This window comes from uncultured Stenotrophomonas sp. (assembly GCF_963519925.1).
GTDB classification, from domain to species: domain Bacteria; phylum Pseudomonadota; class Gammaproteobacteria; order Xanthomonadales; family Xanthomonadaceae; genus Stenotrophomonas; species Stenotrophomonas maltophilia_AE.
Window position 1 is genome coordinate 1 of sequence record NZ_CAUQPH010000003.1, and the last position, 82,613, is coordinate 82,613.

The following is an 82,613-nucleotide window of genomic DNA, read 5'->3' on the forward strand; positions in this document are numbered from 1 at the left end:
CCCCGGGGGCGGGTTGTGGGCCCGCCGCGCGATGGGCTGTTTTTCGTCGGGTGCCCCTCCCGCCGGCCGCCCGACGGGTGAGGTCCCGCGGGGGGCGGCCACCGCCCCCCGCTACCGGGTCTTCGACGCGATGAGCCGTTCCCGGTAGCGCCGGCCGTTGGCCGGCCCAGGCGTCACCGTGTCGCGCTCGACGCCCCATCCACCGCCCGACGACCCAACGCCGGATCATCGGTGAAGAATGCATCGATGCCGGTCGCCAGGTAGGCCCGGATCTCCGCCACCGAGCCGTCCGGATGGCGTGCATTGGCCTCGCCCTTGCGGAACTCGGCGGCCATGAACGGGTTTTCCGGGCGGAAGGTATACGGCACCACGAGCAGGCCGGCGGCATGCGCATCGCGTACCAGCGTGGTCGGCGTGCCGAGGCGACCGGTGGCATCCAGCGGAATCACCATGCGCAGGTTGGGGCCGATGCCATCGGCATAGCCGGCGATCTGGTCCAGCCCGGCCGGGGTGATCATGTCGGCATAGCGCTGGCTGCCCTTGGCCGCCAGCACATCGCCCGGCTGCTGCTTCGGGTCGCCCAGCAGCTGCAGCAGGCGGATGTTGCTGTCGCGCCCCAGCGTGCTGCGCAGGTAGCGCAGGTTGCCCACTTCGAACGACTGGATCGTCACCGGGGCCACGCGGGTATACGGGTTGGCCTGCAGGGTTTTCACCAGCAGGTCTTCCATCGGCAGGCCGATGCCCTTGAAGTAGGTGCCGTGCTTGATCTCCGGCACCAGCCCGATCCCGCGCCCGGCGCGGCCGGCCTGCTGGACCAGGAAGGTGATGATCTCGTCCAGCGTGGCAATGCGGAACTGGCCGTCGAACGCGGTGCTGCGCAGCTGCGGCAGCCGCTCGCGGGCGTACAGCGTTTTCAGCTCGGCCAGGGTGAAGTCTTCGGTGAACCAGCCTTCGACGCGTTCGCCATCGATGGTCTTCGTGGTTTTGCGCTCGGCGAACTCGGGATGCGCGGCCACGTCGGTGGTGCCGCTGATCTCGTTCTCGTGTCGCGACACCAGCACGCCGTCCTTGGTCATCACCAGGTCCGGTTCGATGTAGTCGGCGCCATCGGCAATGGCCTGCGCGTACGCGGCCAACGTGTGCTCGGGCAACAGCGCACTGGCGCCGCGGTGACCGTACACCGCCGCCTTCGACGCGGGAGGAGGGGATTCAGCGCTCATGGCCCCCGATGGTGCCACGGCCAGCGACAACAGCAACGCACAACCCCACGACGACTTCGACACTGCACACCCCTGTTGGTACCGCCCGCCGAATCGGCTGGGCCGGAAAAGACGTGCGGCATTGTGACAGTGCGGTGTTACAGGGGAAAGAATGCTTGTAAATGCAGCCCGCGCGTCACTTCCCGATACAGAAGCTCGAGAAGATCCGCCCCAGCAGGTCATCCGCGCTCATCCGCCCGGTGATCTCCCCCAGCGCCTCATGTGCCAGGCGCAGCTCTTCGGCGGCGAGCTCCAGGTGCTCATGCACCAGTTCGGCTTCGGCGCGCTCGGCATGCCCGATCGCCACGACGATCGCTTCCACATGCCGGGCGCGGGCGGAGAACTCGCCTTCCACGCTGTCGCCGGCGCTGCCGCTGGCCAGTTCGCGCAGGCGCGTGTGCAGCCGTTCCAGGCCCTGGCCGGTAGCGGCCGAGACATGCACGACGTTGTCATCGATATCCGCGGGCAGCGTCTCCAGCAGGTCGCTCTTGTTGTGCACCCACAACTGCAGCGGCACCTCGGCAATGGCGTCGGCCACCGCCGCATGGCCGGCCTGCGGCTCCCGCGCATCCAGCACGATGATGGCCAGGTCGGTGCGCTGCATTTCGGCGCGCGCGCGGCGCATGCCCTCGCGCTCGATGGCGTCGCCGCCCTCGCGCAGGCCGGCGGTGTCGACCAGGGTCAGTTCCAGCCCGTCGATACGGATGGTTTCGCGCAGGGTGTCGCGGGTGGTGCCGGCGATGTCGGTGACGATGGCGCGTTCGCTGCCGGCCAGGGCGTTGAGCAGCGAGCTCTTGCCGGCGTTCGGCGGACCCACCAGCACGGCGTGCAGGCCATCGCGCAGGCGGCGGCCGCGTTCGGCGTCGTCGCGCAGCGTCGCCAGCGCCAGCAACACGTCGCCCAGTCCCTGGCGAACCTGGTCGCCGCCCAGGGTGTCGAGCGGTTCGTCGGCGAAGTCGATGGCGGCCTCGACATGGATGCGCAGCCGCACCAGCTGTTCGCCGGTGTCCTCCACGCGGCGTGAGAAGACGCCGTCCAGCGAACGCCGGGCGGCGCGCGCGGCGCGGGTATCGCTGGCGGCGATCAGGTCGGCGATGGCTTCGGCCTGGGCCAGGTCGAGCTTGCCGTTGAGGAAGGCGCGTTCGCTGAACTCGCCGGGCCGCGCCTGCCGCGCACCGAGCGCGATGCAGCGGCTGGCCAGCTGCTGCAGCACGACGGGGCTGCCGTGGCCCTGCAGTTCCACCACGTCTTCGCCGGTAAAGCTGCGTGGACCGGGGAAATACAGCGCGATGCCGTCGTCCAGCACCTCACCGGCGGCATCGCGGAAGCGCGCGTAATGTGCGTGCCGAGGTTGCAGGGCCGGGCAGCCCAGCGCACGCGCGATGCGCAGCGCCTGCGGGCCGGACACGCGCAGCATGCCCACGCCGCCGGCACCAGGCGCGGTGGCGATGGCAACGATGGTGTCGGTGGCGGCGTTCATGGTTTAGAGCTTCTCCAGCTGCGCGCGGGCCTGGGCAGCGCCGCTGCCCTGCGGCTGCAGCGCCAGGTACGTGGTGTAGGCCTGCCTGGCCTTGTTCTTGTCGCCGGCGTGGAAGTAGGCATCGCCCAGGTTGAGGTGGGCCACCGCACGGGACGGGTCGATCTTCAGCGTGTTCTCCAGCCAGCGCGCCGCTTCAGCGTAACGCTGCTGGCGGTAGTAGACGAAGCCGAGGTTGTTGGCGGCCTGGGCGAAGTCCGGGCGCAGCTTCAACGCCTCGGTGAATTGGGCCACCGCCTCGTCATAGCGCTTCTCGCGGTACAGCTGCAGGCCGCGGTCGTTGGCCTGCTGCGCGCGCTGGCGGTCGGAGGTCGGCACGGCTACCGGCACCACCAGCGTGCTCTTGCCGCCCTGCAGGTCGGCCACGGTCACCGGCGCCTCGCCAGGCGGTTTGGCGTCCTGCGCGGCATCCACCCGGTTGTTGAGCGCGATCGCGTCGGCCGAGAGCTGGCGGGTATCGGCGTTGAGGTATTCCTGGCTGTCGGGCACCTGGAACACGAACTCACCGCCCTGCGAGCCGGGCAGGCTGCCGAATGCCGGGGTCTGCCGCGATACCGCCGACACCGCCGGTGCCACGTAGGCGGCCAGCTCGGTGCCGGTGATCAGGCCGTCGCCATTGAGGTCGCCCTTGCCGGCCAGCGCCTGCAGCAGCACCCAGGTAAATACCGAGTGGCCGTTCGGGCCGCTGTCGGCCACCTGCTGGTCGCTGCCGCCGGCGGTGAGCATCTGCCGCGCGCTGCGCTTGGCGTTCTCGCGCAGGAACGCGGACGACGAGGGGCCGCCGCGGGTCAGGCCGAGGCCGCTGTAGCAGGCGTCCATGATGAACATCACGTGCTTGGCCTGCATGCTTTCGGCGATGTTCTGGATGTCGGTCATCGCGATGGCGTCGGTGGCGAACTCATTCGGCTCCGAATCCACCGGGATGATGTAGCCCAGGTCGCGCCCTGACGCCAGCCGGCGCGTGGCGCCATGCCCGGCGAAGAACACGAACACGCGGTCGTTGCGACCGGTGCGGTCATCGGCCAGGCGGTCGTGGAACGCGGCCAGGATGTTGTTGCGGGTGGCCTGTTTGTCCTTCAGTACGATCACCTGCGAGGACGGGAACTTGAACTGCCCGGTCAGCGTATCGGCGATGGCCTGCGCATCGTGGCTGGCGTATTCCAGCCGCGGCCACTTGGCGTACTCGTCGATGCCGATCACGATCGCCCACGACGTCTCGTAGCCGGTGGTGACCGTGGCTTCGCTGGCGGCGGCGCTGCGCGGGCGGCTGACGGTGAACTCGCGGCCATTCCAGCCGGCAAACTGGTAGCCGTCTGCAATCAGCCGGTCCAGGATCTGCGGCAGGGCCTTCACCGCGCGGTCGTGGATGTCGTGGAACAGGATGATGCCGCGCTGCTCCTTCTGCACCTGGTCCAGCACGCGCTGCACGATCGATTCCGGTACCGGGTCGGCCCAGTCCATCGAGTCGATGTTCCACATGATCGACTTCAGGCCCGCCTCGTTGAGCAGCTGCAGGCCTTCGGCGTTGCGCGCGCCGTACGGGAAGCGGAACAGCGGCGCGCGGCGCTTGTCCACGTCCTTCAGCAGCGTATCGGTGGCCAGCACCTGTTGGCGCAGTGCGGCGCCGGTGGTGCGCGACAACTGCGCGTGGGTCAGGCTGTGGTTGCCCACCGCGTACCCCTGCTCCATCAGGTTGCGGCTGATCCCGGCCATCGGCGCGAGCTTCACGCTGCCATCGGCGTGCACCTCGCCCAGGTTGCGGCCGACTTCGAAGAACACCCCCGGCACGTCGTAGCGCTTCAGGATCGCCGCCACTTCGTCGGTATAGGCCTTGTGCGGACCGTCATCGAAGGTGAGCACCACCGTCCTGGGCGGCAGGTCGCGGCCGAAGATTTCGCGCTCGCTGTCCTTCATCGACATGGGGTACGGCTCGATCACCCCGTAGTCGCGCAGGATCGCCTCGCGGCTGTACTGCTTGTGCAGATGGGCCAGGTAGTCCTCCCACTTCTCGCGCTTGAGCGTGATCGCGCGGGTGCGGTCGAAACGGCTGAAGATGCTGGTGATTTCCTGGTTGTAGTTGCGTTCGATCTCATCGAGCGCGTCCAGGTCTTCGCCAATGCGCTGGTGCAGCTTTACCGCCGGCAGCGAGGAGTCCGCGCCCACGCGCTCGTGCAGGTCGCGCAGCACTTCGCGGAACGCCAGGCGGTCGGCGTCGTACAGCTCGGGCGCTGATTCGATGTAGTCCAGCACCGTGCCCAGGGTGGCAAAGCGCTGCGGGCTGCTACCGCGCAGCAGCGTATCGAACTCGGTCGCAATGGCCTGGCGCTGGTCCAGCCCATCGTGGAACAGCTGCTGGCCGATGCGGCTGGAGGTCTCGCGGTCGCGGGCCGACTGCTGCGCCTCATCGGCCAGCAGCACGATGATGCGGCGATGGCCGTCGAGCTGCTTCTGCAGGGCGGTGAGCAGCGGCGCCGCAGCCGGGTCGGCCGAGGCCGCGGCGTCGGCGCTGGCCTGGGTTGGCGTGGCGGTGGCGGTGGGTGCGGCGGGGTCGTCGTTGCCGCAGCTTGCAAGGGCCAGGGTCAGCAGCAGCAGGGAGGGCAGGCGGAACAACGACGACGCACGGGGCATGGGGGGCTCGGTGGGTGGTGCGGGTGGGTGAATGCAGGCGATTGTATCGCCGGCAAAGAAAAACCCGCCGGAGGGCGGGTTTTCTCTTTTGAAAGCCAGACGACCAACGGTCGTCTGCTACCGGTTACTTCTTGGCGGTGGCCGGGATCGGGTCGCTGCCGTGGCGCTTGGTCATCCACCACTGCTGCAGCAGGCCGAGGCCGCCGTTGACCACCCAGTACAGGACCAGGCCGGACGGCATGAAGGCCATCATGACGCCGAAGATCAGCGGCATCATCTGCATCATCTTGGCCTGCATCGGGTCCATGCCCGGTGCCGGGGTCAGCTTCTGCGTGGCCCACATCACCGCCACGTTGATCACCGGCAGGATGAAGTACGGATCGCGTGCGGTCAGGTCCTGGATCCAGCCCAGCCACGGCGCCTGGCGCAGTTCCACCGATTCCACCAGCACCCAGTACAACGCGAAGAAGATCGGCATCTGGATGAGGATCGGCAGGCAGCCGCCCATCGGGTTGATCTTCTCTTTCTTGTACAGCTCCATCATCGCGGTCTGGAACTTCTGGCGGTCATCGCCATAGCGTTCCTTGAGCTGCGCGATGCGCGGCTGGAAGCGACGCATCTTGGCACCGCTCTTGTACTGCACCGCCGACAGCGGGTAGAGCACCAGCTTCAGCAGCACCACCAGGCCCACGATGGCCCAGCCCCAGTTGTTGACGACCTTGTGGACCTGGTTCAGGACCCAGAACAGGCCCTGGCCGATCACGGCCATGATCGAGAAACGGCTGTAGTCGACCACACGGTCCAGGCCCGGCACGTCTTCCTTGGCGATCTGGTTGACCAGCTTCGGGCCGACCCACAGACGCGCTTCGCTGCTCACCTGCTGGCCCGGGGCCACGGTGAACGCCGGGCCGGTGGCCTGGATCTGGTCGCGACCGTCATGCTGGGACAGCGAGTAGTTCGCGGCCTGGTCCTTCTGCGGCACCCAGGCGGTGAAGAAGTGGTGCTGCAGCATGGCGATCCAGCCGCCGGTGACCTGCTGGTTCAGCGGGCCATCTTCCAGGTAGTCCTTGAACGCACGGCGCTGATACTTGCCGTCGTTATCGAACCAGGTCGCGCCGTTGAAGCTGAACGAGTCCGGGTTGGTCATGCTGCGCGAGAGGATCGTCGGCGAGCGGTCCAGGGTGCGGTACACGTAGCCGCTCCACGGGCTGGTGCCCGCGTTGATGACCTCGTCCTTGACCTTGACCGCGTACTCGTTGCGGTTGACGGTGAAGGTACGGCGGATGGTCACGCCGTTGGGACCGTTCCAGACGAACGGGACCTGCAGCTCGTCCTGGCCCTTGGCCAGCACGAAGTCCTTGGCGTCACCCACCAGCTTGAAGCCATCGGCTTCCGGCACCGGCACGCTCTTGTCCTGGCTGGTCCAGCCGGTCACCGCGCGGTACGGGTGGGCCGGGTCTTCGGTCAGCAGGCGCACCGGCGCGCTGCCGTCGTCCTTGGTCTGCGGGAACTGCAGCAACTCGGCGTCTAGCACGTTGCCGCCGTCGAGCACCAGGCGCAGCACGTCGGTGGTGATGGTCACCCGCGGCGCACCGGCGCTGGCCTGGGCCGCAGCCTGAACGGCCGGGGCGCTGCCCGGAGCGTGCGGCACGTTGGCGCTGGGCACGGTGCCCGCAGCCCCCGGGACAGTGCCCTGGGTCTGGGCCGCCACCGGCGCGGTCGGGGCCGGCGCGGTCTTGTCGCGCCCCCACTCCATCCACAGCAGGATGGCTACCATCAGCCAGGCAACAATCAGGAAAACGCGGGTCTGGTTCATCAGCGTGCAGGCTCGACGGGGCTGGCAGCAGGTGCCGGCTCGGACTGGGAAAGGGATAGCGGCGGCATTGTGCCGTCCGCGCCCGGCATGGGCAATGCGCCCAGCCGGCGCAACAGGCGTTCAAAGGCCTGGCGGATCTCGATATTGCTTGCGGTACGGGCGGCGCTGCGGGCTACCACGACATAGTCGCCGGCAGTCATCCACGGCCGTAGGTGGCGTGTGGCGTCGCGCAGCACACGCTTGATACGGTTGCGACCCACGGCTCGGGGGTCGACTTTGCGCGAAACGGCAAGACCCAGCCTGGCCGGCGTGTCGCTCTTCAGCCAGTGCAGGGTCATCAGCGGTTCGGACACACGGCGGGCGCCGTTGAAGACCGTTGTATATTCGGCACGCGTACGAACCCGCGCAGAGCGAGGAAATCGCTTGCGCGGGTCGGAACTGCTCACAGTCAGGATTGCGTCTGCCGCGGGAAGCGGCATTGCAATCAAGCGCTCAGGACTTTACGGCCCTTGGCGCGGCGACGCGACAGGATCTTGCGGCCGTCAGCGGTCTTCATACGGGCACGGAAGCCATGGTCGCGCTTACGCTTGAGGTTGCTGGGTTGGAAAGTGCGCTTGGTGGCCATGCGGGCCTCTATATGAAGGGGACGGAAAGAACCGGAAATTCTATAGACCTACCCCGGGGCGCGTCAAGCCTGTGTCACTACGGGATTTCATCGGCCTGTGCAATAGCTGTGGATCATTTTGTGAATAACTTCGGGACAAGCATTCCCGGACCCCGGCGACGGTGGTAGTCTGCGCCATCCATTCTTTCCCCTTCCGGCCTGCGCCGTGGCGGTTTTTCACGCCTTTGCGCCGGCCCCAGACGATTATTGCCGATGGATGCCTGGTCCCGTTGTCTCGAACGCCTTGAGGCGGAGTTCCCGCCCGAAGATGTTCACACCTGGTTGAAGCCGCTGCAGGCCGATCTGCGCGCGGACAGCCTGGTGCTGTATGCGCCAAACGCCTTCATCGTCGACCAGGTCCGTGCCCTGTACCTGGCCCGGATCAAGGAACTGCTGGCGCATTTCGCCGGGTTTGGCGACGTTTTTCTTGAAATCGGCTCGCGTCCGCGGGCCGTGGAGGCGCAGATCGCGCCGGTTTCGGCCAGCTCGGCCCCTGCCGCCGTGGTCGAGCCGCTGGTGCCGTTCGCCGGCAACCTGGATTCGCATTACACCTTCACCAACTTCGTCGAAGGCCGCAGCAACCAGCTGGGCCTGGCCGCGGCGTTCCAGGCGGCGCAGAAACCGGGCGACCGTGCGCACAACCCGCTGCTGTTGTACGGCGGCACCGGCCTAGGCAAGACCCACCTGATGTTCGCCGCCGGCAACGCCATGCGCCAGGCCAACCCGGCCGCCAAGGTGCTGTACCTGCGCTCGGAACAGTTCTTCAGCGCCATGATCCGTGCGTTGCAGGAAAAGACCATGGATCAGTTCAAGCGCCAGTTCCAGCAGGTCGACGCGCTGCTGATCGACGATATCCAGTTCTTCGCCGGCAAGGATCGGACCCAGGAAGAGTTCTTCCACACATTCAACGCCCTGTTCGACGGCAAGCAGCAGATCATCCTGACCTGCGACCGGTACCCGCGCGAAGTCGAAGGCCTGGAAGCGCGCCTGAAGTCGCGACTTGCCTGGGGCCTGTCGGTGGCCATCGAGCCACCTGACTTCGAGACCCGCGCGGCGATCGTGCTGGCCAAGGCCCGCGAACGTGGCACCGAGATTCCCGACGATGTGGCGTTTCTGATTGCCAAGAAGATGCGCTCCAATGTCCGCGACCTCGAAGGTGCGCTCAATACCCTGACCGCCCGCGCCAATTTCACCGGCCGCGCGATCACCACCGACTTCGCCCAGGAAACCCTGCGCGACCTGCTGCGCGCCCAGCAACAGGCGATCAGCATTCCCAACATCCAGAAGACCGTGGCCGACTACTACGGGCTGCAGATCAAGGATCTGCTGTCCAAGCGCCGGACCCGCTCGCTGGCTCGTCCGCGACAGGTCGCCATGGCCCTGACCAAGGAACTGACCGAGCACAGCCTGCCGGAAATCGGCGATGCCTTTGCCGGTCGCGACCACACCACGGTGCTGCATGCGTGCCGGCAGATCCGGACGCTGATGGAGACCGACGGCAAGCTGCGGGAAGACTGGGACAAGCTGATCCGGAAGTTGAGCGAATGATGCATGCACGCCACCCGCGCGTCATCGCATAAAACGGTGCAAAATCCGGGTGTAAGCGAGGGACATGCTGTGGATAAAAAACCCGTTTGAGTTGGCGGGATTTTTATCCACAGGCTTCCCCACCCCTTGGGGGGTAGTAGTGCAGAGGGTTTCGAGGCCATAAAGGCCTTTATTTACAAAGACTTAGCTGAGTTTTCCAGCGATTCTGGCACTACCATCACCACCAAGCTTTTGATTTATTCCACATTTTTTTAAAGCATAGGGGCACGGAACCACATGCGTTTCACACTGCAGCGCGAAGCCTTTCTCAAGCCGTTGGCACAAGTCGTCAACGTGGTCGAACGCCGCCAGACCTTGCCGGTTCTGGCTAATTTCCTGGTCCAGGTCCAGAACGGCCAGCTGTCGCTGACCGGTACCGACCTGGAAGTGGAGATGGTGTCGCGGATCGCGGTGGAAGATGCCCAGGACGGCGAGACCACCATCCCGGCACGCAAGCTGTTCGAGATCATCCGCGCCCTGCCCGATGGCAGCCGGATCACCGTCTCGCAGAGCGGCGACAAGATCACTGTCCAGGCAGGCCGCAGCCGCTTCACCCTGGCTACCCTGCCCGCCAACGACTTCCCGTCGGTGGACGAGGTTGAAGCCACCGAGCGCGTAGCGATCGGCGAAGCGACCTTGAAGGAGCTGATCGAACGCACCGCGTTCGCGATGGCCCAGCAGGACGTGCGCTACTACCTCAACGGCCTGCTGTTCGACCTGCGCGGCGATGCGCTTCGGACCGTGGCGACCGACGGCCACCGACTTGCGCTGTGCGAAACCGACCTGGAAAAGGCCAGTGGCGCGAAGCGTCAGATCATCGTGCCGCGCAAGGGCGTGACCGAGCTGCAGCGTCTGCTGGAAAGCGGTGATCGCGAGATCGAGCTGGAAGTCGGCCGCAGCCACGTGCGCGTCAAGCGCGACGATGTGACCTTCACCTCCAAGCTGATCGACGGTCGCTTCCCGGACTACGAAGCGGTGATCCCGATCGGCGCCGACCGCGAAGTGAAGGTGGATCGCGAAGCGCTGCGTGCATCGCTGCAGCGCGCCGCGATCCTGTCCAACGAGAAGTACCGCGGTATCCGCGTGGAAGTCTCACCGGGCAACCTGAAGATCAGCGCGCACAACCCTGAGCAGGAAGAAGCCCAGGAAGAGATCGAAGCGGATACCACCGTGAGCGATCTGGCCATCGGCTTCAACGTGAACTACCTGCTGGATGCCCTCTCGGCGCTGCGCGACGAACACGTCGTCATCCAGCTGCGTGATTCCAACTCCTCGGCGCTGGTTCGCGAAGCCAGCAGCGAGAAGTCGCGCCACGTGGTGATGCCGCTGCGCCTCTGACCTGTTCCACGTGGAACAGCGTCAAAAAGAACCCGGCCTGGCGCCGGGTTTTTTTATTTCTAAAACGTTCCACGTGGAGCATTGCCGCCAACAGTCACCGTAGAGCCACGCCCTGCGTGGCTGCTCCCGCACGGGATTCCGCAGCAACCTCCGATGCCCGCAGCGTGCCCGCCAAGCGACTGCCGATGTGGTCGACAACGATCCAGATCTGGGTGGATTCAGCCACGCAGGGCGTGGCTCTACGTTGGGTAATCCAGCATCGTCTGGATTCACTCATGACTGCAGCTTCAGCACCCTGGTCTACAGCTCTATGCTTCTAAAAACTGTATATAAATCTAAAGCTAGGTGGTGGTGGTAGAGCCAGATTTGGTTGAAAAGTACCTTATCTGTTTGATTTAAAAAGCTTTATTGGGCATGAAACCCCTGTAAAAAGCCCCCTGGGGGTGGGGGTTAGCCTGTGGATATGTTTTCAGGGTCCTCTGTAGGGCTTTTTTATCCACAGCCTGCCCAGCACTTGTGCATAAGTCATACAGAGCGGCTGTGGGTAACTCTGCCTGCATAGCTGAGCAAGTTTCACGATCTGTGGAACCTGGCGCACATATGCCGCGCAGATTTCATGAATAACCGGCCCTTTCCCGGAGAGGCGCCCCGCAGCCTGGTCTGAAAACCCTCAAATTCCTTGAAATCTGCAGGACACAGGCCCTGCTCGTCCGCCGGATTTCAAAGAATTCAGGGCTGTGCGGAGCGCGTAGGAAGTCGATACCGCACAGACCACAGCAGGTGAAGGCGGAACCCCAGCCACGCAGGGCGTGGCTCTACAATGTCGGGATGCATATTCGCCGCCTTTCTCTCCACAACGTCCGTCGTTTTGACAACGTGGAACTTGCTCCGCAGCCGGGCATCAATCTGATCACGGGCGACAACGGTGCCGGTAAGACCAGCTTGCTGGAAGCGCTGCATGTGATGGCCTACGGACGCAGTTTCCGCGGGCGGGTCCGCGACGGCCTTGTGCGGCAGGGGTTTGAGGCGCTCGAGGTGTTCGTCGAATGGGACGAACAGCGCGCATCGTCTGAATCTACTACTCGACGCAAAGCGGGGTTGCGACACAGCGGCCAGGACTGGAAGGGCCGGTTGGATGGCGAAGACGTGGCGCAGCTCGGCAACCTCTGCGCGGCGCTGGCGGTGGTGAGCTTCGAACCCGGTAGCCACGCGTTGGTCAGCGGAGGGGGGGAGCCCCGCCGACGCTTCCTCGATTGGGGCTTGTTCCACGTGGAACCAGACTTCCTCGCGCTTTGGCGTCGCTATTCGAGGGCATTGAAGCAGCGCAACGCCCTGCTCAAGCAAGGCGGCCATTCCCACGCCTTGGACGCGTGGGATCGGGAGCTCGCCGAGGCAGGCGAGCCGCTCACCAGCCGCCGCCAGCACTACCTGGACCGGTTGCAGGACAGGGCGATACAGCTTGCGCAGGATCTGGCCCCGAACCTTGAGATCCAGTCACTCTCGCTCAGCCCGGGCTGGCGGAAGCAGGATGTTTCACTGTCCGATGCGTTGCTGCTGGCCCGCGAGCGTGACCGGTTGGCGGGGTATACCTCGGTAGGCCCGCACCGGGCCGACTGGAGCGTGGGTTTCGCCACCATTCCGGGTCGTGATGCGCTCTCGCGCGGCCAGGCCAAGCTTACTGCCCTCACCTGTCTGCTCGCGCAGGCGGAGGACTATGCGGAACAGCGGGGCGAATGGCCGGTGATCGCGCTGGACGACATCGCCTCCGAGCTCGACCGGACCCACCAGGCACGGGTGCTGGACCGCCTGCGTACAGGCCCGGCACAGATCTTCATCACCGCTACCGAGACCCCGGCGGCACTTGAAGGTCGCACCGACATCACCCGGTTCCACGTGGAACATGGGAAGGTTCAGGCTATGCCATAGTGGGGCCAGGGGCAGTAGCCCCCGGCTGGTATAATTGCCGTTGCAACCCCTAATCCATCGGCGCCCCGCCCTGCGGCGGCGGCCCGAACTGCGGAGCCTATGGCAAGCGCGATGACTGAAGAACAGAACACTCCGGCACCCACCGGCAATTACGACGCCAACAGCATCACCGCCCTGGAAGGCCTGGAGGCGGTCCGCAAGCGGCCCGGCATGTACATCGGCGACGTCCATGACGGTACCGGTCTGCACCACATGGTGTTCGAAGTCGTCGACAACTCGATCGACGAAGCGCTGGCCGGCCATGCCGACCACGTTGCGGTGACGATCCACGCCGACGGCTCGGTCTCGGTGTCCGACAACGGTCGCGGCATTCCGACCGGCAAGCATGCGCAGATGAGCCAGAAGCTCGGCCGCGAAGTCTCGGCTGCCGAAGTGGTCATGACCGTGCTGCACGCCGGCGGCAAGTTCGACGACAACAGCTACAAGGTGTCGGGCGGCCTGCACGGCGTCGGCGTCAGCGTGGTCAACGCGCTGTCGCAGAAGCTCACCCTGGACATCTTCCAGAGCGGCTTCCACTTCCACCAGGAATACGCCGATGGCGCGGCCGTCAGCCCGCTGGCGCAGGTGGAAGCCAGCAGCAAACGCGGTACCACCCTGCGCTTCTGGCCGTCGGTGGTCGCGTTCCACGACAACGTCGAGTTCCACTACGAGATCCTGGCGCGCCGCCTGCGCGAACTCTCGTTCCTGAACTCCGGGGTCAAGATCGTCCTGGTGGATGAGCGCGGTGATGGTCGCCGCGACGATTTCCACTACGAAGGCGGCATCCGCAGCTTCGTGGAGCATCTGGCGCAGCTGAAGACCCCGCTGCACCCGAACGTCATCTCGGTCACCGGTGAATCCAACGGCATCACCGTGGACGTGGCGCTGCAGTGGACCGATTCCTACCAGGAAACGATGTACTGCTTCACCAACAACATTCCGCAGAAGGACGGCGGTACCCACCTTGCCGGCTTCCGCGGCGCGCTGACCCGTGTGCTCAACAACTACATCGAGCAGAACGGCATCGCCAAGCAGGCCAAGATCAACCTGACCGGCGATGACATGCGAGAAGGCATGATCGCCGTGCTCTCGGTGAAGGTGCCCGACCCCAGCTTCTCCAGCCAGACCAAGGAAAAGCTGGTCAGCTCGGATGTGCGCCCGGCCGTGGAAAGCGCGTTCGGCCAGCGCCTGGAAGAGTTCCTGCAGGAAAACCCGAACGAAGCCAAGGCCATCGCCGGCAAGATCGTCGACGCCGCCCGTGCCCGCGAAGCCGCGCGCAAGGCGCGCGACCTGACCCGCCGCAAGGGTGCGCTGGATATCGCCGGGCTGCCCGGCAAGCTGGCCGACTGCCAGGAGAAGGACCCGGCGCTGTCCGAACTGTTCATCGTCGAGGGCGACTCGGCAGGTGGCTCGGCCAAGCAGGGCCGCAACCGCAAGAACCAGGCGGTGCTGCCGCTGCGCGGCAAGATCCTCAACGTGGAACGCGCGCGCTTCGACCGCATGCTCGCCTCCGACCAGGTCGGTACGCTGATCACCGCGCTGGGTACCGGCATCGGCCGCGACGAGTACAACCCGGACAAGCTGCGTTACCACCGCATCATCATCATGACCGACGCCGACGTCGACGGCGCGCACATCCGCACCCTGCTGCTGACCTTCTTCTACCGGCAGATGCCGGAGCTGATCGAGCGCGGCCACGTCTACATCGGCCTGCCGCCGCTGTACAAGATCAAGCAGGGCAAGCAGGAGCTGTACCTGAAGGACGATCCCGCACTGGACGCCTACCTGGCCAGCAATGCGGTGGAAAATGCTTCACTGATCCCGGCCGAAAACGAGCCGGCGATCGAAGGCGTGGCGCTGGAAAAGCTGCTGCTGGCCTACGCGTCGGCGCAGGAAGCGATCGGCCGCAATGCCCATCGCTACGACCGCCAACTGCTTGAAGCCCTGGTCGACTTCACCCCGATGGACCTGGAACACCTGCGCAAGGCCGGCGAAAACGAAGGCCTGGCTGCGCTGGCCAAACGCCTCAACCAGGGCAGCCTGGGCTCGCCGCGCTTCAGCCTGGAACTGCAGGAACCCACCGAGCAGCGCCCCGCCGCCGTGCTGGTGACCCGTCGCCACATGGGCGAATCGCTGATCCAGGTGTTGCCGCTCGCCGCGTTCGAAACCGGCGAGCTGCGTGCCCTGCACCAGTCCTCGCTGCTGTTGCACGGTTTGATCCGCGATGGCGCGAAGATCGTGCGCGGTGCCAAGTCTTCGGAAATCACCGGGTTTGCCGAGGCCCGCAACTGGCTGCTGGACGAAGCCAAGAAGGGCCGCCAGATCCAGCGCTTCAAGGGCCTGGGTGAAATGAACCCGGAGCAGCTCTGGGACACCACGGTGAACCCCGATACGCGCCGCCTGCTGCAGGTGCGCATCGAGGACGCGGTGGCCGCCGACCAGATCTTCAGCACCCTGATGGGCGATGTGGTCGAACCGCGCCGCGACTTCATCGAAGACAACGCGCTGCGGGTCGCCAACCTGGATATCTGACACAATCGGCTCAGGGCCGGCCGGTTGCGACCTGCAACCGGCCCGGCCGCCGCCTCTTGCTGCCAGGAACCCGATGTCCGCTACCGCCCCGGCGTCCACGACGCCTCCGCTGCCTCCCGCCCTGCCGAAGGCGCCCCAACGGAAGCCTGGCTCCCCGATCGCGGGGTTCCTGATCGATCTCGGTATTGCCACCCTCACCCTGCTCGGGCTCAGCATGGCCAGCGGCCTGCTCTGGGGCATGTACCGCGCGGTGATCGTGGTGCGCGACACCGGCGTACAACCGGCCGAAGCATTGGCCCAGCAGGTCGGCCAACCCGGCGCACTCGCGCAGATCCTGATGGCCCTGTTCGCCACCGGCGGCGCGGCGGTGTTCCTGTATTTCCTGCGCCGGCGCGCCGACGCCAGCGAACGCAGCGCCTCGTGGCAGGCCGCACGGCGACCGTCCACCTGGGGCTGGACCCTGCTGGTGGCGGCCGCGGTGGTGATCGGCAGCAACGGCATCGCCTGGCTGGCCCGGCAGGCCGGGATCGAACCGGTGCCCACCAACCTGGCGCTGATGGAACAGGCCCTGGCACGCTTCCCCTGGTTCCTGGCCCTGTTCGCCATCGTGCTGGCCCCGGCCTATGAAGAACTGCTGTTCCGCCGCGTACTGTTCGGGCGCCTGTGGCAGGCCGGTCGACCCTGGCTGGGCATGCTGCTCAGCAGCTTGGCGTTCGCGCTGGTCCACGAAGTGCCGGGCACCAGCGAGAACGGTCCGTGGGAGATCGCCCAGCTGTGGCTGGTCTACGGCGGCATGGGCGCGGCGTTCGCCTGGTTGTACCAGCGCACCGGCACCCTGTGGGCGCCGATCGTCGCGCACGCACTGAACAACGCCATCGCGCTGGCGGCCCTGGTTTTCCTGGGGCTGCACTGAGTGTTTGCCGGCTTGACGAAACCTTACGTCCGTTCGGCCAAACTGCTGACATGAACACGGGAGTCCCCGCCTTGAAACCCTTGCTGCTCGGACTTGTCATCACCCTGATGGTCAGCGCCTGCGCCACCACCACCTCGCCCACCGGGCGACGCCAGATGGTGGGCGGCGTGTCGCAGGCCGAACTGGACCAGCTTGGCGCGAAGGCGTTCGCCGAAACCAGGCAGAAAGAAAAAATCAGCACCGACGGGCGCCAGAACGGGTACGTGCAGTGCGTGGTCAACGCGTTGGTCGCGCAGTTGCCTTCTCAGTACCGTGGCGTACGGTGGGAAACGGCGGTATTCGTCGACCCCGAGCCGAACGCCTTCGCGCTGCCCGGCGGCAAGGTCGGCGTCAACACCGGCATCTTCACCGTCGCCAAAAACCAGGACCAGCTGGCCGCAGTGATCGGGCATGAGATCGGCCATGTCATCTCCCGCCACCACGAAGAACGGCTCACCCGCCAGATGGGCGCGCAGACCGGCCTGGCCGTGCTTGGCGCGCTCGCCGGCGCGGCTTACGGCGACGGTGCGGCCAGTACGGTGAACCAGCTCGGTGGCGCCGGTGCCCAGGCCGCCTTCCTGCTGCCCGGCTCGCGCACCCAGGAAAGCGAGGCCGACGTGGTCGGCCAGCGCCTGATGGCCGAGGCAGGGTTCGACCCGGCCCAGGCGGTCAACCTGTGGCAGAACATGATGGCCGCCAGTGCCGGGCGCTCGCCGCAATGGTTGTCCACCCACCCTGATCCAGCGAATCGCATCCGCGAGCTGCAGCGCGACGCCCCGTCGCTGAGCGGTGTTTTCCAGCAGGCCCAGGCCTCAGGGCGGCGCCCGAAGTGCGGCTGATTCGACTAAAGGATGCTGTGCTGCAGCATCGGAAACGATTTCTCACGTCAGCGGTTTCTGATACGTTTGGCGGCTCAGATTTTTCTGACAGTCCGATTTGATGCCGCCACGGCGGTTTGACCGAGGTGAAAGATGATTTTCAGCAACCACAAGCAAGCCGTGCTTACCGTCCTCATCGCGACCGCCCTCGGTGGCGCCGTGGTCACTGACGCCGTCGCCCAGTCCCGCTCTTCCGACCGCAGCGGCAGCGAACGCCGTGGTGGCAAGAAGGACGAAGCCAAGGCGGAAGCGCTGTACCCCCAGGCCACCCGCCAGGAGCCGAGCGCCAAGTCCTCGCCGAAGCTGGGCAAGCAGCTGCAGAAACTGATTGACAGCTACAACGACCAGAAGTTCCCGGAGACGCTGGCTTCGGCAAATGAAATCCTGGCCAACAGCGCTGCCAATGCCTACGACAAGTCGCTGGCTGCGCAGCTCGCCTCGCAGGCCGCGTACCAGACCGATGACACCGCTGCGGCCAAGAAGTACCTGCAGCAGGTGCTGGAATTCAACGGCCTGGACAACAACGGCCACTTCCAGTCGATGCTGATGCTCGCCCAGCTGCAGATCCAGGACGACGAAACCGCGGTTGGCCTGGCCACGCTGGACAAGTATTTCGCCGAATCCAAGTCGACCAAGCCGGAAGAGCTGATCATCAAGGGCCAGGCCCTGTACCAGCTTGAGCGTTACCAGGAAGCCATTCCGGTGATCAAGGCCGCCATCGCCGGCAGCGACGCGCCGAAGGACAGCTGGAACCAGCTGCTGATGGGCGCCATGGCCGAAGCCGGCCAGACCGGTGAAGCGGTCAAGGAAGCCGAAGCACTGGCCGCCAAGAACCCGAGCGACAAGAAGGCCCAGATGAACCTGGCCAGCATGTACCTGCAGGCCGACCAGATGGACAAGGCCGCGACGGTGATGGACAAGCTGGTTGCCGCCGGCCAGCTGACCGACGAGCGCGAGTACAAGCAGGCCTATTCGATCTACGCCAACGCCGAGAACAACGAACAGAAAGTCATCTCGGTGATCAACGACGGCCTGCAGAAGGGCGTCCTGAAGCCGGATTACCAGGTTTACCTGGCCCTGGCGCAGGCGTACTACTACTCCGAGCCGCAGCAGGTGGAGAAGGCGATCGACGCGTGGCAGAAGGCTGCCCCGCTTTCCAAGGACGGTGAAACCTACTTGAATCTGGCACGCGTCTTGCATTCTGAAGGCCGTGTTCCGGAAGCCAAGGCGGCTGCCCAGCAGGCGTTGGCCAAGGGTGTGAAGAACCATGCAGATGCCAAGAAAATCATCAACCTGAAGTAAGTAGGAATAACGCCTGAATGCCTGCGCCAGTGATGCGCAGGCGCTCAGGATTGGTATAAGCTTGGAGGTTCCTGCGGTGTCATGCACCGCTGATCATGGGTCCCGGTCCCCGGGTACCCGGCCCCACTAATGAGCTCTTGGCGCATGACGGAACAACTAGTCGTTCACAGGTACGAACAACGCGATGACACCGGCCTCAGCTGGCCGCGCATCGTGGGTATCGCCTTTGTAATCGCATTGCATCTCGCCGCCTTCATGATGCTTCTGATTCCCGCCGTGGCCCCGAAGGCCGTTGCGGAAAAGGAACGCAACGTGATGGTGACCCTGGTCGACGCTCCGCCGCCGCCCCCACCGCCGCCGCCGCCGCCGCCGCCGACCGAAACGCCGCCGCCGCCGGTGAAGAACCTGTCGCCGCCGAAGCCGTCGCCGGTTCCGCCGCCGCCGCAGGCGCCGGTGATCGACGTGCCGGAGCCGCGCCCGAACGACATCGTCACGCCTCCGAGCCCGCCGAGTCCGCCGCAGCCGCCGAGCTCCATCGAGGCCAGCGTCGATATCTCGTCGAAAGCCATGAATCCCCCGCGTTACCCGCCGGCCGCATTCCGCGCAGGTATCCAGGGTGAAGTCATCCTGATCATTGATGTCGATGCCAATGGCAACGTCACCAATGTGACGGTCGAAAAGTCCAGCCGTAACCGCGATCTGGACCGCGCCGCGATGGAAGCCGCCCGTAAGTGGCGCTTCAATGCAGCCGAATCGGGCGGGAAGAAAGCTGCAGGTCGCGTCCGCGTCCCGGTCAACTTTGCGCTGAATTGACCGGTCGGGTGGCCGTTGGCCACCCACCAGTCACTTGAACCCAGCTACAACATTCATCACCACACACAACAAAGGTAAGCGTCATGCTGCAGGAACTCTTCATCGCCGCTGCTGCCGGGGGCAACCCGTCGAATGCCCTCTCGCAGATGGGCTTCGAGCATCTGATCCACGAAATGACCTCCAAGCCGGGCGATTTCGCCGTCTCCTGGGTCGTGCTTCTGACCCTGGTGATCATGTCGGCCATGTCCTGGTACTGGACCGTCATCAACATCTTCCGCGCTACCCGTCTGAAGAGCGCTGCCGACAAGGTCGTGAGCCTGTTCTGGGATACCCCGAACGCCCAGGACGCCATCCGTGCGATGGAAGAGCAGCCGGCTTCCGAGCCGTTCTCGAAGATCGCCCTGGACGCTGCCCAGGCAGCTGCCCACCACCAGCGCGCTGAAGGCGGTGCCACCGGTGGCCTGGGTGAAAACCTGAGCCGTTCGGAGTTCGTCGACCGCGCCCTGCGCCAGGCCGTGACCCGCGAAAGCAACAACCTGCAGTCGGGCATGACCCTGCTGGCCACCGTCGGCGCAACCGCTCCGTTCGTCGGTCTGCTCGGCACCGTGTGGGGCATCTACGGCGCGCTGATCAAGATCGGTGCAACCGGTTCGGCCTCCATCGACGCCGTTGCCGGCCCGGTGGGTGAAGCCCTGATCATGACCGCGATCGGTCTGTTCGTGGCTATCCCGGCCGTGTTCGCCTTCAACTTCTTCAGCAAGATCAACAGCGCCACGATCAGCAAGTTCGATACGTTCGCTCACGACCTGCACGACTTCTTCGCCACCGGTTCGCGCGTCCGCTAATTGCGACGCGCTGTACCTGGCGAGAACGTAGTCAACACGATCTAGACGGAGCCCGTTATGGCTTTCAGTAGTGGTAACAGCGGCGGCCCCATGGCCGACATCAACGTTACGCCCCTCGTGGACGTGATGCTGGTGCTGCTGATCATCTTCATCATCACGGCGCCCCTGATGTCCCACAAGGTCAAGGTCGACCTGCCCGAGGCCAACCTGGTGCAGAAGCCGGAAGAAGCCGCCGATCGCAAGGGTCCCATCACCCTTGCGGTGAAGGAAGACGGCTCGATCTTCTGGAACGACGAAGAGATCGACAAGCAGACTCTCGAGTCGCGCCTGGCGACCGCCGCCCAGCAGACCCCCCAGCCGCCGCTCAACCTGCGTGGTGACCGCACCACCAAGATGCGTGTCATCAACGAGATGACCAAGATCGCGCAGGAGCAGGGCATGCTCGACGTTGGCTTCGTGGCCACCAAAGAGAAGGGGCAGTAAGCCATGGCATTCAGTTCTGGTGGTGGCAAGGGCCCCATGGCCGACATCAACGTTACGCCCCTCGTGGACGTGATGCTGGTGCTGTTGATCATCTTCATCGTTACCGCGCCGATCATGACCTACCCGATCGCCGTGGACCTGCCGCAGCGCGTGCTCAACCCACCGCCGCAGCTGGTCGAGCCGCCGCCGCCGGTCGAGCTGCGGGTGGACGCCAGCAACCAGGTGTTCTGGAACAACAGCCCGGTTGCAGTGGGCGAACTCCAGCAGCGGATGGAGCAGGAAGTGCAGCGTGATCCGACCAACCAGCCCGAGCTGCGCATCGACGCCAGCCCGGACTCCGAGTACGACGTGATGGCCAAGATCCTGGCCGCCGCGAAGAACGCGCAGATGAAGAAGATCGGGTTCCAGCAGCAGCAGTAATACGCAACACCAAGTCATGACGCGACTGGAAAGCGCCCCTGGAAACAGGGGCGCTTTTTTTTCATCCACGCACCGGACGCGCTTGTCCGGCTATGATCCGCGCATGCTTGCCACCTACCCCGCGCTTGCCGACTGGCTCCACTGGCTGGATGCGTTTCCGCACCTGCGCCCGCTGCTCATCGCTGCCTATGTGCTGTACCTGCTGTGGCTGATCGGTTGGATCATGCTGCAGAAGCGCGAACCGGTCGCCACGCTGAGCTGGATCCTGTCGCTGGCCGCACTGCCCTACCTCGGGCTCTTCATCTATTACCTGCTGGGTCCGCAGAAAGTGAAGCGGCAGCGCCTGCGTCGTGGCCGCGCCCGCTCCGGCATGGAGCACTACAGCAGCGTCTGCCCGCCCGATGCGGACTGCACCGAACTGGCCAAGATCGCCCAGGCCACCACCGGCCTGGCGCCGAGCTCGGCCACCGAAGTGACGTGGCTGGTGGATGGTGCGCAGACCTACGCCGCGCTGCTGGAGGCCATCGCGCAGGCGCGCGACCACGTGCACGTGGAGTACTACATCTTCAATCCGGACCATGCCGGCACTGCGTTGCGCGATGCCCTGCTGGAACGCGCGAAGGCCGGCGTGCGCGTTCGGCTGCTGCTCGATGCGGTGGGGTCTTCGGGCATCCGCAGGCGTTTCCTCAAGCCGCTGCGCGACGCCGGTGCGGAAGTGGCCTGGTTCCATCCCCGCCAGCTGCTCAAACCGTTCAAGCGGCCCTGGATGAACATGCGCACCCACCGCAAGCTGGTGGTGATCGACGGCCGCGTGGCGTTCACCGGTGGCATCAACATCACCGATGAGGAAGATGAAAGCCGTCGGCCCGATGCGTACCGCGACCTGCACATGCGCCTGACCGGCCACGTGGTGCGCAGCCTGCAGCTGGTGTTCGTCGAAGACTGGATCTACGCCACCGGCGAACCGAAGGACCGCTTCAACATCGCCCAGCTGTGGCCCAACGACACGCCCAGCCGGCAGGAAGGCAGCATCAACGTGCAGGTGCTGGTCTCCGGCCCCGACTCGGGCTGGGAAACCATCCACCGCCTGCAGGTGGCCGCCATCCATGAAGCACGCGAGCGCGTGTGGCTGGTGACGCCCTACTTCGTCCCCGGCGAAGCGGCACGCATGGCACTGACCTCGGCCGCACTCGGCGGGCTCGACGTGCGCCTGCTGGTGCCCAAGATGAGCGACTCCTGGTTCGTCACCCAGGCCGCGCGCTCCTACTTCGACGAGCTGCTGCAGGCCGGGGTGAAGATCTACGAATACGGTCCGCGCATGCTGCACACAAAGGCCTTCATCGCCGACCACGACGTCTGCATCGCCGGCAGCGCCAACTTCGACCATCGCAGCTTCCGGCTCAACTTCGAACTGTCGATGATGATCAGCGACGAAGGCTGCGTGGCCGAGCTGGAGAAGATCCTCATCGCCGAGTTCGCCGCATCCAGCCCGGTCCGCAACGACCGGGGCCGCTCGCTGTGGCTGCACCGCGTGCCCGAGGCCTTCGCCCGCCTCGCCTCGCCGCTGCTGTAACGGCGCCACGTGGAACCGGCACCGGTCGCGGCGCTACACTGGCGCGGTCAACCGGGGAGAACGGCTATGTATTGGGTGTACCTGCTGCTGGCGATCGGCTGCTTCGCCTTCGCCATCAAAACGCCCTCCACGGGCCTGATGATGCTTTCGCTGCTCGGCGCCCTGCTGTTCCTGCTGGCCTGGGTGCGCGGCCGTTACCTGGCGACCTTCGGCGACGGCGGGCGCGGCACCGGCAGCGAACGCGACCTCTACACCGCCATCGACCCCACTGAACTGCGCCGGCTGCGCGAACTGGCCCAGGCCCGTCGCGACGCCGACCGCGAAGAGAATGACCTGCCCCCGCGCCCATGACCCAGCTCAGCGTCAACGTGAACAAGATCGCCGTCCTGCGCAATTCGCGCGGCGGCCATGATCCCGATGTGGTGCAGGCGGCCACCGCGTGCCTGGAGGCCGGCGCCCACGGCATCACCGTGCATCCGCGCCCGGACCGCCGGCATATCCACGCCGAAGACGTGCTGGCCTTGTCGGCGCTCACCCAAGCCCGCGGCGTCGAGTTCAACATCGAAGGCAACCCCTTCGCCCCGCCGCGCCCGGGCTACCCCGGCCTGTTGCCGTTGTGCGCGCAGACGCGCCCCGCCCAGGCCACGCTGGTCCCCGACAGCGATGGCCAGCTCACCTCCGACCACGGCTTCGACTTCGGCCGCGACGCCGAGCGCCTGCGCCCGCTGATTGCCGAACTGAAGTCCTACGGCTGCCGGGTCAGCCTGTTCGTGGATGCCGGCAATCCGGACATCGCGGCGGCAGCGGCCATTGGCGCCGACCGGATCGAGCTCTATACCGGTCCCTATGCCGAAGCGCATGCGGCGGGCGATGCCACGGTCATGCTCGCCCTGTTCGCCGACGCGGCGCGGCGCGCGCAGGCCGCGGGCCTGGGGGTCAATGCAGGCCATGACCTGTCGCAGGCGAATCTGCGCGATTTCCTGCAGGCGGTGCCGGACGTGCTGGAGGTGTCGATCGGGCATGCGTTGATCGGCGAGGCACTGTATGCGGGGCTGGATGCGACGGTGGAGGGGTATCTTGGGTTGCTTTGAGATGGCGTTGACACGCATGGCGTGTCACTACGCACGCCTGTCCGTCGCGACGCGTCATGCGTCCCTGGCAACCGCGCGCGCAACCGTAGCGACACGCCATGCGTGTACCTCGCAGCACTGAAAGAACCGACGTTTCACAGCCTGTGGATAACCATGGGGAGAAAACCTGACCGATTCATCGCAAACCCAGCGACCGCAACGGTTCCCCTTCCAAATACACCTGTGGTTAGTAATACTACTAACCCATGAGCACCCGGGTCCCCTTCGCCGCCTCTTTCCCGCCGTCTCAGCCGATGAGACGCCCGCTGCCTACCCTGTAGCAACATGGGTATCGCAATCAAAGGCCGCGGCTCCACCACGCACCTGGCAGGCCGTTTCGAGGTCACCGTCAGCGAAGCCATGGACGACGGCTGGGAGCCGGAGAACAGCGACGAATTCGCCGCACCGCGCCTGCGCACCGAAGTCCGTGCGGAAACCGCGCGCAGCATCATCAGCCGCAACAAATCGCCCGACGTGGGCTTCAGCCAGTCGGTCAATCCATACCGGGGCTGCGAACACGGCTGCTCATACTGCTTCGCCCGCCCCTCGCACGCGTTCCTGAATCTTTCTCCCGGGCTCGACTTCGAAACCAAACTTTTCGCCAAGACCAACGCGCCGCAGCTGCTGCGCAGGGAGCTGTCGCGACCGTCCTACACCCCACAGCCGATTGCACTGGGCATCAATACCGATGCCTACCAGCCGATCGAGCGCAAGCTGAAACTGACCCGGCAGTTGATCGAGGTGATGCTGGAAACCCAGCACCCGTTCTCGCTGATCACCAAGAACGCGCTGGTGGAGCGCGACATCGACCTGCTCGCCCCGCTCGCGGAAAAGAACCTGGTCAGCGTGCACTTCTCGGTGACCTCACTGGACCCGCACCTGTCTGCCCGCCTGGAACCGCGCGCCTCCGCACCGCACGCGCGCCTGCGTGCCATGCGCCGGCTGCACGACGCCGGCATTCCGGTGGGCGTGATGGTGGCCCCGGTCATTCCCTGGATCAACGACGCCGAGCTGGAAGCCGTGCTTGAAGCCGCGCGCGATGCCGGCGCAAGCACGGCCGGCTACGTGCTGCTGCGGCTGCCGCTGGAAGTGGCGCCACTGTTCCGCGACTGGCTCGACACCCACCATCCCGATCGCGCCGCGCATGTGATGAGCACCATCAACCAGCTGCGCGGCGGCAAGGACTACAACAGCGAGTTCGGCACCCGCATGCGCGGCGAGGGCGTGTACGCGGACCTGCTGTCCAATCGTTTCAAACTGGCGCGCAGGCGGCTGGGTTTCGACGCGCAGAACAGCCACTGGCCGAAGCTGGACTGCACGAAGTTCGTGCGGCCCCTGCCGCCGCGCGAGGATTCGCCGCAGGGTTCGTTGTTCTAGTCGATGGCACGCCCGCCACGATGCAACACCGCGCCGTGATGCAGCCCACTTTCGCGCAGGGCATTCCACGCACTGCCGAACAATGATTTCGCCTGCGACATCTGGTCGCCGAGGTAACGGCACACCACCACGCGCTCCAGCTCGCTGACGGAGAATGCGTGCCGCATCTCCTCGCCAACCCTTTCTCGAATGCGCGCTGCCGCCGCCGCGAGGGTCGGTCCGGCGTACACCAGGGTGCCGATGATCGGCTCGCCGGCCACGCCGGACGGTGCACCCTGGGCCCACTCCGGCCCTGAAATGCAGCAGCGTTCGAACCAGATCTGCTCGCCCTCGCGCACGATCTCCACGCTCTGCCGGAACGTTCCCGCGCCCGCGTACTCATTCGCAGCGGGCCGGGCAAACGTGACCACGTCCCAGCCGATGTAGACGGCGTCGGCGGCAAGTTCCGCGCGGGTTCGCATCGAGCCTTCGGCACCGGGATGAATGATGGTCTCCTCGGGAACGTACTCGCAGAGCGCGCCTTCCGCCACATGCACCCGCAGCAGCTGCTCGCTGGGTCGCTGTCGACTGCGGAGTATCCTGATCGGGCCGGACGTAGTGAGGACGGCCTGCGTACGGGCTGCCAGGTGGCAGTCGATCTCCAGCTGGCAGCCACGGGAAGGGTGCAGCAGATGCACACGCGCCGACCCGTCGTTTTCCGGATAGAACGTGCGCTGCGCAGCCGGCGGCCCGACATGCCGACGTCGCATGAGCCGGGTCCTGCCTTCCTGGTGCTCGAACCACAGCGCCAGGCTTCCACGCCAACCGTTCGCAGTCATCACCGGCTCCCTGGGAACTGCAGGGCAACGACGCATTGAAAGCGCCTCCGCAACCACATTGGGCAGCGGCGTGTTCAACCCAGGTGAAAGACCTCAGGCGCCGCGCACGGCCGGCGCCACATCAAGTCGCAGCACGAGGTAGCGCATGAAGAACTGGGTGATGGGTCCAACGCCCAGCGCGAATACCACCGTGCCGACGCCGGCGACGCCGCCCAATGCAATGCCCAGCGCCAGCACCACCAGTTCGATGCAGGTGCGCACGCGCTGGATCGACCCTCCCGCGCGGCGGGCAATGCCCGTCATCAGGCCATCGCGTGGGCCGGGTCCCAACTGGGCGCCGACATACAGCGCCGTGGCAATGGCACAGACCACCACGCCACCGACCAGGTAGACCCAGCGCAGCGCAAGCGTTTCAGGGACAGCCAACAGCTGCAGGTTGAGGTCGGTGAACGGACCCAGCAACAGGGTGTTGGCCAGCGTGCCAAGACCCGGCATCTGCCGCAGCGGAATCCACAGCAGCAGGACCACCAGCGCGACCAGGATCATGATGGTGCCCAGCGACAGCGGCAGGTGCCGCGCCGCGCCCTCATGGAACACGACCCACGGCGAGCCGCCCAGCGTGCTGTACATCAGCAGCGCATTCGAGAAGCCGTACAGCCACAGCCCGACCAGCAGGCGCAGCAGCCGCTCGGGCAGACGGCCCGCGCGCAGTTGCGCAAGTGGTCCCAGATTGGTCAGTGCCGACGGAGAAGTATTCAGGTTCATGGGGCCAGTATCCGATCCACTGGCACTTCCACGTAGAGCCATTTCAGCCATAGTGGCTCCATGAATCGCGCGCTTACGCCCCAGCACCTGGCCACTCTGGTTGGCCAGTTTCCCCGCAGCCCCGCCTATCGCGGACTGCGCCAGGTCCTGCAGGAACTCATCGGCGACGGTCGTATTCCGCTGGATGCGCGCCTGCCCAGCGAGCGCGCCGTCTCGCAGCAGCTCGGAGTGTCGCGCAACACAGTCACGCGCGCCTATGCCGACCTGGTCGCTGCCGGTTTCGCCAGCACCCGCCATGGTGCCGGCACCTTCGCGGCGGTGCCGGCCGACCGCCGCCGCGCGCACGACCACGCACTGCGTTCGTTCGCCAGCCCGCACGACCCTGAGGGCAGCATCGACCTTACCTGCGCTTCCACCACCGCCATCGCCGGGCTCGATGCAGCGTATGCGCGTGCCATGGAGCGGTTGCCGGGCTACCTCGGCAGCGATGGCTACCGCCCCACCGGCCTGCCGGTCCTGCGCGCCCTGATCGCAGAACAGTTCGCGCAGCGCGGCCTGTCCACCGACCCCGACCAGATCATGGTGACCTCGGGCGCATTGGCCGCCACTGCCGTGGTGGCGCGCGCGCTCTCGCGGCCCGGCGACAGGGTGATGATCGAATCGCCGGTGTACCCGAATGTCATCGAAGCGCTGCGCATCGGCGGAGCGCGACTGGTGGCGTCGCCCATGGGCGATGCGCTGGGCGAGGAAGGTTGGGATCTGGACGGCATTGCCGCCACGCTCACCCAGACCCGACCGCACCTGGCCTACCTCATCCCCGACTACCAGAACCCCACCGGCTTCCTGATGCGCGACGAGCAGCGCGCACGCTATGCGGCGGAGCTGCGGGCCACGCGCACGGTGCCGGTGGTCGACGAATCGCTGCAGGCGCTGTCGCTGACCGACGTCCCCATGCCGCTGCCGTTCGCCGCGCATGCGCCGGACGCCGTCACCCTGGGCAGCGTGTCCAAGCTGTACTGGAGTGGCCTGCGCGTGGGCTGGATCCGCGCACCGCAGGGAATGATGGACACGCTGATCAAGGCCCGCCTGCAGCTGGACCTTGGCACCGCCCTGTTCGACCAGCTGGTGGTGACCGAACTGCTGCAGGACCCGGCACTGCTGGCGGCACGCCGCACCCAGCTGCGCCAGCGCCGCGATGCGTTGGCCGACGCGATCGCCGAGCACCTGCCGGACTGGCGTTTCCGGCTGCCGCAGGGCGGCATGACGTTGTGGCTGCAGCTGCCGGCCGGCACCAGCGCCACCCGGTTCGCGGCCCAGCTGGAAGCGGCCGGCGTCCATGTTCCGCCCGGCCCGATGTTCAGCGTCGAAGGCGGCGGCGACCAATGGCTGCGCATTCCCTACGTGCGGCCGGAGGAAGACCTGCGCGCGGCGGTGCGACGCATCGCCGAGGTGTGGTCCAAGGCGCCGGCGCGGCCGACCGCCCGCAGGGAAGGCGCGAGGGTGGTTATTCTTTAGCCTGCCCAATCCGCGGATGCGCCTCAGGAGGTCACCTTGCCAGCCCTGTTTTCTTCGCTACGCGACATCCTGCGGGTGTACAGCGGAAGCCTTCAGATCGTGCACGACGAGGAACATCACTTCTATGCCAACTGCCAGAGGTCTGATGCCAAAGGCAAAGCACAGTTCTTCGGTGCGGTGAAACTATCCGGGCGCAAACTCGTCTTCCACTTCATGCCCATCTACGACTTCCCCGAGCTGCTGGTCGACATCAGTCCAGAACTCAGGAAGCGAATGCAAGGGAAGTCGTGCTTCAACTTCGAGGCTGTCGATCCCTCGCTCCTGGTCGAATTGCAGCGCCTGGTCGAACAGGGCGCCGCGCGCTACAAAGCGGCCGGCAAGCTGTAGCCCCGCTCAGCCCGCAATTTCCCGCAGCTCCTGCCGGTACTTCCGGCTGCAGGGCAGCGCCGTGCCGTCGCGCAGGTGGACCTTCGCGTCGCCGGTGTCCAGCGGCTCGATCGAGGCGATATGCGGCAAGGCCACCATATAGCTGCGGTGGATGCGTACGAAGCGTTGCGGATCCAGCCGGGTTTCCACCCCGGCCAGGGTGCTGCGCAGCGGATAGTCGTGACCACGCACGCGCAGGTTCACGTAGTTTCCGGCCGCCTGCACCCATTCGATGTCGCTGGCGGCAATCAGGAACTCCCGGCCCAGCTTGCGCACCAGGAAGCGCTCCGGCCGCTCCACCGGCTCCACCGGCGGGCCCTGGTCTGGAGCACTCAGCAGGCTGACCTCGCCCTGCCAGCGCCGCATCACGAACCGGTAGCCCTCCATCACCAGCACGATGGAGATGACGCTGCGGACGTCCTTGAGGTACTCGTAGAACAGCTCGCGTGGCCAAGGCCCGAAGTCATATTCCTGTCCGACCGCCCGGTACGCCAGCATCCGCAGCGCCACCATGGCAGCCACGTGGACCACGCAGACCGCCATGCTCACCGGAAGGTACTGCAGCAGGCGCCGCCGCCAGTTGTCCCAGAGCAGCGGATACCGGCGCGTGTACCAGGCCAGGAAGGGGATCAGCAGCAGCAGCCACACCACCGCGCTGCTCGCCTCCCACACCACCGGCTTCCAGGTCTCGAAGCCGGCATTGAGCCGGCGCAGGTCGATCACCGTGGTGATGCTGTTGCCGAGGAGGTTGGTGCCCACCAGCAGCACCCAGAAGCCCCACTCCACCCAGCGCCGCCACGGGAGATAACGTTCGTAGGGCATCGGGTCGGGGTCGGTCATCGCGCAAGTGTAGGCGGCGGCGCGGGTGCCGCACCATTCCCGCTCGTCCCCGTGGGCCCGCGGTTCGTCCCTCGGTCCCGGCGGGCCGACCCTTCGCGCTGGCAGGCCCCGGTGCCGGGCCGCAGGGTGGTGTTCCCTGATGACTGGAGCGCACCATGCAACGCCGATACGACCTGGACTGGGTGCGCGTGTGCGCCTTTGGCGTGCTCGTGCTGTACCACGTGGGCATGTACTACGTGACCTGGGACTGGCATGTAAAAAGCCTGCATGCCAGCCACGCACTGGAACCCTTCATGGTGCTGACCGCGCCCTGGCGGCTGTCCCTGCTGTTCCTGGTGTCGGGCGCGGCCACCGCCTTCATGTTCAGCCGGATCCACACGCGTCCCGACGCGGGCGGCAGCCGGCTGCGGCTGCTCGGCACCCGTTCCTGGACCCTGCTGGTGCCGCTGGTATTCGGCATGGTGGTGGTGGTCACACCCCAGTCCTACTACGAAGTCGTGGAGCAGCTGCCCGGCGGGTATCACCATGGCTACCTGACCTTCTGGGGCCAGTACCTTTCCGGCTACGAGGGCTTCTGCGATGCCGACGGCTGCCTGCGCGTGCCCACCTGGAACCACCTGTGGTTCGTGGCCTACCTGTGGGTGTACACGGTGGTGATCTGGCTGCTGTGGTGCCTGGCGCCGCGGCCTCTGCAGGCGCTTGGACGCGGCGTGGAGCACGCGCTTTCCGGCCTGGGCGCACTGGTCTGGCCTGCGCTGCTGCTGGCGCTGCTGCGGGTGACCCTGTCCGCGCGTTTCGAATCGACCCATGCGCTGGTGGACGACTGGTACAACCACGCCCAGTACTTCGCCGTGTTCCTGCTGGGCTTCCTGCTGGCGCGCGCCGACAGGTTCTGGGATGCCCTGGCCCACCTGCGCTGGCCGGCGCTGGTGCTGTGGCTGGCCAGCTGGGCCGGGATCATCGTGTACTTCGTCAGCTATGCCGAAGCGGAGCCGCCCTCGGCGCTGCGCATGGCCATGCGCGCGGTGTGGGGCCTGAACCAGTGGTGCGCCATCGCGGCGGTGCTGGGTTTTGCTCGGCACTGGAACCCGGGCAACAACCGCGCGCTACGCTATCTGGTGCCCGCCGTGTTCCCGGTCTACATCCTGCACCAGACGATCATCGTGGTGGCGGCGCACAACCTGCAGCCGCTGGGCATTCCACCGTTGGCCGAGGGCCCGTTGCTGGTGGCGATCACCTTCGCGCTGGCCGTCCTGGGGTATGAAGGCATCCGCCGGGTCGCCTGGCTGCGGCCGTTGTTCGGGTTGAAGGTGGGCGGGGTCGCGACCCCTGCCCTGCCCGCCACCCGCGGCAACACCTAGGCGCGCAGTTCGCGGCACTGCGGCCGCGCCGGCATGCTAGCCTGCGCGGTTACGTCCATCCACTTGTTCGCCCATGCCCTCCAGGTCCCAACCTCGCCCCGCCACCCGGGATACCGGCGCCACCTTCCGCATGTTGTGGCCGCTGGTGGCAGTCATGCTGTTCTTCCTGGGCAGCGGCTTCCTGGCCGGCAAGAACATCCGCACGATCCAGGAAGGCAGTGCCCTGGTCATCCGCTCGCAGGAGACGATGAATGCCATGGGCGATGTGCTCTCGGCCGTGCAGGACGCCGAGACCGGGCAGCGTGGCTACCTGCTGACCGGGGACGAAAGCTACCTGGAACCGTATCGGACCGCGCTGGCGGTCGCCAGCACGCGGCTGGACGCCATGCAGCGCAGCCTGGCCGACGACCCCGCGCAGGGCGACAGGCTCAAGCTGTTGGCGCGCCGGGTCCAGGACAAGCTGGATGAGCTGCATGCCACCATCGAGCTGCGGCGCACCCAGGGCTTCGACGCCGCGCTGGCCGTGGTCAGTTCCAACAGCGGCAAGGCCGCAATGGACGATATCCGTGCGCGCCTGGCGGCCATGCGTGCCATCGAGCTCGACAAGCGCGCCCAGCGTCTCGCGGAAATGGAGTCGGCATACGCCACGGCGCTAAGCTCGGGGGCAGCCAGCGCGGTGCTGGGGACCCTGCTGACCATCTTCATCGCCTTCCTGCTTCGCCGCCACACCCGCGCGCGCGAACGCGACGCCTGGTTGCAGCGCGGACGCCTGGAGCTGGCCACCGCGACCGGCGGCGACCTGGACGGGGCCTCGCTTGCGCGCGCCAGCCTTGGCTTCCTCGCCGGTTTCACCGGCGCCCAGGCCGGCAAGCTGTTCGTGCCCGGCGCCCTGGGCTTCCAGCAGATCGGTGCGGTGGGCACCGCCACGTCGCCGGAAGACACCGCCAGCAGTGGCCAGCCGCTGGTCGGCGGCCTGCTCGGGCGCGCCGTGGACGAGAAGCGCGTGCTGCTCGTCAACGATGTGCCGTCGGGCTACTTCACGGTCGGCTCCGGCCTTGGACAGGCGCAGCCACGCCACCTGGTCATCGCACCCAGCCTGCACGAAGGTGAAGTGACCGGCGTCATCGAGCTGGGCTTCTTCGGCGCGGTGCCCGCCGAGGTGATCGAACTGCTCGAACTTGCCTCGGCCGACATGGCCGTCGCGCTGCGCTCGGCCGCCTACCGGTCGCGCCTGTCCGAACTGCTGGCCCAGACCCAGCGCCAGTCGGAAACGCTGCAGGTGCAGAGCGAGGAACTGCGCGTCTCCAACGAAGAGCTGGAAGAACAGAGCCGCGCGCTACGTGCCTCCCAGCATGAACTCGAAGAGCAGCAGGCCGAGCTGGAGCAGACCAACAGCCAGTTGTTCGAGCAGTCGCAGCAGCTGGAAGAGGAGCGCGACAAACTTGCCCGCGCCAATGCCGGCATCGTGGCCGAATCGCACAAGGTGCAGCGCGCCAGCCAGTACAAATCCGAGTTCCTGGCCAACATGTCGCACGAACTGCGCACGCCACTCAACTCGGCGCTGATCCTGTCCAAGCTGCTGGGCGACAACCGCGACGGCAACCTCAGCGCGGAACAGGTGAAGTTCGCCCGGACCATCCATGCCTCCGGCACCGACCTGCTCAACCTCATCAACGAAATCCTCGATCTCTCCAAGATCGAGGCCGGCCACATCGAAGTGCATGCCGAGCGCTTCGGGGTGGAAAAGCTGCTGTCGGACATCTCGGCACTGCTGGGTCCTGTCGCCAGCGAGAAGGGCCTGTCGCTGGAGGTCTCCATGAGCGCCGACTGCCCGGCGATGATTGAATCCGATCGCCAGCGCATCGAACAGATCCTCAAGAACCTGCTGTCCAACGCGCTGAAGTTCACCGAGGCCGGCAGCGTGGCCGTCTCGGCGTCGGCCACGCGCGATGGCAAGGTGGTGTTCGCCGTGCGCGACACCGGCATCGGCATCGCCCCGGAACAGCAGGCGCGCATTTTCGAAGCCTTCCAGCAGGCCGATGGTTCGATCAGCCGGCGCTACGGCGGTACCGGCCTGGGGCTGTCCATTTCGCAGGAGTTGGCGCGCCTGCTCGGCGGCGACATCACCGTGGAAAGCGAGCCAGGCAAGGGCAGCTGTTTCCGCCTGGTGGTCGCGACGAAGCTGGCGACGCAGGAGCCGCCGGCGCCGCCGGTCGCCGCAGCGCCGGTGGCACCCCCGCGCGCAACGCGTGCGGACGTCCGCCCAGCGCCGGTGAACACGCGCGCTGCAGGTGACGCAGGCAACAAGCCGGGCAGCAGCGGGCGAGGCCTGATCCTGATCATCGAGGACGACGTCGCCTTCGGCGAGATCGTCAGCGACCTCGCGCAGGAGATGGGCTTCCGCGCCAAGGTGGCGCAGACCGCCGGCGAAGCGCTGGCCGCGGCGCGCGCGGAACCCCCGCACGCCATCGTGCTGGACATCGGCCTGCCGGACCAGTCGGGGTTGTCGGTGCTGGACGTGCTCAAGCACGACATGCGCACCCGCCACATTCCCATCCACGTGGTCTCGGCCACGGACCATTCGCACAAGGCGCTGTCGCTGGGCGCGGTGGGCTACCTCGGCAAGCCCGCCACCCGCGAGGAACTCGCCGGCGTGCTCGATTCGCTGGAGCGTCGCCTCTCGCAACGCCCGCGCCGGGTGCTGGTGGTGGAAGACGACGCCGTGCAGCTGGACGCCGTGCGCGAGCTGCTCGCGGTGGCCGACGTGGAGACCATTGGCGCACGCTCCGCGTCGGAATGCCTGCAGGTGCTGGAGCAGCACAGCTTCGACTGCATGGTGCTGGACCTCACCCTCCCCGACGCCTCCGGCTTCGAGTTGCTGGAACTGCTCACCGAAAAGAGCCTGCACGCGCTGCCGCCGGTGATCGTCTACACCGGTCGGGTGCTGTCGCCGGCCGAGGAGGTGCGGCTGGGGCGCTATTCCAGCTCGATCATCATCAAGGGCGCCCGTTCGCCGGAGCGCCTGCTCGACGAGGTCACCCTGTTCCTGCACAAGGTGGTCAGTGACCTGCCGGAATCGCAGCAGGGCATGATCCGTACCGCGCAACATCGCGACACCGCACTGGAAGGGCGTCGCGTGCTGGTCGTCGAGGACGATGTGCGCAACATCTACGCCCTGATGAATGTGCTGGAGCCGCACGGCTGCAACGTGTCCATCGCGCGCAACGGCCAGGACGCCATCGATGCGTTGACCGCGGCGGTGGATGGCCCGGCGCCGATCGAACTGGTGCTGATGGACATCATGATGCCGGTCAAGGATGGTTTGACCGCCACGCGCGAGATCCGCCAGGACGGACGTTTCGGCAAGCTGCCGATCATCGCGCTCACCGCCAAGGCCATGCCCGACGACCAGCAGCAGTGCATCCAGGCCGGTGCCAACGATTACATCGCCAAGCCGCTCGACGTGGACAAGCTGGTGTCGCTGATCCGCGTGTGGCTGATGGCATGACCTGCAACGCGCCGCCTGCTGGCGGCGCGTGGACGGGCAGGTCAGTCACCCTTGCCGGCGGTGCCGATGGGGTGGGGCTTGCGGCTGCGCAGCCACAGCCAGGCAACCACGCCAAGCAGGGCCGCTGCAGCGATGTAAACCCCGTAGCTGCGCACCAGCTGGCCGACGAAATAGCCGAGCTTGTAGCCCGCACTGTAGGAATCGGCGTCCGCTGCAGCGACGCACGGGACCAGAGCCGAAAGTGCCGCCAGACCTTGAAATACCTTTTTCATGCTGCTCCTTTGGGTGTTACGACACGTAGACATCCTGCCACTGCCGGCGGCGCTCCCAGCCCGGTTACGCCGTGCGCGGTCTGACCAGCAGCGAAAGCGTGGCGCCGGCAAGTCCGCCCCAGATGGCACCATCGGTGAAGCGGAAGCCGCTGAAGTGCGAGATCGCCAATCCAATGGCCATTCCCACCAACGCAAACCCGGCGGCCATGCGCTTCCGCTCCATCAGCACTTCAGCCGCAGCGCGCTCTTCGCGCATCCGCACCATCCTTGCATCCTGATCGCGGAGATGAGGTTCCAGAATGGCGTCGGAAACCGCATCGGCCTGTGTCTTGTCCATCTGCCCCCTCCTTGGTGCTTGAATCGTATCGTAGCCGCGTTCCAAGCGACCACGGGTCCGCTGGAATCTACCCGACTCCCCTGCGCGGCACCAGTCGCGCCTGTGCAGGTCAGCCTGCAGCGTCCATCGTTCCTGGCGCGGCCACGCGGCGCGCAGCGCTCAGGTACCGGCAATACTTGCCAATGAAGATACCGGTGAAGCCGCCGGACAGAAGCAGGTAGGCCACGCTGAAGCCGGCATTGGCGCTGAGCGACGGCGAGACCGACAGCGCGGATTCGAAGCCATACTTCACCGCGAACGTGACCAGCAGCAGGGGCAGCAGGCTGTAGTCGGCGCTGCGCCACAACATTCCCGTCGACCGGTTCATGGCCAGCGTCGCGCGGCGCAGCAGCATCCATCCAAGACCCATTCCCGCAGCGATGCCAACCAGCCACTCCGCCCACGCAATCCACGAGGCGCCGTAGCGCTGGGTGATCGACCAGATGCCCCACGCGGCGAACAGCGCCGGCACGATCGCCAGCCTGGCAAGCGAGGTCTCGCCGGGCTTCATGGCGGCAATGCCCCGGGTTACCAGGAAGATGAGAAGCGCCCAGACCCAGAGGGGAGTATGCGAAACGAACTGCTGCAACATGATCGGGACGTCCCTGGCGGGGTTGGGGCGCCGACGCGGCGCCGTGGTTGAATTCTCGCGCTGGGCCCGCCCGGAACAAGTGACAGCTGTCAGCCATCGGGGAGTACAGGAAGCGCCCAGGCAGGCGTCGAGCTCGATCCATTGCCGGCGATACCCGGGCATGATTGAATCCAGCCACTGACGGTCCTGGCCGTCCCGGCTGCTCAGGATGAGGCGCATGCATGACTACTCCCGGTGAGATGCCTGGCGGCGGCGGCGGGAAACGGGATGGAGGAATGGGGCGAGGGGTAATGGCCATCGCCCTGGCGGCGCTGGCGGCATCCGCCGGGTACGCCGTGTACTCGAACATCCACCGGACATCGACCCAGGCACCGCCGGTAACGGCAATTGCCCTACCCGGTTCTTCACCGACCACTCGCAGCGCTCCGCGCGCTGCAGCAGCGCTGTTTACCAGGTCGGAGTGGGGATACCGCTGGGATGCGTCAAAGCCGGGCATCGCAGCCAGCGAAGCGGACGCTGCCTGGCTGGAGTCCAGGGGGTATCCCGGACCGGATGTCGAAGATCACCTTCGTCGCCTGTCCCTGCAGGAACTGCAGGCGCTGGCGGCACGGGGCAACCAGCCCGCCACGGCGATATACGCCTACCGGTTGGCCGCGGCGGGCGCGCCGCGCGCTGAGGTGCTGGCACTGTTGAGCAGGTCGGCAAACGAGGGATCGGTGTACGCGCTCAAAACCGCCGGCGACATTCACCTGATGGTGCAGGGATACCGCGATCCCGCCCTGGCGAGTGCCTACTACGGGCTGCTGGCCAGGGCGGGCGATCAGTCTGGATTCGAACAACGCTACCTGCTGTCCCATCAGCTCGACAGTACGCAGCGCTTTCAGTCCGATCTCATGCAGGAACAGCTCTGGCGCGACCTCAACGCCGCGCATCCAGCAGCAGGTGAGGAGCCGCGGCCAGGCTTCGACGAATTCCTGGGCCATGCATTGGGAGCGAAGCCGGAACTCTGATGCTGGAGCCCGTCGCACAGGGTCGTTGCGACACCCCGCGCATCAGCGCCCCTGCCGCGCTGCAATCGAGGCCGGGTAGCGCTCGCCCTGCACCTGGATAGCGGCCAGCACGGCTTCGATCCCTGCCAACTCGCCGGCATCCAGCACCAGCTCGGCCGCCGCCAGGTTTTCCTCCAGCCGGTGCAGCTTGGTGGTGCCCGGAATCGGTGTGATCCACGGCCTGCGCGACAGCAGCCAGGCCAGCGCGACCTGTGCCGACGTGGCGCCGCGCGCGTGGGCAATGGCGGTGATGCGGTCCACCAGTGCCTGGTTGGCACGCCGTGCGTCTGCTTCGAATCGGGGCACTACCTTGCGGAAGTCGCCGTCGGCGAAGGTGGTATCGGCGGTGATGCTGCCGGTCAGGAAGCCCTTGCCCAACGGACTGAACGGGACGAAGCCAATGCCCAGCTCCTCGCACAGCGGCAGGATCTCGCGCTCCGGCTCGCGCCACCACAGCGAGTATTCGCTCTGCAATGCGGCTACCGGCTGCACGGCATGGGCGCGACGCAGCGATGCGGCGCCTGCCTCGGACATTCCGAAGTGCCTTACCTTGCCCTCGGCAATCAGGTCACGCACGGTGCCGGCAACGTCCTCCATCGGTACCGCCGGGTCGACGCGGTGCTGGTAGAACAGATCGATGTAGTCGGTGCCCAGGTTGCGCAGCGACGCTTCGGCGACCTGCCGGATGCGCTCGGGGCGACTGTCCACGCCCTTGGTGGAGTCGCCATCGGTGAAGCCGAACTTGGTGGCAATGACTACCTTGTCGCGCACCGCAGCCAACGCTTCGCCCACCAGCACTTCATTGGCGCCCTGTGCATACGCCTCGGCCGTGTCGAAGAAGGTAACGCCCAGGTCGTAGGCACGGCGGATCACCTCGAGGCCATGCTCGCCCGTGACGGCAGGGCCGTAGCCGAAACTCAGACCCATGCAGCCCAGGCCAAGTGCTGACACGGTCGGCCCGTGGGTACCCAACGTTCTGTAGTTCATGGTGTTCTTCGCAAGCGGGGGGAGTATGGCCAATCTACGCCTCGGCCGGACATGCTTGCAGAGGCATGATGGAATATCGCTTATATGTGCAGCGCATCAATCCACATGGATAGCCACGCGCGGCCACGTCGCACCGACTTGCTACGATTCCGACAACCCCTGGCAGACGCACCTCGATGAACACTGGATTGACCCTGGCCGCAACGCTGGCGCTCGCTGCAGCTACCGGCAACGTGATGGCCGCGCCCACTGAGACCGCCCGACGCGAGATCGCCTCATTGATCGGGGCACTCGACGGTTCGTCCTGCCGCTTCCAGCGCAACGGCAGTTGGCACGACGCTGCCGAGGCGCGTGCGCACCTGCAGCGCAAGTACGATTACCTGCTGAAGAAGGACAAGGTGGATACCGCCGAGCAGTTCATCGAGCGGGCCGCCAGCCGCAGCAGCATGAGCGGACAGCCCTACCGGATCGCCTGCCCGGGCCAGCCCGAACAGACTGCTGCATCCTGGTTCGGCGCGCGACTGCAGGCGCTGCGCACGCGTGGCAGCGCCAACTGACCGACGCGTATCACCCGGCCCCGAACAGCGACTGCGCGTTCTGGAACAGGATCCAACTCGTCGCGATGAACTTGTCCCCGCCCTCCGGCCGGTTGCCCCGGTGCGTGTGGGTGAAGGCGGTGGGCGCAATCAACAGGCTGCCGGTACGCGGCGCGATCTTCCGCTCCTGGAACAGGAACTCGGTTTCCCCGGCTTCGAAGTCGTCATTCAGGTACAGCGTCCACAGCAGGTGCCGGTGCAGGGTTTCCGCCGCCGGGTCGCGCGGATACAGCTCGCAGTGCCAGTACGGGTAACCGCCCTCGCCCGCCGCATACCACTGCAGGTTGATGGCGCCGGGTCGCAGGCAGGTACGCGCCAGTTCGGAGAGCGCGGCGTCGTCCATGCCGGGGAAATCCCCCGCCGCGAGGCGCCGGGCGTGTCCATCGTTGTCTTGAATCTGCAACATCAGCGGCGAGATCAGCGCCTGTGGATAACGGCGTAGATAAGTCAAAACCCCGCTGAATACTGCCTGCTGCAGCTGGATTTCGACCTGGCGCCACTCGGGGCGCCCACTTATGCGCAGATCCTTGCTGTGCTTGAGTTCCGGGAACACGCCGCTGCCTACTTCGCCGGGCTTCAACTGTGCGCTGGCGCGCATCTGGGCCTGTATGGCGGCGCAGGTCTCGACGGGAATGGCGTTGTGGATTACTTCGATGAAGTCGAGCGGGGTGTCGGCCGGCATGGGGTCATCCGTGGGCATTTCAGCCCGATGGTGACCTGTGTTGGTGCGGGTGTCACCCCGTTGCCATTAATGGGAACGGGGTCACATCCGGTGGATCAACGTGCGTCGTGCTCGCGGTGGTAACGGGTGGCTTCGGCCACTTCGTTGCGTGAGCCGAGGAACACCGGCACACGCTGGTGCAGGTGGTCGGGCTGGATGTCGAGGATGCGCTCGCGGCCGGTGGTGGCGGCGCCGCCCGCCTGTTCCACCAGCAGGCCCATGGGGTTGGCTTCGTACATCAGGCGCAGCTTGCCCGCCTTGCCGGGGTCTTTCTTGTCCCACGGGTAGATGAAGATGCCGCCGCGGGTCAGGATGCGGTGCACGTCGGCGACCATGCTGGCGATCCAGCGCATGTTGAAGTTCTTGCCGCGCGCGCCTTCCTTGCCGGCCAGCAGGTCCTGCACGTAGCCCTGCATGGGGGCTTCCCAGTGGCGCTGGTTGGACATGTTGATGGCGAATTCCTGGGTGTCTTCGGGAATCTGCATGCCGCGCTGGGTGAGCACGAACTCGCCGGTTTCGCGGTCCAGGGTGAAGGCGTGGGTGCCGTGGCCGGTGGTGAGCACCATCTGCGTGCTGGGGCCATAGATGCAGTAACCGGCCGCGATCTGCGCGGTGCCGGGCTGCAGGAAGCTGGCGTCGGTGGGCGCTTCGGTGCCGGCGGGGCTGCGCAGCACCGAGAAGATGGTGCCGACCGACACGTTCACGTCGATGTTGGAGCTGCCGTCCAGGGGATCGAACAGCAGCAGGAAGTCGCCACGCGGGTAGGTGTCCGGCACCGGCTGGCAGTGGTCCATTTCCTCGGAGGCGCAGGCGGCCAGGTGGCCACCCCAGGCGTTGGCTTCGAGCAGGATCTCGTTGCTGATCACGTCGAGCTTCTTCTGGGCTTCGCCCTGTACGTTGCCGGTGCCGGCGTCGCCGAGCACGCCACCCAGTGCGCCCTTGCTGACCGCGATGGAAATGTTGGTGCAGGCGCGGCCCACCACTGCAATGAGCTGGCGCAGGTCGGCGTTGATGCGGCCGGCGTGCTGCTCTTCGATGAGGTACCGGGTAAGCGACGTACGGGACATGGAATGGCTGCCAAAGACATTTCGGGGCCGTATTGTGGCCCGTCCGGCAAGGCATTACGAGGCAGCCGGGTCACGTAAGCGGTTACAGCGTGCGAACGGCGCGGCGCGTTGCGCCGTCACACGACCAACGGTCGTGTGCCACCAGGGTTTCAACGGGTGCGGATGGTTTTGGCCGACATGCACGGTGCGCGTCGGTGCACCCGTCCGGAACGACCCGGTAGGTATCGACCGTTGGTCGATACGCCGACCAAAAAAAACGGCCGCAGCAAGCGGCCGTTCTTCATGTCACCGCAGCAGCAGCTCAGCCCCTGGCGACGGTCGCCACGGCCTTGGCCACGTATTCCAGGTTGCCCTGGTTCAGTGCGGCTACGCAGATGCGGCCAGTACCCACCGCGTAGATGCCGTACTCGTCGCGCAGGCGGTCCACCTGCGGGCGGCTCAGGCCGGAATACGAGAACATACCCGCCTGGTCGTTGATGAAGGCGAACTCCGGCGCACCGGCGGCCACCAGCTTGTCCACCAGGCCATGGCGCAGGGCGTGGATGCGCTCTCGCATCTCGGTCAGTTCCTGCTCCCAAAGCTGGCGCAGCTCGGGGCTGTTCAGCACGCCGGCCACCAGCGCAGCGCCGTGGGTGGACGGGCTGGAGTAGATGGTGCGGATGATGCGCTTGACCTGCGACTGCACGGCCTTGGCCGCGTTTGCATCCGGGGCCACCACCGACAGCGCGCCGACGCGTTCGCCATACAGCGAGAACGACTTGGAGTACGAGTTGGCGACCACGAAGCTGTCGATGCCGGCTTCGGCAATGATGCGCACGGCCGCGCCATCTTCCTCGATGCCCTTGTCGAAGCCCTGGTAGGCCATGTCGATGAACGGGAACAGCTGGCGTTCCTTCAACAGGGCGGCCACCTGCTTCCACTGCGCGACGGTGAGGTCGGCGCCGGTGGGGTTGTGGCAGCACGCGTGCAGCAGCACCACGGTGCCCGGCTGCAGCGTGTTGAGGTCGGCCACCATGGCATCGAAATCAACGCCGTGGGTGGTCGGGTCGAAGTAGCTGTATTCCACGACCTCGAAGCCGGCCGCGCCGAACACCGCGCGGTGGTTTTCCCAGCTGGGGTTGCTGATGGCGATGGTGGAATGCGGAAGCAGCTTGTGCAGCAGGTCCGCGCCCACGCGCAGGGCGCCGCTGCCGCCAATGGTCTGCGAGGTGGCCACGCGGCCGGCGGCCAGCAGCGGCGAGTCCTTGCCGAAGACCAGTTCGCGGGTGGCCTGGGTGTAGGCCGGCAGGCCGTCGATGGGCAGGTAACCGCGCGGTTTGGCTTCGTTGGCGAGCTGCTGCTCGATCTGCTTCACGGCACGAAGCAGCGGAATACGGCCGCTTTCGTCGTAGTAGATGCCTACGCCCAGGTTGACCTTGGTGGGGCGGCTGTCGGCGTTGTACGCTTCGGTCAGACCCAGGATCGGGTCACCCGGGACCAGTTCCACATTTGCAAAGAAGGACACGGCGGTACTCTTTCGATGACGGAGGGGGGGATCGCATCGTAACAAAGCCGCAGCGGGGGCGCGGCGCCGGCCGTCACCTGGAACACCGTACCCTGTCGTGCGGTACCTGTTTTACGGAGAGCCCCCCTCTGAACATCTTTCGTTTGACCCCGTTGGCCCGATGCTGTGCGCTGCTTTCGGCCTCGGCCCTGCCGAACCTGGCACAGGCCCAGACCGTACCGCCTGCTCCGGCCCCGATTGAACGCCTGCCTGCGGTTCAGGTGCAGGCCGCCCGGGGCCAGCAGGTGGCCGATGTGGACCTGCCCGCCTCACTGAGCACGGTGTGGCTGGACGATGACGTCAATGGCAACCTGGCCCAGCTGTCCGAGGCACTCTCGGGCGTGCCCGGGGTGGTCGCCCGCGACCGCCAGAACCTGGCGCAGGACACCCAGCTTTCCATCCGTGGCTTCGGCGCCCGCTCCACCTTCGGGGTGCGCGGCGTGCGGGTACTCGTCGATGGCGTGCCGGCCACCATGCCTGACGGGCAGGGCCAGCTGTCCCATGCCAGCCTGCTGTCCGCCGAGCGGGTAGAGGTGCTGCGCGGGCCGTTCTCGGCGCTGTACGGCAATTCCTCCGGCGGCGTGGTCCAGGTCTGGAGCGCCGATGGCCAACAGGGCGATCCCTGGCGGCTGCGCGCGGCCGGTGGCAGCGACGGCACGCTCAGCACCGGGGCCCAGCTGCGCGGGCAGGAAGGGCCGATCCGCTACAACGTGGCAGCCAATCATTTCCGCACCGACGGCTGGCGCGACCACAGCGCGGCCCGGCGCGAATCGGTCAATGCCCGCCTGGGCATGGATGCCGGCGGCGGCACGCTCGACCTGGTGTTGAACTACTTCGATTCGCCGGACGCGCAGGACCCGCTGGGCCTTACCCGCGAACAGGTCCGGCAGGATCCGCGCCAGGCTACGGCGGTCGCCACCCAGTACAACACCCGCAAATCGGTGCGCCAGGCGCAGGCCGGGCTGGTATTCACCCGCACCCGCGACGCGCAGACCTGGCGTGCGATGGGCTATGCCGGCCAGCGCAGCGTAGAGCAGTACCTGGCCATTCCGCCCGGGCCGCAGGCCAACCCGCTGCATGCCGGCGGGGTGATCGACCTGGACGGCGGCTACGGCGGGCTGGACCTGCGCTGGGCCTGGAACGGCGACTGGGCAGGACGGCCGCTGGAACTGGTGATCGGTGCCAATGCCGACCAACAGCAGCAGGACCGGCGCGGTTACGAGAACTTCGTCGGCAGCAGCCTGGGCGTGCGCGGCGCGCTGCGGCGCGACCAGAGCGACCGGGTGCGCAACGTGGACCAGTTCGCGCAGGCGTTCTGGCAGTGGGCGCCGCGCTGGTCGCTGCTGCTGGGCGTGCGCCACAGCGAGGTGCGCTTCCGCTCCAACGACCACTACGTCACCGCGCGCAACCCGGACGACAGCGGCGCGCGCGATTACTCGGCCACCACCCCGGTGGCGGGCGTGGTGTTCCACGCCAGCGATGCGTGGCGGATCCATGCCTCGGCCGGGCGCGGGTTTGAAACCCCCACCTTCAACGAGCTGGGCTACCGCGCCGACGGCGCCGCCGGGCTGGCGCTGGACCTGTCGGCGGCGCGCAGCCAGAACCTGGAGCTGGGCACCAAGTGGCGCAACGCCGGCGGCGCGGCATTCGACGCGGCGGTGTTCCGGGCCAGCACCGACGACGAGCTGGCGGTGGCCAGCAATACCAACGGCCGCAGCACCTACCGCAACATCGGCAGGACCCGTCGCCAGGGGGTGGAGGCCAGCCTGCAGGTGCCGATCAGCGCGCAGCTGGAAGCCAGCCTGGCCTACACCTACGTCGAGGCCACCGTGCGTGAGCCCTACCTGGTCTGCGCCGGCAGCGGCTGCGCTACGCCGAACACGGTGGTGGCGGCCGGCGCAAGGCTGCCGGGCGTGCCGGCGCAGCAGTGGTTCGGCCGGCTGCAGTACCGGCCGGGTGCGTGGCAATGGGCCGGTGAGGTCGTGGCCTCCAGCGACACGGTGGTGAACGACCTGGCCACCGACAAGGCGCCGGGGTATGCCCTGCTGAACCTGGAAGCGGCGCGCAGGTGGACCACCGATCAGGGCGCGCTGCGGCTGTTTGCGCGCGTCGACAATGTGCTGGACCAGCGCTATGTCGGCTCGGTGATCGTCAACGACGGTAACCAGCGGTTCTTCGAGCCGGGGCCGGACCGGCGCTACAGCGTCGGGGTCCAGTGGGCGTGGCAATGAGGGAGCGCGGTCCTTCGACCGCGCCTGTTCATTTGGGAATCTTGGCCGGCACGAACGGCGAGGTGGGGTCGCTGGCGGGGAAGGTCTCTTCCAGCGCCTCGTCCTGGTTGTCGCTTTCGTGCGCCTTGCGCGCGGCCCGGTGGTGCGGGTGTTCGTCACAGGCGGCGTCCGGCCGGCCGGAGGGGTCCTTGCGGTCGCGAGAGGCGTGAACGTCGTCTTCGCCGGTACGCAGGTGTTCGGGGGTATGCGATGGCGACATGCCGGCGCCGCGGTCTTCGGCCTCCTGCAGGTCATGTTTGGCGCGCTGTTCGCCGGGAACCGGGGAAGTGGCTTCGCGCAGGGGATCGCGTGGCATGGTGGTGGCTCCACAGAACTGAAGGTTGAAACACGGCCCGATGCCGTGCAAAAAAAGCATACGCACCAGAGGGGGAAGGCCGACGTGAAGCCTTGCGACGACCACCACAACGCATCTGTCACGGCTGGATAACGGCGCCGGGGCTATTCCTGCCAGCCCCCACCCCGTGCCGGAGACGTGTCATGCCCCGCCTGGATCGCCGTGCCGCACCCGTGCTGTTCAATGCCTACCTGCAGCCGGAACGGAGCGCGCGGCGCGACCGCCGTCGCCGCGCCGAAGAGCCTGAAGCGGTTGCGCAGGACTACCTGCAGTACATGCGCAGCGACTATGAACGCCGCCGCAGTCAGGGAAGGCGGACCTGGAAGGACCTGTACCCGGCGTACACCTTCGCGCTGACCACGCACTACGCCGACTGGCCGCGGGGCGCCGACGACGACACCGATGGCGAACTGGCCGAGCATTGGGAGCAGATGCGCGGGCAGTCGCGGCTGTGCTGGCCGCAGGCACGCGCCATCGTCGAAGACGCCTGGATGGCCCTGGACCAGATGCCTGCAGCGGCGGTGCATGGCCCGCTGCAGTAAGGTCCTGGACGTGTAGCCGCCCTGCACGGGCCGGACACGGGCGTTTCACGCGCTGCGCGGTACAGCTGGCGCCTCTCTTCTTCAGGAGTGGCGCCGCCATGGCCCGACCGATCTGGACCGGAACCCTGTCATTCGGGCTGTTGAACGTACCGGTGTCGCTGATGTCCGGCGAACGCAAGGTGGACCTTTCGTTCCGCATGCTCGACTCGCGCGACCGCAAACCGATCCGCTTCGAGCGGGTCAACGCCGATACCGGCGAAGAAGTGCCCTGGAAGGACATCGTCAAGGCCTACGAGTACGACAAGGGCAGCTATGTCGTGCTGGACGAGAGCGATATCAAATCCGCCGCGCCGGAGAGCCATGAAACGGTAGAGGTGGAAACCTTCGTCGATGCCAGCCAGATCGACCCGCGCTACTTCGAGAAGCCCTACCTGCTGGTGCCGGGCAAGAAAGCCGAGAAAGGCTACGTGCTGCTGCGCGAGACGCTGCGCAGCACCGGCAAGGTGGGCATCGCCCGCGTGGTGGTGCGCACCCGCGAATATCTGTGCGCAGTGATGCCACACGAACATGCGCTGGTGCTGCTCATCCTGCGTTACCCGCAGGAGCTGGTGGACCCGGAAGAGCACAAGCTGCCCACCGGCTCGCTTTCCGACTACCGGATCAGCAGCAAGGAAACCGAGATGGCCGAGCAGCTGATCGAATCGATGTCGGGTGAATGGAAGCCGGATGAGTACCACGACGAGTTCCGCGAGCGCCTGCAGGCGGTGTTGACCAGGCGCATCAAGGAAAAGGGCGGTACCACCACGGTTGAAGACGAGCCCGCGCCGCGCGAGGATGCCGCCACCAACGTGGTGGACTTCATGTCGCTGCTGCAGAAGAGCCTGGATGCGAAGAAGCGCACGCCTGCGAAGAAGAGCGCGGCGGTGTCGAAGGTGGTGAAGAAGGCGGCGCCCGCCAAGAAGGCGGCGAAGGCGACCAAGGCCGCGGGCAAATCCACGAAATCGACTTCCAAGCCTGCCAAGGCGACCAAGAAGGCCGCCAAGGCAGCGCCTACGCGCAAGGCCGGGTAAGCGGCCATGTCGTTGCAGGAATACCGGCGCAAGCGCCGCTTCGGCGAAACCCCCGAACCCGATGATGAGCGCCGGGGCGCGGCCGCGCGGCGACCGATCTTCGTGGTGCAGCTGCACCATGCCAGTTCGCGCCACTACGATTTCCGACTCGAAGCCGATGGCGTGCTGAAGAGCTGGGCGGTGCCGAAGGGGCCATCGTTGCGGGTCGGCGAAAAGCGGCTGGCGGTGGAGGTGGAGGATCACCCGCTGTCCTACGCCAGCTTCGAAGGCGATATTCCCCACGGCCACTACGGCGCTGGCCACGTGGACGTGTACGACCACGGCACCTGGGCCTGCGATGGCGACCCCCTGGAGGCCATTGCGGCCGGCAAGGTCGACTTCGTGCTGCACGGCAGCCGCCTCAAGGGCGGCTGGAAGCTGGTGCGCACCAACATGAAAGGCAAGCAGCACCAGTGGCTGCTGATCAAGCGCGACGATGAAGACGCGCGTGACGCCGATGCGGACGCGTTGCTGGAGGAGGTCGTGCCCATGAAGCGCACTGCGACGAAAGCCAGGACCGTAAAAACGACGCGGTCGACGAAGACCACCACGTCGAAAACAACGACGTCTTCCAGGACACGCCCTGCCGCGTCGGCTGCGCCGCCCCGACCCGCCGCGCGCCGCAACGCCGACGCGCGCTGGAACAAGCGCGCGCTGACGCTGGAGCACGCGAAAGACACGCCCTACCCGCACGACTTCAAGCCCCAGCTCACCGACCACCGTGCCAACGCGCCGGACGGCGAAGCATGGCTGCACGAGATCAAATGGGACGGCTACCGGCTCATCGCCGACGTGAGCGATGGCGTGGTGGCGCTGCGCTCGCGCAACGGCCTGAACTGGACCGACGACTTCCCCGAGGTCGTGCAGGCGATCGAAGCCCTGCCGGTCAGCGACCTGCGCCTGGACGGCGAACTGGTGGTGCTCGATGCGCAGGGCCGCAGCGACTTCACCGGCCTGCAGAAGGTCATCGACGGCACCGCCAGACAACCGCTGCGCTACGTGGTGTTCGACATGCCCGGCGTGGCCGGGGCGGACATCAGCCGCGCGCCGCTGCTGGAGCGCAAGAAGCTGATGAAAGACCTGCTGGGCGACACCCCGGGCACGCTGGCCTACAGCGACCATGTGCTCGACCACGGCCCGGCGGTGTTCGAGGCCAGCGGCAAGGCAGGCTTCGAAGGCATCATCAGCAAGCGGGTGGACGCGCCGTACGTCAATGCACGCGCCCCCAGCTGGGTGAAGGTGAAGCACGAGAACACCGATGAATTCCTGGTAGTCGGTTACACCGAACCGAAAGGCGCACGCAGCGGTTTCGGCTCGCTGCTGATGGCCACGCCGGACCAGGGCGGGCTGCGTTATGTGGGCCGTGTAGGTACGGGGTTCGATGATGCAAAGCTGGCGTCCATGCACCGCCAGCTCAAGGCGCTCGCCACCGATACCGCCGCGGTCGAGCTGCCGTCGCACGTGCCGTTCAAAGCCAGCAGCGTGCATTGGGTCGAACCGACGCTGGTGGCCGAAGTCGCGTTCCGTGGCTGGGCGAAGGAAGGCCTGCTGCGCCAGGCCAGCTTCAAGCGCCTGCGGGAGGACAAGACCGCCAGGGATCTTGGCGTGGCGGGCAAGGCGGCGCGCGCCACGTCTACTGGCAACAAAGCGAAGGCGGACGACGCACCCGGGAAGCCGCGGGGCGGTACGAAAGCGGCGACTGCGAAGAGCGCCAGCGCAGCCGACGATGGGGTCACCATCAGCCACCCCGAGCGCGTGGTGTTCGCCACGGCCAAGCTGACCAAGGGCGACGTGGCCGAGTATTACCGGCAGATGGCGCGCTGGATCCTGCCCGAAGTGGCGCGGCGGCCGCTGTCGCTGCTGCGCTGCCCCGATGGCGTGGACAAGCCCTGCTTCTTCCAGAAGCACCACGGCACCGGGCTCGGCGACGCGGTGGAGGCCATTCCGCTGCAGCAGAAGAGCGGCCGCGAGGATTACCTGTACATCGAAGACGTGGCCGGCCTGCTGCAGCTCGTGCAGATGAACACCTTGGAGCTGCATCCGTGGGGCGCCACGGTGGACGACCCCGAACACCCCGACCGGCTGGTCTTCGACCTGGACCCGGGCGACGGCGTGACCTGGACGGCGATCAAGGCGGCGGCGCGGGATGTGCGCGACCGCCTGCAGGAGATTGGACTGGAAAGCTTCGTGCGCCTGTCCGGCGGCAAGGGCGTGCACGTGGTGGTGCCCTTGAAGCCGAAGGCGGATTGGGCGCAGGCGAAGGATTTCTGCGAGTCGTTCGCGCAGGCCCTGGCCGAACACGCGCCGGATCGCTACGTGGCCACGATGAGCAAGGCCAAGCGCAACGGCGTGATCTTCATCGATTGGCTGCGCAACGCGCGAGGCGCCACCAGCGTCTGTTCGTGGTCGCTGCGGGCAAGGCCCTCGGCCGGCGTCGCCGTGCCGCTACGCTGGGAGGAACTGGGCCGCATCACCGCCGCAGACGCCTTCCCGCTGCACAAAGCACTGCAGCGCGCCCAGAAGCTGAAGCAGGACCCCTGGGAAGGCATCGATCAGGTAAACCAGGTGCTGCCAACGCTGTAACGGGCGCAGCCAATGCGCCGTTCAACCGTGATGCGTGTATCGACTCACCGTAGAGCCGGGCTCTGCCCGGCTGCTCTCATCCCAACCGCACCCGATACCGCGCACCCAACCAGATTCCCACCGCCTGCACCGGCACCGACACCAGCAACGTCACCACGAACCAGTACGGGTAATCACTGCCCAGGTCCCAGGCGGCATACACCGACGCCGCAGCGATCAGCGCCCACACCACGCCACCGTGCACGTATGGCCACACCGGCGCATAGCGCGCTGCAAACGCGGTAGCGGCGACGCCGCCAACAATGGTCCAGCCCAGGTCCCAGGCCAACCGGCCTTCGCCCTCGCCCAATCCGACCCACGGTGCGATCCATCCGCCGGCGCCACTCACCATGCCCAGCACGAACAGCGCCACCACGATGCAGAGCACCGAGAGCGCAACCGTTTTTGCAGTGGTGAGCGCAGACATGGGTCGTCAGCCCACCAGCGCCGCCGACGCCTTCGCCAGCTGCTCGATGCCGGCCCAGTCCCGCGCCTGCAGCAGCGCGCGCGTGGTCAGCCACGAGCCGCCCACGCACAGCACATTGGGCAGGTGCAGGAAATCGCGCGCGGTCTGTGCGCTGATCCCGCCGGTCGGGCAGAACCGCACGTCGCCGAACGGGCCGTTCCAGGCCTGCAGCATGCCGATGCCACCGGCCTGCACGGCCGGGAAGAACTTGAAGGTATCCAGCCCGTGTTCCAGGCCCTGCATCAACTCGGAAGAAGTGGCCACGCCGGGCAGGAACGGCAGGTCGCTGTCGCGCGCGGCGGCGTACAGCCGTTCGGTCGCACCCGGCGCCACCGCGAACCGGCCGCCGATCGCCTTCACCTTCTCCATCTGCGCGGCGCTGAGCACGGTGCCCGCGCCCACCACCGCGTCCGGCACCGCTTCCACCATCGCCTGGATGGCGTCCATCGCCACCGCGGTGCGCAGGGTCACCTCGATCACCGGCAGCCCGCCGTTGAACAGCGCCTGGGCGACATGCACCGCCTCGTCCACGCTTTCAGGGGTGTACACCGGAATGACCGGGGCCAGTTTCAGGACTGCGCGTACGCGCGGATCAGCGCCGGACATCGAATCGCTCCTCGCCCGTCAGGGCCAGTACGTCAGCTTCACTGACGAGGTTGAAATCACCGGGGATCGAATGCTTCAGGCTGGCAGCGGCCAGGCCGAAGCGCACGATCGCATCCGGTTCGAAGCCCTGCATCATGCCATGCAGGATGCCGGAGGCGAATGCATCGCCACCGCCAATGCGGTCCACGATGCCGATCATTTCACGGGTCGGCGCCACGGCGCGGGTGCCATCGCGGCCCAGCAGCATGGCCCCCAGCGCGTGGTGGTCCACGCTGTGCGCGGTGCGCTGCGTGCAGGCCATCCACTGCAGGCGCGGGAAAGCGGCGAATGCCTGCACCGCGGCGGCGTCCACGCGCTCGGCCAGCACGGCTTGTTCGAACTGCCCGCCCAGCACCACGCCGATGTCGCGGTAGTCGGCGAACGCCACCGTGGCGCAGGCGAACAGCTCACGCAGGATGCCCGGCGCGTCGCCTTCCCAACGTGCCCACAGCGACGGCCGGAAGTTGCCGTCGAACGACACCTTCACCCCGCGCGCGCAGGCCGCCTGCGCGGCCACCAGGGTGGCCTCGGCCATGGACGGGTTCAGCGCAGGGCTCACCCCGGACAGGTGTAGCCATTCCACGCCGTCCAGCAGCACGTCCCAGTCGTAGTCACTGGCGGTGCCCAGTGAGAAGGCGGAGTCCACCCGGTCATAGACCACTTCGCTGGCGCGCTGTACCGCGCCGGTGGTGAGGAAATACAGGCCCATGCGGCCCGGCCGGGTCTGCACGTGGGTGGTGTCCACTCCGTGCCGGCGCAGTTCGCCGGCGACGTACTGGCCCAGCGGATTGGCCGGCAGCGTGCTGACCATGTGCACGGTATGCCCGAAGTGCGCCAGCGACACCCCCACGTTGGCCTCCGCGCCGCCGGCATGCACCGCCACCTGCGGCGTCTGCAGCAACAGCTCACGGCCCGGCGCGCTCATGCGCAACAACAACTCCCCGAAACAGACAACACGACTCATGGCGATGGATCCTTCGTGAGGGTCATGACCCGGGGACAGGCCCCGAGTCGTAATGGCTAGCGGTGTCATTCTAGCGGCGCGGGCCCGTCCGTCCACCCGCCCGCTCTGTCGAAGCCTATGTCCCGCAAGCGTCTACGGGACATGGAAAGTCTGTTGCGGTGCAAGATGCTCGATCCCCAACGGACTGTTAACGTCCGCCCTGACCAGCGGTGTCATTGCACTGACATGTCGCCGGATAGCTGTTTCATGTAGCACCTTGGGAGAGGGAAAACATGCAATATCGAAACATCCAGAAAAAGACACCGGTTACCTTGCTCGCCCTGTCGATCGGCCTGGCGCTGAGCGGAACCACCCTGGCGCAGGATCCGGCCCCGGCTTCGGCCACCGACCTGGACACCGTCACCGTCACCGGCTACCGCGCCAGCGTCGAGAAGGCGCTGGACATCAAGCGCGGCGAAGCCGGCGTGGTCGACGCCATCGTCGCCGAAGACATCGGCAAGTTCCCCGACCTGAACCTGGCCGAGTCGCTGCAGCGCGTGCCCGGCGTGGTCATCACCCGTGAAGCCGGCGAAGGCCGCAACATCTCGGTGCGTGGCCTGGGTCCGGACTTCACCCGCGTGCGCATCAACGGCATGGAAGCGCTGACCACGGTCGGCGCCGGCGACCAGAGCGGCGGCACCAACCGCGGCCGCGGCTTCGACTTCAACGTGTTCGCCTCGGACCTGTTCTCGCAGCTGCTGGTGCGCAAGACCGCCTCGGCCGACGTGGAAGAAGGCTCGCTGGGCGCCACCGTCGACCTGCGCACCGCGCGCCCGTTCGACTACGACGGCTTCACCTTCGCCGCCAGCGGCCAGGCCAGCTACAACGCGATGGCCGAAAAAGCCGACCCGCGCGTGGCCGCGCTGATCTCCAACACCTGGGCCGATGGCACCTTCGGCGCGCTGCTGTCGGTGGCCTATTCCGAGCGCCAGGCGCTGGAAGAAGGGTCCAACACCGGTCGCTGGGCCAACGGCCCGAGCAACGGTAACTTCAGTGCGGCGTCGCCGTTCGCCGCCGCGCGGTCGGCCAGCGTCTACCACCCGCGCTTCCCGCGTTACGTGCAGATGGAACACGAGCAGAAGCGCCTGGGCGTGACCGGCACGCTGCAGTGGAAGCCGACCGACGCCACCGAAATCTCGCTGGACACGTTGTACTCGAAGATCGACGCCAAGCGCGACGAACACTACATCGAAGCGATTTCCTTCAGCCGCGGCACCAGCACCACGCCGCGCCTGGTCGGCAAGCCGGCGATGATCGTCAAGGATGGCGTGATCGAGAACAACGCGCTGGTCTACGGTGAGTTCGACAACGTCGACATCCGCACCGAAAACCGCCACGACGAGTGGAGCACCGAGTTCAAGCAGATCGCGCTGAACGGCCAGCACCGCTTCGGCGACGACTTCACCTTGTCCGGCAAGGTGGGCATCTCGCGCTCCAAGCACGAGAATCCCATCCAGACCACCATCATCATGGACAAGTACGATGTCGATGGTTACAGCTACGACTACCGTGGCAACAGCCGGTTCCCGAAGCTGAACTACGGCATCGACCCGACCAACCCGGCGGGCTGGGAACTGGCTGAGATCCGCCTGCGTCCGCAGTACGTGGACAACGACTTCGACACCGGCCAGGTCGACTTCAACTGGAATGTCAGCCCGGGCTTCCGCCTGAAGGGCGGCATCCTCGCCAAGAACTACACCTTCGACACCGTGGAACTGCGGCGCGCCAGCGAACTGGCCGTGCCGAACTTCCCGAACGGCACCAAGATCGTGCCGGTGGACATGACCCAGCAGGCCGGCCTGAAGGGCATCACCGGTACCCCGGACCAGTGGGTGGTGCCGGACCTGAACGCCATCGCCAACCAGTTCGACATCTACAGCAACAGCGGCATCTTCGCCGTCGCCCCGCGGGCCAACAACTCGCGCAGCGTGGAAGAAGAAGACCGCGGCGGCTACCTGATGGGCGAGTTCTCGACCGAGCTGGGCAGCATTCCGTTCTCCGGCAACTTCGGCGTGCGCTACGTGAAGACCAAGCAGAGCTCCACCGGTCTTTCCACCCTGGCCACCGGCACCGTGGCGACCACGGTCGATCGGGAGTACGACGACACCCTGCCCTCGTTCAACCTGGTGGCCGAGATCACCCCGGACTTCCTGATCCGCCTCGGTGCGGCCAAGGTGATGAGCCGACCGGGCCTGGGCAGCCTGACCCCGGGCGCCACCGTGGCCGTGGCCGGCGGTGCGCGCACCATCTCCAGCGGCAACCCGTTCCTGGATCCGATCCGCGCGAAGAACGTGGACCTGGGCTTCGAGTGGTACTTCGCCGAAGGCGCGATGGCCGGTGTCGGCCTGTTCTACAAGGACATCGAAAGCTTCGTGCAGACCACCCGCGAAGTGGCGCCGTACAGCGCCAGCGGCCTGCCCGATTCGCTGCTGATCGGCACCGGCGCCTCGCCTTCGGATGACTTCACCTACACCAAGCCGGTCAACACCCCCGGTGGCGAGCTGCACGGCGTGGAAGTGAACTACACCCAGCCGTTCACCTTCCTGCCCGGCAACTGGTCCAACCTGGGCATGCAGTTGAACTACACCTGGGTGGAATCGCAGATCCAGTACATCAACTCCAGCGGCCAGCCGGTGATGAAGGCGGACCTGACCGGTCTGTCCAAGTCGTCCTGGAACGCAACGCTGTTCTATGAAGGCAAGGTGTGGTCCGGCCGTGTGTCGGCGACCAACCGCGACGATTACCTGACCCAGGTGCCCGGCACCGAAGCAGGCTTCAACGTGGACGGCACCCACGGCATGACCGGCACCACCTTCATCGACGCCTCGATCCGCTACACGATCAGCGACCAGCTGGAGCTGAGCCTGGAAGGCATGAACCTGACCAACGAAGCCAGCGACGAGTGGGTGTACTCGCCGGCAACCGGTCGCCTGCCGCTGCAGTACACCGAAACCGGCCGCCAGTACCAGTTGGGCGTTCGCTACAAGTTCTGATCGCGCAACACCGGCGGCGGCGTGGGCAACCACGCCGCTGTTGCGGCGCAAGATGCCGCACTGCGTTCCCTTTGCTAGTTTCTGACGGCCCTGCGCTGACGCCGCGGCCGTGGCGTTGCGCCATGTTCCGCTGACGAGGATGGCGTGTCGAGCTGCACGTTCTCGTTGTGGAAAGGAAAGTCACATGCTGCTTCGCGTTGATGTTCGGCCCACGGCGATCGCCCTCGCCCTGCTCCTGGCCACCGTTGGTGGCGCCTCGGCGCAGGATGCACCGCAGCTGCTGTTCCACGTGTCGGCCGACAAGGGCTTCGAGGCAGACACCGCTCAAGGCGACGCGGTTCCGAACTTCCAGGACAAGGTCAAACGCGTGGCCGATGGCGCGCGCGGCTCGGCCATCCAGTGGGAAGACGATGGCGTGCTCTCCTGGAACGCGCCGGGCAACATCCTGGCCCAGCGCGGCACCCTCGGCTTCTACTGGCGTTCGCGCTACGCGGTCGGCGAAGCGCCGTTCGTGATCTTCCGGGTCGGCTATGCCGACCACAGCAGCTGGGACATGGCCTGGCTGCGCATCGACTGGAACGGGCACGGCTTCGATGCCTTCGTGACCGACGCCAACCTCGCCCGCACCCGCGTCTCGTTCAAGCTGGACCAGAATCCTTCACCCCGGCAATGGCAGCACATCGCCTTCGGCTGGGATGAGAATCACGGGGTGCGCCTGTACGTGGACGGCAGGGAGGTCGCGCGACAGGAGACCACCGCCGATTACGATGCGGCGCTGGACCAGCTCGGCCTGGCCGGACGGGTGATGGCGCCCTACCAGGTGCAGAGCCGCTACAACTTCCTGCGCGGCAGCGACGTCGACGAAATCCGCGTGTACGACCGCCTGCTGGATCCGGCCGGGATGGCCGCGCTGGCGGCGAACAAGGCGCCCACCACCGCGGTCGCCGACAGCAACGCGATGCGTTCCTGGAACCACCGCTTCGGCTGGGACAGCGCAGCGCCGCCTGCGTTGTCCGCACCCGTCACCCGCATCCGCAAGATCGAGTTCGCCGACACCAAAGACCACAAGCAGTGGATGTGGAAGGCGACCGATGGCATCGCCGAGACCACCTGGCCAGGCGTGTACAACCGCTCGCGCCTGCCGGGCCGGAATGACTATTTCCAGCTGCCGGACTGGAACACCTACGTGGAAGGTGGGCAGCAGCTCGACCTGAGCGTGCCGGACGGCGAGACCGTCAACCGCATTGAAGTGCGGGGTGCCGCATACGGTTCGCTCAGCCACGGCACCGGTGGCGCTGCCGCCACGCCGCTGCTGCAGCGCCCGCAGGGCGTGGTGCGCAGCGTGGACGACATTCCCGCGCAGACCGGCGGCGTACTGCATTTCCGCAATACCGCACAGGAAACACCGATCCAGGAAATCTGGGCCTACCAGGTCAGCGACGGGGCCGAGCCGGAAGGCACGGTCAAGCAACGTTACCTGGTCGACAGCCAGGCCCTGCCCGACTACCTCAACATCACCGCACTGCGCGCGTACATCGACGGCCGCTACCCCGCCGCCGAACGCAGCACCGTGATGGCACTGCCCAAGGGCGCCGGTTCGCGCCGGCGCGGCGTGGACACGCTGCCGGCCCAGCCGCTGCCGATCGTGCACGTGCTGATCCCCTCCGGCGTGGGCGACGCCCCGGCCGCGCAGCCGCTGATCCGCAGCTGGGCGCACAGCTGGGAAAACATGCATGACGGCCTGGATGGCGTGGCCATCGACCTGCCGGCACTGGACCTGCCAGCAGCCAAGGACGGGCTCATCCCGCTCAACATCCGCATCAAGGATCCGATCTGGCCGGCGCGCGACATGATCGATGTCTCGGTGTCGGTCAAGCCGAACCAGAAACGCACGCTGTGGCTGGACCTGCGCGACCGCATCCTCACCGCCGACAGCCTGTGGATCAGCATCGCGTCCGGCGCGCCTGGCTTCAATGCCGCGTCGCTGGACGGGGCGGAGATCCGCATGGTCTACAAAGACCGCACCGAAGCGAAACAGGAGCACCTGGCCGACCGCTTCAACCAGGTACGCGACAACTGGGGGTTCCTGGTGGAAGAGCACACCACCTCCAAGCGCCAGCGGCTGTACGCGCGTGTGTATGCGGACCTGAGCGACCTGCTGCGGGTCGACCCGGACCATGAACTCGGCCGGCTGTACTGGAACTACATCAGCTACAACAGCCAGGGCAAACCGCCGTTCACCCAGCCTGCGGCCCCGAAGGGCGTACCGCTGTGGGCGTTCCGGCAGACCGAAGACCTGAAGTACGTGCGCCGCTTCGTGGACTGGTGGATCGACAACCGCCAGATCGCGTACGGCGACTTCGGCGGCGGGATCTCCGACGACACCGACCTCACCCAGCAGTGGCCGGGCCTGGCGCTGATGGGCGTCGAGCCGGACCGCCTCAACCGATCGCTCACCGCCCTGTCCGACGCGGTGTACCGCAACGGCATGTTCTCCAACGGGCTCAGCACCATCGAGACCGATGAGCTGCATGCCTACGAGGAAGGCATCAACGCCAACAGCGCCATGCTGTACCTCAACTGGGGCGATCCGCTCACCGTCGAGCGCCTGATGGAAACGGTGAAGGCGTTCGACGAGCGCATCATCCTGCCCAACCCGCAGGGTCACCTGCTGTTCTCCAGCAACTGGTTCGGCGGCAACAAGGTCTACCGCGAGCCGAACTGGCAGTGGCAGAAGCCGTACTCGTTCCCGGCGCTGCACCCGGCCTTCCTGATGGGCCAGTACAACGCCGACCCGACCGGTCGCAAACTGGTCACCGGCCTGGCCGACAGTTACCTGGCCCACGCCTACACCGACGACAAGGGCCGCTGGGCGCTGCCCAACGAGATCAACTGGGTCACCGGCAAGGTGCGCGGCGGCGAGCTCAACAACGGTTCGGGCGGCGGCGATGTAATGCACACCTTCTGGGCCGCGTGGCGCTGGAGTGGCGACGACAAGTACCTGAAGGCGCTGGATTACCGCGTGGAGCGCGGCGGTCCGGGCGCGCTGGCCAACCTCGGCGAGAACTACGTGGAGGTGCTGGGCAAGGGCGCGGCCTGGAATCCGAAACTGGTGGCCGATGCCGATGCAGGCAACACCGGCTTCTCCAGCCTGATGGCGTGGCAGGCCACCGGCGACAAGAAGTACCTGGAAGCGCTGCACGCCGACGGCATCCAGGCCAAGGCACAGCGCGAGTACATGAACACAGAAGGCCACTGGTGGTCCGACCGCGTCGAAGCGCCCAGCGAGTTCCTGCAGCGTGCGCGCCTGGGCGGCATCGCGCTCAAGCGCAACCAGAGCTGGCCAGGGCACACGGTGAGCTGGCGTTTCGCCCAGCCCGACGCCGCCGAACAGGTGGCGCTGCTGGTGCATGCGCCGTCCACCGAGCGCTTCAAGGTGATCGCCTACAACACCGGTACCCGAGCGGTGGACGCGGAAATGAGCACCTGGAACGTCACCGCCGGCACCTGGCGCATGACCAGCGGCATCGACCGCGACGGCGATGACCGCATCGACGGCAAGGGCGACACGCGCGAGGTCGCGCTGGAGCGCAGTGCGTCGATCCCGCTGCGGTTTGCACCCGGTGTCGCGCAGGTGCTCGAGTTCGAGCTGGTTACCGCCGGCACGCCGGTGGAGCAGCGCCCCGACCTGGGCATCGGGCGCGGCGATATCCGCATGGACGGCCGCCAGGTGCAGGTGACCGTGCACAGCCTGGGCCACGTGGGAACGCCGGTGGGCACGGCGGTACTGGAAGATGCCAACGGCCGCGCGCTGGCCAGGATCGAGATTCCGGCGATGGCAGCCCCCACCGACCTGGTGCCGAAGACCACCCCGGTCGGGCTGCCCCTGCCCGCCGGCAACCGCAGCGGCCTGCGCGTTCGCGTGGCACTGGCCGATGGCAGCGCCGAAGTCACCCAGCGCAACAACAGCATCGCGCTACCCCAACCGTAGAGCCGGGCTCTGCCCGGCTGCACTAGATCCGCACCGACCCCTCGATACACGTCACACACGTCCCGCCAATCCACAGCGCATCCCCGTCCCGCTCCACCACCACCCGCCCGGCACGCCCCAGCACCGTGCCCTGGCTGATCACATACCTCGCCGGCGCTTCGCCGTCGCGCAGCAGCCAGCGCGCAATACCCGCATTGAGGCTCCCGGTCACCGGGTCCTCCGGTGCCGCCTCGCCGGCAATGAACGCACGCGTCTCGAACTGTGCATCCACCGCATCGCCCTCGCGGCATGCGGCGAACACACCGAGCATCAAGCCCTCCAGCGCCGCATAGTCCGGACGTACCGCCAGCACCGCCGCGCGGCTGCGCAGGCGCACCGCCAGCCACGGCGGCCCATTGTCCACCCATTGCGCGTCCAGCACGTCGTCCATCGCCACGCCAAGGCCGGCCAGCACGCGCGCGCGCAGGTCCGGCGCCAGCGCCCCGTCACGCCGCAGCGGCGGCGCATCGAAGGCCAGCCCGGTATCGCTGCGACGGATCCGCACCAGCCCGATCCCGCACTCCTGCACGATCTCCGCGCCCTTCGCCACGCCACCCCGGGCCAACCACGCATGGCAACTGCCCAGCGTGGGATGCCCGGCGAACGGCAGCTCGCCCAGCGTGGTGAAGATGCGCACCCGATAATCCGCACGCGGATCACGCGGCGCGGAAATGAACGTGGTCTCGCTCAGGTTGGTCCAGCGCGCAAACGCAGCCATGCGCGCCTCGTCCAGGTCTTCGGCATCGAGCACGACGGCCAGCGGATTGCCCAGCAACGGGTCGGTGCTGAAGACGTTGACCTGGAAAAAGGGGTGGGTGGGCACGAAGGCTCCTCGGACATGGACGGACACGCGGATAGCGTCAGGCAAATGTACCAACGTTCATTGGGCCAGCGGCGAGTCGAGGCGGTTAGCGACACAACCTGCCCGCGTAGCGCTTTAGGAATGCATGCAGATTGCCGTGCAACTGAACTGTGAGCTTCCACCTGACTGCGTGCTCGAACGCCAATCAGAACGTGCTGCCCGCTGTGGATCCGGAAACCCCAGCGGCGTCCTGGAGTCCGCACGGACACCGAAAGCGACGAGACGACGTTGCGATCATCCCAACGCATGGATACCGTCCGCGCCTTGACGATGGCGCGCCTCCACCTGGAGGCAGATGTAAACCGTGGCGGGAGGAAACCATATGGAGTGGTACAGGAGAGGGATTCAACTGAGCTTTCGGATTGAGCCAGCCGGCTTCGCGCTTGCTGCAGCCTACGCACTGCTGTGCTGGGCCGCGAGGCAGGTATCCATGGATCAGTTCTATCTGCCCGCGGGCATCCGGGTCGCCGCCCTGCTTCTGTTTCCGCCACGCATGTGGCCGTATCTGTTTCTGGGGGAATACGCCTACTTTGCGCACATGCGCGTGCCCATGATCGAGCGATACGGCGTGGCGTGGGTCATCCTATCGTCGGCATTCCTCATGCCTGCGGTCGCCCTGATCGTGCGCTGGCATCGGAGGATGATGGCGGCCCGCACCGATGCGTGGTTCATCTCTGCTGCGATCACATGTGCAGCGACGGCCACGCTCCTGAACCTTTGCTTCTCACATCTGTTCTGGCCGGTCCCACACCACAATGATTTCCTGACGGATGCCGCGAGAGGAGCCATGGGCCAGTTCGCGGGAATCCTGACCGTAGTGCCTGTAGCGCTGCTCTGGATCCGGCGATCATCAGGGTGGCAGTGGACCCGGCGTTACCGCATTGCGACCGTGTGCTGTGTGCTCGCGATAGGAGGCATCGGACTGTTCGCGCTCCAGGCACCTGCAGATGCATCCTTTTTCAAGACATCATTGCAGGTCTCCACCGCCATACCCGCGATCGCACTTACCTGCATGCACGGCTGGCGTGGCGCTGCGATCGGCGTACCACTGCTGAACCTGGCCATTGGCATGAGCAGCAAAGGCGGCGAGCCTTGGGCTTTCGACTCCTCGACGTTCGTGGCGCAGCAGACGCTGCTGGTGTCCGGGGTCGCCCTTCTTGCGCTTGGTTACAGCATCAGCCACTACTACGTGCAGTGCATCAGTGGACGGCAGAGAGAGCTTCTGTCCATGGCGCACGCCAGGGCATCCCATATCGGTAGCGAAATGAGCCTGCGCCAGCGGGTACTGGACATGCGCACCATGGGTGAAGGTATCGACCATTCACTCAGCGAGATCGCCTACTACCTCAGGGAGAACGGTCATGCCGATCTCTCCCGCTCCCTGTTGCAGGTTTCCGTGGCCAACTCGAGAAAGTTCCGCGAACAGACCAGCCTCGTCTATCCCACCTGCCTGGAGCACGTCGGCTTGTATCTGAGCGTACAGCTCAGTGGACTGGGCGAGGTCTGGACCCGTTCAAGGCGCGTGCTCTCCCCACGCATGGCGGGCGATCCCTGTGCGCTGAGCAATGGGCTGCAGCTCGCCGCGTACCGGCTGTTGGCAGACGCAGTCTCGCTTCTGCTGCAGCGGGAGAAGGGGCAGGTCCGGGTGCAGGCGCGATGTGGCCGCGTTGGAGAATCCACCGGGATCGTGCTGGTTGTCGCGTTGATCGATGTAGATCAACGGTTATCCGAAGCCACGATGGAAATGGTCATCGAGCAGTTGACCGGACGCACGCTCGCCTACGGCGGCACTGTGCAGTGCCGCCGCAACCGGATACGCATGCTCCTGTTGGATTCGAACAATGCCGCCCGGGCATGGGTGGCGTGACAGGGGGTTTATGGGATGAGCTCGACCGACCAGACCGACGAGACGTCGTCGACGTAATGCACCAAAGAAAAATCCCCGTCGACGTAAACCACGGTGGGAATCGCATCTTCGGAAATCTTCAGCCGCCACGACGGCAGCGATGTCCTGGCGGAAGGCTTGCCGGCCGGCAAGGCCCAGAACACGTCGTCGAGCCTGCCAATGACCGCGTGCACATTGTCGTTGCGGTCATTTACCTGCAGGTAGGTGATCCCGTCGCGATCGAACTGATACACCTTCCAGTTCTCGTCCAGGCTCAGGTTGCGGGTCGTTGGTGTCGGGTAGCCAAGCGCCTGCTGTTCATTGCCGTGCCAGTCCTGTTGGGCCTTGGCGAGCGTGGGCGCGGCGGTAAGCAGCAATGCGGTTGCGGCCATGGCGAATACTCGGTTTTGCATGCTGTGCTCCAGCATAGGTGACGGAAGAATCCCGCCCGATGCTAGATCGCAGCAGCCTCACCGGCACTGCACAAACTCCGATAGCGCTGCCCGGACATGGCGTAGAGCCACGCCCTGCGTGGCTGCGTCGAACGTTGACGTGGTGCAGCCACGCAGGGCGTGGCTCTACGGGTTGGGTGCTTGCGCCGCTCAGGCGGCGTCGGTTGCCATTTCCTTCAGGCGGCGTTCGTACCAGCCGTTGCCTTCGGGCTCGAAGATCGCGCTGTGGGTCATTTCGCCCTGGTAGACGTGTACCGAGATGGCCATCTGCGCGTCGCTGGCGTTGCGGAGGGTGTGGTACTCGTGCGGCGGGATCAGGCTGCCGGCACTGCCGCAGTCGCCGATGAGGGTGGCTTCCTGCTGGAAGCGGAAGCGGTCGCCTTCGCGTTCCAGCAGCCGGTACCGGGTGACTTCCAGTTGCCCCAACCACACGCCTTCCACGCACCACAGGCCGCTGTGGTCGTGCAGCGGGGTGCCCTGCCCCGGTGCCCAGCTCATGGCGATGATGCTGTAGCCATGCGCCGGGCTGCGGTACAGCTCGCGACGGGCGTAGTGGTCGCTGATGGGGCGATGGCAACAGGCGGGCAGCTGGATGCGGCTGTCGGCAATGGCCTCGCGCAGGGCCGCGCGCAGGGTTTCGGCGATCTGCTTCGGGTCGTCATGCTGCACCGCGTGATCCACCGCAGCGATCAGGCGATCGCGGCCGTGGAAGGGCGGAAAGGGAGTGCATTGATCGTGCATGCCCGCAGTCTAGGCGATACGGGTAAAAAAGATGTTTGATCCAGATCACGGCGGATCGCGACGTTTTGGCCGAAAAAGCTATCGAATTCCGTTCAGTGGTTGATGGTGGCTATCGGCTTGGGGTGCGTGGGACACGCATGGCGTGTCGCTACGCGGTGCCGCGCTGGACGAACGGGGCCTGTTGGTAGAGACGGCGCTCTCCACCGCGCGGGTCGTCCACCTGGCGCGACGGTACGTCGAATACGAGGGTCTGCCGACGTTCCAGGGTGTACTGCTCCCACTCCGGCAGGCCGGCGTGGTTCGGGTTGCCGGTGCGTGCGAAGGCCAGCAGCGCTTCGCTCATCACGTCTGCCATCTGCTGGGCGTCGGCACCCTCGCCGGTGCGCGAACCTGCGGCCCGCACGTTGTCGAATACCAGCGGGATGTCCAAGGTGTGGAATGCGCCCAGCTTGCCGCCGTCCAGCGGTGAACCCCAGTCAAGCTGGTAGGCCCAGGTGGGCGCGCCCTGCCTTGCCCGGGCTTCCAGTTCCTCCACCGCGCCACGCCAGGAGCGACCGGCGGTGGTGGCGGCGAAAAATACATCCGACGGGGTGTAGTGCGGATACAGGCGCCGAAATTCGGCGATCACCACCGAAGGAAGCAGGTCCACGAACTGTTCCTTCTCCAGCTTGGCCGGCAGCGTTTCCCAGCTCAGCGCGAAGTTTTCCGGGTCATTGCCGAGGAAGGCGCGGGTTTCGTCGTGGGTGTTGCCGATTACCATCGGAATGCCTGCCGACTGCGCCGGCGCCTGCGGCCAGAACGGATGCACCGGCAGGCTGTGGCCGTCCACCACCGGGCCGAAGTACAGGCTGGTGCTTTCCACCCGCGAGGGGTCGCGGGCCCGGGTGGCGGCCAACAACGCCTCGGTAGGCAGCGCCAGCAGCGCGTCGACGTCCTTTGCGCCTACCGCTTCCATTGCAATGCGCGCGCGTTGGGTGGCCGCGCGAGGTCCGGCTGCGGTGACCTGCTGGCCGCTCATGGTCCACGCGCGTTGGAACAGCCCGCGCGCGGCCGGCATGGCCATCAGCGTGGCGATCTTGGCGCCACCGCCGGACTGGCCGAACACGGTGATGTTGTCGGCATCGCCGCCGAATTCGCCGGCATGTTCACGCACCCACTGCAATGCCTGGACCAGGTCGAGCTGGCCGACGTTGCCGGAGTCCGCGAAACGCGCATCGGCAAGCTGCGCCAGGTACAGGTACCCGAACACATTGAGCCGATGGTTGACGGTGACCACCACCACATCGCCACGCCGGCACAACGCGCTGCCGTCGTACTGCGGGTCGCTGCCGGAGCCGTTGTTGTAGGCACCGCCGTGGATGTAGAACAGGATCGGCCGGGGCTTACCGTCGCGCAGCGCCGGTGTCCACACATTGAGGTACAGGCAGTCTTCGCTGCCCGGGCCGTCCTCCCTGCTGCCCTGCGGGGCGGCCGGTCCGAAGGCCAGCGCATCGCGCACTCCGCGCCACGGCAGTTCCGGCAGTGCCGGTTGGAAGCGCCGGGTCGCGGTGTCCGCGCCGTAGGGCACGCCCCGGAAGCTGTGCACGCCCGCCGCATAACGGCCGCGCAGGCGACCCCCGCGCACCTTGGCCAGCGAATCGGTCTGCGCGCCAGTGGGTGCTGCGGTGCCCAGCGCAGGCAGCGAACCGGCGGCCAGCAGCAGGGCGTAACGCGCGCTGTCGCGCAGGAAGCGGCGGCGCTGCAGGTCGGCCGGGCTCATGGTGCGGCCTCCCCAGCCTGCGCCTGCATCCAGCGCAATGCCAGGCCGGTCCATTGGGTGGTGGTCAATGCCTCGGGAATGCGCACGCCGAAGCCATGCCCGCCGTGGGCGAACAGATGCATTTCGCTGGGCACGCCCGCGGCGAGCAGCGCCTGGTAGTACAGCAGGCTGTTCTGCACCGGCACTACGCTGTCGTCCTGCGCATGGACCAGGAAGGTGGGCGGTGTCTTCGCGTTGACCTGGGTCTGCAGGGAGAACTGCGCCTCCAGTGCGGCGCTCGGCTGGGCGCCGAGCAGGCGGCTGCGCGAACCGCCGTGGGCATGCGCGCCCATGTCGATCACCGGATACAGCAGCAGCGCAAAATCCGGGCGCGCGCTGAGCCTGTCGGTGGCGTCGCCGTTGCCAGGCAGCACGGTGGCGAAACCGGTGCTCAGGCGCGCTGCAACGTGGCCACCGGCAGAAAAACCCATCACCCCGATCCGCTGCGGGTCCAGCTGCCACTGCGCCGCGCCGGCGCGGATCACGCGCAGGGCCCGCTGTGCGTCTGCCAGCGCGGCCTGGCGGTCGGCGCGGCCTTCGGGCAGGCGGTAGCGCAGCACGAACAGGGTGACCCCGCCCTGCTCCACGAAGGCCGGCACCAGCGCGGCGCCCTCCTTGTCCAGCACGATGCGCTGGTAGCCGCCGCCGGGAATCACCAGCAGCGCGCTGCCATTGGGCCGGGCCGGTCGATACGCCACCAGATAGGGTGCGCTCACGGTGTCGATGTACCGGTCCGGCAGCGCGACATCCGCGCTGCGTTCGATGACGCGGGGCACGCTGGGCCGGGCCGCCTCACCGGGCACCTTGCCCGCCGGCCACAGGTCGATCCGCGTGGGAGCGCCCGCTGCGGGTTCGGTCTCCGGCACCGGCCGCTCGGCGGCGTGGACGGCAGACATGGGGGTGGCGGCGAGCAGGCAGGCGGCCAGCAGGGGCATCAGTACGGCACAACGCATCCGGACAGGTCCTTCGGTAGGGAAACGACGGCGTGTCGGGGCCGGGCAGGTTCTGACGCGCTGCACATTGCCAATGACACCGGTTTACCATATACAGCTCATCCAAGCGCTGTCGATGGGCAGTGCAACAAATCAACGGGAGACCCGCTTGAGCAACGATCAGGGCAAACAGGATCTGCCAGAACAGGGATTGGGCGACATTGCCCATGCGTTCGTTTCGGCCCGCCAGCAGGGCCGGTCACTGCCGGATTTCCCGGGAAACATCCCGGATGATCTGGTCACCGCCTACCAGGTGCAGGACCAGGCCATCGCGCTGTGGGACGACCAGGTGGTGGGCTGGAAGGTGGGCTTCATTGCCGCCGAACGTCGCGACAGCTCCGGCGATGACCGCCTGCTGGGCCCGATCTTCTCGCAGCGGCTCTGGAATGCTACCGGTGGAACAGTGGACATCCCGGTCTTCGTCGGCGGCTTCGGCGCGGTCGAGGCCGAGTACGTGATCCAGCTGCTGGAGGACGCACCCGCCGACAAGCTGCACTGGACCCCGGAAGAAGCCGAAGCGCTGCCTGCCAAGCTGTTCATCGGCGTGGAAGTAGCCAGCAGCCCGCTGGCCACGATCAACAAGCTGGGCCCGCGCGTGGTGGTGTCGGACTTCGGCAACAACAACGGCCTGGTGCTGGGCCCGGAAATCCCGGGCTGGACCGCGCTGGACGATGCCGACCTGCGCGCCGAAACCCGCATCGAGGGCGAGGTGGTGGGCACCGGCGGCGCCACCCTGCTGCCGGGCGGCCTGCGCACCGCGTATGCCTTCGCCTTGGGGCGCTCCGCCCAGCGTGGGCGCCCGCTCAAGGCCGGCGACCTGATCGCCAGTGGCAATGCCACCGGTATCCATGACATTGCCGTAGGCCAACAGGCACTGATCCGTTTCGCCGGTTACGGCGACATTACCTGCAGGGCCATCGCCGCCGGATAACCGGGCGGCCATGGCGAGTACGCTTGGGAGGGCGCAGATGATTACTCGCAGAAGTTTCCTTGCCACCAGCGTGGGCGCGCTCAGCGTGCCCCTGTTGTCGGCCGGGTGTTCACGTTCCACCGGTGACGCGCCCGATGGCGCGCGCCTGCTGACCGCAACCGATGTGCATGTGGCCGACTACCCCACCGTGACCGCGGTGAAGTGGATCGGCCAGCAGCTGGAAGCGAAAACCGGCGGCCGCCTGCGGCTGCGCCAGTACCATTCGGGCCAGCTTGGCCGCGAATCGGAAGCGATCGACATGGCCCGCTTCGGGGTCATCGACATCACCCGCGTGTATTCCGGGGCGCTCAACAACGCCTTCCCGCTCACCCAGGCGCTGTGCCTGCCCTACGTGTTCGATTCGGTGGCGCACATGCGCCGCGCGCTCGACGGCGGCGTGGCTGATACCGTGCTGCGCGGCTTTGAAACCCGCGATCTGGTGGGGCTGGCGATCTACGATTCCGGCGCGCGCTGCTTCTACAACACCAAGCACCCGATCGTGGAACCGAAGGACCTGCACGGCCTGAAGCTGCGCGTGGCGTCCTCGGACATCTTCATCCAGCTGATGCGCCTGCTGGGCGCCAACCCGACCCCGATGTCGCTTGGCGACACCTTCTCGGGCATGGAAACGCACATGATCGACGGTGCGGAAAACAACATGCGCAGCTTCCACTCCAGCCGCCACTTCGAGGCCGCGCGCTACTGGTCTCAGAGCGACCATTCGTATGCACCTGACGTGCTGCTGATGTCGCGGCGAAGCTTTGAATCGCTCAGCCCGGAAGACCGCCAGCTGCTGCTGCAGACCGCGCGCGAATCGGTAGGGGTGATGCGCCAGCAGTGGGACGCCTCCGAAAGCACCGCCCGCCAGGCAGTGGCCGACTTCGGCATCCAGTTCAACGAGGTCGACATGCCGGCCTTCCGCAAGGCCGCCGACCCGCTGCTGCAGCAGTACCTGCAGCAGCCGGAGCTGGCTGCCCTCACCCGTCGCATCCGCGACTTCGCCTGAGGCCTGCCGCGATGTCCGACCCGACCTCCGAAACCGCCGTCGACCTGCGCACGCTGCCGCAACGCGCACTCGACCGCATCGCCGACGTCACCATTTACATTGCCGTACTTGCCCTGCTCGGACTGGTGGTGGTGCAGGGCTGGCAGGTGTTCGCCCGCTATGTCATCAACGACTCGCCCAGCTGGACCGAGCCGGTGACCCTGCTGCTGCTGGCTACCTGCATGAGCCTGGGCGCGGCCACCGGCGTGCACACCCGACGCCACTTTGGCTTCTTCCTGCTGGCCGCGCACATGGGCCCCGGCCTGCGTCGTGCCGTGGACGTGTTCGCCTCGTTCGTGGTGGCACTGCTTGGCGTGGTGATCGCCTGGTGGGCAGCGGTGCTGCTGCTGGACGGGCTGGACATCAAGACCGCCGGCGCCAACCTGCCGCAGAGCATCAATTACCTGCCGTTGAGCATTGGTGGTGCGCTGATGGCGGTGTTCGCCGTGAACCAGATGGTGCAGGCCGTGCAACCGGCCGTCGCTGAAGCAGAGGGAGACCGCTGAGTCATGGGTATTACGATTCTTTTCACTGTATTCGCGGTGCTGCTGCTGCTCGGCGTGCCGGTGGCCTACGCGCTGGCCGCGGCGGCGCTGGCCACCTTGTGGTACCTGGACCTGCCGACGCTGGTGCTGGTGCAGCAGATCTCCGCCGGTACCGGTTCGGCGTCGCTGATCGCCATTCCATTGTTCATCTTCGCCGGTGAAATCATGATGCGCGGCGGCATCTCCGAACGCCTCATCGCGCTGGCGTCGTCGCTGGTCGGGCGCATGCGCGGCGGCCTCGGCCAGGTGTCCATCCTGTCCTCGCTGTTCTTCGGCGGTGTGTCCGGTTCGGCGATCGCCGACGTGTCGGCGGTGGGCGGCACGATGATCCCGCAGATGGTCAAGCGCGGTTACGACCGCGACTTCGCGGTGAACGTGAGCATCACCGCGGCGCTGGTGGCGCTGCTGGTGCCGTCATCGCACAACCTGATCCTGTTCTCGGCCGCGGCCGGCGGTGGCCTGTCCATCGCCGATCTGTTCGCGGCGGGCATCGTGCCGGCGTTGTTGATGACGCTGGCGCTGATGGTCACCGGCTATGTGGTGGCGCGCCGCCGCGGGTACGGGGTGGAAGTGTTCCCGGGTTGGCGCGCGGTGCTGCTGCGCATGGTCTCCGCCCTGCCTGGCCTGGGCCTGGTGGCACTGATCTTCATCGGTATCCGCGCCGGCATCTTCACTGCCGTGGAAAGCGCGGCCATCGCGGTGGTCTATGCGCTGCTGGTAACCACGGTGCTGTACCGCCAGCTCAACTGGCGCGAGTTCCTCGGCACGGTGACCCATGCCGCGCGCAGTACCGGCGTGATCCTGTTCGTTATCGCCACCGCTGCGGTGTTCGGCTGGCTGCTGGCGTTCCTGCAGGTTCCCGCCGCGGCCGTCGACTTCCTGCAGTCGTTCGCGCACAGCCAGTTCATGGTGCTGCTGATGATCGTGGTGATGCTGCTGCTGCTGGGTACCTTCATGGACCTGGCACCGATGATCCTGATCTGCACGCCGATCTTCCTGCCGGTGGCCAAGGCCTACGGGATCGACCCGATCCACTTCGGCCTGGTGCTGGTGCTGACCGGCGGCCTCGGCCTGGTGACGCCGCCGGTGGGCTCGGTGCTGTTCATCGGCACCGCCATCGGCAAGATCAGCGTGGGCGAAAGCATGCGTTCGATCTGGCCGTTCTGGTTCGCCGCAGTGGGCGTGCTGCTGATCGTGACCTTCTTCCCGCAGCTCTCGCTGTGGCTGCCGGCGCTGCTGCGCGCCTGATCGCAGGGGCCCGCCGTGCTGCGGCGGGCCCGGTTCAACACATCGGAGATACCGCATGCGTTTGATGAGCACCCTGCTGGCCGGGCTGGCCACCGCCAGCCTGCTGTGGGCCGGCGCCGGACAGGCCGCCGACACCACCGCCCCCACCTGGAAGCGCGGCATCGAGAACCAGCGCCAGGCCGACCTGGGCAACGGCACCTTCCTCAACCCCGTGTTCGCCGGCGACCGCCCGGACCCGTCGGTGCTGAAGGACGGCGACGACTACTATCTCACCCTGTCCTCGTTCGACGCCTACCCCGGCCTTCCGATCTGGCATTCGCGCGACCTGGTGAACTGGCAGCCGCTGGGCCATGCAATCACCAAGAATGTCGGTGCGATCTGGGCGCCGGACATCGTCAAGCATGAAGGCCGCTACTACATCTATTTCCCGGCACGCACCGCCGAGGCGCGCAGCAACTTCGTGGTCTGGTCGGACAACATCCGCGGGCCTTGGAGCGAACCGATCGACATCGGGTTGGGCGGCTACATCGACCCTGGCCACGCGGTGGGCGAAGACGGCAAGCGCTACCTGTTCCTCAGCGGCGGTGCGTACGTGCAGCTGGCCGACGATGGCCTGAGCGTGGTGGGCAAGCCGAAGCACGTCTACGACGGCTGGAAGTACCCGGAAAGCTGGGACGTGGAGGCCTACGCGCAGGAAGGCCCGAAGATCAATTTCCACAACGGCTGGTACTACATGACCACCGCCGTGGGCGGCACCGCCGGTCCCCCGACCGGGCACATGGTGATCACCGCGCGCTCGCGCTCGATCCATGGGCCGTGGGTGAACGCGCCGAACAACCCGATCACCCGCACGAAGTCGGCCGCAGAGCCGTGGTGGTCGCGTGGCCACGCCACCGTGGTGGAAGGCACCGACGGGCGCTGGTGGATGATCTACCACGGTTACGAAAACGGCTACTGGACGCTGGGTCGGCAGGCGCTGCTGGAGCCGATCGAGTGGACCGACGATGGCTGGTTCTTGGCCAAGGGCGGGGATCTCGGCCAGCCGCTTGCCAAGCCCTCGGGGGAGTCAGTGGGCCAGCACGGCATGGCGCTGTCGGATGACTTCAAGGGCGAGCGGCTGGGCGCGCAGTGGTCGTTCTTCAACCCTGCCCAGGACGAGTACAAGCGCCTGGGCTTCAGCGCCAACGGGCTGACCGTGCAGGGCAAGGGCGACACCCCGCGCGACAGTTCGCCGCTGACCGCCATCGCCGGCGACCAGGCCTACCAGTTCGAGGTCGAAATGGACATCGAACCGGGCGCGGTGGGCGGTGCCCTGCTCTTCTACAGCGACAGGCTCTACGTGGGCGTGGGCAGCAACGGCGAGAAGTTCATCATGCACCGCTACGGCGAGGAGCGCCCCACCCGGCTGGACCGGAGTGCCAAAGGCGGCAAGCTGTGGCTGCGGGTGACCAACAACCGGCACATCGTGACCATCCATTCCAGCACCGATGGCAAAACCTGGCAGAAGTACCCGGTTCAGATGGAAGTCTCCGGCTACCATCACAATGTGGCCGGGAAGTTCCTCGCCCTGAAGCCGGCCCTTTACGCCGCCGGCGACGGCAAGGTCCACTTCCGCCAGTTCCGCTACCGCGCCCTCGACTGAGTGGCCCGGTAGACTCCTTCGACCTCTCTCGGTTTGAACACATGTCACTGCGCAGCAAGACCGACCCGGCAACGAACGGGTTGACCAAGGGCAAGGCCGCCACGATCAACGACATCGCGCGGCTGTCGGGGGTGTCCAAGAAAACGGTTTCGCGGATCATCAACAACTCGCCCCTGGTGCGCAAGGACACCCGCGAGAAGGTGGAAACGCTGATGCGCGAGGTCGGCTATACGCCCGACCCGCTGGCTCGCGGCCTGGCCTTCCGGCGCTCGTTCCTGATCGGCATGGTCTACGACAACCCCACCGCGCAGTACATCGTGGACATGCAGTACGGCGCGCTGGATGCGCTGCGCGGTTCCAGTTTCGAACTGGTGGTGCATCCCTGCGATTCGCGCAGCCCCGGCTACATCGAAGGCGTGCGCCGCTTCGTGCAGCAGCAGAAGCTGCACGCGGTGATCCTGGTACCACGCGCATCGGAAGACCAGGCGCTGGTGGACATGCTGGATGAGATCGGCTGCCGCTTCACCCGCATCGCCTCGGCGGCGCTGGATGAAACCTCGCAGATGGTGGTCACCCACGACCGCGACGGCGCTGCCGAAGCGGCCGACTACCTGCTGTCGCTGGGCCACCGCGATATCGCGCTGGTGACCGGCCCCAGTGCCTACCGCTCGGCGCACGACCGCACCGCCGGTTTCCTCGCCGCGCTGGCGCAACGCGGCATCGAACTGCCGCCGGGCCGCATCATCGAGGCCGGCTACACCTTCGAATCCGGCGTGGCGGCGGCCGAGAAGCTGCTGCTGGGCAAGCAGCGCCCGACCGCCATCTTCACCGGTAACGACGAAATGGCTGCCGGTATCTACAAGGTGGCACTGCGCACGGGCATCAGCATTCCGCGCCAGCTGTCCATCATCGGCTACGACGACAGCCCGCTGGCCTCGCGCCTGTGGCCGTCGCTGACCTCGGTGCGCCGACATACCCGCGACACCGGGCGCACCGCCGCGGCCATGCTGATCCAGCCCGAAGGCCAGGCCGCCCTGCAGATGGCCAGTGTGCGCCCGCACCTGATCGTCCGCGATTCGTGCCAGCCGCCGGAGGACTGACGGGACCGTGCGGGTCACGACCAACGGTCGTGACCTACCGGCAAGACAGCCCACCCGTCCGTACCACGATGTGGTTCCCCACCCGGTAGGTCACGACCGTTGGTCGTGACGCCCCAACCCTGCCGCGATGCAAAATGACACCGGTTTCCACCTCCGGCTAGAATGGACGGAAATCGCGCCGGGGCCGCCCCTGCGGCCCACCCCTGCTCTGGAGACGCCATGTACTGCAAGACCCACTACGCCACGCATCCCGACGCCATCAAGGGCGCCAGCAACGACGACCTGCGCGAGCTTTACCTGCTCGACGGCCTGTTCAATGCCGACACGGTGACCCTGAAGTACACCCACTACGAGCGCTTCGTGCTCGGCGGTGCGGCGCCGGTGAAGGGCCCGGTGGCCCTGCCGAAGCAGACCGAACCGGCGTCGGCCGCCGGCCATGCGTTCCTGGAACGCCGCGAGCTCGGCATCATCAATGTCGGCGCCGGCAGCGGCACCGTCACCGTCGACGGCACCGTGTTCACGCTGGGCCCGAAGGACGGCCTGTACGTGGCCATGGGCAGCGAAGACGTGGTGTTCGCCTCCGACGACGCGGCCAACCCGGCGCAGTTCTACCTGGCCTCGACCCCGGCGCACGCGCGCTTCGAGACCAAGCAGCTGTCGATCAAGGACGCGGTGGCACTGGAGCGCGGCGCGCTGGAAACCAGCAACGAGCGCACCATCTACCAGTACATCGTGCCGGCCACCTGCCAGTCCTCGCAGCTGCTGCTGGGCCTCACCGTGCTCAAGCCGGGCAGCGTGTGGAACACCATGCCGCCGCACCTGCACGACCGTCGCAGCGAGGTGTATTTCTACTTCGACCTGGGCCAGAACGACCGCGTGTACCACTTCATGGGCGAGCCGGACGCGCAGCGCCACATCGTGATCCAGAACAACGAAGCGGTGGTGTCGCCGCCTTGGTCGATCCACATGGGTGCCGGCACCAGCAACTACGCCTTCATCTGGGCGATGGGCGGCGAGAACCTGGATTACACCGACATGCACGTGCTGGACATCTGCCAGCTCAAGTGACCTACACCGCGCCGCCGGCCACGGGCTGGCGGCGCGCGTCCCGCATTGGATAAGGACCGTAACCGCAATGGCTAATCCGTTCAGTCTGGAAGGCAAGATCGCCCTCGTCACCGGTGGCAATACCGGCCTGGGGCAGGGCATCGCCGTGGCGCTGGCAGCGGCCGGCGCCGACGTCGCCGTGGCCGGCATCGCGCCGCCCACCGAGACCATCGCCAGGATCACCGCGCTGGGTCGCCGCTGCCTGGCAGTGGAAGCGAACCTGATCAGCATCGAACCGGTCGAGCGCGTCATCCGCGAAACCGTCGAAGGCCTGGGTGGCCTGGATATCCTGGTCAACAACGCCGGCCTGATCCGTCGCGCCGATGCAGTGGACTTCAGCGAGCAGGACTGGGACGACGTGATGAACGTCAACATCAAGTCCGCATTCTTCATCTCGCAGGCTGCCGGGCGTCACTTCATCGCGCAGGGCCGCGGCAAGATCATCAACATCGCCTCGATGCTGTCCTTCCAGGGCGGGATCCGGGTGCCGTCGTATACCGCCAGCAAGAGCGGCATCGCCGGCATCACGCGCCTGCTCGCCAACGAGTGGGCCAACAAGGGCATCAACGTCAACGCGATCGCCCCCGGCTACATGGCGACCGACAACACCGCCGCACTGCGCGCCGACCAGGACCGCAACAAGTCCATCCTCGACCGCATTCCGGCGGGTCGTTGGGGCACCCCGGAGGACCTGGCCGGTACGGCGGTGTTCCTGGCGTCCAGCGCTTCGGATTACGTCAATGGTTCGGTGATTCCCGTGGATGGGGGTTGGCTGGCACGGTGATTTAGCTGTATCGACCAACGGTCGATACCTACCGGGATCAGATCGTCGGCCGCGAACCTGCGGCGCAAGACCGGTAGGTACCGACCGTTGGTCGGTACCCCCGCCAAACGTCCTGACGGTAGCGCCGGCCGTTGGCCGGCCCTCCTGGAGCCCGAACATGCACCGCTTCCTGCTCCCGATGCTTTTTTTGTTCGCGGCGGTCACCACACACGCGGCGCCGCAGCGGGTTTTCATCGCCGGTGATTCCACTGCCGCCGAATATGGCCCGGAACGTGCCCCGCAGGCCGGTTGGGGACAGGCGTTGCAGAGCTACCTCGACCCAGCGTCGTGGGAGGTCCGCAACCACGCCAAGGGTGGCCGCAGCGCGCGCAGCTTCATCGAGGAAAAACGCCTCGATGCGATCGCGGCCGAGATCCAGCCTGGCGATGTGCTGCTGATCCAGTTCGGCCACAACGACGCCAAGTTCGAAGATCCCACCCGTTACAACGATCCGGTCACTGCCTACCCGCAATACCTGATGCGCTACGTGCAGCTGGCCCGCGACAAGCGCGCCACGCCGGTGCTCATCACTCCGGTGGCGCGGTTGCTGTACGACTTCGGTTCGCTGCTCGACACGCATGGGTTGTACACCCAGACCGTAAAGCAGCTGGCCGAGCGCGAGCAGGTGGCGCTGATCGACCTCAATGCCAGCTCCACGCGCTGGATCCGCGCGCTGGGCGAGCAGGGCGCCAAGCCGTACTTCCTGTTCGTGCCCGAACAGAACAAGGCCGATGGCACCCACTTCAGCCTGGCCGGCGCCACTGCCGTGGCCTGCCTGGTGATGCGCGACTGGGTGGCGCTGAAGCCGGACCTCAAGCCCGCGTTGAAGCGGGATATCGATTGCGACGTGAGCCGATCCGCAGGGCAGGGCGCTGATCCGGCCAAGCCGTCGCGGGTGGTGCACGAACGCGATATCGCCATCACCCAGCCCGGTCCGCATGGCGGTGCCGGCCCGACCACGGCGTATCCGTTCTTCGCCGACGACAAGGACCTGCCGTTCGTGCTGCGCAAGCGGGTGCTGCACAAGGGCGCGGGCATCGGCCTGCACCCGCAGCACAAGGACGAGATCTATTACATCGTCAGCGGGCAGGGCAGCTACGTGCTGGATGGGAAGCAGTACGACGTGGCGGCCGGCGACGCGCTGCTGACCCGGGTGGGCAGCCTGCACGCGCTGCAGCAGCGCGGGGAGCAGGACCTGGTCGTGCTGCTGGCGTATCCGCGCTGAAGGCGCAGCTGGGCAGGGCCCGGCCGTTTCGCTGCTGACGGCTCCCCGGCGATCATGCTGCCGCACGACCAACGGTCGTGCGCTACCGCCGCCGCGCCCCGCGGTAGGTCACGACCGTTGGTCGTGACGCTTCTACCTCACACGTCGCCGCCTTCCGCCCAGCCTTCGCCGGTGCCCTTCTGGAACACCCGGTCACCCTCCTGCACGTCACCGGCAGGCAGGTGATCCTGCGCTTCCAGCGCGGCGTAGATCGGGGTGAAGTCCGGCGCGGTCGCTTCCATCAGCTGCTCGTAGCTGTCGATGACGAAGTAGGTCTTCTGGAACGTATCGATGCGGTACTTCGTGCGCATGATCCGCTCCAGGTCGAACCCGATCCGGTTCGGCGCGGCCGATTCCAGCGAGTACAGCGATTCCCCCTTCGACGACACGATCCCCGCGCCGTAGATGCGCAGCCCTTCGGGCGTGTTGATCAGGCCGAATTCCACCGTGTACCAGTACAGGCGGGTGAGGTGCTGCAGCGCTTCAGGGCCAATCGCGTGCGCTTTCACGCCGCCGCGGCCGTAGGCGGCCATGTAATCGGCGAACACCGGGTTCATCAGCAGCGGCACGTGCCCGAACAGGTCGTGGAACATGTCCGGTTCGGCGATGTAGTCGATCTGGTCCGGACGGCGGATCCACCAGGTCACCGGGAAGCGGCGGTTGGCCAGGTGGTCGAAGAAATCCAGTTCCGGCAGCAGGCCTTCCACGCCCACCAAGGTCCAGCCGGTGGCGGCGCCCAGCACTTCGTTGAGCTGGTCGAAGCGCGGAATCATATGCGCGTTCATGCCCATCTCGTCCTGCGCCTGCAGGAACTCCCTGCTGGCGCGGCCGTCCAGCAGCTCGCGCTGGCGCTGATACAGGGTGCTCCAGGTGGCGTGATCGTCAGCGGTGTAGCTGTCCCACGGCTGCTCCACCACGGCGGTGGTGTAGACCGGCACGTAGCCCTTGTCGGTCTGCTGGTGTTCGACGCGGCGGGGGGCGGTGGCGGTTTCCATCGAGGCAGGCTCCTGGGAGGTCATCCATAAAGGGTAGAGCAGGGCGCGCGCAAGAGGATTGCAAAGTTGCGTGGATATGCCGTCTTGGCGCAATATCATTGCGTCCATTCAATGTTGCGGAGCAGCAATGTCCGGAGATGCCCCGTTCGACCGCACGGACCTGCGTCTGTTGGCGGAAATCCAGCAGCACGGGCGCGCCACCAACGCTGAGTTGGCGGCGCGGGTGAACCTGTCCCCGTCGGCCTGCCTGCGCCGGGTGCAGCGGCTGGAGAGCGAAGGGGTGATCGCCGGCTACGGCGCGCGGCTGGAACCGCGCCGCATTGGCCTGGGCCTGCAGGCGTTCGTGCGCGTACAGCTGGAGAAGCACGACCAGCACGCCATCGGTGTGTTCGCCGACAACGTGGTGGAGTGGGATGAAGTGGTGGCCTGCCATGCGCTGACCGGCGACATGGATTACCTGCTGCATATCTACGTGCGTGACCTGGAGCATTTCTCCAGCTTCCTGCTGGACAAGCTGCTCAATGCGGCCGGAGTGGCGGATGTGAATTCCAGCTTCGTGCTGCGCACGGTGAAGGACTTCAGGGCGCTGCCGTTGTCGCAGCTGGAATGACGCCACGCGTCATTCCAACGGTAGGGCCGACTGTCAGTCGGCTGCCCTTCGCGCAGACTCCGCTGCCCGTGCGAAGAGCAGCCGACTAACAGTCGGCTCTACCGCGCAGACTCCGCTGCCCGTGCGAAGAGCAGCCGACTAACAGTCGGCTCTACCGCGCAGATTCCGCCGCCCGTGCGGAGAGCAGCCGACTGACAGTCGGCTCTACCGCGGGCGGCGTCCAGAGATGACGCGGTTTACCCCTCGCACTTTTCCTTGCGGCCCATCAGCTTGCCCACGCGCGAAGGTGCTTCGCACTTCGGCTTGGCCGGCGGCGGCGCCACTGCGGCCGCACGCGCCTTCTGCATCTGCTGGATCTTCGCCCGGATCTGCGGCATTGCCGCCATCGCGGCCTTCTCGCCCTCCAGGATCGCGTAACCGCGCTGGCTGAAATCGGCTGCGCCGATGTCCAGCACCTTGGGCCGGATGATGATGTCGGCGCGCGCCAGTTCTTGCTCGCCCAGGCGCTGGCCCATGATCGAGATCGACTGGTTGACGATGCCCAGCATGCCGGTCGGCGACTTGCCGCTGGCCTTGCTGGAGATATCCACGGCGATGACGAAATCCGCGCCCAGCTGGCGCGCGGCGTCCACCGGCACCGGGCTGACCACGCCGCCATCCACGAACAGGTTGCTGCCGATCTTCACCGGCTCGAACACGCCCGGGATGCTGCTGGACGCGCGCACGGCCTGGCCCACGTTGCCGCGCACGAACACGGCGCGGTCGCCGGTATCGAGGTTGGTGGCCACGGCGGCGAACGGCTTCTTGAGCTTCTCCGCCGGGCGGTTGTTGACCTGCGCGTTGACGTAGTCCTGCAGCTTCTGGCCCTGCACCAACCCGCCGGAGAAGAGGCGCACGTCGCGGATGCTGGTTTCATCCAGCGCCACGGCCTTGGTCTGCATCTGGAAGGCATCCATGCCGCTGGCGTACAGCGCGCCGACCACGCTGCCGGCGCTGGTGCCGGACACCACGACCGGTTCGAAGCCATTGGCTTCCAGCATCTTGATCACGCCGATATGCGCGAAGCCCTTGGCCGCACCGCCGCCCAGGGCGATGCCGATCTTCACCGGCTTGGCCGGCACCACCGTGGTGGCCACCGGCGGCGGGGTCGGGCGAACGGCTTCACCGCCGCAGCCAGCCAGCAGGCCGAGCAGGGCAACGGACAGCGTAAGACGGGTGCGGCGGAAGGCGGTCATGGGCGTGGCGAAATGTGAATGGGCGATAGCATACCGGTAGTACCGGCCCATGGCCGGCCGTGCGCACTGCGTGGTCATGCAGGGTTGCCCGTCGGTCGCCGCGCCTGGCGGAGGTGCCAGACACACAGGTAGAGCGCCAGAAGAACGCCGGGCAGGACAAACAGCGCCGCAATGAAGTGGGTTCCCACCAGTATCGGTAGTGTCACCGCGGTGCCTCCCAACGGCCATGCCCAGTGCACCGGTCGGTCCTGGATCCACGCGAGGCTCATCCAGGCCAGGGCGAGCCAGGACAACGTGCTGAGCAGGATGAGCAGCATCATCCCCAGTTCCGGCAGGTCCAAGGGAGCCAGCCATTCGCCCGAAAGCAGACCCACCAGCGCGACCGACCCAAAGACCACCACGTGGTAAAGCAAGCCCGGGAGACAAAGAACCCAGGCCATCACCGTCATCCAGACCCGCCACCCGCTTACGGACACGGCGTCATCGTCCATGGGTTTCTCTCTGATGTCCCCTGACAGCATTGGACCATCCGCGTGGCGCCAGCAGGCTTTGGCTGAAGATGTTCATCGTGCCATATCGGGCGAGATCCACGACGCGATTCCCGGGGCCATGCCTTCACATCTCGGGGCGCGGATCTTGGTAATGAAGGATCCGTATTTGCGACGCTGTTGTTGTACTGCAACAATTGTCTGGTAGCGCCGGTCCACCACCCCTCCCAACACAGCCTAATCGCCATGTTCCCGAACCGCACTGCCCACGGCCGTCTTCCGTCCGTGCACCCCCTCGTTGTCGCTCTTGCCGCCCTGCTGCCATTGACGGCCGCAGCCCAGGACGCTCCCGCCACCAAGGATCCGGTCGCACTCGACACCCTGCAGGTCACCGCCCAGCGCCGTGTCGAAAACGCCAAGGACGTGCCGGTGTCGATCTCGGCCATCCAGGGCGAAAAGCTCGACGTGCTCGGTTCGGCCGGCGACGACATCCGCTTCCTGTCGGCGCGCGTGCCCAGCCTGAACATCGAATCGTCCTACGGTCGTGCCTTCCCGCGCTTCTACATCCGCGGCCTGGGCAATACCGACTTCGATCTCAATGCCTCGCAGCCGGTGTCGCTGGTGTATGACGACGTGGTGCAGGAAAGCCCGCTGCTGAAGGGCTTCCCGCTGTTCGACCTGGCCGGCGTGGAAGTGCTGCGCGGCCCGCAGGGCACCCTGTTCGGGCGCAATACCCCGGCCGGCGTGGTCAAGTTCGATTCGGCCCGTCCCTCGCAGGACGCCGATGGCTACGTGAAGGTGTCCTATGGCACCTACGACACCTGGAACACCCAGGCCGCCTACGGGGGTCCTCTGACCGACCGCTGGTCCGCACGTGTGTCGGGCCTGTACCAGCGCCGCGACAACTACGTCGACAACACCCGCGCCAATGCACCGGCCGAAGGCTTCGAGGGCTATGACGAGTTCGCCGGCCGCGTGCAGTTCCTGTACGAAGGCGACGATTTCGAAGCGCTGCTCAACCTGCACAAGCGCAAGCTCAACGGCACCGCGCGCCTGTTCCGCGCCAACATCATCCAGCCGGGCAGCAATGCGCTGGTGGAAAACTTCGACCGCGACAAGGTCTCCAACGACGGCGTGAACTTCTCCGAGCTGGAAACCTGGGGCAGCAGCGCGCGCCTGCAGTGGAACCTCGGCCGGGTGACCCTGCACTCGATCACCGGCTATGAAACCGCCGAGTCGCTCAACCATGGCGATATCGACGGCGGCTACGGCGCCAGCTTCCTGGGCGCGGGCAACTACGGCCCGGGCTTCATTCCGTTCCCATCCGAATCGGCCGACGGCCTGCCGCACCACCGCCAGTGGACCCAGGAATTCCGCGTGGAATCCAACGAGTGGGGTCGCTTCGATTGGCAGGCCGGCGTGTTCTACTTCGATGAAGACGTCACCATCGACAGCTTCAACTACGACTCGCTGACCCCGGGCAACCCGCAGACCGGCCACGCCGTGCAGAGCCAGCGCAACAAGGCGTGGGCGGTCTTCGCGTCCGGCGACTTCGACGTGACCGACAAGTTCAAGCTGCGCGGTGGCGTGCGTTACACGCAGGACGAGAAGGACTTCACCGCCAGCGTGCTGCAGGCGGTTCCGGGCGGCACGCCGGTGAGCGGTCCGTACGTCGCCAACACCGATGTCGACGATGTCAGCTGGGACCTGAGCGGTGTCTACCAGATCACCGACAACATCAACACCTACGCCCGCGTGGCCAAGGGCTTCCGCGCGCCGTCCATCCAGGGCCGCCTGGCCTTCGGTGGCGTGTCGCAGGCCGATTCGGAAAAGGTGATTTCGTATGAGGTGGGCGTCAAGGCCGACCTGTTCGACCGTCGCGCGCGCCTGGGCTTCAACATCTTCCGCTACAACGTCGACGGCCAGCAGCTGATCGCGGTGGGCGGCAGCAACAACACTGCCACCCTGCTCAATGCCGACAAGACCATCGGCCAGGGCGCCGAGCTGGACTTCGAGGCTTACCTCACCGACCACGTCCTGCTCACCCTGGGCAGCAGCTACAACGACACCGAGATCAAGGACCGCGACCTGGCGGTGGCGATCTGCGGTGGCGGCTGCACCATCACCGATCCGACCACGGTGATCAACGGCGGCACCTACGCGCTGGTCAATGGCAATCCGCTGCCGCAGGCACCGAAGTGGATCCACAACCTGACCCTGCGTGCCGGTTTCCCGGTCACCGATGCCAGCGAGCTGTACGTGTACACCGACTGGGCCTACCGCAGCGCGGTGAACTTCTTCCTGTACGAGTCGCCGGAGTTCCGCAGCCGCTCGTCGCTGGAAGGCGGCCTGCGCCTGGGCTACAACTGGGACTACGGCCAGTACGACGTCGCCGTGTTCGGTCGCAACCTGACCAACCAGACCCGCGTGGTGGGTGCGATCGACTTCAACAACCTGACCGGCTTCCTCAACGAGCCGCGCACCTTCGGCGTGGAGTTCACCGCGAAGTTCTGATGATGCGGTTGATGGGATGAAAGGGAAACGGCGCGGAGAAATCCGCGCCGTTTTTCATTCCATTTCGACGTGTTGCCTGCGCGGTAGGGTCGGTTCCCAAACGACCGCCGATAACGGTGCAACGCCCGGTAACGCATGACCTGAAACGCAGAAAGGCACTCCGTTCCGACGTCCTGTACACCTGAAGGACGTCTTCGGACGGATGTAAGCGTCGGTAAGTCCACCCACGCCGCGTTGATATGGGTTCGGATACGTGAGCCGCGCGTTGCGCGGTTGCCACGCATGGCGTGGCACTACGGATTGCTGGCGAACGGGATAAGACCCGGATACATCATTACCGGGTTACCCAACATCACAACGCGCTGGCAGGTCGGATCTTCAGCACCGTCTCTTCCGCCGCGCAGTCACGGCCGACACTCGCCCCCGCCTTTCTCGCCGTCGCGATCTCCTTCCGCGCCGCCAGCAGGTCGCGGTTGAACTCGGCGTTGTCGTGCAGGCGTGCCACCGCGGCCGCGCCCATGAAGCGGCCTTCGAGGATGTCGCTCTGCCAGTGCACGTTGCACACCAGGCGGCTTTCGCCGTAATTGCGGCCGCGCGCCTGGATGGCATCGGCACGCTCGGGCACGATCTCCGACAGGATCAGGGCCCAGGCCCAGCCGATCGAGGTGTGCCCGGACGGGAACGAACCATTCTTCCGCAGCCCGTCCTCATCCTCCGGCGTGCAGGTCGGCTCGCCGTTGACCATGAACGGGCGAGGGCGCTGGTAGTGGTGCTTGGCGGCGCGGGTGGCGGCGCTGGCATCAATGCGGCTGCGCTCGAGCAGGCGGTACAGCGCCGGGGTCTTTCGTGCATCCACGTCCAGCCCGATCGCGCAGGCGAACTGGTTCGCGCCCTCCGGGAACCCGAGTTCGGCATCGCGGTGCGCCTGCGCGAAGCGAGGGCTGTCGCGCAGGGCGCGCGCCTCGCGGCTGACCTGTTCGTCCAGCGCGAATCCTGCCGAGCCGGCCGCTGGCGGTGCCGGCACCAGCGCCAGGCTGCCGGGGACCGCGTCGGCCGCCAGGTAGCCCACCGCCTTGGTCACCACCGAGGCCTCCACCGGCGTCGTCGGCGCGGCCACGCTGGTACAGCCGACAAGGGCCGCCAGCACGGCGGTGGCCAGCAGGGGGCGCAGGAAGGAGGCGGAAGCGGCAGCGTGCATCGGTGAATCCCAGGAATGTGACGCCCGCATGATCGCAGCTTCGCGGTCGCCTGCCAGCGGCCGCAGGTCATGCCGCCAGACCCGGCATGGCGCACTGCGGCGCACCGGTGGGATTGGTTTCAAATGCCACGAACCCGGTACTGGGTCACGGACTGCAAGCGTCAGCCGGCATAGCTTCTGCATCGGCGCTACCCGCCGTCATCCGGATATGGATAGGCCGAGTCGATGGCGGAGCAGTGCCAACGCCCAGGGGATCACCCGGCAGCGCGGAGCGTGGCCCCGCTACCTGCCTGAACGGAGACGCAGAATGCAGAGCAATGCAGTAGGGAAGGCCATCGGTCTGGCCCTGGGAGTGATGCTGGCCAGTGGCGGCGCACAGGCGGCCGACGTGGTCGGCGTGGCCTTCGTGCACGGTACCGGCAAGCAGACCGATGCCCGCGCCGAGTACTGGCAGCCGGGCATCATCGACACGGTGCGCCAAGGGCTGCCCAACAGCGCCAATTACACCGTGGTCAACTGCGATTTCGAACAGTACATGTGGAAGCCGGAAGCAGCTGGTTGCCTGGCCGGCCAGCTGACCACCTTCATCAACAGCAAGGGCATCACCCGGCTGGTGGTGATCACCCATTCCAACGGCGGCAACGTGGTGCGCTGGATCCTGTCCAACCCCACCTACGACAGCCGCTACCCGAAGCTGATCCAGACCATCAGCAAGGTCACCGCGCTGGCGCCCTCGTCGGCCGGGACGCCGCTGGCCGACGCAGTGCTCAACGGCAACGTGTTCGAAGCCTCGGTGGGCTGGCTGCTGGGTTACCAGAACGACGCCGTGCGCATGCAGCAGGTGGGCTGGATGGCCACCTACAACGCGCAGAACCTCTACGGCACGGCGGGGCGCCCGGCGCTGCCCAAGCCGTTCCGCGCGGTGGTCGGCTCGGACGTGGAGTCGGCGGTATGGGACAGCAACAGCTACTGCGGCGGTTACGCGCAGAACGTGGGGCTGGAACTCACCCAGAACTGGCTCGACAGCTGTTCCGACGGCTTCCTCGAATGCAGCAGCCAGAAGGCCGCCGGCACGCTGCTGTTCACCGACAAGGCGCGTACCAAGGGCGCCGAACCGCTCAGCCACAACCAGAGCCGGCGCGACTGCTTCGGCCTGGGCGCGATCCTGCGCAACGACCTGACCCTCTGAGGAGCACCCCATGACGTCTCGATTGATGCTTGCCATGGCCGTGGCCTCGGCGCTGTTCGCGCTGCCGCTGCAGGCCGCACAACCCCTGCAGGCGGCGCGCGGCACCGACCAGGTCGCCCCGCGCGTGGAACGCGCGCCGATGCCCGATACCACCGTTGAACGCGCCCCGGTGCGCTTTGCCTGGGCGCTGGACCCGGAGCAGGCGCTGGAGGCGCCGGCACCCCAGGCCGCGCTCAGCCGCAGCTACTGGGACACCGTGGATGCGGCCACCCTGCAACGTGGCCTGGAGCTGCCGCTGACCGCCCCCGACGCGGTGATCCAGGTCAGCCCGGTGCAGGGC

The 82,613-nt window shown here is 66.5% G+C and carries 70 protein-coding genes; 41 read left to right on the forward strand and 29 right to left on the reverse strand.

The features are described 5' to 3' along the window. Nucleotides 1–173: 173 nt before the first annotated feature. The 6 genes from RWO33_RS01265 to rpmH all read right to left on the reverse strand — a co-directional run bounded on the left by RWO33_RS01265 (nt 174) and on the right by rpmH (nt 7,865). Nucleotides 174–1,220 (reverse strand): glycerophosphodiester phosphodiesterase, encoded by a 1,047-nt coding sequence (locus tag RWO33_RS01265; RefSeq protein ID WP_314101224.1) that lies wholly within the window; start codon nt 1,218–1,220, stop codon nt 174–176. 175 nt (nt 1,221–1,395) lie between these two features. Further along, entirely contained in the window at nt 1,396–2,739 is a 1,344-nt protein-coding gene (mnmE, locus tag RWO33_RS01270) for a tRNA uridine-5-carboxymethylaminomethyl(34) synthesis GTPase MnmE (protein ID WP_314101226.1), read from the reverse strand. Nucleotides 2,740–2,742: 3 nt separating this feature from the next. Then, complete coding sequence (locus RWO33_RS01275) at nt 2,743–5,424, reverse strand: polysaccharide deacetylase family protein (RefSeq protein ID WP_314101228.1); 2,682 nt, start codon at nt 5,422–5,424, stop codon at nt 2,743–2,745. A gap of 124 nt (nt 5,425–5,548) precedes the next feature. After that, nucleotides 5,549–7,240 (reverse strand): membrane protein insertase YidC, encoded by a 1,692-nt coding sequence (gene yidC / locus RWO33_RS01280; protein ID WP_314101230.1) that lies wholly within the window; start codon nt 7,238–7,240, stop codon nt 5,549–5,551. Further along, a complete protein-coding gene (gene rnpA, locus RWO33_RS01285; RefSeq protein WP_314101232.1) occupies nt 7,240–7,719 on the reverse strand; it encodes a ribonuclease P protein component in 480 nt (159 codons plus the stop codon). The genes yidC and rnpA overlap by 1 nt, the downstream gene beginning before the upstream one ends. A 5-nt stretch (nt 7,720–7,724) precedes the next feature. Next, nucleotides 7,725–7,865 carry a 50S ribosomal protein L34 gene (rpmH, locus tag RWO33_RS01290; RefSeq protein ID WP_006404565.1) on the reverse strand — a complete coding sequence of 47 codons (141 nt, stop codon included), beginning with the start codon at nt 7,863–7,865 and terminating at the stop codon, nt 7,725–7,727. A 252-nt stretch (nt 7,866–8,117) separates the two neighbouring features. On the opposite strand from rpmH, the gene dnaA reads away from it, so the two are divergent. The 15 genes from dnaA to RWO33_RS01365 all read left to right on the forward strand — a co-directional run bounded on the left by dnaA (nt 8,118) and on the right by RWO33_RS01365 (nt 25,099). Next, complete coding sequence (gene dnaA, locus RWO33_RS01295) at nt 8,118–9,452, forward strand: chromosomal replication initiator protein DnaA (RefSeq protein WP_145480466.1); 1,335 nt, start codon at nt 8,118–8,120, stop codon at nt 9,450–9,452. Between the two features lie 276 nt (nt 9,453–9,728). Beyond that, nucleotides 9,729–10,829 (forward strand): DNA polymerase III subunit beta, encoded by a 1,101-nt coding sequence (gene dnaN, locus RWO33_RS01300; RefSeq protein WP_070208036.1) that lies wholly within the window; start codon nt 9,729–9,731, stop codon nt 10,827–10,829. Nucleotides 10,830–11,657: 828 nt separating this feature from the next. Beyond that, complete coding sequence (recF, locus tag RWO33_RS01305) at nt 11,658–12,755, forward strand: DNA replication/repair protein RecF (RefSeq protein WP_314101259.1); 1,098 nt, start codon at nt 11,658–11,660, stop codon at nt 12,753–12,755. Nucleotides 12,756–12,866: 111 nt separating this feature from the next. Further along, nucleotides 12,867–15,326, forward strand: coding sequence for a DNA topoisomerase (ATP-hydrolyzing) subunit B (gene gyrB, locus RWO33_RS01310; protein ID WP_314101261.1), 2,460 nt, complete (start codon nt 12,867–12,869; stop codon nt 15,324–15,326). Nucleotides 15,327–15,399: 73 nt separating this feature from the next. After that, nucleotides 15,400–16,239, forward strand: coding sequence for a CPBP family intramembrane glutamic endopeptidase (locus tag RWO33_RS01315; RefSeq protein WP_314101263.1), 840 nt, complete (start codon nt 15,400–15,402; stop codon nt 16,237–16,239). A gap of 107 nt (nt 16,240–16,346) precedes the next feature. Beyond that, nucleotides 16,347–17,117, forward strand: a complete 771-nt coding sequence (locus tag RWO33_RS01320; protein WP_314101362.1) for a M48 family metallopeptidase — start codon at nt 16,347–16,349, stop codon at nt 17,115–17,117. 132 nt (nt 17,118–17,249) lie between these two features. Beyond that, nucleotides 17,250–18,458, forward strand: a complete 1,209-nt coding sequence (locus tag RWO33_RS01325) for a tetratricopeptide repeat protein (protein ID WP_314101265.1) — start codon at nt 17,250–17,252, stop codon at nt 18,456–18,458. A 255-nt stretch (nt 18,459–18,713) separates the two neighbouring features. Continuing rightward, complete coding sequence (locus tag RWO33_RS01330) at nt 18,714–19,271, forward strand: energy transducer TonB (protein WP_186308958.1); 558 nt, start codon at nt 18,714–18,716, stop codon at nt 19,269–19,271. 83 nt (nt 19,272–19,354) lie between these two features. Beyond that, nucleotides 19,355–20,116, forward strand: coding sequence for a TonB-system energizer ExbB (gene exbB / locus RWO33_RS01335; RefSeq protein ID WP_068848033.1), 762 nt, complete (start codon nt 19,355–19,357; stop codon nt 20,114–20,116). A 57-nt stretch (nt 20,117–20,173) separates the two neighbouring features. After that, nucleotides 20,174–20,599 carry a biopolymer transporter ExbD gene (locus RWO33_RS01340; protein ID WP_145480478.1) on the forward strand — a complete coding sequence of 142 codons (426 nt, stop codon included), beginning with the start codon at nt 20,174–20,176 and terminating at the stop codon, nt 20,597–20,599. Nucleotides 20,600–20,602: 3 nt separating this feature from the next. Then, entirely contained in the window at nt 20,603–21,019 is a 417-nt protein-coding gene (locus RWO33_RS01345) for a biopolymer transporter ExbD (RefSeq protein WP_145480480.1), read from the forward strand. Between the two features lie 103 nt (nt 21,020–21,122). Continuing rightward, complete coding sequence (gene cls, locus RWO33_RS01350) at nt 21,123–22,592, forward strand: cardiolipin synthase (RefSeq protein WP_314101268.1); 1,470 nt, start codon at nt 21,123–21,125, stop codon at nt 22,590–22,592. Between the two features lie 66 nt (nt 22,593–22,658). Next, a complete protein-coding gene (locus RWO33_RS01355; RefSeq protein ID WP_314101270.1) occupies nt 22,659–22,943 on the forward strand; it encodes a hypothetical protein in 285 nt (94 codons plus the stop codon). Continuing rightward, the gene (locus RWO33_RS01360) at nt 22,940–23,683 is read left to right on the forward strand and encodes a pyridoxine 5'-phosphate synthase (RefSeq protein WP_314101271.1); all 744 of its coding nucleotides are present in this window, start codon (nt 22,940–22,942) and stop codon (nt 23,681–23,683) included. The genes RWO33_RS01355 and RWO33_RS01360 overlap by 4 nt, the downstream gene beginning before the upstream one ends. A gap of 324 nt (nt 23,684–24,007) precedes the next feature. After that, nucleotides 24,008–25,099 carry a PA0069 family radical SAM protein gene (locus tag RWO33_RS01365; protein WP_314101273.1) on the forward strand — a complete coding sequence of 364 codons (1,092 nt, stop codon included), beginning with the start codon at nt 24,008–24,010 and terminating at the stop codon, nt 25,097–25,099. Here the strand turns inward: RWO33_RS01365 and RWO33_RS01370 are convergent. Next, nucleotides 25,096–25,917, reverse strand: coding sequence for an urease accessory protein UreD (locus RWO33_RS01370; protein WP_314101274.1), 822 nt, complete (start codon nt 25,915–25,917; stop codon nt 25,096–25,098). The two genes, RWO33_RS01365 and RWO33_RS01370, sit on opposite strands and share 4 nt — an antisense overlap. Nucleotides 25,918–26,010: 93 nt before the next feature. Further along, nucleotides 26,011–26,682, reverse strand: coding sequence for a hypothetical protein (locus RWO33_RS01375; RefSeq protein WP_314101277.1), 672 nt, complete (start codon nt 26,680–26,682; stop codon nt 26,011–26,013). 60 nt (nt 26,683–26,742) lie between these two features. Here RWO33_RS01375 and RWO33_RS01380 point away from each other — a divergent pair, with 60 nt between their 5' ends. Both RWO33_RS01380 and RWO33_RS01385 read left to right on the forward strand, forming a co-directional pair. After that, complete coding sequence (locus RWO33_RS01380; RefSeq protein ID WP_314101279.1) at nt 26,743–28,197, forward strand: PLP-dependent aminotransferase family protein; 1,455 nt, start codon at nt 26,743–26,745, stop codon at nt 28,195–28,197. Between the two features lie 36 nt (nt 28,198–28,233). After that, nucleotides 28,234–28,584, forward strand: coding sequence for a hypothetical protein (locus tag RWO33_RS01385; RefSeq protein WP_145480495.1), 351 nt, complete (start codon nt 28,234–28,236; stop codon nt 28,582–28,584). Between the two features lie 6 nt (nt 28,585–28,590). On the opposite strand, the gene RWO33_RS01390 is transcribed toward RWO33_RS01385, so the two are convergent. Continuing rightward, nucleotides 28,591–29,463, reverse strand: coding sequence for a LytTR family DNA-binding domain-containing protein (locus RWO33_RS01390; RefSeq protein ID WP_314101283.1), 873 nt, complete (start codon nt 29,461–29,463; stop codon nt 28,591–28,593). A 155-nt stretch (nt 29,464–29,618) separates the two neighbouring features. On the opposite strand from RWO33_RS01390, the gene RWO33_RS01395 reads away from it, so the two are divergent. Further along, the gene (locus tag RWO33_RS01395; protein WP_314101286.1) at nt 29,619–30,824 is read left to right on the forward strand and encodes an acyltransferase family protein; all 1,206 of its coding nucleotides are present in this window, start codon (nt 29,619–29,621) and stop codon (nt 30,822–30,824) included. A 154-nt stretch (nt 30,825–30,978) separates the two neighbouring features. Then, nucleotides 30,979–34,332, forward strand: coding sequence for a response regulator (locus RWO33_RS01400; RefSeq protein WP_314101288.1), 3,354 nt, complete (start codon nt 30,979–30,981; stop codon nt 34,330–34,332). Between the two features lie 41 nt (nt 34,333–34,373). Here the strand turns inward: RWO33_RS01400 and RWO33_RS01405 are convergent, their stop codons facing one another. From RWO33_RS01405 to RWO33_RS01415, 3 genes are all read right to left on the reverse strand, one after another. After that, a complete protein-coding gene (locus RWO33_RS01405) occupies nt 34,374–34,604 on the reverse strand; it encodes a hypothetical protein (protein ID WP_314101292.1) in 231 nt (76 codons plus the stop codon). A gap of 64 nt (nt 34,605–34,668) precedes the next feature. After that, nucleotides 34,669–34,941, reverse strand: a complete 273-nt coding sequence (locus tag RWO33_RS01410) for a hypothetical protein (protein WP_314101295.1) — start codon at nt 34,939–34,941, stop codon at nt 34,669–34,671. Nucleotides 34,942–35,050: 109 nt separating this feature from the next. Next, the gene (locus RWO33_RS01415) at nt 35,051–35,791 is read right to left on the reverse strand and encodes a DUF6622 family protein (RefSeq protein ID WP_314101297.1); all 741 of its coding nucleotides are present in this window, start codon (nt 35,789–35,791) and stop codon (nt 35,051–35,053) included. A 71-nt stretch (nt 35,792–35,862) separates the two neighbouring features. Between RWO33_RS01415 and RWO33_RS01420 the strand changes: the two genes are divergently transcribed. Continuing rightward, the gene (locus RWO33_RS01420) at nt 35,863–36,582 is read left to right on the forward strand and encodes a hypothetical protein (protein ID WP_314101299.1); all 720 of its coding nucleotides are present in this window, start codon (nt 35,863–35,865) and stop codon (nt 36,580–36,582) included. A gap of 42 nt (nt 36,583–36,624) precedes the next feature. Here the strand turns inward: RWO33_RS01420 and RWO33_RS01425 are convergent, their stop codons facing one another. Then, entirely contained in the window at nt 36,625–37,608 is a 984-nt protein-coding gene (locus RWO33_RS01425) for an aldo/keto reductase (RefSeq protein WP_314101301.1), read from the reverse strand. Between the two features lie 236 nt (nt 37,609–37,844). Here RWO33_RS01425 and RWO33_RS01430 point away from each other — a divergent pair, with 236 nt between their 5' ends. Next, nucleotides 37,845–38,165, forward strand: coding sequence for a YfeK family protein (locus RWO33_RS01430; RefSeq protein WP_314101367.1), 321 nt, complete (start codon nt 37,845–37,847; stop codon nt 38,163–38,165). A 10-nt stretch (nt 38,166–38,175) separates the two neighbouring features. On the opposite strand, the gene RWO33_RS01435 is transcribed toward RWO33_RS01430, so the two are convergent. The 3 genes from RWO33_RS01435 to RWO33_RS01445 form a co-directional block, all read right to left on the reverse strand. After that, the gene (locus RWO33_RS01435; protein ID WP_314101303.1) at nt 38,176–38,886 is read right to left on the reverse strand and encodes a 2OG-Fe(II) oxygenase; all 711 of its coding nucleotides are present in this window, start codon (nt 38,884–38,886) and stop codon (nt 38,176–38,178) included. Nucleotides 38,887–38,981: 95 nt separating this feature from the next. Further along, nucleotides 38,982–39,992: a class 1 fructose-bisphosphatase gene (locus RWO33_RS01440; RefSeq protein WP_145480517.1), complete on the reverse strand. Its 1,011-nt coding sequence runs from the start codon at nt 39,990–39,992 to the stop codon at nt 38,982–38,984. Between the two features lie 301 nt (nt 39,993–40,293). After that, a complete protein-coding gene (locus RWO33_RS01445; protein WP_145480519.1) occupies nt 40,294–41,496 on the reverse strand; it encodes an amino acid aminotransferase in 1,203 nt (400 codons plus the stop codon). 170 nt (nt 41,497–41,666) lie between these two features. Here RWO33_RS01445 and RWO33_RS01450 point away from each other — a divergent pair, with 170 nt between their 5' ends. After that, a complete protein-coding gene (locus RWO33_RS01450; protein ID WP_314101369.1) occupies nt 41,667–43,766 on the forward strand; it encodes a TonB-dependent receptor in 2,100 nt (699 codons plus the stop codon). Nucleotides 43,767–43,794: 28 nt separating this feature from the next. Here the strand turns inward: RWO33_RS01450 and RWO33_RS01455 are convergent, their stop codons facing one another. Next, nucleotides 43,795–44,121: a hypothetical protein gene (locus RWO33_RS01455; RefSeq protein ID WP_314101308.1), complete on the reverse strand. Its 327-nt coding sequence runs from the start codon at nt 44,119–44,121 to the stop codon at nt 43,795–43,797. 182 nt (nt 44,122–44,303) lie between these two features. Here RWO33_RS01455 and RWO33_RS01460 point away from each other — a divergent pair, with 182 nt between their 5' ends. The 3 genes from RWO33_RS01460 (at nt 44,304) to ligD (ending at nt 48,394) form a co-directional block, all read left to right on the forward strand. Further along, nucleotides 44,304–44,702 (forward strand): hypothetical protein, encoded by a 399-nt coding sequence (locus tag RWO33_RS01460; protein ID WP_314101311.1) that lies wholly within the window; start codon nt 44,304–44,306, stop codon nt 44,700–44,702. Between the two features lie 98 nt (nt 44,703–44,800). Then, nucleotides 44,801–45,772, forward strand: a complete 972-nt coding sequence (locus tag RWO33_RS01465; protein ID WP_314101314.1) for a Ku protein — start codon at nt 44,801–44,803, stop codon at nt 45,770–45,772. Between the two features lie 6 nt (nt 45,773–45,778). Beyond that, nucleotides 45,779–48,394, forward strand: a complete 2,616-nt coding sequence (gene ligD, locus RWO33_RS01470) for a DNA ligase D (protein ID WP_314101317.1) — start codon at nt 45,779–45,781, stop codon at nt 48,392–48,394. Nucleotides 48,395–48,470: 76 nt separating this feature from the next. On the opposite strand, the gene RWO33_RS01475 is transcribed toward ligD, so the two are convergent. From RWO33_RS01475 to RWO33_RS01485, 3 genes are read right to left on the reverse strand one after another with little or no spacing between them, the layout of a single operon-like run. After that, nucleotides 48,471–48,860, reverse strand: a complete 390-nt coding sequence (locus RWO33_RS01475) for a hypothetical protein (protein WP_314101319.1) — start codon at nt 48,858–48,860, stop codon at nt 48,471–48,473. A gap of 6 nt (nt 48,861–48,866) precedes the next feature. After that, nucleotides 48,867–49,505, reverse strand: a complete 639-nt coding sequence (eda, locus tag RWO33_RS01480; protein ID WP_314101320.1) for a bifunctional 4-hydroxy-2-oxoglutarate aldolase/2-dehydro-3-deoxy-phosphogluconate aldolase — start codon at nt 49,503–49,505, stop codon at nt 48,867–48,869. Further along, nucleotides 49,492–50,514 carry a sugar kinase gene (locus tag RWO33_RS01485; RefSeq protein WP_314101370.1) on the reverse strand — a complete coding sequence of 341 codons (1,023 nt, stop codon included), beginning with the start codon at nt 50,512–50,514 and terminating at the stop codon, nt 49,492–49,494. Before RWO33_RS01485 ends, eda begins: the two co-directional genes overlap by 14 nt. Before the next feature lie 266 nt (nt 50,515–50,780). On the opposite strand from RWO33_RS01485, the gene RWO33_RS01490 reads away from it, so the two are divergent. After that, nucleotides 50,781–53,540 (forward strand): TonB-dependent receptor, encoded by a 2,760-nt coding sequence (locus RWO33_RS01490; RefSeq protein WP_314101322.1) that lies wholly within the window; start codon nt 50,781–50,783, stop codon nt 53,538–53,540. A gap of 184 nt (nt 53,541–53,724) precedes the next feature. Beyond that, entirely contained in the window at nt 53,725–57,531 is a 3,807-nt protein-coding gene (locus RWO33_RS01495; RefSeq protein ID WP_314101324.1) for a LamG-like jellyroll fold domain-containing protein, read from the forward strand. A 22-nt stretch (nt 57,532–57,553) separates the two neighbouring features. On the opposite strand, the gene RWO33_RS01500 is transcribed toward RWO33_RS01495, so the two are convergent. Then, nucleotides 57,554–58,393 (reverse strand): PhzF family phenazine biosynthesis protein, encoded by an 840-nt coding sequence (locus tag RWO33_RS01500; protein WP_314101326.1) that lies wholly within the window; start codon nt 58,391–58,393, stop codon nt 57,554–57,556. A gap of 361 nt (nt 58,394–58,754) precedes the next feature. Here RWO33_RS01500 and RWO33_RS01505 point away from each other — a divergent pair, with 361 nt between their 5' ends. After that, nucleotides 58,755–60,299: an MASE1 domain-containing protein gene (locus RWO33_RS01505; protein WP_314101327.1), complete on the forward strand. Its 1,545-nt coding sequence runs from the start codon at nt 58,755–58,757 to the stop codon at nt 60,297–60,299. 8 nt (nt 60,300–60,307) lie between these two features. Here the strand turns inward: RWO33_RS01505 and RWO33_RS01510 are convergent, their stop codons facing one another. From RWO33_RS01510 to RWO33_RS01525, 4 genes are all read right to left on the reverse strand, one after another. Further along, a complete protein-coding gene (locus RWO33_RS01510; RefSeq protein WP_314101330.1) occupies nt 60,308–60,709 on the reverse strand; it encodes a hypothetical protein in 402 nt (133 codons plus the stop codon). 210 nt (nt 60,710–60,919) lie between these two features. Beyond that, nucleotides 60,920–61,510 (reverse strand): cysteine dioxygenase family protein, encoded by a 591-nt coding sequence (locus RWO33_RS01515; protein WP_314101333.1) that lies wholly within the window; start codon nt 61,508–61,510, stop codon nt 60,920–60,922. Between the two features lie 148 nt (nt 61,511–61,658). Beyond that, on the reverse strand, nt 61,659–63,269 hold the full coding sequence (locus tag RWO33_RS01520; protein WP_314101335.1) for a carboxylesterase/lipase family protein: 1,611 nt from the start codon (nt 63,267–63,269) through the stop codon (nt 61,659–61,661). Further along, complete coding sequence (locus tag RWO33_RS01525) at nt 63,266–64,243, reverse strand: alpha/beta hydrolase (protein ID WP_314101373.1); 978 nt, start codon at nt 64,241–64,243, stop codon at nt 63,266–63,268. The genes RWO33_RS01520 and RWO33_RS01525 overlap by 4 nt, the downstream gene beginning before the upstream one ends. Nucleotides 64,244–64,409: 166 nt before the next feature. Here RWO33_RS01525 and RWO33_RS01530 point away from each other — a divergent pair, with 166 nt between their 5' ends. From RWO33_RS01530 to RWO33_RS01570, 9 genes are all read left to right on the forward strand, one after another. Continuing rightward, nucleotides 64,410–65,231, forward strand: coding sequence for a 2-keto-4-pentenoate hydratase (locus tag RWO33_RS01530; RefSeq protein WP_145480550.1), 822 nt, complete (start codon nt 64,410–64,412; stop codon nt 65,229–65,231). Nucleotides 65,232–65,268: 37 nt separating this feature from the next. Beyond that, the gene (locus tag RWO33_RS01535) at nt 65,269–66,276 is read left to right on the forward strand and encodes a TRAP transporter substrate-binding protein (protein WP_145480552.1); all 1,008 of its coding nucleotides are present in this window, start codon (nt 65,269–65,271) and stop codon (nt 66,274–66,276) included. A gap of 11 nt (nt 66,277–66,287) precedes the next feature. Continuing rightward, entirely contained in the window at nt 66,288–66,821 is a 534-nt protein-coding gene (locus RWO33_RS01540; protein WP_314101339.1) for a TRAP transporter small permease, read from the forward strand. Between the two features lie 3 nt (nt 66,822–66,824). Continuing rightward, on the forward strand, nt 66,825–68,108 hold the full coding sequence (locus RWO33_RS01545; RefSeq protein WP_314101341.1) for a TRAP transporter large permease: 1,284 nt from the start codon (nt 66,825–66,827) through the stop codon (nt 68,106–68,108). 55 nt (nt 68,109–68,163) lie between these two features. Further along, entirely contained in the window at nt 68,164–69,750 is a 1,587-nt protein-coding gene (locus RWO33_RS01550) for a family 43 glycosylhydrolase (protein WP_314101343.1), read from the forward strand. 41 nt (nt 69,751–69,791) lie between these two features. After that, nucleotides 69,792–70,850: a LacI family DNA-binding transcriptional regulator gene (locus RWO33_RS01555; RefSeq protein WP_145480558.1), complete on the forward strand. Its 1,059-nt coding sequence runs from the start codon at nt 69,792–69,794 to the stop codon at nt 70,848–70,850. A 219-nt stretch (nt 70,851–71,069) separates the two neighbouring features. Further along, the gene (gene kduI, locus RWO33_RS01560; protein ID WP_314101344.1) at nt 71,070–71,918 is read left to right on the forward strand and encodes a 5-dehydro-4-deoxy-D-glucuronate isomerase; all 849 of its coding nucleotides are present in this window, start codon (nt 71,070–71,072) and stop codon (nt 71,916–71,918) included. A gap of 67 nt (nt 71,919–71,985) precedes the next feature. After that, entirely contained in the window at nt 71,986–72,741 is a 756-nt protein-coding gene (gene kduD, locus RWO33_RS01565) for a 2-dehydro-3-deoxy-D-gluconate 5-dehydrogenase KduD (RefSeq protein ID WP_314101345.1), read from the forward strand. Between the two features lie 157 nt (nt 72,742–72,898). Beyond that, on the forward strand, nt 72,899–74,005 hold the full coding sequence (locus RWO33_RS01570; protein WP_314101348.1) for a GDSL-type esterase/lipase family protein: 1,107 nt from the start codon (nt 72,899–72,901) through the stop codon (nt 74,003–74,005). Between the two features lie 137 nt (nt 74,006–74,142). Here the strand turns inward: RWO33_RS01570 and phhA are convergent, their stop codons facing one another. Then, nucleotides 74,143–75,039: a phenylalanine 4-monooxygenase gene (gene phhA, locus RWO33_RS01575; protein WP_314101350.1), complete on the reverse strand. Its 897-nt coding sequence runs from the start codon at nt 75,037–75,039 to the stop codon at nt 74,143–74,145. 127 nt (nt 75,040–75,166) lie between these two features. Here phhA and RWO33_RS01580 point away from each other — a divergent pair, with 127 nt between their 5' ends. Then, nucleotides 75,167–75,649, forward strand: coding sequence for an Lrp/AsnC family transcriptional regulator (locus RWO33_RS01580; protein ID WP_145480567.1), 483 nt, complete (start codon nt 75,167–75,169; stop codon nt 75,647–75,649). Between the two features lie 236 nt (nt 75,650–75,885). Here RWO33_RS01580 and RWO33_RS01585 read toward each other — a convergent pair whose 3' ends face one another. Beyond that, nucleotides 75,886–76,884, reverse strand: coding sequence for a patatin-like phospholipase family protein (locus RWO33_RS01585; RefSeq protein ID WP_314101352.1), 999 nt, complete (start codon nt 76,882–76,884; stop codon nt 75,886–75,888). A gap of 74 nt (nt 76,885–76,958) precedes the next feature. Then, on the reverse strand, nt 76,959–77,375 hold the full coding sequence (locus RWO33_RS01590; protein ID WP_314101354.1) for a hypothetical protein: 417 nt from the start codon (nt 77,373–77,375) through the stop codon (nt 76,959–76,961). Nucleotides 77,376–77,618: 243 nt separating this feature from the next. Here RWO33_RS01590 and RWO33_RS01595 point away from each other — a divergent pair, with 243 nt between their 5' ends. Beyond that, nucleotides 77,619–79,886 (forward strand): TonB-dependent receptor, encoded by a 2,268-nt coding sequence (locus tag RWO33_RS01595; RefSeq protein ID WP_314101357.1) that lies wholly within the window; start codon nt 77,619–77,621, stop codon nt 79,884–79,886. A gap of 352 nt (nt 79,887–80,238) precedes the next feature. Here RWO33_RS01595 and RWO33_RS01600 read toward each other — a convergent pair whose 3' ends face one another. Continuing rightward, nucleotides 80,239–81,084, reverse strand: a complete 846-nt coding sequence (locus RWO33_RS01600) for a phosphatase PAP2 family protein (RefSeq protein WP_314101359.1) — start codon at nt 81,082–81,084, stop codon at nt 80,239–80,241. A 307-nt stretch (nt 81,085–81,391) separates the two neighbouring features. Between RWO33_RS01600 and RWO33_RS01605 the strand changes: the two genes are divergently transcribed. Both RWO33_RS01605 and RWO33_RS01610 read left to right on the forward strand, forming a co-directional pair. Next, on the forward strand, nt 81,392–82,273 hold the full coding sequence (locus tag RWO33_RS01605) for a hypothetical protein (protein ID WP_314101361.1): 882 nt from the start codon (nt 81,392–81,394) through the stop codon (nt 82,271–82,273). A gap of 10 nt (nt 82,274–82,283) precedes the next feature. Beyond that, a partial coding sequence (locus tag RWO33_RS01610) for a DUF4785 domain-containing protein (protein WP_343229896.1) occupies nt 82,284–82,613 on the forward strand: 330 nt, incomplete at its 3' end.

Coding starts and splice junctions, on each gene's coding strand:
- mnmE (WP_314101226.1), bottom strand. CDS start 2,739: ATGAACGCCGCCACCGACACCATCGTTGCCATCGCCACCGCGCCTGGT.
- RWO33_RS01405 (WP_314101292.1), bottom strand. CDS start 34,604: ATGAAAAAGGTATTTCAAGGTCTGGCGGCACTTTCGGCTCTGGTCCCG.
- RWO33_RS01455 (WP_314101308.1), bottom strand. CDS start 44,121: ATGCCACGCGATCCCCTGCGCGAAGCCACTTCCCCGGTTCCCGGCGAA.
- RWO33_RS01315 (WP_314101263.1), top strand. CDS start 15,400: ATGTCCGCTACCGCCCCGGCGTCCACGACGCCTCCGCTGCCTCCCGCC.
- RWO33_RS01490 (WP_314101322.1), top strand. CDS start 50,781: ATGCAATATCGAAACATCCAGAAAAAGACACCGGTTACCTTGCTCGCC.
- RWO33_RS01545 (WP_314101341.1), top strand. CDS start 66,825: ATGGGTATTACGATTCTTTTCACTGTATTCGCGGTGCTGCTGCTGCTC.
- RWO33_RS01605 (WP_314101361.1), top strand. CDS start 81,392: ATGCAGAGCAATGCAGTAGGGAAGGCCATCGGTCTGGCCCTGGGAGTG.
- RWO33_RS01355 (WP_314101270.1), top strand. CDS start 22,659: ATGTATTGGGTGTACCTGCTGCTGGCGATCGGCTGCTTCGCCTTCGCC.
- kduI (WP_314101344.1), top strand. CDS start 71,070: ATGTACTGCAAGACCCACTACGCCACGCATCCCGACGCCATCAAGGGC.
- dnaA (WP_145480466.1), top strand. CDS start 8,118: ATGGATGCCTGGTCCCGTTGTCTCGAACGCCTTGAGGCGGAGTTCCCG.
- RWO33_RS01515 (WP_314101333.1), bottom strand. CDS start 61,510: ATGCACGATCAATGCACTCCCTTTCCGCCCTTCCACGGCCGCGATCGC.
- RWO33_RS01415 (WP_314101297.1), bottom strand. CDS start 35,791: ATGCGCCTCATCCTGAGCAGCCGGGACGGCCAGGACCGTCAGTGGCTG.
- RWO33_RS01505 (WP_314101327.1), top strand. CDS start 58,755: ATGGAGTGGTACAGGAGAGGGATTCAACTGAGCTTTCGGATTGAGCCA.
- RWO33_RS01370 (WP_314101274.1), bottom strand. CDS start 25,917: ATGACTGCGAACGGTTGGCGTGGAAGCCTGGCGCTGTGGTTCGAGCAC.
- rnpA (WP_314101232.1), bottom strand. CDS start 7,719: ATGCCGCTTCCCGCGGCAGACGCAATCCTGACTGTGAGCAGTTCCGAC.
- RWO33_RS01400 (WP_314101288.1), top strand. CDS start 30,979: ATGCTGTTCTTCCTGGGCAGCGGCTTCCTGGCCGGCAAGAACATCCGC.
- RWO33_RS01425 (WP_314101301.1), bottom strand. CDS start 37,608: ATGAACTACAGAACGTTGGGTACCCACGGGCCGACCGTGTCAGCACTT.
- RWO33_RS01460 (WP_314101311.1), top strand. CDS start 44,304: ATGCCCCGCCTGGATCGCCGTGCCGCACCCGTGCTGTTCAATGCCTAC.
- RWO33_RS01430 (WP_314101367.1), top strand. CDS start 37,845: ATGGCCGCGCCCACTGAGACCGCCCGACGCGAGATCGCCTCATTGATC.
- RWO33_RS01435 (WP_314101303.1), bottom strand. CDS start 38,886: ATGCCGGCCGACACCCCGCTCGACTTCATCGAAGTAATCCACAACGCC.
- RWO33_RS01325 (WP_314101265.1), top strand. CDS start 17,250: ATGATTTTCAGCAACCACAAGCAAGCCGTGCTTACCGTCCTCATCGCG.
- recF (WP_314101259.1), top strand. CDS start 11,658: ATGCATATTCGCCGCCTTTCTCTCCACAACGTCCGTCGTTTTGACAAC.
- RWO33_RS01465 (WP_314101314.1), top strand. CDS start 44,801: ATGGCCCGACCGATCTGGACCGGAACCCTGTCATTCGGGCTGTTGAAC.
- RWO33_RS01330 (WP_186308958.1), top strand. CDS start 18,714: ATGATGCTTCTGATTCCCGCCGTGGCCCCGAAGGCCGTTGCGGAAAAG.
- RWO33_RS01275 (WP_314101228.1), bottom strand. CDS start 5,424: ATGCCCCGTGCGTCGTCGTTGTTCCGCCTGCCCTCCCTGCTGCTGCTG.
- RWO33_RS01340 (WP_145480478.1), top strand. CDS start 20,174: ATGGCTTTCAGTAGTGGTAACAGCGGCGGCCCCATGGCCGACATCAAC.
- yidC (WP_314101230.1), bottom strand. CDS start 7,240: ATGAACCAGACCCGCGTTTTCCTGATTGTTGCCTGGCTGATGGTAGCC.
- RWO33_RS01375 (WP_314101277.1), bottom strand. CDS start 26,682: ATGAACCTGAATACTTCTCCGTCGGCACTGACCAATCTGGGACCACTT.
- RWO33_RS01555 (WP_145480558.1), top strand. CDS start 69,792: ATGTCACTGCGCAGCAAGACCGACCCGGCAACGAACGGGTTGACCAAG.
- RWO33_RS01440 (WP_145480517.1), bottom strand. CDS start 39,992: ATGTCCCGTACGTCGCTTACCCGGTACCTCATCGAAGAGCAGCACGCC.
- phhA (WP_314101350.1), bottom strand. CDS start 75,039: ATGGAAACCGCCACCGCCCCCCGCCGCGTCGAACACCAGCAGACCGAC.
- RWO33_RS01570 (WP_314101348.1), top strand. CDS start 72,899: ATGCACCGCTTCCTGCTCCCGATGCTTTTTTTGTTCGCGGCGGTCACC.
- RWO33_RS01580 (WP_145480567.1), top strand. CDS start 75,167: ATGTCCGGAGATGCCCCGTTCGACCGCACGGACCTGCGTCTGTTGGCG.
- RWO33_RS01525 (WP_314101373.1), bottom strand. CDS start 64,243: ATGCCCCTGCTGGCCGCCTGCCTGCTCGCCGCCACCCCCATGTCTGCC.
- kduD (WP_314101345.1), top strand. CDS start 71,986: ATGGCTAATCCGTTCAGTCTGGAAGGCAAGATCGCCCTCGTCACCGGT.
- RWO33_RS01390 (WP_314101283.1), bottom strand. CDS start 29,463: ATGACCGACCCCGACCCGATGCCCTACGAACGTTATCTCCCGTGGCGG.
- RWO33_RS01495 (WP_314101324.1), top strand. CDS start 53,725: ATGCTGCTTCGCGTTGATGTTCGGCCCACGGCGATCGCCCTCGCCCTG.
- RWO33_RS01535 (WP_145480552.1), top strand. CDS start 65,269: ATGATTACTCGCAGAAGTTTCCTTGCCACCAGCGTGGGCGCGCTCAGC.
- eda (WP_314101320.1), bottom strand. CDS start 49,505: ATGTCCGGCGCTGATCCGCGCGTACGCGCAGTCCTGAAACTGGCCCCG.
- RWO33_RS01475 (WP_314101319.1), bottom strand. CDS start 48,860: ATGTCTGCGCTCACCACTGCAAAAACGGTTGCGCTCTCGGTGCTCTGC.
- RWO33_RS01420 (WP_314101299.1), top strand. CDS start 35,863: ATGGCCATCGCCCTGGCGGCGCTGGCGGCATCCGCCGGGTACGCCGTG.
- RWO33_RS01595 (WP_314101357.1), top strand. CDS start 77,619: ATGTTCCCGAACCGCACTGCCCACGGCCGTCTTCCGTCCGTGCACCCC.
- RWO33_RS01320 (WP_314101362.1), top strand. CDS start 16,347: ATGGTCAGCGCCTGCGCCACCACCACCTCGCCCACCGGGCGACGCCAG.
- RWO33_RS01365 (WP_314101273.1), top strand. CDS start 24,008: ATGGGTATCGCAATCAAAGGCCGCGGCTCCACCACGCACCTGGCAGGC.
- gyrB (WP_314101261.1), top strand. CDS start 12,867: ATGACTGAAGAACAGAACACTCCGGCACCCACCGGCAATTACGACGCC.
- exbB (WP_068848033.1), top strand. CDS start 19,355: ATGCTGCAGGAACTCTTCATCGCCGCTGCTGCCGGGGGCAACCCGTCG.
- RWO33_RS01410 (WP_314101295.1), bottom strand. CDS start 34,941: ATGGACAAGACACAGGCCGATGCGGTTTCCGACGCCATTCTGGAACCT.
- RWO33_RS01540 (WP_314101339.1), top strand. CDS start 66,288: ATGTCCGACCCGACCTCCGAAACCGCCGTCGACCTGCGCACGCTGCCG.
- RWO33_RS01360 (WP_314101271.1), top strand. CDS start 22,940: ATGACCCAGCTCAGCGTCAACGTGAACAAGATCGCCGTCCTGCGCAAT.
- RWO33_RS01550 (WP_314101343.1), top strand. CDS start 68,164: ATGCGTTTGATGAGCACCCTGCTGGCCGGGCTGGCCACCGCCAGCCTG.
- ligD (WP_314101317.1), top strand. CDS start 45,779: ATGTCGTTGCAGGAATACCGGCGCAAGCGCCGCTTCGGCGAAACCCCC.
- cls (WP_314101268.1), top strand. CDS start 21,123: ATGCTTGCCACCTACCCCGCGCTTGCCGACTGGCTCCACTGGCTGGAT.
- RWO33_RS01380 (WP_314101279.1), top strand. CDS start 26,743: ATGAATCGCGCGCTTACGCCCCAGCACCTGGCCACTCTGGTTGGCCAG.
- RWO33_RS01600 (WP_314101359.1), bottom strand. CDS start 81,084: ATGCACGCTGCCGCTTCCGCCTCCTTCCTGCGCCCCCTGCTGGCCACC.
- dnaN (WP_070208036.1), top strand. CDS start 9,729: ATGCGTTTCACACTGCAGCGCGAAGCCTTTCTCAAGCCGTTGGCACAA.
- RWO33_RS01590 (WP_314101354.1), bottom strand. CDS start 77,375: ATGGACGATGACGCCGTGTCCGTAAGCGGGTGGCGGGTCTGGATGACG.
- rpmH (WP_006404565.1), bottom strand. CDS start 7,865: ATGGCCACCAAGCGCACTTTCCAACCCAGCAACCTCAAGCGTAAGCGC.
- RWO33_RS01345 (WP_145480480.1), top strand. CDS start 20,603: ATGGCATTCAGTTCTGGTGGTGGCAAGGGCCCCATGGCCGACATCAAC.
- RWO33_RS01395 (WP_314101286.1), top strand. CDS start 29,619: ATGCAACGCCGATACGACCTGGACTGGGTGCGCGTGTGCGCCTTTGGC.
- RWO33_RS01585 (WP_314101352.1), bottom strand. CDS start 76,884: ATGACCGCCTTCCGCCGCACCCGTCTTACGCTGTCCGTTGCCCTGCTC.
- RWO33_RS01520 (WP_314101335.1), bottom strand. CDS start 63,269: ATGAGCCCGGCCGACCTGCAGCGCCGCCGCTTCCTGCGCGACAGCGCG.
- RWO33_RS01265 (WP_314101224.1), bottom strand. CDS start 1,220: ATGAGCGCTGAATCCCCTCCTCCCGCGTCGAAGGCGGCGGTGTACGGT.
- RWO33_RS01510 (WP_314101330.1), bottom strand. CDS start 60,709: ATGGCCGCAACCGCATTGCTGCTTACCGCCGCGCCCACGCTCGCCAAG.